The sequence below is a fragment of the Microbacterium sp. 4-7 genome (assembly GCF_014332665.1).
Taxonomy (GTDB): Bacteria; Actinomycetota; Actinomycetes; order Actinomycetales; family Microbacteriaceae; genus Microbacterium.
Genome location: NZ_MCRH01000004.1, coordinates 280,209 through 392,293, shown reverse-complemented (window position 1 = coordinate 392,293; position 112,085 = coordinate 280,209). Strand labels below are relative to the sequence as shown.

The window sequence follows — 112,085 nt, the reverse complement described above, 5'->3', positions numbered from 1 at the left end:
GCACGGTGGATGCCGCCAGCGGTGACCCCGTTCTGCGGGATCCGGACACGATGGACACGTTCGTCGACAGCTCGTGGTACTTCCTGCGATTCCTGTCGCCGAACAGCGACACGGTCGCGTTCGACCCGGCTCAGGCCGCCCGCTGGTCGCCGGTCGACTCTTACATCGGCGGCGTCGAGCACGCCATCCTGCACCTGCTGTACGCGCGATTCATCACCAAGGTGCTGTTCGACATGGGGCTGATCGACTTCACCGAGCCCTTCTCGAACCTCATCAACCAGGGCATGGTCCTGCTCGACGGCGCCAAGATGTCGAAGAGCAAGGGCAACCTGGTGCTCTTCGAAGAGGAGCTCGACGCCTACGGCGCCGATGCGCTGCGCGTGGGTCTCGCGTTCGCCGGACCGGTCGAAGACGACAAGGACTGGGCCGACGTCTCGACGACCGGTGCGCAGAAGTTCCTGGCCCGCGCGTTGCGCATCGCCCACGAGGTGTCCTCTCCTGTCGACGTCGTGTTCGCGGGCGGAGATGCGGCGCTGCGTCGAGCCACGCACAAGCTGCTGGCAGATGCTCCTGGGCTCGTCGAGCAGACGAAGTTCAACGTCCTGGTCGCGCGTCTGATGGAGCTGGTCAACGTCACCCGCAAGACGATCGACGGTGCCGCAGGCGCCGCTGATCCGGCGGTGCGTGAGGCGGCCGAGACCGTCGCCGTGATGCTCGATCTGATCGCCCCGCACACCGCAGAGGAGATGTGGGAGATCCTCGGACACGAGCCGTCCGTCGGGCTCGTCACCTGGCGCTCCGCCGACCCGGCGCTGCTCGTCGAGGACACAGTGACCGCCGTCGTGCAGGTGGGCGGCAAGGTCCGTGCTCAGCTCGAGGTGCCCGCGCGCATCGGCGAGGCCGAGCTCGAATCGCTCGCCCGTGCCGACGAGCGGGTCATTCGCTCGATCGGCGACCGCGAGATCGTCAAGGTCGTCGTGCGCGCCCCGAAGATCGTCAGCATCGTCGTGAAGGGCTGACCGACCGCGTAGCCAGCCGCTCTGCACATCCGGCCGCCCACGGGGGTTCTCCCCGACGGGCGGCCGGATGCATGAGAGGCGTCCGTTCGCTGGCATAGCGTTGCGGAATGCCCGAATCCGCCGCTTCCTCACCGGCGCCGCGCCGGTTGCGGCTGGGGGTCGGCGCCGCCGTCGTGCTGGCGCTCGTCGTGCTGTCCGCGGCCGTCGGACTCGGAGTGATGCGGGGGCAGGCCGTGCCGACCGAATCGGTGCCGTTGGCCACCGAGGCCGCCGAGAGCGGCGGATCGACGGGAGAGCTCTACGTGCACGTGCTGGGCGCGGTCGAGCATCCGGGACTCTATGTCCTCGATCTCGACTCCCGGCTGGTCGATGCGGTGGCGGCGGCCGGCGGGACCACCGACGATGCCGACCTGACCGCGGTCAATCTCGCCCGCGTGCTCTCGGACGGCGAACAGATCAGCGTGCCGGTCGTGGATGCCGCAGCCGCGGAGGGGTCGCCGGGAGCAGGCGCGCCCGCGGACGATCTGGTGGATCTCAACACCGCAGATCAGGCGGCGCTCGAGACTCTGCCGCGCATCGGCCCCGCCCTGGCCGAGCGGATCATCGCCTGGCGTGACGAGAACGGTCGGTTCACATCGGTCGATGACCTGCTGTCGGTCCCCGGCATCGGAGAGAAGCTGCTCGCCGGCATCCGCGACGGTGTGCGGGTGTGATGCGCGGTCTGCGGGTGCTGTCTCTCTCTCGCCTGAGTCCGAGCGTCGTCAGCTGTGCAGCGACGTGCCGCTTCTCGAAGCCCCCGAGTCGGTCAGGACGGCACGTGCGGCACGCTCGCCGGAAGCGAGGGCGCCTTGGATCGACGCGGTGTCTCTGTGATCCCCGGCTGCATACAGCCGCTCGGCGTAGCGCGGCGATCGCGGTGGGCCGAGCGGTGCCGGTTGGGTAGGCAACGCGTCGAGGATGTCGTCGCGCCGGATCAGCTGCCACGCGCTGATGTCCGTACCCCAGACCTCTTCGAGGTGGCGGCGCACGTCGAACTCGTCGGCGGGTGCGCCGCCACGCGGCAGCAGGCAGGTCGCGGCGATGAGGTGACGTCCGGCCGGCGCATACGAGGGCACGGTGTGCGTCATCACGACGGTGTTCACGACGGGGCCTCCACCTCGGCCGTCGACGGTGAGCAGTGCGGATCCGCTGGGAGGTTCAGTGGCGGCGAACCACCACGTCTGCAGACCTCTCGTGACCGGACGGGCGAGACCGGTGAGGTCGCTGACGGCATCGGCGCCGACTGCGACCACCGCCCGAGCCGCTCGCACGGAGTCGCCGTCGCTCAGCCCCACCGTGATCTCCTCTCCTCCTGCTGAGATGCCTCCCGCGCGCGCGCCGAGACGGATGTCAGTACCCGCCGCGCGCGCGTGCGCGGCGAGATGCTCGGGGACAGCGGCGATCCCCTGTGCGGGAAGCCCGGGTCGGCCGAGCGCGAAGTAGCGTACGAGCAGTCGCGCGAAGGCGTTTGACGTCTCGCCGCCTCTCTCCGCCAGAACCCCGGCGAGAAACGGCTCGAGTACAGCGGTGCGAAGCGGGCCACGAAGCCCCGCGGCATCCCATCCCTCGCGCATGGTGGCATCGTTCCGAGCCAGATGCGAGAGCGGACTCACCAGTGCCGGCGCGGCCCAGCGTGCCAGCGCGACGGCATCCCGACCGCTCACCAGGCCGCTGCGCAGAGACGTGACGATCGACAGCGGATGCCGAAGCGGATGCCGCAGCTCAGCCACCCCGTCCGTCGTGCGCACCCGCACGCCCACAGGAAAGCTCCCGAGCGCGAGTGCGTCGAGATCGACGCTGCGCCGAAGTGCCGGGTAGGCCGGGTTGAGGACCTGGAACCCGCGGTCCAGCCGGAAGCCGTCGATGATGTCGGTGCGCTGGCGTCCGCCGACCGCATCCGCGGCCTCGAGGACGACGACGTCGAGTCCGTGAGCGGAGAGCAGTCCCGCGCAGCGGAGCCCTGCGAGGCCGGCGCCGATCACGATCACGTCATGCATTCGCGATGACCTCTCCTCGGCGCGTCAGAAAGTCTCGCACCAGAGTCAGGTGAATGGGCTGGTGCTTTGCGATGTCGCGTACGTCGACCATTCCCCGAGTATGCCTGAGTCGCTCGGTGTGGTGGACGGTATCGGCTGTCGGAACGACTCGCGGTCGGTGAATCGAAGTGCCCGCGGTCCTCACTCAGAGATCATCGCTCCGCATTCGGCGCTCCTGCACGCCGCGTCGGCATCGATGTGTTGTCCACCGACCGGGGCGCGGATGCGCTGCGAGGTGGTCGCACGCCCCTACGTTGTCCTGATGCACCGGCTGCCGATGAGATGCGACCCGCGGGTTCGACCGCGCGATGACGCGCGGGTATGAGCCGGGATCTGCGTCTGCTGCCGATCGCGGGCGGAGTGTGGGCGTTCGCCCTGGTCTGCGTGTTCGTGCCTCCAGCTGCGCAGTGGTGCCTTCTCGGTGGCGTGCTGGGGGCGGCGGCGTCGCTGTTGTGGATGCTGCGGCGGTCGTCCGCCGCGGCGTCCATGGCCGGGGTGGTGCTCGTGATGCTCGCCGCGATCGCCGCTGTCTCCGTCACTGCTCTTGCCGCGACACCGGCGCGCGAGGGCGCCGCGTCGTGGGACGGACGTGTGGTCGAGGTGACGGGGGAGGTCAGCACCTCGGCGTCGGTCGGTCGGGATGGGCGCCTGTGGATGGAGGTGCAGCTCACGGGCATCGGGTCGCCGGGGTCGGTGCGGGCGGCGTCGGCTCCGGTGCGGGTCGGCATCGACCCGGCCGACGGGTTCGATCTCGGTGCCACAGTCCGGGTGAAGGGCGAGGCAGCGGCGACGGATCCGGGGGAGAGGGCAGCGCTCGTCGTGTTCGCGAGCGAGGCGTCGGTCGAGGAGCCGGCATCCGGGGTCTTCGCGGTCGCGGCCGGATTGCGCAGCGCTTTCATCGACCGGGCGCAGCGACTTCCCGAGCCCGGAGCGGGCCTGCTTCCCGGACTCGCAGTCGGCGACACCCGCGCGGTGTCGACCGAGCTGAACGATGACATGCGCACCAGCGGTCTCAGCCACCTGACGGCGGTCTCCGGAGCGAACTGCGCCATCGTCGTCGGGGCGGTGTTCTGGTTGGCTGCGCTGTGCGGCGCCGGACGGGGGACTCGAGTCGTCGCGGCCGCTCTCGGTCTCGCGGGCTTCGTCGTCCTCGTGACGCCGGAACCCAGCGTGGTCAGGGCGGCGGTCATGGCGGGTGTCGCGATGCTGTCACTGCTTCTCGGGCGGCCGAGCGCGGGTGCGGGGATGCTGGCGCTCAGCGCGAGCGGCATCCTGATCGCCGACCCGTGGCTGGCCTCGACTGCGGGATTCGCGCTCTCGGTCTCCGCATCGGGTGCACTGATCCTGCTCTCGCCGTCGCTCACCCGCGGACTCGCGCGATTCATGCCGCAACCTCTCGCTCTCGCGATCGCCGTGCCGACGTCCGCACAGCTCGTGTGCGGCCCCGTCATCGCCCTCTTCGCAGAGCAGCAGTCTCTCGTGGGGCTCGTGGCGAACCTGCTGGCTGCGCCCGCGGCGCCGATCGCCACTGTCATCGGCCTCCTCGCGTGCCTCGCCGCTCCGGTGGGCGTTCTCGCCGACCTTCTGGCGGCGTCGGCATGGTTGCCCGCCGCGTGGATCGCGCAAACGGCCAACATCACGGCCAGGCTGCCGTTCGCTCAGATCGCCATGGTGCCCGGCATCGCCAGCGCAGTGCTGGTCAGCGTCGTGAGCGCGGCGATCGGGGTGATTCTCGCCGATGGGTACCGCGCGGTGCCGGTCGTCAGGGGTGTCGCAGCCGCCGTGCTGGCAGTCGCGCTCGCCCTGGGCGGTGCGCATGTGGTGCTCAACGGTGCGCTGGCGAGCGCGACCACTCCCGACGAATGGTCGGTCGCCGCCTGCGATGTGGGCCAGGGAGACGCACTCGTCGTGCGCTCGAAGGGGGCGATCGCCCTGATCGATACCGGGCCGGAACCGGAGCCGCTCGCCTCGTGTCTGCGCGAACTGGGTGTCGAACGCGTGGATCTGCTCGTGCTCACGCACTTCGATCTGGATCACATCGGCGGGGTCGAGGCTGTTCAGGGGAGAGTCGAGGCGGTGCTGCACGGGCCACCGGGGGAGAGCGGTGACGAGCGGATGCTGCAGCACCTCGGCGACGGCGGTGCGACGGTCGGTCAGGCGGCAGCGGGCATGCGGGGTGACCTGGGCGCGGCGTCCTGGCAGGTGCTGTGGCCGCAGCGTGGGTCGGAGGCGTTCCCGCCGGGCAACGACCAGAGCGTGGTTCTGGAGATAGGTGGCGGCGGCGTACCCCGCTCGCTCTTCCTGGGCGACCTGTCGGGGGAGGCGCAGCGGATGCTGGAACGCACCGCGCATCTCCGAGGCGGCTACGCGGTGGTCAAAGTCGCCCATCACGGCAGCGCCGACCAGGACTTCCCGCTCTATCAGGACCTGCACCCGAGTGTCGCGCTGTTCAGCGCAGGCGTTGACAACGACTACGGGCATCCGCGAGCGGAGACTCTGGCATCGCTCGAAGCCGCCGGTGCGCGAGTACTGCGGACCGACCAGCAGGGCCGTCTCCTCGTGGGCCTCGCGGGGGACGAGCTTCAGCTGTGGGCCGAGAAGCAGCCACCCTGACGACGGGGTCGACGTCTGTGGCCCCCGGTAGTCTGGAGACATGGCTGCTTCTCGTACTCCTTCCCGCGGTGGGACCAAGGCAGCCAAGGTCACGCAGGTGTCGTGGCGCGATCCGCGTCCGGCGCCGGTGGTGCTCGTGTTCGGCCCGGAGGAGGTCTGCGCAGAGCGCGCGATCGCCGGAGTCCGCGACTACCTCCGCACCGAAGACCCCGCACTCGAGGTGACCGATGTCCGCGCTGATGACTACGCGCCCGGGACCCTCCTCGCGCTGACCTCGCCGTCGTTGTTCGGGGAACCCCGGCTGGTGCGCGTGTCGGGGGTGGAGAAGTGCTCGGATGCCTTCTTGCAGGAGGCTGTGTCCTACCTCGACCACCCGCAGGAGGGTGCGACAGTGATCCTGCGCCACACCGGGGCCAGCGTCCGCGGCAAGAAGCTGCTCGATGCGGTGCGCGCCGGGACGGGCGACGGCATCGAGATCCCGTGCCCTGCGATCAAGCGCGACGGCGACCGCGTCGACTTCGCTGCCGGCGAGTTCTCTGCGGCGAAGAAGCGGATCGCCCCGCCTGCGTTGCGCGCTCTGGTCTCGGCCTTCGCCGATGATCTCACCGAGCTCGCGGCGGCATGCCAGCAGCTGATCGGCGACGTCGAGGGCGATGTCACCGAAGAAGTCGTCACCAAGTACTACGGCGGGCGGGTCGAAGTCTCTGCCTTCGTCGTCGCTGACACGGCGATCGCCGGACGCTATGGCGAGGCTCTCGTGGCCCTGCGCCATGCCCTCGCCTCCGGCGCCGACCCCGTGCCGATGGTCGCGGCGTTCGCCATGAAGCTGCGCACCATGGCGCGCGTCGCCGGAAACCGCGAGCCGAGCCGTCAGCTCGCGCAGCGACTGGGAATGAAGGACTGGCAGGTCGACCGTGCGCGACGCGACCTCGCCGGATGGAACGAGCGTTCGCTGGGAATGGCCATCCAGGCGACGGCGCGCGCCGATGCCGAAGTCAAGGGTGCCGCCCGCGACCCGATCTTCGCTCTCGAGCGGATGCTCACCGTCATCGCCACCCGCCAGCCGTTCGGCGAGTGAGCGCGGTCTGACGCGCGGCAGCTGCCTCGTCCGTCGAGATCGCTGGCACATACGGTTCCGAGCACGCGAAAGAGCCCGCCCCGCGAACGGGACGGGCTCTTGTCACACCGTCAGGCGTGGAATCGGCTCAGAGAGCGGAGACCTGCTTGGCGATGGAGGACTTGCGGTTCGCAGCCTGGTTCTGGTGGATGACACCCTTGCTGACGGCCTTGTCGAGCTTGCGGGAGGCAGCCTTCAGAGCAGCCTCGGCTGCAGCCTTGTCACCGGAGACGACAGCGGCGCGGGTCGCGCGGATGTGCGTCTTCAGCTCGCTCTTCACGGCCTTGTTGCGCTCGTGAGCCTTGTCGTTGGTCTTGTTGCGCTTGATCTGCGACTTGATGTTTGCCACGTGTGGACGCTTTCTGTACGGAGTTGTTAGGAAATGCCGGCAGAAGAAGAGGGCTTCCACTCGGCGGTCGTGAGGGAAGAACCCACACGCAAGCCAAGAACCAACTCTACCAGCATCCGGGCGGTTCACCCTAAACGAGCGAGGTGTCCTCGTCACTGATGCGGTGTCGGTGCGTGTGGGTGCACAATCATCAGTATCCCGACACTCGCGTCGCGACCCCGACGTCAAGGAGCGACATGAGCCCCGCCCTCCCATCCGGATCGCCGGTGTCCGCTCTGCGGAGAGTCGGACCGCCATGGATGACCGTCTTCACCCTCGCCTGGCTGGCGATCTGGACGGTGCAGCTCACTCCGGTCCAGTTGCTCCTCCCCTTGCAGTTGAACACGTCTGAGAAGGACTGGATACCCGGCGTCATCTCGTCCGGGCTGGTGCTCGGCATCGGCGGTCTCGCAGGGATCGTCGCGGGCCCGCTGGCCGGGGCGCTGTCGGATCGCGCGGCCGTCGGACGCCGGCGTCGGCGACCATGGGCGATCGGTGGCGTGCTCGTCACCGCGCTGTTCCTCGTGGTGACCGGTTTCAGCGAAGGGCCTTGGGCCGTGGGAGGAGCCTGGGTCGGGGTGTCGATCGGCGTCGCGGTGTCGTCGGCCGCCTTCACCGCACTGATCGCGGACCAGCTCCCGGCGACCCAGCGTGGCGCCGCATCCGCCGCCGTGGGCTCCAGTCAGGCGGTGGGCATCGTGCTCGGCGTCGGGCTCGTGGTGCTCCTCGGGCTCGGCATCCGTGAGGGGTACCTGCTGCTCGCCGCGATCATCGCGACGGTGGGAATTGGCGCAGCGCTGCTTCTGCCCGATCCGCCCGCGGCTGTCGACGCGACTCCGGTGACGCGTGATCGTCATCTGCTGGCATCGCTGCGCGATCGGGATTTCGCCTGGATGGTGTCGGGCCGGCTCGTGACCAACATCGGCAACGCGCTCGGCACTGCACTGTTCCTCTTCTTCCTGCTCCATGGTCTGCACCAGGAGACGACGGTGGCGCAGGACAACCTGCTGCTCCTGATCGTGGTCTACACGCTGTTCGTGGTGCTCGCATCGGTGTTCACCGGTGTGCTCTCCGACCGCACGGGCAACCGGCGCTTCCTCACGGTCCTGGCGACCCTGGTGCAGGCGGCCTCCGGCGTCGTGATCGCCGTCGTGCCGACCTTCGAGGCGACGATGGTCGCCGCCGCGCTCATGGGGCTCGGCTACGGCGCGTTCTCGACCGTCGGGCTCGCCTTCGCCGCCGACCTGCTGCCCGGCGAGAGGGACCACGCCCGTGACCTCGGCATCGTCTACGTCACGGCGGCACTCGGCCAGCTGATCGGCCCGGTGCTCGGGGCGGGGCTCGTCGCGCTCGTCGGGGGATTCTGGCTGGTGTTCGCAGCAGCCGCCGTGCTGTCGCTCGTGGGCGGTGCGCTCACGGCTCTGGCGAGGCAGCCGGCGCGGGAGCCGCGGCCTCACCCGTAGCATCGGATTCGATGGTCGCGACGGCCAACCGCAGGACGGCGTTGAAGATCTGCGGACGCATCGCCGTGACGAGGTGCGTGGTGCGCGGCACGACGATGAGCTCTGCGTGAGGCGCGAGCCGTCGGAAGAGGGCCTCGTTGACTCGCAGCTGATCCCACTGTCCGTTCACGAACCACAGCGGCACGCGGATGCGGGCGACCGCTGTCGCGAGATCGAGCGTGGCGAGATTTCGCAGTGCCGTGTCCTGGGTGTCCAGCGCATAGCCGCCGGCGGCGAAATCGGAGCGCGTCTCTTCGGGGATCGTCGCTTCGAGGATGCGTTTCGTGATCCACATCCCGCGATCGGGCAGCCGATCGACGGCGCGCGCGATCGCGCGATACGCCGCGAGACCGGCGCCTCGGGGGAGCGACGTGCACGACGCGGCGACGAGCCCCGCGACCCTCGGTGCCTCCGCTCCGCCGACGTAGGCGAGTGTCAGCAGGCCGCCCATCGAGTGCCCGACGAGCAGCACGGGACCTCGCGTCGCTGCGTCGCGCACCGCGACGTCGATGGTGTGGAGCGCCTCGTGCAGGGTGAAGTCCTCCTCCATCCGGGTGCCATGCCCGGGAAGGTCGACAGCGAGGGCCCCGATGCCCTGCTCCTCGAGGAAGGCGAGTTGCGACCGCCACATCGTCGCGGACGTACGGATGCCGTGCACGAAGACGATCTGGACGCTCACGCGTTCAGCATAGAGAAAAGCGGGGCCGGTGGATGGACCACCGACCCCGCTGCGAAGCTCTGACGAGTCAGGCTCCGAATGGATTACTTCTCGTATCCCACGTTCTCCACCGGCGTGATGCCGAAGAGGTCGAGACCCACGTAGGGCTCGGGCGTGAGGTTGGCGAGGCCTTCCTTGACGGTCCAGATCTCCGGGCCGTTGAGGACCGGGATGATGCCCCAGGTCTTCGCGAAGATCTCGGACTCCATCTCCATGGCCTTCTTGGTCTGCTCGACCGGGTCGGAGATCGTCTCGAGCTCCTCGTGGATCATCGTGTCGATCTCCTCGGTGCCGGTGCCCGACAGGTTCAGGCCGCTGTCCGAGCAGTACAGCTGGCAGAACCAGGCGGCACCGAACGGGTCGGACGACGTGAAGTTGAGGAAGAAGATGTCACCGTTCTGCGTGGTGTAGTCCTCGGCGAAGTCGGCGGACGGACGGGTGTCGATCGTCACCTCGACGCCGACCTCCTTCAGCTGCGCCTGAACGGCGAGCGAACGCGCGCGCGCGGTCTCGGTGTCGGAGTGCACGGGGAAGACGAGCGACAGTCGCTGGCCGTCCTTCTCGCGGATGCCGTCGGCACCGGCGACCCAGCCGGCCTCATCGAGGAGCTTGTTGGCACCCTCGGTGTCGCCGTCCTTGCGGCCGGCCTCCTCCAGCGCGTTGACATAGTCAGGCTGGAACGAGAAGAGGGTCAGGGACCCTGCGGGCTCCTCGGTGTAGTTCAGACCGTTGAAGACGATGTCCTTGACCTGCTCGATGCTGATCGCCTCGAACACGGCCTTGCGGACCTCGAGGTCGGACAGCACCGGGTTGGTCGAGTTCAGCGTGAAGATCGCGTTCGCGGTCGCCTGACCCTTGTAGGTCTTGACGCCTTCGAGACCCTCGACCTGTGCGAGCAGCTCGGCGCTGCCGGTCTCGGCCATGTCGACCTCGCCGTTGCGCAGTGCGTTGACCGCCGCGGTCGGCTCCATCTGGATGAAGGAGACCTTGTCGAGCAGCGGGGCGTTGCCCCACCACTTCTCATTCGGGACGAGCGTGACGACGCCGCCGGTCTTGTCGAAGTTGTCGACCGTGTAGGGGCCTGCGGCCCATTCCGGGTGCCAGTCGCCGAGGAACGCCGTATTGAACAGCTCAGGCGTGTTGACGGCCGGGTGCAGCAGCTGCGAGTAGACCATCTCGGGCCAGGCGAACTCGCCCTTGAAGGTCACGATGACGTCGCGGTCGTTCTCGCCGGCCTCGACGGACTCGATCTCTTTCCAGCCGTCGGTCGCGTTGGGCTGGTACTCCTCGTTCTCGCCGCTCTGGGCTTCCCAGGTGGCCTTGAACGCGGTGACGTCGATGGGCGTGCCGTCGTTCCAGACAGCCTTCTCGTTGACCTTGAAGTGCAGGACGGTCTTGCCGTCTTCGACACCGAAGGAGTAGTCGTCGAGGTATGCGTCGTTCTTCTTGACGGTGCCGTCAGGATCCATCAGCAGGATCTGGGGGCGGAACCACGTTCCGATCTGGGTGACGCGGGCGTCACCGTCGCTGTGGAAGTAGTTCAGCTGCTCGGCGATGTTCGAGACGGGGATGCGGAGTTCGCCGCCCTCTGCGAGGTTCTCGCGGGGCTGCGGGTTGTAGTCCGCGCCCTCGACCGTCTGAGCTTCGCCTTCACCGCTGTTGCCGCCGCCGTTGCCTGCCGGTGCGCACCCGCTCATGACGAGGGCGAAGGCGGCGCCGAGAGCAGCGATGCCCATCAGCTTCTGATGCCGTTTCATGGTACTCCTTAGTGCCTGTCGGCCTTACTTGGGATAGGGGCAGACTAACCCCGCAACTCTCGGGCGAAACCCCAGTGACACGGAACCGTTATCGGACTGTGCACATCGGTACACAGGTCAGCTGACGGCGATGGCCTCTGCGTCGAAACCCTCGACGGGAAGGATGATCCGCTCGCGCGTGCGCTCGATGTCGGGGTCGGGGATCGGGATCGCCGAGAGCAGCGCCTTCGTGTAGGGGTGCTGCGGATCGTCGAACACCTGATCGACGTCTCCGTGCTCGACGAACGAGCCCTTGTACATCACCGCGACCCGGTCGGCGATGTGGCGTACGACGGCGAGGTCGTGCGCCACGAACAGGTAGGACAGCCCGAGCTTGGCCTTCAGCTCGTCGAGCAGGTTGATCACGCCGGCCTGGATCGAGACGTCGAGAGCCGAGACGGGCTCGTCGAGCACCACGATCTTGGGGTTGGTCGACAGCGCTCGTGCGATGCCGATGCGCTGACGCTGACCGCCCGAGAACGCCTGGGGGAACCGGTCGCTGTGCGCAGGGTCGAGACCCACGAGACCCATGAGCTCCTCGACGCGATCGAACACGTCGTCCTTGCTCATGCCGATCGCGAGCATCGGCTCGGCGATGATGTCCCAGACCGTCATGCGAGGGTCGAGCGCCCCCATCGGGTCCTGGAAGACGATCTGCAGATCACGACGGAGCTTTCGCTCCTCCGCTCGGTTCTTGATGTCAGCGACGCTCGTGCCGCCGATGCGGATGTCGCCGTCCTCCTGGGCGACGAGATCCATGATCTGGAGGAGCGTCGTCGTCTTCCCGCTGCCCGACTCGCCGACGATCGCGAGGGTCTCGCCCTGGCGGATGTCGAAGCTGATCCCCTTGACGGCGTGCACCTCGCCGACCTTGCGCTTGAAGAGCGCACCCTTCATGAGGGGGAAGGTCTTGTTGAGGTTGACCGCCTCGAGGGTGATGGGACGATCCTCGCGGGGCACCTTCGCCAGCCCGCTCTCGGGGATCTCCGGGACGGGGAAGACGGGGAGCCCGCCGATGCGTCCGTCGTCGTCGATGTCGTTCGCGCGGATGCAGGCGACGGAGTGGTCGGAGTGACCCTCGGTGGAGATGGGGAGCAGATCGGGCTCGCGCTGCAGGCACGCGTCGATCGCGATGGGGCATCGCGCCGCGAACGGGCACGCATCCGGCAGATTGATCAGGAGCGGGGGGTTGCCCTTGATCGGGATCAGCGGCACCTTCTCGGTCTTGTCCACCCGCGGGATGGCACCCAGAAGGCCGATCGAGTACGGCATCCGGGTGCGGTAGAACAGCTCGCGCACCGGGGCCTGCTCGACGGGCTTGCCGGCGTACATCACCAGCACGTCGTCGGCGGTCTTGGCGACCACCCCCATGTCGTGCGTGATGATGATCATCGCGGCGCCGGTCTCCTGCTGCGCCTTCTCCATGAGCTCGAGGATCTGCGCCTGGATGGTGACGTCCAGCGCGGTCGTCGGCTCGTCCGCGATGATGAGCTTGGGATTGTTGGCCATCGCGATCGCGATCACGACACGCTGACGCATGCCGCCGGAGAACTCGTGCGGGAAGGCCTTCATGCGGCGCTCCGCCTCGGGGATCCCGACGAGCTTCAGCAGCTCGACGGAGCGATCCCAGGCGTCCTTCTTCGACAGCCGACGATGCACCGTGAGAGCCTCGATCAGCTGGTCGCCGATCGTGAACACGGGCGTGAGCGAGGTCAGCGGGTCCTGGAAGACCATGGCCATCCCGTTGCCGCGGATCACCGAGAGCTGCTTGTCGGACTTGCCGAGCAGTTCCTGGCCGTCATAGATGATCGACCCGGTGACCTTGGCGTTGTCGTCGAGCAGGCCCATGATCGCGAGCGAGGTGACGGACTTGCCCGAACCGGATTCGCCGACGATGCCGAGGGTGCGACCCTCTTCGAGGTCGAACGAGACGCCGCGCACGGCATCGACTCGACCGGCTTCCGACGGGAAGCTGACCTTGAGGTCTCGGACGGAAAGGACAGTACTCATGCGCGACCTCCAGCCGCAGAGGTCGGATCCAGGGCGTCGCGCAGACCGTCGGCGATGAGAGCCATCGAGACGGTGAGCAGGGTGAGCGCCGCTGCAGGGAAGTAGAAGAGCCACGGTGCGCTCACCAGAGTGCTGGAGCCGTAGCCGATCAGGGCGCCGAGCGAGACGTCGGGCAGCTTCACACCGAAGCCGAGGAACGAGAGCGCGGTCTCGGTGAGGACGGCCGACACGACGCCGAGCGTGAAGTTGATCACCAGCAGCGACCCGATGTTCGGGAGCATGTGACGCAGGACGATCCGCATCCCCGAGAGCCCGGCGTAGCGAGCGGCATGCACGTACTCGCGCTCGCGGATCGACAGCGACAGGGTCCAGATGATCCGGGCAGGGAAGAACCAGCCGACGACGAAGATCATGACGAGCGAGATCACCAGCCAGTTCCCGCCGGCGTCGTTCGAGATCATCGCGAGGATCAGGAAGTTCGGGACCACCATCATGAAGTGGATGATCGCGAGCATGATCCGCTCGTACCGGCCGCCGAAGTAGGCGGCGGTGGCACCGATGAGTGCCGAGACGACCGTGGTGCCGATGGCCACGAGGGCAGCGATCATCATGGAGCGCTGAAGTCCTACGGCGACCTGGGCGAAGTTGTCGTTGCCCGAACCGTTCGTCCCGAACCAGTGCTCGGCCGAGGGAGCCTGGCGCAGCGCGAGGAAGTCGAGGTCGGTGTGCGAGTACGGCGCGATGAGCGGTCCCACGATCGCGAACACCACCAGAAGCGCGAGGATGACGACGCCGATCAAGGCACCGCGGTTGCGCAGGAACCGACGCGTGTACAGCGTCAGCATCGAGGTGCGCTTGCGGTTCTTCGGCTTCTCCGGCTCGGCGATCTCGGGGGACACCCCGATGGCTTCCAGGGACATCAGCTCACCCGCACTCTCGGATCGAGGACGACCACGGCGACGTCAGCGAGGATCGCGCCGATCGCCGTCATCAGGGCGCCGAACGCCGCGACTGCGACCACGCCGTGAATGTCGTTGTTGTTCAGGGTCTGGATGAAGTACCGACCCATTCCGTTCCAGTTGAAGATCGTCTCGGTCAGCACCGCTCCGGTGAAGACCGCGGGGATCGTGAACGCGACCTGCGTCGTGACGGGGATCAGCGACGTCCGCAGCGCGTGCTTGCGGATGGCCTGCTGCTTGGTGAGTCCCTTGGCACGGGCGGTGCGAACGTAATCCGCCTTGATGTTGTCGAGCAGCAGCGAGCGCTGCAGGAAGTGGATGGACGCGTAGCCCGTGAGCACCAGGCCGAGTGTGGGGAGCGTCAGGTGTTGGAGGACGTCTATGAGGACGGGGAAGAATCCCTCGACCCCCTGACTGGAGGATCCGACGACGTAGAAGACGGTCGTGCCGACCGCGTTGTTGAAGTTGATCGCGAGCAGAACCAGAGCGAATCCCGCAACGACCGTGGGGATGTTCATCGTGATGATGCTCGTGCCCTGACCGATGCGGTCGGCCAGTTTGTACTGACGGGATGCCGTGTAGACACCGAGGGCGATGCCCAGGATGGTCGTGATGATCGTCGCCCCGAGCACGAGCTCGGCGCTGATCCAGACCCGGTATGCGACCTGCTCGTTGACGGACTCGCCTGTGGGGCCGACTCCCCAGTCCCAGCGGAAGAGGATGCTGGAGAACCAGGTCCACCATCGTTCGATCAGGGGGACCGATTCGCTGAGGTTGCGAGGCTTCAGCAGCGCATCGATCTGATCGGGCGAAAGCGGAGGTCGACGTCCGACGTAGTTGTTCTCGGGATCGAGATACAGCCACGCGAGGAAGTAGGTGATGTTCGTCGCGATGACGATCATCAGCACCCATCCCAGCAGGCGGCGCAACAGATACTTGATCAAGGTGATGATTCTTTCTCTTTTACAGACGCGCGCGGGATCCGCCGACGCAACGCTGAGCCGGGAAGACAGTCAATCACCATCAGCCGATCTGCGCGACACGACGCCTGCACTTGGTCTGTGACGGAGTCTTATCGCTCACGGGATCCGGTGTCACGGATGGCTCCCGGGCAACCTCGGCAGAATATCACCGGATCGCACGAAGCGGGCATAAGCCTCACCTCACCGTAGAATCGTCAGGACATGTCACCACGCGCTCTCACTCCGCTTCAGCCTGCCGCGACGCCTTCGGCGCAGATCCGCAACTTCTGCATCATCGCGCACATCGACCACGGCAAGTCGACCCTCGCCGACCGCATGCTCCAGATCACCGGCGTGGTCTCGGATCGCGACATGCGCGCGCAGTACCTCGACCGCATGGACATCGAGCGTGAGCGCGGCATCACCATCAAGAGCCAGGCCGTGCGGATGCCGTGGGAGATCGACGGCGAGACATTCGCGCTCAACATGATCGACACCCCGGGGCACGTCGACTTCACCTACGAGGTGTCCCGGTCTCTCGCCGCCTGCGAGGGCGCGATCCTGCTCGTCGACGCCGCCCAGGGCATCGAGGCCCAGACTCTGGCGAACCTCTACCTCGCGCTAGAGAACGACCTGCACATCATCCCGGTGCTGAACAAGATCGACCTGCCGGCGGCCGACCCCGACAAGTACGCCAAGGAGCTGGCATCGCTCATCGGCGGCAAGCCCGAGGACGTGCTCCGTGTCTCGGGCAAGACCGGTGTCGGCGTCGAGGAGCTGCTCGACCGCCTGGTCAAGGAGATCCCCGCACCCGTCGGAGACGCCGATGCTCCGGCCCGCGCCATGATCTTCGACTCCGTCTACGACGCCTACCGCGGGGTCGTCACCTACGTCCGCATGGTGGACGGTAGCCTGTCGCCCCGCGAGCGCATTCAGATGATGTCGACGGGTGCCAACCACGAGGCGCTCGAGGTCGGCGTGTCGAGCCCCGAACCGGTGCCGTCCAAGGGGCTCGGCGTCGGCGAGGTCGGCTACCTCATCACCGGAGTGAAAGACGTCCGTCTGTCGAAGGTCGGCGACACGATCACGACGGCACGCAGGCCCTCGACCCAGGCTCTGCCGGGCTACACCGACCCGAAGCCGATGGTCTTCTCGGGGATCTACCCGATCGACGGCAGCGACTACGCGGAGCTCCGGGAGGCGCTCGACAAGCTCAAGCTCTCCGACGCCTCGCTGCAGTACGAGCCTGAGACCTCCGTCGCCCTCGGTTTCGGCTTCCGCTGCGGGTTCCTGGGACTCCTGCATCTCGAGATCATCACCGAGCGTCTCGAGCGAGAATTCGGCCTCGACCTCATCACCACCGCACCCAGCGTGATCTACGAGGTGCTCACGAGCGACACGGGCGAGACCGTGACGGTGACGAACCCGAGCGAGTACCCCGACGGTCGCATCGGCTCGGTGTCGGAGCCGATGGTGAAGACCGCGATCCTGCTGCCCAAGGACTACGTGGGCACGGTCATGGAGCTCTGCCAGTCGCGTCGCGGAGCACTGCTGGGCATGGAGTACTTCTCCGAGGAGCGCGTCGAGCTCCGCTACATGATGCCGCTCGGTGAGATCGTCTTCGACTTCTTCGACCAGCTCAAGTCCAAGACCCAGGGCTATGCCTCGCTCGACTACGAACCCGCCGGACAGCAGGAGGCGGACCTTGTCAAGGTCGACATCCTGCTGCAGGGTGACAAGGTCGACGCGTTCAGCTCGATCGTGCACCGTGACAAGGCCTACGCCTACGGCACGCTGATGACGGAGCGACTGCGCAAGCTGATCCCTCGCCAGAACTTCGAGGTGCCGATCCAGGCCGCCATCGGCGCCAGGATCATCGCCCGCGAGACGATCAGGGCGCTGCGCAAGGACGTGCTCGCCAAATGCTACGGCGGTGACATCAGCCGCAAGCGCAAGCTCCTCGAGAAGCAGAAAGAGGGCAAGAAGCGCATGAAGATGGTCGGTCGTGTCGAGGTGCCGCAGGAGGCGTTCATCGCAGCACTCTCCGGTGACGTCGAGGGCAAGGACAAGAAGTAGGACCTTCGGGCCGGGCTGTTCCCGGCGTGGAGGGTGATCGTCCAGGGAACGGGAAGTAGGCTGGAACGCATGCGGCGCGGGACTTTCCGAGACGACACGGTTGACTATGCGGCCGTGGGTGCGACCCACGCGCCCGATCTGATGCAGTACCCGCCGGAGCGCAGCATCCCGGCGGAGAACTCCTGGCGGATCGGCAGCGGTCATGACCGCTTCCAGTCCGCGGGCGAAGCTCTGCTGACCTGGACCGCGCAGCGCGCGGCGGGCCTCAGCATCGAGGATGTGCGTCCCGCGCCCGGTCCCGCCTACGCCGGTGTCAGCTTCGACGCCGAGGGCACGCCGATCGCACCGAGCAAGAACGACGTCGAACAGCGCTTCGACGCGGAAGGCACCCCGTTCGCCGGCCCGGGCATGACGCTGCGCCTGCATGGGCGGGTTGCCGGCATGCGGGCGGATGCCGAGCTGCGCGTGATCTCCGTGACCGAGGAGAAGCGCCGGATCGGATTCGTGCTGGGCACGGTCGGAGGCTCGGTGGTGCGCGGTGAGGAGTCCTTCGACATCGACTGGCGCGAGGACAACGACGAGGTGTGGTTCTCCGTCCGTGCCTTCGACGCGCCGAACTCCCTTCTCTACCGCGTCGTCCCGCCGCTGGTGAAGCGCCGTCGCCGGGAACTGTTCGCACGCTATCTGCGGGCGATCTCGCCGCTGTACGCGACTCCGGTCTGATGGTCGCACCTCTCTGATGGCCGGTCCGCTTCCACTCGGCGATCCGGCACCGGCAGACGGACATCTGCCCTCCGATCTGCCGATCGATTCTTCCGTGCCCTTCTCCGCATACCTGCACGTCCCCTTCTGCCGGGTGCGGTGCGGCTACTGCGACTTCAACACCTACACCTCGGGAGAGCTCCGCGGCGCGAAGCAGGAGGACTACGCCTCGACGCTCATCACCGAGATCGCCCTGGCGAGGCGCGTTCTCGCGGATGCGGGCGCGCTGCGCCCGATGGACACCGTGTTCTTCGGCGGCGGCACGCCGACTCTCCTGCCCGCGGGGGATCTCGCCCAGATGCTCGGTGCGGCGACCGACGCGTTCGGCCTCGTCGACGGCGCCGAGATCACGGTCGAGGCGAACCCCGACACGGTGACGCCCGAGGTCGCGCGGACCCTCGCGGATGCCGGCGTCACGCGGCTGTCGATCGGCATGCAGTCGGCAGTGCCGCATGTGCTCGCCGCTCTCGACCGCACTCATCGCCCCGAGAACGTGAGGACAGCGGTCGCCGCGGCGAAGGACGCTGGCCTCGCCGTGAGCGTGGACCTCATCTACGGCGCCCCCGGTGAGTCGATCGGTGATTGGGAGGCGTCGCTCGACGCGGCGCTCGCACTCGAGTCGGACCACATCTCGGCGTACGCGCTGATCATCGAGGACGGCACGAAGCTCGCGCGACAGATCCGCCGAGGCGAGGTGCCGGCGCCGGACGACGACCTGCAGGCCGACATGTACGAGCTCGCCGATGCGCGTCTCGCAGCGGCGGGCTTCGACTGGTACGAGATCAGCAACTGGTCTCGCTCGCCCGAGCAGCGTTCGCGGCACAATCTCGCCTACTGGCAGGGGCGCGACTGGTGGGGATTCGGTCCCGGCGCGCACAGTCACGTCGCCGGCCTGCGGTGGTGGAACGTCAAGCATCCGGCCGCGTATGCACAGCGGCTCGCCGCAGCGGAGTCTCCCGCCGCCGGCACGGAGCGGCCGGACGAGCAGTCGACGACGCTCGAGCGCATCCTGCTGCTGAGTCGCATCCGCGAGGGCATCGCCGTCAGCGACCTCGCCGCGGACAAGAGGACACGCGTCGCGGGTCTGATCGCGGATGGGCTCGTCGACCCGGCCGCTGCCGTTCGCGGACGCGTGCAGCTCACACTGCGGGGGCGCCTGCTCGCCGATGCCGTCGTGCGTGAGCTCACCGACTGATCGGCGACCGCTGAGTCCGGACATCGTGCCGGATCAGCACGTGGTCGGCGTCGGCGGGTAGAATTGGCACTCGTAGCCAGTGAGTGCCAAGAGGGAGGGAGTTGCGATGGTCAGCGAAAGAGGCCTCCAGGTTCTCCGCGCGATCGTGCAGGACTACGTCGAGACCCATGAACCCGTCGGCAGCCGATCGATCGTCGACCGCTACTCCTTCGGCGTGTCCGCGGCGACGATCCGCAACGACATGGCACTGCTCGAAGACGAAGAGCTGATCGCCGCCCCGCACACCTCCTCCGGTCGCGTTCCCACCGACAAGGGCTACCGCGTGTTCGTGGATCATCTCGCCCAGCTGCGGCCGCTGTCGGTCGCGCAGCGCACGGCCATCGAGTCCTTCCTCACCGCTCCCTCCGACCTCGACGACCTGATGGTGCGCACGGTCCGAGTGCTCACGCAGCTCACGGGGCAGGTCGCGCTGGCGCAGTACCCGTCATTCGCGCGCGCGCATCTGACGCATCTCGAACTCGTGGCGCTGGCGCCGAATCGTCTGCTCATCGTGCTCGTCACCGACGCGGGCGGCGTCTCGCAGCGCATCGCCCCGCTGCCCGTCGATGTCGACGACGCCGACATGGCGCTGCTGCGTGCTCGCCTCTCCGCCCTGATCACGGGCCGGGCGGTGAGCGACGCCGCTGAGCGGCTGCAAGCGCTTCTCGCGGACGACGCACACAGTCATGACGTCGTACTGCGCGCTCTCGCGACGATCGTCATCGACGAGCTCGGCGCCTTCCGTCAGGAGCGCCTGGTGATGGCCGGAGCAGCGACTCTGGCTCGACGCGAGCAGGACTTCCGCGGCAGCATCCACCCTCTGCTCGAGGCGATCGAGGAGCAGGTGACGCTGCTGCGGCTGATGAGCGAGATGGAGGCGGACTCCCACGGTCTCGCCGCCAGCATCGGCACCGAGAACGCGTCCTTCGGCCTCGGCGAGGCATCGATCGTGGCCAGCAACTACGCCGCCCCCAGCGGCACGGCGCGAGTCGGCGTGATGGGGCCGACGCGCATGGACTATCCGAGCAATCTCGCGGCGGCGCGGGCCGTGGCCCGCTATCTGTCTCGGATGCTCGACGAAGACGAGGCGGCCCGCTGACGCGGCCGCCCAGAGAACAGCACACGCAGAAGGGCCATTGTGGCAGACCACTACGAGGTACTCGGCGTCTCTCGTGACGCCTCCACCGACGAGATCAAGAAGGCGTACCGACGCCTCGCTCGTCAGCTCCACCCCGATGTGAATCCGGGTGAAGACGCGGCCGAGCAGTTCAAGCTCGTCACGCATGCATACGACGTCCTGAGCGACGACGATTCCCGTCGCCGCTACGACATGGGCGGCGGAGACGGCGCCGCTGGCAACTTCCAGGGCTTCGGCGGCTTCGGGGACATCTTCGAGACCTTCTTCGGCGCGGGCCAAGGCGGTGGCAGGGGCGCGCGTCCGCGGTCACGCCGCGAACGGGGACAGGACGCCCTCGTCCGGGTGACCCTCGATCTCGGCGACGTCGTCTTCGGTGCGCACCGCGACATCGAGGTCGACACGGCCGTGCTGTGCGAGACGTGCAACGGCTCGTGCTGCCAGGAGGGCACGTCGCCCGTCACCTGTGACATCTGCGGCGGCTCCGGACACGTTCAGCGTCAGGTGCGGAGCCTGCTCGGCAACGTCGTGACCTCTCAGCCCTGCGGCACCTGCGAGGGCTACGGCACGACGATCCCGTATCCGTGCGGCACCTGCGGCGGCCAGGGGCGGGTGCGCTCGCGTCGCACCGTCTCGCTCGACATCCCCGCCGGCGTCGAGACCGGGCTGCGCCTGCAGCTGCCGGGCTCTGGCGAGGTCGGCAAGGCGGGTGGCCCGAACGGCGACCTGTACGTCGAGGTCACCGTGAACCCGCACCCGTCTTTCAGCCGCGACGGCGACGACCTGCTGGCGACGCTGGAGGTGTCGATGCCGGATGCGATCCTCGGCACCGAGACCACGATCCAGGGTCTCGACGGCGAGGTCGATCTCGAGATCCGCTCGGGCGTCCAGTCCGGCGACGTGTTGACGATCAAGGGCCGCGGCATCACGCCGCTGCGGGGCAACCAGCGCGGCGACCTCCGCGTCGGCGTGCAGGTGGTCACTCCGACCCGGCTCGACTCCGCGCAGCGCGCGCTCATCGAGGACTTCGCGAAGAAGACCAAGGCACCGGGCCCGCAGCTGGCGCAGTTCCAGCAGGGGCTGTTCTCGAAGCTCCGCGACCGCTTCCGTTCGCACTGATCCGGACGGCGCTCATGGCACTCCACTTCCTCGTCGAGAACTCCTCGGATGCCGCGGTCGGCGACCTCGTGTCGCTCACCGGCGCCGAGGCGAAGCACGCCGCCGTCGTCCGACGGCTCCGCGTCGGCGAGGCGGTGACGGTCGGCGACGGCTCGGGGGTGTGGCTGACCGGCGTCGCCGAAGAGGTGTCTCCGTCCCGCGTCGACGTGCGCGTGGCCGAGCGATCGGTCGACCCCGCGCCCAGCCCTCGCATCGTGCTCGTGCAGGCTCTCGCGAAGGGTGATCGCGACGAGCTCGCCGTGCAGGCGGCATGCGAGCTCGGCGTCGATGAGATCGTGCCGTGGCAGGCGAGCCGAAGCGTGTCCCGATGGGATGGTCCCAAGGCCGTCAAAGGGCGCGAGCGGTGGGCGACGATCGTCCGCGAGGCGGCGAAGCAGGCTCACCGGGCGTGGGTCCCGGAGGTGGCGCCTCCGGCGTCGACCGCCGACCTCGCGAGACGCGCCGCATCTCAGCGGGTGCTGCTTCTCGACCCGACCGCCCCCGTGCGGTTGTCCGAGCTCGAGCCAGACGGCAGGGACATCGTCCTCGTCGTCGGGCCCGAGGGCGGTATCTCCGACGACGAGCTCTCGAAGCTGTCGGATGCCGGCGCCGAGCGTGTGCTGCTCGGAGACACCGTGCTGCGCACGTCCACGGCGGGCCCGGCTGCGATCGCCGTGCTGTCGGTCGCACTCAGCCGCTGGTGATCAGGCTACGGACCCGGCAGTGCTGCGGTCAGTAGACTGGGAGCATGTCCGAGCCCTCGATCTTCACGCGCATCCTCAACGGCGACATCCCGGGTGAGATCCTGCTCGACACCGGCCGCGTGTTCGCGATCCGGGACATCAACCCGCAGGCACCGCTGCACGCGCTCGTGATCCCCAAGACCGAGGACTACCGCGACGTCACGGAGCTCGCCGAGGGCGACCCCGGTCTGCTCGCGGAGATCGTCGCGGCTGCGAAGCAGCTCGCCTCCGAGCATGCGAACGGCGAATACCGCCTCATCTTCAACAACGGCGCCAGCGCCGCCCAGTCCGTCTTCCACGTGCACGCCCATGTGCTCGGCAACATCGAGGAGAGCAAGCTCGTTGGCTTCTGACGAAAACGACCTGACCGCATCCGACACCGCCGTCGAGAAGATCTACGCCGACGGCGTCGCCATGGTGCAGCTCCTCGGTCCGCAGGATCGACTGCTCCGGATGCTCGAGAAGGAGCACCGCGACGTCCAGGTGCTCGTGCGCGGCAACGAGATCACGCTCACCGGCGCGCCGGAGGCAGTCGCGAAGGCGAAGACCCTGGTCGACGAGCTGATGACCATGACCAAGGCAGGCCACGACCTCGCCCCGAGCGACGTGACGAGCTCGGCCCGCCTGCTGCGCAACGACGGCGGCCCTCGCCCGAGCGAGGTGCTCGGAGAGGCGATCCTGTCGACCAGGGGCAAGGTCATCCGTCCCAAGACGCTGGGGCAGAAGGAGTACGTCGACGCGATCGAGGAGAACACGATCGTCTTCGGCATCGGCCCGGCCGGTACCGGAAAGACCTACCTCGCGATGGCCAAGGCCGTCCAGGCCCTGCAGCGCAAAGAGGTCACCCGCATCATCCTCACCCGCCCCGCGGTCGAGGCCGGAGAGCGGCTCGGATTCCTGCCCGGCACGCTCACCGACAAGATCGACCCGTACCTCCGCCCGCTCTATGACGCGCTGAACGAGATGATGGACCCCGAGATCGTCCCTCGTCTGATGGCGACGGGCACGATCGAGGTCGCCCCTCTCGCCTACATGCGCGGCCGCACGCTCAACGACTCGTTCGTGGTGCTCGACGAAGCGCAGAACACGACTCCCGAGCAGATGAAGATGTTCCTCACGCGTCTCGGCTTCGGGTCGAAGATGGTCGTCACCGGTGACATCACCCAGGTCGATCTCCCGCAGGGATCCTCGGGACTCCGGCTCGTCACCCGCGTGCTCGACGGCATCGACGACATCCATTTCGCGCGGCTCACGAGCGACGACGTGGTGCGTCACTCGCTGGTCGGACGGATCGTCGACGCCTACAGCGAGTATGACGAGCGGCGCACCGCCCAGCGCTACGAGCGCGAGCAGGCGGCGGAGTTCGCCAACCGTGCCGACCGGCGGGGCGCACAGCGACCAGGACCCCGAGACCGGATGCCGAAACGCGGCCTCTCCTGATGAAACGAGCACAGCCATGATCGAGATCAACAACGAGTCGGCCATCGACGTCGACGAGACCGTGCTGCAGCGCCTGACCGACTTCAACCTCGCGCAGATGCATGTCAGCCCGGACGCCGAGGTCGCGATCGTGCTCGTCGACGAGGCTGCCATGGAGGCCCTCCACGTGCAGTGGATGGATGAGCCCGGTCCGACCGACGTGCTCAGCTTCCCGATGGACGAGCTGCGCCCGGGCACCGAGGATCGCCCCACGGCCCCGGGGCTGCTGGGAGACATCGTGCTGTGTCCTCAGGTCGCCGAGGCGCAGGCCCAGGCCGCCGGCCACACCCTGATGGACGAGCTGATCCTGCTCACCACCCACGGTCTGCTGCACCTCCTCGGCTTCGATCACGCCGAGCCCGACGAGGAGCGCGAGATGTTCGGACTGCAGAAGGAGCTCATCCAGGGCTTCGCCGCGGCTGAACGTCGACGATGACCGCGGCCCTCCTGCTCGCAGGCGCTGTCCTGCTCGTCGCCTTCGGCGGCCTGATGGCGGCGATCGACGCCGCCTTCGGCGTCACGTCCCGGTCGGACATCGAGGAGATGGGCGCGGAGGGGCGCAACGGCCCCCAGCTGGTGCGCATCGCCGCCGACCCTGACGCACACGTCAACGCCGTCGCATTCATCCGCGTGCTCGCCGAGACGGCGGCCGCGGTGCTCGTCACGGTGGCGTTCAGCATCCTGTTCGACAACATCTGGTGGGCGATGCTGGCCGCAGCGCTGCTCATGACGGGTATCAGCTTCGTGCTGGTGGGGGCGAGCCCTCGATCCTTCGGGCGGCACCACGCCGAGGGCATGCTCCGGGCCAACGCACGCATCGTCCGCGGGCTGCGCATCATCCTCGGGCCACTCGCTCACGGACTCGTGGTGCTCGGCAACCGGGTGACCCCCGGGCGGGGACGCAGCTCGTTCACGTCCGAGGAGCAGCTGCTGAGCATGGTCGACGAGGCCGCCTCGAACGATCTGATCGAGGCTGACGACCGCGACCTCATCCACTCCGTATTCGACTTCACCGACCAGTTCGTGCGTGCGGTGATGGTGCCGCGCACCGAGATGGTGACGGTCGATGCGACGGCGACCACGAGCGAGGCGATGACGCTGTTCCTGCAGCGGGGCGTCTCCCGAATGCCTGTGGTCGACGACGACGCCGATGACGTGGTCGGAGTGCTCTATCTGAAGGACCTGGTGCTGTTCGCCTTCCGCGACGAGAACGCCTGGCGAACCGCATCCATCCGTCCGATCTCGCGACCCGCGACCTTCGTGCCGGAGTCCATGCGCGCCGAGACCCTCCTGCAGCAGATGAAGCGGGACGCCGTGCACGTGTGCCTCGTGATCGACGAGCACGGCGGCATCTCGGGGCTCGTGACCCTGGAGGACCTCATCGAGGAACTCGTGGGCGAGATCTCCGACGAGTACGATCAGGTATCGGCAGAGGTCGTCGAACTCGGCGACGGACGCTATCGCGTGAGCTCCCGACTCTCGCTGGAGGACGTCGGCGATCTGTTCGGCCTCGAGCTCGAGGACGAGGACGTAGATTCCATCGGCGGTCTGCTGGGCAAGGCACTCGGACAGGTCCCGCAACCGGGATCCACAGCGACGGTCGAGGGATTGACCCTCACCGGCGGCGCGTCTCGAGGACGAGGGCGCGGGATCGCGACCGTCTTCGTGGAACGAGCGGCAGACGACGCGGATCATGCCGCAGATGAGAGAGACGGAAACGATGACTGAGCAGACGCGGAGCGGGTTCGTGACCTTCGTGGGACGACCGAACGTCGGGAAGTCCACTCTCACGAATGCGCTGGTGGGCGAGAAGATCGCGATCACCAGTGAGAAGCCGCAGACGACGCGGCGGGCGATCCGCGGGATCGTGAACCGTCCGCAGGGGCAGCTCGTCATCGTCGACACCCCCGGCATCCACAAGCCCCGTACGCTCCTCGGCGAGCGCCTGAACGACCTCGTCGAACAGGTGCTCGGCGACGTCGACGTGATCGGCTTCTGCGTGCCGGCGACCGAGAAGGTCGGGCCCGGCGACCGCCGCATCGCGACGTCCCTCGACGGATACCGTCGTGCCAAGAAGATCGCCATCGTCACGAAGACGGACGCGGCCAGTCGCGACCAGATCACCGAGCGACTGATGGAGGTCGACGCGCTGCGCGAGGACTGGGACGCGGTGATCCCGATCTCCGCGCTCACGAACGACCAGCTGGAGGTGCTCGCCGACGAGGTGCTCGCACTGATGCCCGAGGGGCCGGCTCTGTACGGCGAGGGTGTCACGACCGACGAGTCGGAGGAGGACCGGATCGCCGAGATGATCCGCGAGGCCGCGCTCGACGGGGTCCGCGACGAGCTTCCCCACTCGATCGCGGTCGTGATCGACGACATCGCCCCGCGTGAGGGAACCGACCTGACCGATGTGCATGCATCCATCGTGGTGGAGCGTGACAGCCAGAAGGCGATCATCATCGGCCACAAGGGCAAGCGTCTGGCCGATGTCGGACGTCGGGCACGTGTCGGGATCGAAGAGCTTCTCGGCACGAGGGTGTTCCTGGGCCTCCATGTGAAGGTCGCGAAGGAATGGCAGCGCGACCCGAAGCAGCTCGGCCGCCTCGGCTTCTGACCCTCGACACGAGAGACGGCGAGGATCCGGTGCTCCAGCGGCACGGCCGCAGGACTCTCCCGCAGGGGTAGGGTCGCGATATGACACTCGCACAGCACTGGATCGCATCGTCGTGGGGCGCGCCTGAGACATGGGAGTTCGTCGACTACGAGGTGCCGTCTCCCGGCCGCGGTGAGGTGACGATCCGCGTGGAGGCCGCCGGGGTGAATCCCGCGGACGCCAAGCACGTCGCGTCTGCTCACCAGGGCGTGCAGCTGCCTGTGCCGATCGGCTACGAGGTCTCGGGCACGATCAGCGCGATCGGACCCGACACGCGGATCGGCTCGGGGGAGGCGAAAGAAGGGGACGAGGTCGTCGCCTTCCGCGTGCGCGGGGGATACGCGACCGAGCTGACCGTGCCTGCCGAGAAGGCCTTCGCGAAGCCGACCACACTCACGCACGCGGAAGCCGCGAATTTGCTGCTCGCCGGCACCACGGCCGCTGAGATGCTCTGGGTGACCGGCGCGGCACCGGGGGAGACGATCCTCCTGCACGGCGCGTCGGGAGCGGTGGGAGTGAGCGTGCTGCAGCAGGCCGCGCTGCGGGGGATCCGAGTGATCGGCACCGCGAGCGCCGAGCGGTTCGACGTCGTCCGTCGTCTCGGGGGAGTCCCCGTGCGATACGGGGCCGGCCTGGCGGAGCGGGTCCGGGAGGCCGCGGGCGAGGCGGGCGTCTCGGCAGCCCTCGACGCGGTGGGCACGGACGAGGCCGTGGACGTGTCCCTCGAGCTGGTCGCAGACCGCCAGCGCATCGTCACGATCGCAGCGATGGGCAGGGCCGCCTCCGACGGCATCCGGGTGATCGCCGGTTCGATGCCCGTCAGCGCCCGATTCCGGGACGAGGTGCGCGGGGAACTGATCGCTCTCGCTCAGAACGGAGATCTGATCGTTCCCGTGGCGCGGACGTTCGCCCTGGAGGACGCTCCGGCGGCACTCGCTCTGCTCGCCGAAGGGCACCCCGGCGGAAAGCTCGCTCTGATCCCGTCGTCCTAATCGATCTCGCGCAGCGCCGAGGTCACGACCACGACCCCATCTCCGTACGCCGCATCCATCGCGTTCTGCACCGAACCGTCGTCCCACACGACCTGCATCCAGACATAGCCGCGTTCGGTCCACAGGGTGAGCGCATCGCGTCCCACGGTATTCGACAGCTCGTCGGACACCTGCGCCAGCTCAGCCTCGGAGCTCGCGCCTGGGACACCGCCCGTGGGATCCTCCGGTCGGACAGGGTCGTACAGGGCGAGCATGATCGGAGGATCGGTGACCGCGTATCGCTCGCCGTCGAAGGTTCCGTACACCGCGTAGGTTCCCCACGTGGTGCCGCCGCTGGATTCGCTCCCGTCTACCCCGTCCCAGGTCCAGCCGTCGAGGGGAGGGCCCGAGCACTGCGGTGGATACGACTCGGCGACGATTCCGAGGCAGAGCCGAGGCTCACCGTCCACATCGAGCACCGTGCCGGTGCCGATCACCCGTCCTTCCGGCGGTGGGACGCTCGCGGCATCCCAGGTCGGTGAGGCCGAACTCGTCGGCGCGGATGCAGCTCCGGAACCGGACGAGCAGGCGGCGAGGCCGCACATCCCGATGACGGCGATGGCGGCGAGAAGCATGCGGCTGTGCGATGTGCTCATGCCTGACAGTGTCTCGTGACGGGTGATCGTCTCACGGCGGCTCGGAGCGGATCGGCATCCCTGCTACCATGGCCGCATGCCTTTCGGCGGTCTGCTTCTTCTTAGCTGCCGCGACGAGTCCTAAAGCTAGGGCCTTCCTCGTCGCGGCGCTTGTGTTGGCCCGTTCACAATTCTGACGAAGAGAAGAAGCCCCATCATGCAGAACACTCAGCGCCCGTCTGCGATGCCGATCCACAAGTATCGGCCGTACCACGAGCAGATCACGGTCAACCTGCCCGACCGCACCTGGCCGGACGCCCGCATCACCGAGGCGCCCCGTTGGTGCGCAGTCGACCTCCGCGACGGCAATCAGGCGCTCATCGACCCGATGTCGCCCGAGCGCAAGCGCGTCATGTTCGAACTCCTCGTCAGCATGGGGTACAAGGAGATCGAGGTCGGATTCCCCTCGGCGAGCCAGACCGATTTCGACTTCGTCCGCCAGCTCATCGAAGAGAACCTGATCCCGGATGACGTCACCATCCAGGTGCTGACCCAGGCGCGCGAGCATCTGATCGCCCGCACGTACGAGTCGATCTCCGGGGCCAAGCAGGCGATCGTGCACCTCTACAACTCGACCAGCGTGCTGCAGCGCGAGGTCGTCTTCCGCACTGACAAGCAGGGCATCATCGACATCGCGCTCGAGGGTGCTCGGCTCTGCCGTCAGTACGAGAAGACCATCCCCGACACGAAGGTCTACTACGAGTACTCGCCCGAGAGCTACACGGGAACCGAGCTCGAGTTCGCCGTCGACGTCTGCAACCAGGTGATCGAGGTCTTCGAGCCCACCCCCGACCGCAAGGTCATCGTCAACCTGCCGGCGACCGTCGAGATGGCCTCGCCGAACGTCTACGCCGACTCGATCGAGTGGATGAGCCGCAACCTGGCGCACCGCGAGAACGTGATCCTGTCGCTGCACCCGCACAACGACCGTGGCACGGCGATCGCGGCGGCCGAGCTCGGCTACATGGCCGGGGCCGACCGCATCGAGGGCTGCCTGTTCGGCAACGGCGAGCGCACCGGAAACGTCGACATCGTGGCGCTGGGCATCAACCTCTTCACGCAGGGCATCGATCCGCAGATCGACTTCAGCGACATCGACCAGGTCAAGCGCACCGTCGAGTACTGCAACCAGCTGCCGGTGCCCGAGCGGTCGCCGTGGGCGGGCGACCTGGTCTTCACCGCGTTCAGCGGGTCGCACCAGGATGCGATCAAGAAGGGCTTCGAGGCGATGGCTGCCCGTGCCGAGGCTGAAGGCGTCACGGTCGACGACATCGAATGGGCCGTCCCCTACCTGCCGGTCGACCCGAAGGATCTCGGACGCTCCTATGAGGCCGTGATCCGTGTGAACTCGCAGTCCGGCAAGGGCGGCGTCGCCTATCTGCTCAAGGCGGACCACGCGATCGACCTGCCGCGCAAGCTGCAGATCGAGTTCTCGGGCGTCGTCCAGAACAAGACCGACGCCGAGGGCGGCGAGGTCACGAGCGAGCAGATCTGGTCGATCTTCAACGACGAGTACCTGCCCGCCACTGACACCGAGGCCAAGTGGGGGCGGTTCGAGCTGCTCTCGACGCAGACCCGCAGCGACATGTCGGGTGACGTGGTGCTCGACGTGACACTGCGCGACGACGATCAGCAGGTGTCCGTCGCCGGTAACGGCAACGGACCGATCGCCGCGTTCATCGAGGTGCTGCGCGGTCAGGGCTTCGACATCACTCTCTACGACTACGTCGAGCACGCACTCAGTGCAGGTGGCGACGCGCAGGCTGCGGCGTACGTCGAGCTGCAGGTCGGCGATCAGCGCCTGTGGGGCGTCGGCATCGACGGAGACATCTCGACGGCATCCCTCAAGGCGATCGTCTCGGGCGTCAACCGCTCGATCCGCACGCGCCAGCTGGAGCTGGCAGCGGTCTGACGGTCGACGAGAACGCCCCCGCGGTCATCGACCGCGGGGGCGTCACGTCTGCCCTGTGCCGAGGATCGGTCACTCAGGGCTCGGCTTGACGACCTGGATCACTCCGGTCTCTGCGGCGACCTTGCGGCGATACAGGCGACGTTGCTCCGGAAGCGAGACGTCGAAGCTCACGGCGAGCACTCGGATCACCGCGGTGACGACGATGCCGAGCACGGCGGCGAGCGTGATCGACATCCCGAGTCCGTTCGCGGTGGCGATGAAGACGCAGCCGGCACCGGCGGCGACGGCGTAGAGCGAGCCGACATGCATGATCGAGGTCGGCAGGCCCATCAGCATGTCTCGCAGCACGCCGCCGCCGACCGCTGCGCAGACGCCGATGAACACCGCGGGAACGGGAGGGATGCCGAAGGCGATCGCCTTGCTCGTGCCGAACGCGCCGAACATGCCGATGACCACGGCGTCGAGCACCACGATGACGGTGTTGAGACGGTTGAAGAGTCCGGCGAGCAGCATCCCGAGCAGCGAGGCGCCGGTGGCCGTGAGCAGGTACCAGTTGCTCTGCAGCGTGGCCGGAGTCTGACCGAGCAGGATGTCGCGGATGAGACCGCCGCCCATGCCGATCATGATGCCGATGATCGCGACGCCGAGCCAGTCGAGTCGTCGCTGCCCCTGGAACCCCGACGCGAACATCGCGCCCTGAACGCCGCCGAGGCCGACGCCGAGGAGGTCCGCCCAGAGCGGAATGGTGAAGAGCGGTTCGGTCACGCCTCTATTCTCCCGCACGGAGGATAATCGAACGGTGCCCACCTACCGAGACGAAGCGGTGATCCTGCGCACCCACAAGCTGGGTGAGGCGGATCGCATCGTCACCATGCTGTCGCGTCAGCACGGCAAGATCCGTGCGGTGGCCAAGGGCGTCCGGCGCACGTCGTCGAAGTTCGGGTCGCGCCTCGAGCCGTTCATGGTGGCCGACGTGCAGCTGTACCAGGGACGTTCGCTCGACATCGTGCAGCAGGCGGAGTCGCTCGGCTCCTACGGTTCCGACATCGCGGCCCACTACGACCGGTTCACATCGGCGAACGCGATGGTCGAGACCGCCGATCGGCTGAGCGACTCCGAGGCGACGCCCGAGCAGTACCTGCTGCTGGTGGGCGGGCTGCGTGCGCTCTCGCGGGGCGAGCATTCCCCCAGGAGCATCCTCGACTCCTACCTTCTGCGCGTGATGGCGCTGTCGGGATGGGCGCCGTCTCTCGGCGACTGCGCACGATGCGCCGCCCCCGGCCCGCACGCGCACTTCGTCGGTCAGCTCGGAGGCGCCGTATGCGTGAACTGCGCGCCGGCCGGAAGTCCGAAGGTGGCAGAGAAGACCCTGTCGCTGCTGCGATCCCTCATGACCGGAGAGTGGGAGGCGATCGATGCCGCGCCTCACGCGGACAACGCCGCGGCATCAGGCCTCGTCGCTGCCTATGCGCAGTGGCACCTGGAGCGCGGCATCCGCTCGCTGGCCCACCTCGTGGCCGACATCCCTCGAGAAGGAGCACGGTGAGCCCCAAGCCCTACACCCACAAGGATGCCGTCGCCTATCGTCCGCTCGACTGGACGGGCGTCCACCCGCCGGCGTTCCGAGCGGTGCCCGAGCACGTCGCCATCGTCATGGACGGCAACGGCCGCTGGGCGAACCGCCGCGGACTGAACCGCGTCGAGGGGCACAAGGCGGGGGAGGAGGTGCTCCTCGACGTCGTCGCCGGTGCGATCCAGGCAGGGGTCAAGCATCTCTCCGTCTATGCGTTCTCGACTGAGAACTGGGCCCGGTCTCCCGAGGAGGTGCGCTTTCTCATGGGGTACAACCGCGACGTGCTGCACCGTCGACGTGATCAGCTCAACGAGTGGGGCGTGCGCGTGCGATGGGCTGGACGCAAGCCCCGGCTGTGGGGCAGCGTGATCAAAGAGCTGCAGTACGCGGAGCAGCTCACGAAGAACAATGACGTGCTCACCCTCACCATGTGCGTGAACTACGGCGGGCGTATCGAGTTGGTCGACGCGATGCGCGCGATCGCCGCCGATGTCGCGGCGGGACGGGTGAAACCGAACGCGATCACCGAGAAGATGATCCGTCGCAACCTCTACGTGCCGGACATGCCCGACGTCGACCTGTTCCTGCGCAGCTCCGGCGAGCAGCGCACCTCGAACTTCCTGCTCTGGCAGGCGGCTTATGCCGAGATGGTGTTCCTCGACACGCTCTGGCCCGATTTCTCTCGCGAGGAGCTCTGGCGCGCGATCGGGGTCTACCTGTCCCGCGATCGTCGTTTCGGCGGGGCGATCGACGCCCCTGACGCTTCCGCCTGAGCCCGCAGCCATCGTTCCGTCTCTCGCGGGTGGCGCAGCCGGACGATGAGAAGATGGGGCTGCTCGCTCACGACGCCGGGCATCCGCTCGGTCCACTTGTGCAGCGTTAGCGTCTGCCAGACGATGATGTTCTCCTCGGGATCTCCCGAGAACATCCGCCAGATCGGCTTCTCGACGTTGCCGTTCCACATGCGGGTGCGCAGGATGCTGCGCCCGAGCGTGCGCCGCAGCAGACGTGCCCGGACCACGCGATACGGGTAGTCCAGCCAGATCACGACCTTCGCACGAGGAGCGAGGATCTCATCGGTTCCCTTGCTCGTGTACTGCCACTCGGTGACCCAGCGGTCCTCCGCAGCGAAGGCGCGGACGTCGTCGAGGAAGGACGGCCGTGGAGTCCAGTTCTCACCGTGGAAGAGTCCGTCGATCTCGACGTGACGCAGATCCCAGAGGTCGGCGATGCGTCGTGCGAGCGTCGTCTTGCCCGATCCTGTGACACCGGCGATCAGCACTCTCTCCGGCCGAAGCGGCAGCGGATCGTCGGCGGAGAGCATCTGAGAATCCTAACGACGGAATAGCCCATAGGTGCATACGGTTGGATGTCAATGTGAGTGAAGCCATCTCGATCGACATCTGGTCCGACATCGCCTGCCCGTGGTGCTACATCGGCAAGCGCAACCTCGAGAAGGGTCTCGAAGCCGTCTCCGGCGACGACGACGCGCCGCAGGTGAACATCACCTTCCATTCGTTCGAGCTCTCGCCCGACACCCCGGTCGACTTCGACGGGGATGAGATCGACTTCCTCGCCGGTCACAAGGGGATGCCGCGCGACCAGGTCGAGCAGATGCTGTCGCACGTCACCGGAGTCGCCGAGAACGCCGGGCTCGCGTACCGCTTCGACCTCCTCCAGCACACCAACACCGTGAAGGCGCACGAGCTCCTTCACTTCGCGAAGGCACAGGGTGTGCAGCACGCGATGGAGGAGCGGCTGATGTCCGCGTACTTCACCGAGGGCAAGCACGTCGGCCGTATCGACGACCTGGTCGAACTCGCGGTCGAGGTCGGACTCAACCCGGATGACACGAGAGAAGCACTGGTGTCCGCTCGTCACCTCGCCGACGTCCGCCAGGACCAGGCGCAGGCCCAGGCCTATGGGATCCAGGGCGTGCCGTTCTTCGTGATCGACGGTCAGTACGGCATCAGCGGAGCGCAGCCGCCCGCAGCGTTCGAGAACGTCCTGCGTGACCTCTGGGCCAAGCGCGGTGAGACCGAGCCGGAAGCCGAAGCCGAGACGGCCGCGGTCTAGCGGGTCAGCGCGGCTTCGATCGCGCCGACGATCTCGGGGTCGTTCGGCTTCTGCTTCGGGCGGAAGCGGACGACCTCTCCGTCGGGAAGCACCAGGAACTTCTCGAAGTTCCACTCGACGCGACCCGCCTTGCCGCCGGCATCCGGGGTCTCCTTGAGCGTCTTGTAGAGATCGGTGGCGTTCTTGCCGTTGACCTTCACCTTGTCGTTGATCGGGAAGGTCACACCGTACGTGGTCGAGCAGAACTCGAGGATCTGATCGACCGATCCCGGCTCCTGCCCGAAGAACTGGTTGCAGGGGAACCCGACGACACTGAACCCGCGGTCGCCGTACAGGCGCTGCAGCTCCTCGAGCTGCTCGTACTGCGGAGTGAGGCCGCACTTCGAGGCGACGTTCACCACGAGGACGACATCGGCACCCAGATCATCGAGTGTCTTCTCGTTGCCGTCGGCGTCTGTGAAGGGGATGGAACGGACTGCGGGATCGGTCATATTCACAGCTTAGGTCGATGCGCCGAGACCGGCTCCGTGTCTGGGAGAATGGAGGGGACATGACTCTCGCCACCGCCTCAGCTCGCACCCTCAACATCGGTCCGATCGCCCTCGACGTGCCGGTCGTCCTCGCACCCATGGCGGGTATCACGAACACCGCGTTCCGCAGGCTGTGCCGCGAATACGGTGCGGGGCTCTACGTGAGCGAGATGATCACCTCGCGCGCGCTGGTCGAGCGCAACGAGACCACGATGCGACTCATCCGCCACCACGAGTCCGAGACTCCGCGGTCGATCCAGCTCTACGGCGTCGACCCGCACACGATCTCCGAGGCCGTCCGCATCATCGTCGCCGAAGACCACGCCGACCACATCGACCTGAACTTCGGATGCCCGGTCCCCAAGGTCACGCGCAAGGGCGGGGGAGCGGCGCTGCCGTGGAAGAGCTCTCTCTTCTCGCAGATCGTCACCCAGGCGGTCAAGGCGGCGGGCGACGTGCCCCTGACCATCAAGATGCGCAAGGGCATCGATCCCGACCACCTCACGTTCCTCGACGCCGGGCGCGCTGCCGAAGACGCCGGTGTCTCGGCCATCGCGCTGCATGCGCGGACGGCGAGCGAGTTCTACTCCGGCTTCGCGGACTGGAACGCGATCGGCGAGCTCAAGCAGGCTGTCACCAGCGTCCCCGTGCTCGGCAACGGCGACATCTGGTCGGCCGACGACGCCGTGCGCATGATGCAGCAGACCGACTGCGACGGAGTCGTCGTCGGACGTGGATGCCTCGGTCGTCCCTGGCTCTTCGGCGAGCTCGCGGCGGCCTTCGGCGCGGAATCGCATCCGGTCGACGCGACCCTCGGGTTCGTGGCCGATGCCTTCCGTCGCCACGCCGAGCTGCTGGTCGAGTTCTTCGAGGATGAGGACCGCGGATGCCGCGATGTCCGCAAGCATGTCGCGTGGTACTTCAAGGGCTATCCGGTCGGCGGCGACATCCGGACGGGGCTCGCGACAGCATCCAGCCTCGCCGAGATCGACGAGCTGCTCGGCCAGCTCGATCATTCGGCGCCGTACCCCGGCGCCGATGCCGAAGGACAGCGCGGTCGGTCCGGTCGCCCGAAACGCCCGGCGCTGCCGGACAAGTGGCTGGAGTCGCGGGAACTCGCGGCATCGGCCTCAGAGATGATGCGAGGGGCGGAGATCGAGAACAGTGGCGGCTGATCCTCAGGCATACCCGGCTCGCGGACGCTCGGACGGATACGACCCGCGCGATGCCGAGCGATTCTTCGCCGAGACCCATCGATCCGAACGAGACGACTTCGCCCGCGACCGTGCGCGCGTGCTGCACTCGGCGGCTCTGCGTCGCCTGGCCGCGAAGACCCAGGTGCTCAGCCCGGCCAGCACAGCCGATTTCGCCCGCAATCGTCTGACCCACTCGCTCGAGGTCGCCCAGGTCGGCCGCGAACTCGCCACCGCACTCGGAGTCTCGGCCGATGTGGTCGACACCGCGTGCCTCAGTCACGATCTCGGACACCCTCCCTTCGGGCACAACGGCGAGCGTGCGCTCAACGAGTGGGCCGAGCCGATCGGCGGGTTCGAAGGCAATGCGCAGTCGCTGCGCATCCTGAGCCGTCTCGAGGCCAAGGCGATCGACGACGACGGCCGCTCTGTCGGACTCAACCTGACGCGAGCCAGCCTCGACGCGACCTGCAAGTACCCGTGGACCGCCGACAGCCCCGTGCCCGACCCGGGAGGTCGACTCAAGTTCGGCGTGTATCCCGAGGACGAGGCGGTCTTCCGGTGGCTGCGCGAGGGAGTCCCCGGACGCCGACGCTGCATCGAGGCGGAGATCATGGATCTGTCCGATGACATCGCCTATTCGGTGCACGACTTCGAGGATGCGATCGTCAACGGCTACGTCGATGTCGCGCAGCTGTCCGATCCGCGTCAGCATGAGGCGCTCATCGACCGCATCCAGCAGTGGGTCGGGTACGACTTCACCCGCGACGACCTCGCCGATGCCCTGTATCGACTCGCCTCCCAGCCGATGTGGCTGCAGTCCTTCGACCGATCACGGCATGACCTTGCCCGGCTCAAGAACCTGACGAGCGACTTCATCGGCCGCTTCGCGAGAGCAGCCGTCTCGGCGACGCGTGAGGCATACTCCGGCCCCGCTCTCGTGCGCTACAACGCTCACGTCGTGGTGCCGCGGGTGATCGAGGCTGAGATCGCCGTGCTCAAGGGCATCATGGGGCAGGCGATCGTCACGATCGATGCCCGCAAGGGCGTGTACAAAGAGCAGCGGCGGGTGCTGAAGCGTCTGGCCGATGCGCTCTGGTCGACCGACGCGCTGTGGTCTGCCGGCGCGGACGTGCTCGAGCCCGCCTTCTCGGCGGACTTCCTCGCGGCGACGAGCGACGCCGAGCGCGCCCGCGTGATCGTCGATCAGATCGCGAGCCTCACCGATCAGAGCGCGATCGACTGGCACAACAGGCTCGTCGGCGAGATCGACCCTGCGGAGGTCGGGATCTGGACTCCGAGACATGCGCGACCGGGTGCTCGTCAGCACACGCCGCGTCAGGCGGTCATCGAAGGGGTCGGCTGATGCCCCGCATCCGCCAGGCCGACGTCGACGAGGTCAAGGCCCGCACGAACATCGCCGACATCGTCGGGGAGCGCGTCGCACTCAAGTCCGCCGGAGTGGGTTCGCTGAAGGGCTTGTGCCCGTTCCATGACGAGAAGAGCCCCAGCTTCCACGTGCGGCCCCAGGTCGGCTACTACCACTGCTTCGGATGCGGTGAATCGGGTGACGTCTACTCGTTCCTGCGCGAGATGGACCGCGTCAGCTTCACCGAGGCCGTAGAGCGACTGGCCGGCCGCCTCGGCTACGCGCTGCACTATGAAGACGGCGGGTCGGCACCGGAGACGAGCGGACGCAGTCGTCTCTATGCGGCCAACACCGCCGCCGCCGAGTACTTCCGCGGCCAGTTGCTCACCGCCGATGCGGAGGCGGGACGCCGGTTCCTCGGGGAGCGCGGCTTCGACGCCGGTGCTGCCGCGCACTTCGGCGTGGGCTTCGCGCCGCGCGGGTGGGACAAGATGTTGAAAGCGCTCACGGCTCAGGGGTTCACGCGCGAGGAACTGAGTGCTGCCGGTCTGGTGTCGACAGGTCAGCGCGGCGTCTACGACCGCTTCCGAGGCCGCCTCGTCTGGCCGATCCGCGACGTCTCCGGTCAGACGATCGGGTTCGGTGCGCGCAAGCTCTTCGACGACGACCAGGGGCCGAAGTACCTGAACACGCCTGAGACGCCGATCTACAAGAAGGCCCAGGTCCTGTACGGCCTCGATCTCGCCAAGCGCGACATCTCGCGGGGCGATCCTCGCAGGGTCGTGGTGGTCGAGGGGTACACCGATGTCATGGCGTGTCACCTCGCCGGCCTCACGACCGCGATCGCGACGTGCGGCACGGCGTTCGGAACCGATCACATCAAGGTGCTCCGCCGGGTGATGGGCGACGACAACGCCTCCGGAGAGGTGGTCTTCACCTTCGACGGCGACGAGGCAGGTCAGAAGGCCGCGCTTCGCGCCTTCACCGAGGACGATCGCTTCAACGCGCAGACGTTCGTGGCTGTGGCGCCCGACGGCCTCGACCCGTGCGACCTCAGGCTGCAGCGCGGTGATGCCGCCGTGCGCTCCCTCATGGAGACCAAGCAGCCGATGTTCGAGTTCGCGATCGACAGGAAGCTCAGCGGCTTCGACCTCTCGACGGTCGAGGGCCGGGTGGGCGCGCTGCGCGCGGCAGCGCCGATCGTGGCGGAGATTCGCGATCGTCTGCTGCGACCCGGATACGAGCGGGTGCTCGCGCGAAGGCTGGGCATGGACCCGACCGAGGTGCGCAACGAGGTCGAACGTGCCGCACGTGGGGGAGCGCAGTCCGCGCGGCACGAGGCGGCCAGGCACGAGACCACGATCGACCCCGCCACAGTGTCGCCGGGCATGGCTCCGGTCACTCTTGCGAGCCTGCCGCGAACCGCGGATGTCGCGGTCGAACGCGACGCGCTGATGGGCGCCCTGCAGTACGGTCACCAGATCGATCAGGCGCTGCTCACCCGCGCCCTCAGCGCTCCGTTCCGCACCCCGGGGCTCGACGCCGTGCGCGAGGCCGTCGCGGCCGCGGCTGACCGCACCCGCGCCGGTTGGGTGACGGATGCCGTGAACTCGGTGCGCGAACCCTACCGATCGCTCGCGGGCGAGCTGCTGATGACGCCGTTCCCGGCTCGCAACGAAGACGGCGCCGTCGCCTCGACGACCGATCTCGCCAAGCGGCTCATCATGCGCATCCTCGAGCACGAGAAGCAGGAGCTCCTCGGTGCCGTGCAGCGGGTTCCCGCGGACTCGGACGGCGGGCGCGCCCTGCGGATGCGTCTTCGCGACATCGACGTCGAGCGTCAGCGGTTCGCCGAGTCGTAACGCCGGCTGTCAGGCGCGGCAAGGCAGGATGGAGGAATGTCCTCCCGGCCCGAATCGACCAACGCGATCGACAGCTCTGATCTGGTCATCGATCGAATCGGGCACAGCGGCCCCACCCGCGCGATCGACGGGGTGAGCTTCGCTCTCGCACCGGGCGAGCTCATCTGCGTCGCCGGCCCGACCGGCTCGGGCAAGTCGACGCTCGTCGCGGCGCTGGCAGGATCCACGGATCCGTCGGTCCGGGTCGTCGGAGGCAGCGCTCAGGTGTGCGGAGTCGACATCCGCCGGCCGGGACGCAAGCATCGCCTGCTGACCTACCGCACGGGATTCGTTCCGCAGGGCGCCGGTGCCGACCTCCCTCCCCAGCTCACGGTGAGTGAGATCATCTCAGAGCCGATCCTGATCCGCGAGAAGCGGGTCAATACCCAGGCGCTCTCCATCCGCGTCGCTACGCTGCTCGACGAGTTGCACCTGCCTCTCGGAACAGCCGCGAGGTTCCCGTACGAGTTGAGCGCAGGCATGCGTCAGCGCGTGGCGATCGCGCGATCGTTCGTGCTCGAGCCCTGGGTGCTCATCGCCGACGAGATCCTCGCCAACCTCGATCTCGAGGTGCGGCCCGTGGTGTTCGACGCGATCACCCGTCGGCGCAAGGAGCAGGGGATGGGCGCGCTGCTGGTGACGAACGACGCCGACTTCATCCGTGAGCTGAATGCGGAGACGCTGATGCTGCGCGGGGGTCACGTGGTCGCCCGCGGTGTCGGCAAGGACCTGCTGTGGGCGCCCAACGCCGAGGCGGATTCGGGCCACTGACAGGGGTGCCGACGACACGCCCGACCTGCGGCCCGTGTCACGAGCACGCTCCGGAGTTTGCTAGGATTGACGAGTTGCCCGCACAGCGGAGCACATTCCTCGGTAGCTCAATTGGCAGAGCAGCCGGCTGTTAACCGGCAGGTTCTTGGTTCGAGTCCAAGCCGGGGAGCCAATGAAAAGCCCCTCTTCGGAGGGGCTTTTCCCTTTCTGCGGTGCGAGTCCCCGCTACTGTCTCTTCGAGGTCATTCGATGGTGACCTCCGGATACGCGAACGAGGCCCCGTCGGATGACGGAGCCTCGTTCGGTGATCAGAGCGAGATCAGCGCGCTGCGCCCTTGAGTGACCCGGTGGTCTGGCCGGCGGGGTCGGAGATCACGCACTGCACGACGCGGTCGTTCAGCTCGTCCCAGGTCTGCTGGGTCGGCGTGATCGGGTAGACCTCGAGCACCGAGGCCTCGAAGGCGACACCGACGAAGCTCGTGTAGGCGTCGCCGATGCACTCCTGCGACGCGGCGTCGATGTTCTCCTCGGAGAACTCGCCGTCGTCCATCGTGATCTCGTAGTAGACCTCTTCATCGTGCGGCTGGTCGCACGGGACGACGTCGGCGTCCTCGATGAGACCGCTTGCACTCGCCATCTTGCAGTCGCCGAGCTTCAGCGAGAAGATGTCGATGTTCGAGCTCTCGGTCACCTGTCCGGTGTCCTCGTCGCGGTCGGCATCGCCCGAACCGCCCCCCAGGATGCCGTTCAGCGCGCTGCAGCCGGTCAGTGCGACCGACAGCGCCACAGCAGAACCTGCCAGCGCCAGTGCGCGTCGCGTGCGCATCTTCATCATTTCGTCCCCTCCAGAGCCTCTTGGTGAGTGGCATATTGAAATACCACCTCAAGCACGGTATCCGGGCCGGAGTCTGTGATGCAACTCCGAGAAGACTGTGAGCAGGCTGGGAGGGGAGGTCAGGCTTCCAGATCGTCGATGCCGGGGACCCAGCTCGCGCCGGGCTTGCCCCACCCGCGCTTCTTCGCGATCTTCTGGACGGTCTTCCAGTCGCCGTCCGAGAGGCGGTCGATGTAGAGGATGCCGTCGAGGTGGTCGAACTCATGCTGCATGATGCGGGCGCGCCAGCCGTCGACCACGATCTCCACAGGCGCCCCGTCGAGATCGACGCCTGAGACCCGCACCCGCTCCGAGCGCCGCAGCGGGAATCGCTCACCCGGGAACGAGAGGCAGCCTTCGGACTCCAGCTCGTCGTCCGGCTCGCCGGGCTCCAGCGGCACCATCCAGAGCTCCGGGTTGATGATCACGCCACGCCACGGCTGCTCGTCATCGTCGACGTACGCGTACGTGTAGATGCGCAGCGGCATACCGACCTGGGGTGCGGCGAGACCGACGCCCGGGGCCCTGTCCATCGTCTCGAACATGTCGGCGACGAGCGTGCGGATGTCGTCGGAGATCTCCTCGACGACGGAAGCGGGGGAGTGCAGGACGGGGTCGCCCATGATGCGAATAGGAAGAACAGCCACGCCATAACCCTACTCGGCGCACATCGCCGGGTAGGGTCGAAGGGTGAGCATCTCCGTATGGATGACTGGGGCGGAAGACGTCACCGAGCAGCTGGTCGGTGTCTTCCAGAACCCGAAACTGCTCCTCGGCATCCCCCTCGCGCTTGCGGGTGCCGTCTTCATGTCTCTCGGCGCGCAGTATCAGCATCGTGGCGTCGAGAAGGTGGAGCGGCTCAGCGGATCCGACGGAGCCAGCGGTCTGAGCATGAGCCAGATGAAGGGCCTGCTCACCCGGCCCTCCTGGATAGCCGGAACGCTGATGCTCGGCCTGGCGATCGTGTGTCAGCTCGCGGCGCTCTCTCAAGCGCCGCTGATGGTCGTGCAGCCGCTCGGCGCCATCGCGCTTGTCATCACCACGCTGCTCAACGCACGGATCTCGGGTCATTCGCCGACCAGGAAGTCGATCATCGCGATCGTCTGCTGTGTGGGCGGCATCTTCCTGTTCGTCTTCTTCGCAGCGATCTACGCCACGGAGAAGGAGATCACCGACACCGAGCTCTTCACGATCCTGGCGATCCTGCTGGTCGTCATCATCGTGCTCGGCGCCTGCTGGCTGGTGCTCCGCCACCGCATGCGCGCTCTGTTCTACGTCATCGGCGCCGGCATCCTCTACGGTTTCGTCGCCACTCTCGCCAAAGCCGTCATCAGCCGGATCAGCGCCGGCAACTTCGAGTGGATCACCCTCGTGTGCGTCATCGCGCTGATCGCGGCCGGCGCCGTCGGAGCGTACTTCGTCCAGTCCGCCTACAGCTCGGGGCCGCCGGATCTCGTCATCGCCGGACTGACGGTCGTCGACCCCATGGTCGCCGTGCTCATCGGCATGGTCGTGCTCGGAGAGGCCGCGGCGTCACCGCCGTGGGTCCTCGTGATCTTCGCCGTGGCCGGTGCCATCGCGATCTGGGGCGTCGTCAACCTCGCGCGGTATCACCCGCAGGTGCTGAGCGACAGCCAGGACCTCGGGATCACGCGCGGCAGTGACGACGCGACAAAAGACCCCGAGGCCTGAGTTCTCTCGACTTCAGTACGCCGGGTCGATGAGGTCGGGAGAGACCTCCGACGCAGCGGCCTCGTCGACGAAGAAGACGGTGCGCTTGCGGCCCTTGGCTCCCGCGGCCGGAACGTTGGTGTAGCTCGCGCCCGCGAGGGCGAGTCCGAGCGCCGACGCCTTGTCCGCGCCGGTGAGGACCAGCCAGACACGCTTCGACGCGTTGAGCACCGGGCGCGTCAGCGTGACACGCTCCGGCGGAGGCTTGGGAGAGTCGCGAACCGGCAGCGCGGCGGCGTCCGTCACGGTGACCTCGGGGCGATCGGGGAAGAGTGAGGCGATGTGGCCGTCGGGCCCCACACCGAGGAAGCAGACCGCGAACGACGGCCACGGGTGCTCGTCGGTCCCGTAGCGCGCGAGATCCGCCGCGTACGCCGAAGCCGCCTCGTCGAGGGTCAGCCCCTCGTCCGCAGCAGCGACCTCGTGGATGTTCTCGGCGGGGACGGGAATGTGGTCGAGCAGGGCCTCACGCGACTGCACCGCATTGCGATCGGCGTCGTCGCGAGCGACGAACCGCTCATCGCCCCACCAGAAGTGAACCAGCGACCAGTCGATCTGACCCGACCTGGGGTCGTCGCGCGTCGCACGCAGAACCGCACCGCCCATCGAACCGCCGGTGAGGGCGATGTGGGCGATGCGGCCGTTGCGCGTGCGCGCACGAAGGCGCGTCAGGAATCTGTCGGCCACGCTCGCGGCAAGTGCTGCGGGCGTGGCTTCGACCACGACCCGCTTGTCTGCGGGCGCTGTCTTCGTCGACATCATTCTCCTGTCTGGGGCGGACCCAGTTTCTCCCAGCCCTCGGTGATCACTCGACCGTACAGGACGTCGGGGTCGAGGCGACGCAGCTCCTCGGCGAGGCACTCCCGCAGCGTGCGGCGCGGCAGGTGCAGGTCGTGGTCGGGCTGGTCGGGCTGCGTGAGCACGGCCACGCCGGGCGTGGGGCGCTCGAGCAGGATGTCGCCCGACGAGCGGCGCAGACGCACCGACTTGATGCCCTCCTGCCAGTGCTCGGGGTCTTCGTACGACCAGGTCACCGGGACGTCGAGGGCCATCTGCAGCCATGCGGCGAGAAGCGCGGTCGACGGCGAGGCCGATCCACCGCGCACCTCGACCGCGGTGACCTCTTCGAACGGCGGCTGATCGAGCACGGCGGCGAGCTGCTCGCGCCAGTGCGTGAGACGGGTCCACGCGAGGTCGGTGTCGCCGGGCGCGTGGGTCTCGCCGAGCAGTCCCAGGCGGTCGCGAACATCGGGTGCGGTCGCGGCATCCGTGATGCGGCGCTGCGCGATCTTGCCGAGGGGAGACGAGGCCGGCGATGTCGGCGCCTCTTCGGGCCACCAGGCGACGACGGGGGCGTCGGGCAGGAGCAGACCTGTGACCAGGCTCTCCTCGTTGCTGGCGGCGTCCCCGTAGGCCCGGAGGACGACGACCTCGGAGGCGCCGGCGTCACCGCCGACGCGGATCTGAGCGTCGAGACGCGACTCGCCCTCACCCGTGGTGAGAACGATGACACGCATGGGGTGCTCGCGGGACGCGTCGTTTGCCGCGTCGATCGCTGCCTCCGCGACGCCGTTGCGTGCAGAGATGATCAGCGTGAGCACACGGCCGAGTGCGACAGCGCCGCCCTCTTCGCGCACCTTGACGAGCTGCTTGGCGACCTGGCTGACGGTCGTGTCGGGAAGGTCGATGATCATGGGCGTCTCCACACTCGTCCATCACGGGCAAGGAGGTCGTCGGCGGATGCCGGACCCCACGAACCGGGTGCGTACTGGTCGACCGGGCCGCCCTCGGCTGCCCAGTACTTCTCCACGGGGTCGAGGATCTTCCAGGAGAGCTCGACCTCCTCATGGCGCGGGAACAGCGGCGGGTCGCCCAGGAGCACGTCGAGGATCAGACGTTCGTACGCCTCAGGGCTCGCCTCGGTGAACGCGTGGCCGTAACCGAAGTCCATGGTGACATCGCGCACGTTGGTGCCGTTTCCGGGCACCTTCGATCCGAAGCGGATCGTGACGCCCTCATCGGGCTGGACGCGGATGACGAGCGCGTTCTGGCCGAGCTCTGCCGTGTTCGAGCGGCCGAAGAGGTGCTCCGGTGCCTTCTTGAACACGACGGCGACCTCGGTCACACGACGCCCCAGACGCTTCCCGGTGCGAAGGTAGAACGGTACGCCGGACCAGCGCCGGGTGTCGATCTCCAGCTTGATCGCGGCATAGGTCTCGGTCGCGGACTCGGGGTTCATCCCGTCCTCGTCGAGGAATCCGGTCACCTGCTCGCCACCCTGCCAGCCGCCCGCGTACTGCCCGCGGGCGGTCGCGAGCGAGAGATCCTCCGGCACGTGGACCGCAGCGAGAACCTTCTCCTTCTCGGCACGCAGGTGCTCGGCGGACAGGCTGATCGGCTCTTCCATGGCGGTGAGCGCGAGCAGCTGCAGCAGGTGGTTCTGGATGACATCGCGCGCCGCACCGACGCCGTCGTAGTAGCCCGCACGGCCACCGACGCCGATGTCCTCGGCCATCGTGATCTGCACGTGGTCGACGTAGTTGCGGTTCCAGATCGGTTCGTACAGCTCGTTCGCGAAGCGCAGGGCCAGGATGTTCTGGACCGTCTCCTTGCCGAGGTAGTGGTCGATGCGGAAGATCGAGTCGGCGGAGAACGCCACCTCGAGGGCGGCATTGAGTTCGCGCGCCGACTCGAGGTCGTGGCCGAACGGCTTCTCGATCACGACGCGTCGCCAGCGCTCATCGTCGTCGTCATTCGCTCCGACGAGGCCGGAGTCCTTGAGCTGCTTCGCGACGAGGGGGAAATCCTTCGGCGGGATCGACAGGTAGAACGCGTGGTTGCCCATCGTGCCGCGTTCGACGTCGAGCTGATCGACCGTGTCGCGCAGCTTGCGGAAGGACTCGGGGTTGTCGAACTCGCCCGAGACGAAGCGGATGCCCTGCAGCAGCTGCGCCCACGTCTCTTCGCGGAAGGGCGTGCGTGCATGCTGCTTCACGGCGTCGTACACGACCTGGGCGAAGTCCTGGTCCTCCCAGTCTCGACGGGCGAAGCCCACGAGGGCGAATCCGGGAGGCAGGAGTCCGCGGTTGGCGAGATCGTAGACGGCGGGCATGAGCTTCTTGCGTGACAGATCTCCGGTCACACCGAAGATCACGAGGGCGCTGGGCCCGGCGATCCGGTTGAGGCGGCGATCATCGGGGTCACGCAGCGGGTTGTGCCCGCGCGAGATGGGAACAGACATCGGTGGGGGATTCTCCTGGCTGTTACTTCTGTGCGGCTTCGAAGAGGGTGAGGACGTCGGCCGACGAATCGGTGATCGTCAGGGAGACGACCGGACGGCCGTGCTCGGCGAGGACACCGGCATCGCCGGCGGCCTGTGCCTCGATGAGCTGTCCGAACGTGAACGGGCGCTCGGGGATCTCGAGGTCGACATCCGTGCGCTCAAGGATCTGCAGGAACACGCCCTGCGCCGGCCCGCCCTTGTGATACTGGCCGGTGGAGTGCAGGAATCGGGGTCCCCATCCGAACGTCGTCGGCCGACCGGAGTCGGCGGCGACGAGCTCGCGGAGACCCTGCAGCTGCGGGACGTCGAGCCTGTTGACGTATGCCTGGATCGACACGTAGCCGTCTTCCGGCAGTGCAGCCCACAGCGCGTCGAGCACGCCCTCGACGGTTCCTGACGCCGCGAGAGCGGGGTCGGAGACGCGGACCTCGACGCCGTTCTCGACGAACGCCGGTGCCGTCGGAGCGGGACGTGCATCCAGCAGTCCACGGGCGGCGACCTTCGCCGACTCGACGTCGGGCTGGTCGAACGGGTTGATGCCGAGCAGATACCCGGCGATGGCGGTCGCGTACTCCCAGACGATGAGCTGCGCACCCAGCGAACCGCTGACGAGGATCTCGCCCTCGTGACGTTCGCGCAGGTGGAACTCGTTCGCGTCGTCGACGAGCCGCACGAGCTGGAGATCGGCGGGTCGGGAGTCGAGCTCCGGCGACACGGGCAGCAGGACGACGGGAAGGATGCCGGTGCCGTCCTTGCCGGTGGACTCCGCGATGAGCTGCTCGATCCAGTCGGGGAGCCCGTTGATGTGCGTGCCGTCGGTGATGAGACCGAGCTTGTCGCGTCGCGGCGTGGTGGCGGAGATCGCCGCGGCCAGCCGGAGTGCCGGGTTGTCGGCCGAGTCGATGGCGACCTCGAGGAGCGAGGCCTCGGCCTCGTCGAGGAGCTCGGCGATGTCAGCGCCCGCGAGCCCCGACGGTACGAGGCCGAAGGCGGTGAGGGCCGAGTACCGTCCGCCGACGTGCGGGTCGGCGTTGAACACGCGGTAGCCGGCTTCACGGGCGGAGACGTCGAGCGGCGAGCCCGGGTCGGTCACGACGATGATGCGCTCGAGCGGGTCGATGCCCACGTCGCGGAACGCGGCGTCGAAAGTGCGACGCTGCGAGTCGGTCTCGACGGTCGAGCCTGACTTCGAGGAGACGACCAGCACGGTGTTCTCCAGGCCCTCGTCGAGCGCGGCGAGCACCTGGCTCGGCGCGGTCGAGTCGAGAATCGTCAGCGGGACACCGGCGGTCTGGGCGATCACCTCGGGGGCGAGCGATGACCCGCCCATGCCGGCGAGCACCACCCGATTCACACCCTTCGCGTGCAGATCGGCGCGGAGGGCGACGATCTCGGCGACGAGGGGGCGCGAGACGGATACCGCCTCGACCCAGCCCAGGCGGATCGACGCCTCGGACTCGGCCGCGGGACCCCACAGGGCTGCGTCACCGCCGGTCACCCGCGAGGCGACCAGATCGTGGACGAGAGCGGGAACCGTCTCGTCGATCGCGACCCGAGCCGCGCCCGAGGCGTGGATCGCAAACGTCATCGCTGCGCCTCGAGGCCCTCAGCCACCTGCGTCAGCAGATCGTGCCAGGAGTCGATGAACTTGGCGACGCCCTCGTCCTCGAGCACCTGGGTGACGTCGGTGAAGTCGATGCCGAGGTCGGCGAGACCGGCGAACACGGCGCGAGCCTCGTCGTAGCCGCCCGTGATCGTGTCACCGGTGACGACGCCGTGGTCGAAGGTGGCCTCGAGCGTCTTCTCCGGCATCGTGTTGACGACGTCCTTCGCCACGAGCTCGGTGACGTAGAGCGTGTCGGGCAGGGCCGGGTCCTTGACGCCGGTCGACGCCCACAGCGGACGCTGCGGGTTGGCGCCCAGCTTGATCAGGTCCTGCGCACGCTTCTCGGCGAACTTCTGCTCGTAGAGCTCGTAGGCGAGACGCGCGTTCGCGAGGCCTGCCTTGCTCTTGAGCGCCTCGGCCTCGTCGGTGCCGATCGCCGAGAGGCGCTTGTCGGTCTCCGTGTCGACGCGCGACACGAAGAACGAGGCCACGGAGTGGATGCTCGACAGATCGAAGTCGGCGCTGTGCGCGCGCTCGAGACCGGTGAGGTAGGCGTCGATGACCTCGGCGTAGCGCTCGAGGCTGAAGATCAGGGTGACGTTGACGCTGATGCCCGATGCGATCGCCTCGGTGATGGCAGGCAGGCCCGCCTTCGTCGCGGGGATCTTAACGAGCAGGTTCGGACGGTCGACCTTTGCCCACAGCTGCTTGGCCTGTGCGACGGTGCCCTCGGTGTCATGCGCGAGGTCGGGGGAGACCTCGATGGAGACGCGGCCGTCGACGTGGCCCGACTTCTCCCACACGGGGCGGAAGACGTCGAGAGCGGCGGCGACGTCCTGCGTGGTCGCGGCGAACACGGCCTCTTCCGCCGTGGCGCCCGACGCTGCGAGCTCGGTGACCTGAGCGTCGTACGAGGTGTTGTTCTTGTCGGTGATCGCGTTCGCGAAGATCGTCGGGTTGGTGGTCACGCCGACCACGTTGCGCGACTCGATCAGCTCGGCGAGGTTGCCGGACGAGATGCGGGTGCGGGACAGGTCGTCGAGCCAGATGCTGACACCGGCTGCTGCGAGGTCTGAGGTGGGGGTGCTCATGCGTTCTCCTTGATGGTCTCGCGTGCGGCCGCGATGACGGCCTCGGTGGTGATGCCGAACTTCTGGAACAGGGTCTTGTAGTCGGCGGAGGCGCCGAAGTGGTCGATGCCGACCGAACGGCCGCGGTCGCCCACGATGCCGCGCCAGCTGAGGACGGAGCCGGCCTCGACCGAGACGCGGGCGGTGACGGCCTTCGGCAGGACCGACTCGCGGTACGCCTCGTCCTGCTCGTCGAACCACTCGAGCGAGGGAGCCGACACGACGCGGACGTTGACGCCCTCTTCGGCCAGGGCCGCCCGGGCGTCGACCGCCAGCTGGACCTCGGACCCGGTCGCGATGATGATCACGTCGGGGGTGCCGTTCGGCGCCTCGGCGAGCACATATGCACCCTTCGAGACACCGTCTGTCGAGGCGAAGAGGTCGCCGTCGGCTGCACCCTGGCCGCGCTCGAACACCGGGATGTTCTGACGGGTCAGCGCGATGCCGGTGGGGCCCTCGTGGCGTCGGAGGATCTCGAGCCAGGCGGCCGAGGTCTCGTTGGCGTCAGCCGGACGCACCAGGGTGAAGTTCGGGATGGCGCGGAGCGTCGCGATCTGCTCGACGGGCTGGTGCGTCGGGCCGTCTTCTCCGAGGGCGACGGAGTCGTGAGTCCAGACGAAGATGCTGGGGACGTTCATCAGCGCGGCCAGACGCACCGGCGGGCGCATGTAGTCGCTGAAGATGAGGAAGGTGCCGCCGAAGGCGCGCGTCGGGCCGTGCAGCACGATGCCGTTGACGATGGCGCCCATGGCGTGCTCGCGGATGCCGAAGTGCAGCACGCGGCCGTAGGGGTCGCCCGACCACTCGTGGGTCGACCACTCGGCGGGGATGAAGGACTTCGAGTCCTTGATCGTGGTGAGGTTCGACTCGGCGAGGTCGGCCGATCCGCCCCAGAGCTCGGGGAGCTCGGCGGCGAGGGCGTTGATGACCTGACCGGAGGCCGCACGCGTAGAGACGTCCTTGCCGCCTTCGAAGACGGGGAGCGCCGAGGTGATGTCGGCTGGCAGCTGCTTCGCCTCGAGGCGGTCGAGCAGCGCCTTGCGCTCAGGGTTGGCCGCGGCCCACGCGTCGAACGACTTCTGCCACTCGGCGCGGGTCTCCGCGGCGCGATCCGCGAGTGCGCGGGTGTGGGCGATGACGTCGTCGGCGATGGCGAAGTGCTCTTCGGGGTCGAAGCCCAGGACCTTCTTCGTTGCGGCGAGCTCGTCGCCACCGAGCGCGGAGCCGTGGATCTTGCCGGAGTTCTGCTTGCCGGGCGAGGGCCAGCCGATGATCGTCTTCAGGATGATGAGCGACGGCTTCGAGGTCTCGCCCTTCGCGGCCTCGATCGCCGCGTTGAGCTCGGCGACATCCTCGACGTACTCGCCGGTCTTCTTCCAGTCGACGACCTGGACCTGCCAGCCGTAGGCCTCGTAGCGCTTGGCGACGTCTTCGGTGAAGGCGACGTTCGTGTCGTCCTCGATCGAGATCTGGTTGGAGTCGTAGATCGCGATGAGGTTGCCGAGCTCCTGGTGGCCCGCGAGCGAGGAGGCCTCGCTGGTGACGCCTTCCTGGAGGTCGCCGTCACCGGCGATCACGTAGACGAAGTGATCGAACGGGCTGGTGCCCGCCTCTGCCTCGGGGTCGAATAGGCCGCGCTCGTAGCGGGCGGCGTAGGCGAAGCCGACGGCGGAAGCGAGTCCCTGTCCCAGCGGGCCGGTGGTGATCTCGACGCCCTTGGTGTGACCGTATTCGGGGTGGCCCGGGGTGAGGGAACCCCACGTGCGCAGTGCCTTGAGGTCGTCGAGCTCGAGGCCGAAGCCGCCGAGGTAGAGCTGCACGTACTGGGTGAGAGAGGAGTGTCCGACCGAGAGGATGAAACGGTCACGACCCAGCCAGTCGGTGTCGGTCGGGTCGTGACGAAGCACCCGCTGATAGAGGAGATACGCGGCCGGAGCCAGGCTCATCGCGGTGCCGGGGTGGCCGTTGCCGACCTTCTCCACGGCATCCGCAGCCAGAAGACGCGCGGTGTCCACCGCGCGTCGGTCGATCTCATCCCACTGCAATTCCGACACTGTGAAGCCCTTCTGCAACTGTTCGAGAGCGCCGGATTGCACGATCGCAGTCCGCAACGATACGGAGGGGTTTGTGATGTGCGCCGGACGCGCGAGTCATTTCAGCATAGCGCCGAGGTTCGACTCGTTACCCCCCTTTACAACGCTCCGCCCGTCCAGTAATTCCATGCCTTCGTCGAGGCTTCCGATGAGCGGTGGAACTGCGGATCAGGAGTCCTGGAACGCGATCCCGTCGCGTCCCGGGAGCCCGGATGCGAGGGTCGGTGGAGCGCTGATCATCGGGGCGGGCGAGCCCTGCGCCCGGCGTGCCCTAGACTGGGAAACGCTGTCGTGACGCGTGTGGAGGAGGCGATCGAGATCTCGACGATGTCTGATCAGACCGTTGTGAAGAAGTCCATCGGTCGCACCGTGAAGGCGTACGTCGCCCTCACCAAGCCGCGCGTCCTCGAACTGCTGCTGGTGTCGACCGTCCCGGTGATGTTCCTCGCTCAGGGCGGTCTCCCCGACATGTGGCTGGTGCTGGCCACCGTGATCGGCGGCTCGCTGAGCGCCGGCTCGGCCGCGGCGTTCAACATGTACCTCGACCGCGACATCGATGCCCACATGCATCGCACGGAGAACCGTCCGCTGGTGACCGGCGAGATCAGCCCGCGAGGCGCGCTGATCTTCTCCTGGACGCTCGCCGTCGTCTCGACCGTATGGCTGTGGTTCACCACGAACTGGCTGGCGGCCACGCTGTCGGCATCCGCCATCTTCTTCTACGTCGTCATCTACACGATGATCCTCAAGCGACGCACCGAGCAGAACATCATCTGGGGCGGCATCGCCGGGTGCTTCCCGGTGCTCATCGGCTGGGCTGCCGTCACCGGCTCGCTCGACTGGCCCGCGTTCATCCTGTTCGCGCTCATCTTCCTCTGGACGCCGCCGCATTACTGGCCGCTGTCGATGAAGTACAAGGACGACTACGACGACGTCGACGTGCCCATGCTCGGTGTCACCCGCAACGCCTCACAGGTCGGCCTCCAGGTCATCCTCTATGCCTGGGCGACCGTCGCCTGCTCGCTGCTGCTGATCCCGATCGCGAACATGGGCCTCGTCTACGGCGTCTCCGCCGCGGTGTTCGGCGGCTGGTTCATCTATGAGTCGCACCGCCTGTACAACCAGGCGGTGCGAGGCAACGAGGCGCGGCCGATGCGAGTCTTCCACGCCTCGATCACTTATCTGACGCTGATCTTCGTGGCCGTCGCGGTCGACCCGCTGCTGCCGTTCTGATCCTGCTCGGCGCCGCCGACCAGCTCGTCGTCCGCCGCTGTCGCGGGGATCTCGGAGTCGATGGTGTCGACCTCGTCGGCCTCAGCTGATTCGTTCGTCCCATCGATCGGCCCGACGACTGCGGGCGCAGGAGAAGGCAGGAGCGCCTGCACCGCACTCAGACCGACGGCGATCAGCACGCCGATGACGCCGGCGCCCAGAAGCGCGGCTCCGACGACGACGAGCGACTGCCCCACGTAGACCTCGATGCCGGTCGCCGTGCCGTCGAGCAGAGTGCTCGTCATGGTGCCGACCTGGCCGGCGATCAGCCACCCGCCCACTCCCGCTGAAGCGAGCGAGAGCACGAGGAGGAGCCAGAAGCCGATGCTGCGTGTCAATGACTTGTTCATGTCCGCAACGGTGCACGACGAACTGATGAGCCGCTGATGCCCGGGCTATGCATCCCCTGTGCGCAGCCGGGGTCAGGCCTCCGCAGCGGCCGGCTTCTTCAGGTTCAGCACCACCACGGTGTACGCAGCCGCCGACAGCGAGGCGAGCACCATGTGGATGCCCACGAGCACCGGCGGGAGGCCTTCGCGCGCCTGCCACACGCCCACGCCGACCTGCACCAGGATCGCCAGCACGAGCACGAGCAGCCATCTGCGCGGTCGTAGGTGCAGGACCCACGCGGCGATCGTCAAGGTGACGACGAGCGCGGCGAGGATGTATCCCGGCCAGGAGTGCACGTGGGCGAGCACCGTGGCGTCGAATCCCTGGCGCTCGACGGCCGCGTCGCCGGAGTGCGGCCCGGAACCGGTGGTCAGCACGCCGAACAGGATCGTCACGGCGAGGGCGAGACCGGTGATGTGGCTCAGTGCCGCGAACCAGGTCGGCACCGCGCGCTCACGCGGTCCGGGCGCGGCGTAGAGCCTGACCAGGAAGGCCGCGGTCACGCACACAAGGAGGAGGGACGACACGTAGTGGAATCCGACGATGAAGGGGTTCAGTCCCGTGAGCACCGTGATGCCGCCCACAAGAGCCTGCGCGACGACGCCGATCAGCACGACCCAGGCGAGGATGACGAGATCCCGCCTTTCGGTCGTCAACCTGACCGATCTGACCGTGGCGGCGATGACCGTCACGAGCAGAGCCGCCATCGCGAAGGGCGTGGCGGGGAGGTCGACGAGCGTGAAGACGAAGAACACGACCCCGGCCGCCAGGATTCCGGCGGCGGCGAAGCGGAGGGCCGAGAACACCGTGGCCTTCCCCCCGGTGCGCGCCAGCACGAGCAGCAGGACGGCGAGGGCGATGACGCCGACCACACCCGTCATGACGCGGTTGCCGAACTCGATGATGCCGTGGATTCCCTGATCGGCATAGATCGGGACGAGCGACTCCGGCGTGCAGAGCGGCCACTCGGAGCATCCGAGGCCTGATCCGGTCAGCCGCACGGCGCCGCCGGTGCCGATGATGATGGTCTGCGCGAGGAATGAGAGCCAGGCGAAGACGCGAAGCGCTCGTCCCCAGAGGATCGCATGCGTCGACGCTGCCGCGTTCGTGGGGGAGGAGATCGTCGTCTCGGGCATAAGTCTCTCCGAACCGCGCCGGACACGGCGAGCGGCCCTGTCTTCAGGCGGAACCTGTAGAATCGGATTGTTGTGATGAGCGCTGACCGCGCTGAAGCATCGCTAACAGTTTAGGCGCGATGGATGCGCCGGTGATGAGGGCCCACCAACGGCACCCGCTCCCGCAGACTCGACGGGGATCAGGTGTGTCGGGGCGGATGACACCGTTTGGGACCTGTGAGGAGAGTGTGTGATGTCGGATGTGCTGATCGACCGCCCGGAGCTTGACGGCCTGGGGGTGTACGAATTCGGGTGGCATGACGAAGATGCCGCCGGAGCCATCGCCAAGCGCGGTATCTCCAAAGAGGTGGTCCGCGGGATCTCGGCGCTCAAGCACGAGCCCGAATGGATGCTGAAGACCCGACTCAAGGGCTATCAGCTCTTCGGTCGCAAGCCGATGCCGACCTGGGGTGCAGACCTCAGCGAGATCGACTTCGACAACATCAAGTACTTCGTGCGCTCGACCGAGAAGCAGGCCCAGTCCTGGGAGGATCTCCCGGCTGAGATCCGCGAGACGTACGAGCGCCTCGGCATCCCCGAGGCCGAGCGTCAGCGCCTCGTCGCCGGCGTCGCAGCGCAGTACGAGTCCGAGGTCGTCTACCACCAGATCCGCGAGGATCTGGAGGAACAGGGCGTCATCTTCATGGACACCGACACCGCGCTCCGCGAGCACCCCGAGTTCTTCGAGGAGTACTTCGGCACCGTGATCCCGGCCGGCGACAACAAGTTCGCCGCGCTCAACACAGCCGTGTGGTCGGGAGGTTCGTTCGTCTACGTCCCCAAGGGCGTGCACGTCGAGATCCCGCTGCAGGCGTACTTCCGCATCAACACCGAGAACATGGGCCAGTTCGAGCGGACCCTGATCATCGCCGACGAGGACAGCTACGTCCACTACATCGAGGGCTGCACCGCTCCGATCTACAAGTCGGACTCGCTGCACTCGGCCGTCGTCGAGATCATCGTGAAGAAGAACGCCCGCGTTCGGTACACGACGATCCAGAACTGGTCGAACAACGTCTACAACCTCGTCACCAAGCGAGCCGTCGCCCATGAGGGCGCGACGATGGAGTGGGTCGACGGCAACATCGGCTCCAAGGTGACGATGAAGTACCCGTCGATCTACCTGATGGGCGAGCACGCCAAGGGCGAGACCCTCTCGGTCGCCTTCGCGGGTCCCGGCCAGCACCAGGATGCCGGCGCGAAGATGATCCACATGGCTCCGTACACGCAGTCGTCGATCGTCTCCAAGTCGATCGCCCGTGGCGGCGGACGTGCGGGATACCGCGGCGAGGTGAGGGTGGACGCGAACGCGCACCACTCCGCGAACACCGTGCGCTGCGACGCGCTGCTGGTGGACACGAAATCGCGCTCCGACACGTACCCGGCCATCGACATCCGGGTCGACGACGTGCAGCTGGGCCACGAGGCCACCGTCTCGAAGGTCAGCGAGGAGCAGCTCTTCTACCTGCAGTCCCGCGGCATGCCCGAGGACGAGGCGATGGCGATGATCGTGCGCGGCTTCATCGAGCCGATCGCGCGCGAACTGCCCATGGAGTACGCGATGGAATTGAACAAGCTCATCGAAATGGGCATGGAAGGATCGGTCGGCTAAATGGCGGCCTCGACGACAGCGCCCAGCGAGGCGCAGCACACGAACGCGCACATCGACCCCGCAGCTCAGGTCTCGGATGCCGGATTCGTCCCGGTGCAGACCCGCTCGGAGCGTCCGCACTCCTTCGAACCCGCCGACTTCGGTTCGCCGACCGGCCGCGAGGTCAACTGGAAGCACACTCCGGTGGCCAAGCTCTCCGCCCTCTTCGAGGTGGCAGGTCCGACCGAGGGCGTGCGCTACTCGTTCGGTGACGGCGAGAAGTACGTGGCGGCACCGCTCGCCGCGGGTGATGCCCCGCGCGGGGAGGTCTTCCTGGCCGAGGACATCACGGCGGCCGTCGCCTGGCAGGGCTCGTCCGAGGCGCTGCACATCCGCATCCCGCGCGAAGAAGAGGTCGCTGAGCCGATCCTCGTCTCGATCGAGGGCCTCGGCGCCGAACTGCGCGCCGATGCCCACATCGTGATCGAGGCCCTCGAGCACAGCTCGGCCACCGTCGTGCTCCAGCACACCGGAGCCGCGCAGTACTCGCAGAACGTCGAGATCATCGTCCGCGATGGCGCGAAGCTCACTGTCATCAGCCTGCAGCAGTGGCAGGACGAGGCCGTGCACACCTCTGCGCATCAGGCCAGGGTCGATGCGGATGCCACGCTCAAGCACTTCGTGATCAGCTTCGGCGGCGGAGTCGTGCGCGTGAACCCGAGCGTCGAGCTCGCCGGCGGCGGATCCGAGGGGTACCTCTACGGACTGTCCTACGCCGATGCCGGGCAGCACCTCGAGAGCCAGGTCTACCTGCACCACAAGGGCCCGCACACCAAGGGCGACGTGCTCTACAAGGGTGCGCTCCAGGGGCAGGGAGCGCACAGCGTCTGGATCGGCGACGTGCTCATCGGCGCCGACGCGACGGGCACCGACTCCTACGAGGCGAACCGCAACCTGGTGCTCACCGAGGGTGCACGCGCCGACTCGATCCCGAACCTCGAGATCGAGACCGGGGACATCCTCGGCGCCGGCCACGCCAGCGCCACGGGGCGCTTCGATGACGAGCAGCTGTTCTACCTGCAGGCCCGCGGCATCAGCGAAGAGGAAGCGCGCCGACTCGTCGTGCTCGGATTCCTCACCGACATCGTTCAGCGCCTGGGAATCCCGGCACTGGAGACCGAGCTGCTCGACGCGATCGAGACGGAGCTCGCCGAGGTGAACGCATGAGCGCCGAGCGCGTGTGCGGCGTCGCGGAACTCGAGCAGGACATGCCGATCCGCGTCGAGCCGAACGGCATCCCGATCACCGTGATCAAGGACTCCGAAGGCGTGATCCACGCCATCGGGGACACCTGCACGCATGGCGACATCTCTCTCGCCGAAGGGTTCGTCGAAGGTGACACGGTGGAGTGCTGGGCCCACGGCTCCGCGTTCTCGCTGCTCACCGGCAAGCCCCAGAACCTCCCTGCTTATGAGCCCGTTCCGGTCTACGTCGTCGAGATCGACGGCGACGACGTGCTCATCGACCCGACTGTGACGAAGGAAGTCTGAATGTCTGTTCTCGAAATCCGCGACCTGCACGTGACGGTCGAGACCGAGGCGGGTACCACCCCGATCCTCAACGGAATCACCCTCACCATGAACACCGGTGAGACGCACGCGATCATGGGCCCCAACGGCTCGGGCAAGTCGACGCTCGCCTACACGATCGCCGGCCACCCGAAGTACACCGTGACCTCCGGCTCGATCACGTTCGACGGCCAGGATGTGCTCGCGATGAGCGTCGACGAGCGCGCGCGCGCCGGCCTGTTCCTCGCGATGCAGTACCCGGTCGAGATCCCCGGCGTGACGGTGACGAACTTCCTCCGCACCGCCAAGACGGCACTCGACGGCGAAGCTCCGGCGATCCGCGGCTGGACCAAGGACGTCAAGGCGGCCATGGCGAACCTCCGCATGGACCCGAAGTTCGCTCAGCGCAACGTCAACGAAGGCTTCTCCGGTGGCGAGAAGAAGCGTCACGAGATCCTGCAGCTCGAGGTCCTCAAGCCGCAGTTCGCGATTCTCGACGAGACCGACTCGGGCCTCGACGTCGACGCGCTGAAGATCGTCTCGGAAGGCGTCAATCGCGCCAAGGAGTCGACCGGACTCGGCGTGCTGCTGATCACGCACTACACCCGTATCCTCCGCTACATCCGTCCGGACTTCGTGCATGTGGTCGTCGCGGGCAAGATCGTCGAAGAGGGCGGCCCCGAGCTCGCAGACCGGCTCGAGGAAGAGGGATACGACCGTTTCCTCGACCCCGCAGCCCCCATCGAGGCGTAGGCTGATTCGCATGACAGCCACCCTCACGGACGCGAAGTACGACGAGGTCACCGAGGCGCTCAAAGACGTCATGGACCCGGAACTCGGGATCAACGTCGTCGACCTCGGCCTCATCTACGACCTCGCCTGGGATGACGAGAACGATGCTCTCGTCATCCACATGACGCTGACCAGCGCCGGCTGCCCCCTGACGGACGTGCTCGAGGACCAGACCGCGCAGGCTCTGGACAACGTCGTCGACCGCTTCCGCATCAACTGGGTGTGGATGCCGCCGTGGGGTCCGGAGAAGATCACAGACGACGGGCGCGACATGATGCGCGCCCTCGGCTTCGCGATCTGAGAATGCTCGAAGTCACGGCTCTGCCTCTGGCGGAGCTCAGACGACGTAGCAGCGAGAAGTGGCGGGAGTATCCCGCCGACGTGCTTCCGCTCTTCGTCGCGGAGACCGATTTCCCGCTCGCACCGGAGGTCTCGAACGCGTTGCGTCGCGCCGTCGAGCTCGGAGACACGGGGTACATCGCCTCGCGGACACCATTGCCCGACACCTACGCGGCGTTCGCACGCCGTCGCTTCGGCTGGGAGGCGGATCCGACGCGGATGCGCACCACGGCCGATGTGAGCATGGGCATCGTCGAGATTCTCCGCCGCGTGACGCAGCCGGGAGAGCGCGTGGTCGTCACCCCTCCCGTGTACCCGCCGTTCTTCGACCTGGTGTCCGAGGCCGGCGCCGAGGTGGAACGGGTGCCTCTCATCGACACGGGGATGGGGTGGGAACTCGATCTCGACGGCGTCCGTGCAGCGTTCGAGGACGGCGCGACCGCGATCCTGCTCTGCAATCCGCACAACCCGACGGGCACCGTCCACAGTCGCGACGCGCTCGCGGCGCTGGCCGAGATCGCCGACGAGTTCGGCGCGGCGGTGGTCTCCGACGAGATCCACGCGCCGCTCGCCCAGCCGGGAACCGGCTTCACGCCGTTCCTCGACACGGGCGAGGCCGCCGAGCGCGTGGGGTATGCGGTCGTCAGCGCGAGCAAGGCCTTCAATCTGGCCGGCCTCAAGTGCGCCCTCATGGTGACCGCTTCCGATTCGACGAGCGCGGTCGTGCGCGGGTTGCCGATCGAGGTCGAGTGGCGCACCGGTCAGTTCGGTCTGCTCGCGGCTGTCGCCGCCTTCTCGGAGGAGAGCGATGAGTGGCTGGACGGGCTGCTCGCGACACTCGACGCGAACCGCGTACTCCTCGAGGACCTGCTCGCATCGAAGCTCCCCGGTGCCCGCTACCGGATGCCCGATGCCGGCTACCTCGCCTGGATCGATCTCTCGGCTCTCGGATGGGGCGACAACCCCGCGCGTCGGATCCTCAAGGAGGCGAAGGTGGCCCTGCACTTCGGCCCCGCCTTCGGCGAGCAGGGCAGGGGATTCGTGCGGTTGAACTTCGGGACGAGTCCGGAGATCATCACCGAGGCCATCGAGCGCATCGCGACGCTCGTGGATCGATGACGGTCGATCGCGCGACATCGTCGATCTGGGACCGAGAACGCCTCTGGGTCACCGCCGGCGCGGTCGCGCTGATCTTCCTGGCGGCGATCGAGGCTCTGGCGGTGACGACCGTCATGCCGATCGTCAGCGAGGCGCTCGACGGCCAGGCGCTGTATGCGGTGGCCTTCGCGGGGACACTGGCGACGAGCGTGATCGGGATGGTCGCAGCGGGTGCCTGGTCGGACGCTCGCGGGCCCCGGGGTGCGCTGTACGCCGCCGTGTCGCTGTTCATCGCCGGCCTTCTGCTGTCGGGGTTCGCGGTGACGATGGATCAGTTCCTCATCGGCCGCCTGGTGCAGGGGCTCGGTGCGGGCGGACAGACGGTGGCCCTGTACGTCGTGGTGGCCCGCCTGTATCCGCCCCACCTGCACGGAAGGGTCTTCGCGGCGTTCGCCGCGGCCTGGGTGGTGCCGTCGATGATCGGCCCGTTCCTCGCGGGTGCCGTCGCCGAGTACCTCGACTGGCGGTGGGCATTCCTCGGGGTGGCCGTGCTGACGACGGCCGCCTTTCTCATGATCGCGATCCGGTTGCGCGGCGTCGACCTCGGGCATGGCGAACCACAGGACCGTCGAGCTCTCGTGACTCGTCTGATGCTCGCCGTCGTCGTCGCGGTGTTCGCCGTGCTGATCGGCTTCACGGCCGAGATGACCGCGCAGATCGGATGGTCGGTCGCACTGGGCTCGGTGGCCGTCATCGCCGTGGCCGTGCTGCCGCTGCTCCCTCGACGCACTCTGCGCGCCGGCCGGGGCCTGCCGAGCGTCGTGCTCATGCGGGGCGTCGTCGCCGGCGCGTTCTTCGCCGCGGAAGCGTACATCCCGTACCTGCTCATGGAGAGGTTCGGGTTCACGGCGACGTGGGCGGGCATCGCCTTGATGTTCGCCGCGTTCGCCTGGGCCGGTGCGTCCGCGCTGCAGGGGAGGTTCGGTGAACGTCTCGGCAACACGAGGATCACCGTCATCAGCCTCTCGCTACTGGTCTGTGCTCTGGTGTTCGTGCTCCTCGCAGCGCTCTGGGGGTTCTCGCCGCTCGTCGTGGTGGTGGGATGGGCCTTCGCCGGCGGCGGCATGGGTCTGCTCTATCCCCGCCTCACCGTGCTCACGCTCGCGTACTCGGATGCCGGCAACCAGGGCTTCAACTCGTCAGCTCTGTCGATCTCGGACTCCACGGGCGCCGCGGTCGTCATCGCTCTCGCGGGTCTCGCCGTCGCCAGCCTCGGCGGTGGTGCGAGCGCCTTCGGCGTCGTCTTCGCGTTCTGTCTCGGTCTGGTGCTCCTGGCGTTCGTGCCAGGACTCAGGCTGGGGCACGCCGCGGAGCTGACGGATGCGGAGTCGCGCGAGCGGTGAGGCCGGCGCCGGACGACTCTCCGGCGAGCGCGGCCACGCCGAGGTCGAAGACGCGGTCGAGTCCCGCTGTGACGTCGATCGTGTGGTCGTCGAGCGCTGCTCCGTGGCTGTCGGCGTGCATCCGCTGCTGAACGAGAGTCGCATGGCCGAGCACGAAGTGCAGGAGTGCGGCTGCTCGCTCCGGTGCGTCCGACAGGCCGTGGCGCGTCAGCGCGGCTTCCAGTGCGGTGTGCGCATACGACGAGCCGAGACGCAGGGCATACGTGCTGAGCACGAGCTCGGCCCCGTCGCGATAGGTGAAGAGCGCGTCGCGGATGCTGCGGGCGGTGGTCAACACGTCCGCATCGTCGCGCGGGATGCCCGCGGTGATGCGATCGGCCAACTCCGCCAGCAGCTCCTGCTTGCTCGAGAAGTGCCAATAGAGAGCACTCGGCTGCACATCGAGCCTGCCGGCGATCCGCCGCATCGAGAGGTCGGCGAGGCCGACCTCGTCGAGGAGCGCGAGTGCAGCGCGCGCGACGCCGTCGCGGTCGTGACGGGTCGAGTTGTGCTCCGGGGCCATCCCGTCAGTATAGTGAACACCGTTCAAGTGAACGGTGTTCAGGAAGGTGATGGATGATGGCTCGGCACACAGACGACCTCGGTCGCGAACTCGCGAGGGTGGCGATCTTCGCCGCGCTCATCATCGTCCTCGGAATGGTGACGATCCCGATCCCCGGCGGGGTGCCCATCACCGCGCAGACCCTGGGGGTGATGCTTGCCGGCGCTGTACTCGGCCCGCGGTCGGCCCCGCTCTCGGTGCTCCTCGTGTTGGTGCTGGCAGCGGTCGGGCTCCCCGTCCTCGCCGGTGGCCGTGGCGGTCTCGGCGTCTTCGTCGGTCCGACAGCCGGCTACCTGCTCGGGTGGCTCCTGGGCGTCATCGTCATCGGACTGATCGTGCGCAGCGGTCGGCCCAGCTGGTGGCGGATCGCCCTCGGGGTCGTCGTCGGCGGCATCGTGGTCGTGTACGTCTGCGGGGTGCCCGTCACCGCGCTCGTACTCGGGCTCGACCTGGGACCCACCGCACTGGCGAGTCTCGTCTTCCTCCCCGGCGATCTGCTCAAGGCGGCAGCGGCCACAGCGCTGGTTCTCGCGCTACGGCGCGCGTACCCTCGAGCTTTCGGCACGAGTGCCCCATCCGTTCCGGCATCCGTCCGTGCGGTCTGAGACCTCGACCGGATCGATCTCGGTCGACGATGTCACCGTGGAGCGGGAGGGGCAGCCGATCCTGCGCGATGTGAGCATCGAGCTCACGACGGCGAGGATCGCGGTCATCGGCGCGAACGGTTCAGGAAAGTCCACTTTCGCGCGTCTGCTGAACGGCCTCGTGCTCCCGGATGCAGGGCGCGTGACGGTCCACGGTCTCGATTCTCGTAGGGATGTGAAGGCTCTGCGGCGGCGGGTGGGTTTCGTCTTCACCGATCCGCAGGCGCAGATCCTCATGCCTACGCCTGCCGAGGACCTCGCGCTGTCGCTTCGCGGATCCTCTCGTGCGGACGTCGACAGACGCGTGGCCGCGGCACTCGCCGAGCACGGCTTGACCGATCGGGCGGACGTGCCGGCGTCGGAGCTGTCCGGCGGTCAGAAGCAGATGCTGGCTCTCGCGTCTGTCCTGATCACCGAACCGCAGCTGATCGTCGCCGACGAGCCGACGACCCTGCTGGACCTGCGCAACTCCCGACGGATCTCGGATCTGCTGCTGGACCTTCCCGCGCAGGTCGTCATCGTCACCCACGACCTCGAGCTCGCAGCGAGGTGCGACCACGCGGTCCTCTTCGAGGCGGGCTCGATCATCGCGTCGGGCGCCCCGCCGGACGTGGTCGCCGAGTATCGCGAGCTGGCCGCGTGATCCAGTCCTATCGGCCGGGGGCGAGTATCGTCCACCGGATGCCGGCGGGCCCCAAGCTCGCCGTCTTCGCCGTGCTCGCGCTCGTCTCGTCCGGCTATCCGCACGATCGATGGAGCGTCACAGCCGCGCTTCTCGTCGTCTGCCTGCTCTATCTCGCCGCCGGCCTTCCGGTGACGACCCTGCTCGTCGAGGCGTGGCGGCTGCGGTGGCTCGTCCTGGTTCTCGGGGTCGCCCTGTGGATCTTCGCCACACCGCTCACGGCATGGGTCAGCACGGCCAGGGTGGCATCACTGCTGCTGCTGGCGTCGCTTCTCACGATCACCACCCGGATGGGCGATCTGCTCGCGGTGCTGCATCGGATGCTGAGACCGCTGCGCCGACTGGGCATCGATGCGGATGCCGTCGCGATGACGATCTCACTGACCCTCACGATGATTCCGGTGGTCGCAGGCTTCGCCCATGCGGTCACCGAGGCCCACCTCGCACGCGGCATCCGTCGCGGCGTGCGAGGCGCGGTGCCGCTCATGGTCAGGACACTACGCCACGCGGACGACGTCGGCGACGCTCTCGCCGCTCGCGGTCTCGTGTGATCGGCGGGCGATGCGCAGGGACAGCAGCATCCCGCCGGCGGCGACCGAGGCAGTGAGCACGGTCGTCCCCGCGACGAGGAGCAGGACGACGGAGGCGATGCCCAGGACGGCGGCGATCACGACCCGGTGCGTCCTGTCAGCGGATCGCGGCGACGGCTGCGTCTCGATGCGGGTGAGGGAGGTCGCGATCGCCGCTGTCAGAGTCAGGGCGACGGCGAGCCAGATCGGACGCGACACCCACCAGGAGACGGAACTCGGATCCGGCAGCGCGATTCCGCTGACGAGTGAGGCGACGGCCGAGATCCCCGCCATGGCGAGCAGTACCGGCATGTGCCACAGGTAGATCGTCATGGTGCGGCGATTGACGAAGGCGCCGAACGCGGCGGGGACCGGCCGGTGGCTGAGCTCGTCGATGCGATCGCGCAGAAGCGAGACGGCGCTCAGGTGCACGACGCCGACGAGCAGCAGCGCGGCGGTCGGGGGATTGATGTTCGCGATGAGGTCGGGGGAGTAGATCCCGGTCGCGAACGCTGCGATGAGGGCGGTCAGAGCCGCTGCTCCCACCAGGGCCCGCGTCGCTCGAGGCAGCCGGTCGATCGTGCCGTCGGCGAGGAAGAACCCGATCTGCTGGAGTGCGAGCCACACGAAGGCGAGATTCAGGAACCCCAGTCCCTCGACCCCGGTGCTCGCCCGGGCCACATCGACGCAGACCGATGCCCACACGAGGGCTGCGACGGTGACCAGGGGCCTGCGTGCGTGGGCTCTCGAGAGTGCCGGGAGGAGCGCCTGACAGCCCAGGAAGACTCCGAGGAACCACAGCGGCTGGCTGTAGCGGAAGCCGGCGGTGGCGATGATGTCGGCGGGAACCCCTGCGACGCGGAGAGCCGCGAGCGCGACGCCGACGACGGCGATGGCGAACAGTGCGGGCCGGAGCAGGCGATGCACGCGGGCTGCGATGAAGTCGGATGCGGAGCCGCCGCGCGCCTGCGACCGCCGGAAGGCGATGTGACCGGCGAAGCCTCCGATGATGAAGAACAGCGGCATGACCTGGAGGACCCAGCTCACGGGGATGATCCACGAGGTGCCCTCGCTCGCGTTCGCGAAGACCGGGCTGCCGTCGGCGACCGTGACGCCCACCATGATGGCGTGAAGCAGCACGACTCCTGCGACGCAGATCGCTCGCAGCAGGTCGATCGCGGCATCACGACCGGCCGGCAGCGGGGGTCGGGGAGCGATGCGGGGCGGCGCTTCGACGATGGCCATGGAGTCCTCCTCGGATGGGTGTCCGAGGAGCGTATGGACGCGGTGCCGGTCGGGGGATCACCCTCCGGGCTGGTTCGCACCCCTACTGCGGTGTGACCCGGAGCAGCGGCTCAGGAGGGCTCGACGAGACCCGTGTCGTAGGCGAGGATCACGGCGTGCACGCGGTCGCGGAGTCGGAGCTTGGCGAGCACCTTGCCGACATGCGTCTTCACGGTCTGCTCGGCGATGAAGAGGTCGGACGCGATCTCGCTGTTCGACCGTCCGCGACCGATGAGCACCAGCACCTCCCGCTCCCGATCGGTCAGGTCCGCGAGCGAGGTCGCCGCCTTCGCGGTGCGGGGCCGACGTCCGGCGAACTGCTCGATCATGCGCCGCGTCACACTGGGGGCGAGCAGGGCATCGCCGCCGGCGACGACGCGCACGGCGTGCACGAGCTCCTCGGGAAGAGCGTCCTTCAACAGGAATCCGCTCGCGCCGGCCTCGAGCGCGTCGTAGACGTAGTCGTCGATGTCGAAGGTCGTGAGCATGAGGATCCTCGGCACATGAGCCGCAGGGTAGGCGGGTCCGAGGATGCGCCGAGTGGCCTCGATGCCGTCGACCTGCGGCATCCGCACGTCCATCAGGATGACGTCCGGATCGAGGCGGGCAGCGAGGGTGATGGCTTCGGCTCCGTCGGCCGCCTGGCCCGCGACACGGATTCCCTCGTGCGCATCGAGCAGAGCGGCGAATCCGGCGCGCACCATCGCCTGGTCGTCGGCGATGAGGACGCTGATCGTCACGGGTTCTCCTGGGTGATCGGAGCGGTGGTCTCGCTCGATGGACGCTCGTGCAGCGGGAGGGAGGCGATGACCTCCCACCCGCCCTCGGTGGTGGGGCCGGCGGTGAAGGACCCGCCGAGCAGTTCGACGCGCTCACGCATGCCGCGAAGTCCATAGCCTCCGCTGGGGTGAGCCGGTGGGGTGGTGGCGCGGCCGTTGCGGACGCGGATGCCGATGGCGTGGAGATCCGCCTGCAGGCGCACCGTGACGGCGGCGCCGGACGCGTGCCGTACCGCGTTGCTGAGCGCCTCCTGCGCGATGCGGAAGGCGGCGATCTGCACGGCCTGCGGGGCGTCGGTGAACGCGCCCGTCATCTCGAGCCCCACCGTCACGCCGGCGCGCCGGATCGTGTCGACGAGGGCCGGGATGTCGTCGATGCTCTGCTGCGGCGCCAGCTCGGCCGCCTGATCCTCGGTGCGCAGCACGCCCAGCATCCGCCGCATCTCGGTGAGCGATCCCCGCGCTGTGGCCGCGATGCTCTCGAACTCCGACGTCGCCGCGTCGCCGATCTCGGGCAGTCGGTATCGAGCAGTGGACGCCTGCACCTGGATGACCGACATGCTGTGGGCGATGACGTCGTGCAGTTCGCGAGCGATACGGGTGCGCTCCTCGACGAGCGCGCGGCGGGACTCTTCGAGGGCTGAATGCTCCCGTTCCTTCGTGAGCTCGGCAGATACCCTCACGCGTCCTGCCACCAGTATGGCGACCAGGAACACGGCTGCGGCCACAGACGTGGTCACGATGAGATCTGCCGTGGCGCTGCCTGCCGTCGCCGGAGTGGCGACGATCTCGGGGCGCAGCAGCGGGGCCGTGAGGGAGAGCAGCGCGCCGACGCCGAGCGGGACGACGCCCAGGCGCGCGCCATGGACGAAGGTCACGACGCCCACGAAGAGGACGAAGGTGACGAGCGCGGGCACCGACCACGGCCACGGCGCCTCGGTCGCCTGATCGGGCACGACCAGCAGCGGGAGCGCGAACGCCGCAGAGCAGAACATCGCGATCGCCCACCGCGGATACCGCAGGGAGAGCAGCGGTGCCGAGCAGAGTGCGGCGCCGAGGATGAACGTCAGCGGCAACGCGGTGCCGTACAGCACGGTCTGCAGCGACACGAGCACCGCGAAGAGCGCGAGGCTCGCCACGGCGAGCGCGGCGAGCGCGGCCGTTCGACGGCTGATGCGGGGAGTCCGCGGTGTGTGGGGTGTGCGGGGCAGGCGACGTGCCATGAGTGTCATCCTGCCAGTTGCGGGACGGGGGCGCGTCGACGCCGGGCAGCGGTGACGCGGTCGATGACCAGTCCGATGATGAGAGCGACCCCGATGCCGATCCCGGCGCTGGCGAGGGGCTGATCTTCGATCCACGATCCGGCGAGCAGCCCGATCGCCAGGCTCAGCGCGCTCCAGCTGAGACCGGCCACGACGCTCAGGGGAAGGAAACGCCTCCAGGGGAATCGCAGCGCGCCCGCCGACATGTTCACAGCGACACGGCCGACAGGGATGTATCGAGCGCCGAGGATCAGAGCCGCACTGCGCTGGTCGAGGGCGCGTTCCGCGTGGGCGAAGGCCGAGGCGATCCGCGGTCGACGCATCCACGCCCAGCGGGTCGTGCCGAGTCGACGACCGAGCACGAATGCGATGTTGTCGCCGATGGTCGCGCCGAGGGCGGCGACGAGCCCGAGCGGGATCAGCGCCCATGGCTCTCCTGAGGATGCCAGCACGGCGGCTGCCGCCACGAGCACGGTCTCACTCGGAACAGGCGGGAAGAAGCCGTCGATGATCGTCACCGCGAGCAGCACGGCATACAGCCAGGGGGAGGCGACGGTCTGCAGGATGAGCTCGTTGATGACGTCCACCTCAGCAGGCTAGAAAGCGGAGGGCACGCAGGGCATCACCCTGAGGTATCGATCGCATCCACCCGCAGAGGTAGATCTGTGCACAGGCCGACGACTGCACCACGATCCGTACGTCGACTGAACACCCAGCCGAGCGATCTATACTGGGAGTTTGGCCCCTCGGCCTGAACCCCCTTGAAAGAACGGACATCCCGCCTGTGCTTGCCGTGCACGAACTCGAGATCCGCGTGGGCGCACGCCTCCTGATGGAGAACGTGTCGTTCCGTGTGAGCGACGGAGACAAGATCGGTCTCGTCGGCCGCAACGGTGCAGGCAAGACCACGCTCACCAAGGTGCTCGCCGGCGACGTCCTTCCCTCTGGGGGCACGGTGACGCGCTCCGGAGAGCTCGGCTACCTGCCCCAGGATCCCCGTTCGGGCAACCCGGAGGATCTGGCGCGCACGAGGATCCTCGATGCCCGCGGACTCGGACAGCTGAATCTCGGCATGACCGAGGCCTCGCTGGCCATGGGCTCGGAAGACCCCGCCGTGGCCGAGAAGGCGATGAAGCGCTATGCGCGCCTCACCGAGCAGTTCGAGGCACAGGGCGGATACGCCGCAGAAGCCGAGGCGGCATCCATCGCCAACAACCTCTCGCTGCCCGACCGCATCCTCGATCAGCCGCTCTCGACGCTCTCGGGCGGACAGCGTCGTCGCATCGAGCTCGCGCGCATCCTGTTCTCGGATGCGGAGACGATGATCCTCGACGAGCCGACCAACCACCTCGACGCCGACAGCGTCGTGTGGCTGCGCGAGTTCCTCAAGAACTACAAGGGCGGGCTGATCGTGATCAGCCACGACGTCGAGCTCGTCGGCGAGACCGTCAACCGCGTCTTCTACCTCGACGCGAACCGCCAGATCATCGACACCTACAACATGAACTGGAAGAACTACCTGCGCCAGCGGGTGGCCGACGAGGAGCGACGCAAGAAGGAGCGAGCCAACGCCGAGAAGAAGGCCACCACGCTGCAGCAGCAGGCGGCCCGCTTCGGTGCGAAGGCGTCGAAGGCCGCTGCCGCTCACCAGATGATCGCGCGTGCCGAGAAGCTCCTCGCGGGTCTCGACGAGGTCCGCCAGGAAGACCGGGTGGCGAAGCTCCGCTTCCCCAAGCCCGCCGCCTGCGGCAAGACCCCGATGATGGCGACGGGGCTGTCGAAGTCGTACGGATCGCTCGAGATCTTCACGGATGTCGACCTCGCGATCGACCGCGGATCGAAGGTCGTCGTGCTCGGCCTCAACGGTGCGGGCAAGACCACGCTGCTGAGGATGCTCGCCGGAGTCGACGAGCCGGACACGGGTCAGCTCGAGCCGGGCCACGGACTCAAGGTCGGTTACTACGCGCAGGAGCACGAGAACCTCGACGTGAACCGCTCGGTGCTCGAGAACATGGTCTCGGCCGCTCCGCACATCACCGAGATGGAAGCGCGCAAGGTGCTCGGATCCTTCCTCTTCACCGGCGACGATGTGCTCAAGCCCGCCGGGGTTCTCTCGGGCGGCGAGAAGACGCGTCTCTCGCTGGCGACCCTCGTGGTCTCCTCGGCCAACCTGCTGCTGCTCGATGAGCCCACCAACAACCTCGATCCCGCGTCTCGCGAGGAGATCCTCGGCGCTCTCGCGCACTACGAGGGTGCAGTGGTCCTCGTCTCGCACGACCCCGGTGCGGTGCAGTCGCTCAACCCGGAGCGCGTGCTGATCCTTCCCGACGGTGTCGAGGACCTCTGGAGCCAGGAGTACCAGGACCTCATCGAGCTCGCCTAACGCGTCCGGGGTGGGCCACGTCCGACGGGAGTGGCATAGTCGACAGGGTGACCCATGACGACTCCGACCTCGCCCTCGATCCGCTCAACGACTGGCTCAGAGGACGCCACGCTCTCACCGGCGTCGCTCCGGACTGGGACATCCGCGACCTGCCGGATGACCCGGCGGTCCTGTTCGCCGAGTGGTTGCGCGCCGCCGCCGCAGCCGGGGTGGCGGAACCGCACACGGTGACGCTGGCGACGGTCGACGCCGACGGGATCCCCGATGCGCGCACGCTCATCCTGAAGAGGATCGACGAACGAGGGTGGGCCTTCGCGAGCACGCGGTCGTCCCGTAAGGGGGCGCAGCTCGGCGCAGTGCCGGCAGCGGCCCTGAACTTCTGGTGGCAGCCGCAGGTCCGTGCAGTCCGCGTGCGCGGCCGCGTGGAGGAGGCGACGCCCGAGGAGAGCGCCGCCGACCTCGCTGCTCGCTCGGCGGCCGCACAGGCCGGCATCGCCGACGGGGACTGGGTGCTCTGGCGCATCGTCCCGAGCCGCATCGAGTTCTGGCAGGGGGAGACCGATCGGAACCACACCCGTCTCGTGTACGAGGCATCCGCGGACGGCTGGAGCCGGGCGCTCTCCGGTCGCGCCGCTGACCGCATCGAGGAGGAGGCTCGCGCATGAGCGACTTCCAGGTCATCGAGATCGGTGCGCTGGACGAGTGGCGTGAGCACCACGGCGGCTTCGATGCCGCGCGCTCCCGCGACGGTCGCCGCGTCGTCGACCACGAGCTGACGATGCAGTTCATCGGACTCACCGCGAACGCGCTCGCTCCGGGTGAGGAGGCGGGGTACTGGCACGTTCATTCACGCATCGAGGAGCTCTACGTCTTCCTCGAGGGGCGCGGGCAGATGGGTCTCGACGACGAGATCGTCGAGGTCGGCCCCGGCACCGTGATCCGAGTCGGTCAGGGGGTCGCCCGCACCTGGCGGTCTCACCCTGGCAGTGCGGGGGAGCTCCGCTGGCTGTGCATCCGGGCCGGAGGCCAGGAGCTGCCGCCTCTTCCCGATGACAGTACGCGCCTGCCCGACCGGCCGCTGCCCTGGACCGACTGAACGATGAGCGAGGTTCTCCCGCCTCCGCCGTCAGAGGCCCCGAGCTTCGCCGACGACTTCTCGACGGGGCTCGACGACGAGAAATGGGTCGCCCACTACCTCCCGCATTGGACGGTTCCCGAGAGGTCGGCGGCGCGATATGAGATCGTCGACTCGGTGCTGCGCCTGCGTATCGACAGCGATCAGCTCGATTGGCGGAAGGAGGATGCCCCGCTCCGTGTGTCGAATGTGCAGACCGCGGTGTTCTCCGGATCCGTCGGGTCGGCGCGCGGCACGCACCGACATCGTTCGGACGGTCTGGAGGTACGAACGGAGACGCCTCTGCACTTGCTGTTCGCTCCCGCCCGCGGACGCATCGATGTGACCGTCGCCGCGAGCACCGACGAAGGATGCATGCTCGCCGCCTGGCTCGTCGGGATCGAACACCTCTCGGAGAGGGATGGCGGCGAGATCTGCATCTTCGAGATCGACGCGGATGCGGTCTCGAATACGACTCGAGCGCGGACCGGCATCAAGGCGCACGGTGATCCGCGTCTGCAGACCGACATGGCCGACGTGGTGCTCCCCTTCGACGCGAGCGAGCAGCACACCTGGACAGTCGTCTGGGGTGACGGCGAGACGGTGATCGGGTGTGAGGGGAGGGTGCTGCGGCGGATCCCGCAGTCGCCCGACTATCCGCTGATGCTCCTGATCGATCTCTTCGAGATCGGGACGCCCTCGGGCAGCTACCCCAAGTCCGCCCTCGTCGTGGACGTGCGGGCCTGGGGCTGACGCGTCTCAGCGAGCATCGAGGAGCTCGTCTTCGACGTCGGCATCGCTGTCACGGCGCCGGGACTTTTTGACGGGTGCCGGCATCCCCTCCACCTCTTCGCGGTGCTTCACGATCTCGGTGCGGATGATGTAGCCGATGAACACGAAGCCCATCAGCGCGAACAGGATCCACTGGATCGCATACGACAGATGCGGGCCGGGGTCGTCGGTGGGGGAGTCGAAGCGGCCCAGGGTGCCTTCGCCCGCCGGTTCCTCGCTCACGATCTGCCCGTATGCGCTCGTGATCACGTCTCCGTCGACCAGCTCGGCGATCGAGGGGAGGTTGATCGTCGGCACCTGGCCCTCGGGAGCGCCGCGTCCCGAGGCCGGCAGCTGCTCCCCGGGACGCAGACGCACGATGACCTCGACCTCTCCGCTCGGAGGCGCAGGAACGGCATCCGGGGAATCACCGTCGCCGGGCGGCACCCATCCGCGGTCGACGATGAACACACGTCCGTCGACATCGCGGAACGGCACCAGAACCTCGAACGCACTCGTGCCGCCGTGGGGCCGATTGCGCACGAGGAGCTGGTCATCGGCGATGTACTCGCCGTTCAGGACGACAGGATGCCAGACGTCGCCGGGCTCGAGGGCTCCGTCGGCGCCGATGAGGTCGGACAGCGGGACGGGATCCGCGTCATAGTTCTTCTCGACGAGAGCGATCTGCTCGGATCTCGTCTCGTTGCGCTCGAACTGCCAATTCGACAGGAAGGCGCACCCGACCGCGAAGCCGATCGCGATCAGCACGTACACGGTCCATCGACCCATCCGGGCACTCACGAGGGCACACCATCTCTCACTGTCACGGGGAAGTCTCTGGCAGCCAGGTAGTCGTGGAGGAACGAGACATGCTCGTCGCACGCGAGCCAGATCTTCTCACGGTCGGCGGCATGGATACGCGGATTGCGCCACACCACCTGCGTGGTCGCCGCGCTCCGGCATCCGGCACGCGAGCACTCCAGTCCACTCACTCGCGATCCTGGCGGCTTTCGTGGATGGTGATGACGTGAGGCGGCGGATCCTGTTCGGCCGGCAGCGTCGGGGCCGGGGCAGGTGCCTCCAGCTGCTGCACGGGAGATTCCGCCGTCGTCTCGGTGCTGTCGCTTCCTGCGTTCGCGAACACCACCGCGATGTAGGGAAGGAGCGCGGCCGCGAGCGCGAAGACCCATGTGTACCAGCCGTAGGGCTGCACGAACATCATGAGCGCGAAGCAGACGATGCGGATCGTCATCGTGAGCGCGTATCGGCGCACGCGGTGGTCCGCCTCGTCTTTCGGCGACTGCGGAAGCGAGGTGACAGCAGGGACCAGTGGCTTGCTCTTCACGATGAGTCCAGCCTACGCCGGTGCGGGCACCACGGCGCGCCCGTCTGCCGCTCAGGTCGAGAAGAGGAAGGGCAGGGTGAAGGCGCCGAAGAACAGGAACCCGATGACCGTCATGACGATGCCGATGACGAGCACCGCGACCATGATGTACCCCATGATGAGGCCGGCGAAGGCCATGCCGCGTCCGCCGATCGAGGGGTTCGCCTTCGTCTGTCGGAGCGCCATGTGGCCGGTGATCACGGCGACGATCGAGGCGAGCAGAGGCACCACAGCCCAGAAGAGCAGGACTCCGGCGATTCCGCAGATCAGCGACGTGACCGCGAGTCCGCTCGCCGGGCGAGGTGCGGGATAGTTCGGTGCTGCGTAGTTCGGTGCCGCGTAGTTCGGGTATCCGGTGGCGGGTTGGCCGGGATCGGACGTCGGGTAGGGCGACGCTGCAGGCGCTGAGCCGTAGGGGTGCATCGATCCGCCGCCGTGGACAGGTTGGCTCGGCGCGAAGGAAGGCGCGGCGCCCGGGTACGCCTGGGTGGGCGACGCCGGAGGGGCAGTCGGGTACGACGGCGGCTGCGCCGCCGGAGAAGCTGCCTGGTAAGGCTGTGCGGGTGGTGCCGACGCTGCGGGCGGCGGGGGAGTCGGCTGCGGTCCGCCCGAAGGGGTGGGGATGCTGTTGTCGCTCACGGTGGCGCCTTTCGTCGGGTTCAGCGTTCCAGTCGCGGCGTCCGTCTGTCAAACGTCGCCGGTCGGACGGCGGCATCCTCGGTAGGATCGAGGACGACCAGGCCCCGACCCGAGCGGCCAGATCAGGAGTGGAAATGAGTTCTCGCGTCGTCCTCGTCACCGGCGGCAACCGCGGCATCGGCCGCGCCATCGCAGAGCGGTTCGTCCGTGACGGATACCGCGTCGCAGTGACGGCGCGGAGCGGGGAAGGCCCCGACGGCACGTTGACGGTCCGCGCGGACGTCACGGACGCCGCGGCTCTCGACGCGGCATTCACCGAGGTCGAGCAGCAGCTCGGGCCGGTGGAGATCGTGGTCGCCAACGCGGGGATCACCAAGGACACTCTCCTCCTTCGCATGAGCGAGGACGATTTCGACAGCGTCGTCGCCACCAACCTCGGCGGAACGTTCCGTGTCGTCAAGCGCGCGTCCAAGGGCATGCTGCGGGCTCGTTTCGGACGCGTCATCCTCATCTCGAGCGTCGTGGGCCTGTACGGCTCGGCGGGGCAGGTGAACTACTCCGCATCGAAGAGCGCACTGGTGGGCTTCGCGCGATCGCTGACCCGCGAACTCGGCGGACGCGGCATCACCGCGAACGTCGTCGCGCCGGGCTTCATCGAGACCGACATGACCGCAGAGCTGCCCGAGGAGACTCAGAAGCAGTACAAGGCGAACATTCCCGCCGGACGCTTCGCCACTCCTGACGAGGTCGCGGGTGTGGTCACCTGGCTCGCGGGCGACGACGCCGGCTACATCTCGGGCGCGGTCATCCCCGTCGACGGCGGCCTCGGGATGGGGCACTGAGCCGAGGCCGACGCCCTGTCGTCACCGACGGGAGACCGCCGCGTCGATGAGCTCGGCCAAGCGGCCCGGAACCGAGAACTGCGGCCAGTGTCCTGAGCCGATGCGGATGACCTCGGCGTCGCCGATCGCTCGGAATTCGTCCGCGTACGGGCCCCACTGCTCGAGCTCCGACTCGAGAGTCTCCTGATCCATCGCGCCCATCAGCAGTGTCACGGGGACCCCGTGGCGCTGCTCCGAGCGCAGCTCGATCGGATCGGTGGGCACCCGCGCGGGAACGCTCCGAGCCAGCGGAGCGGTGCGGGCGCGGGTCGAGTCGTCGAGGTCGTCGACGTCTTCGGCGGGGAAGTAGTCCCACCCCGGGAAGGGGACGACGCCGTCGACGACCTCGAATTCGCTGATGCCGAATCCGGAGGGCGGCGGCACCGTGTCGACGAAGACGACACGCGAGACGAGGTCGGGCCGTGCGTCGGCGACGCCCCAGGCGACGTTGCCGCCGCCGCTGTGACCGACGACGGCGACGGGTGCCCCGATGTCGTCGACCGCGGCCACGGCGGCATCGACCCACTCGGCGATTCCGATGTCGGAGGAAGCGGCGGCGGGGAGACCGACGCCGGGCATCGTCAGGGGATGCACCGAGTGCCCCGCGCGTTCGAGGTCGGCGGTCACCTCGCTCCAACTGGACGCGTCGAGCCAGAGACCGGGGATGAGGATGATGTCCATGCCCCGACGCTAGACGGGGCCTCGGACATCCGCTAGGGCAGCAGCGCGATGACCTCGGAGAGGTCCTGCGGACCGATCACGAGGCTCGCCGCCGCGCGTACGGCAGGCTTCGCATTGAACGCCAGTCCGAGACCGGCGACGGCCATCATCTGCAGGTCGTTGGCTCCGTCTCCGATCGCGATGGTGGCGTGACGGGGGACCCCGAGCTCGTCGGCCCAGTGCTGCAGTGAGGCGGCTTTCACGGCGGCATCCACGATCTCGCCATCGACGCGGCCGGCCAGGGCGCCGTCCACGATCTCGAGGCGGTTGGCGCGCCACCGGTCGACGCCGAGCCCGGGGGCGACGTCGTCGAGGATCTCGTGGAACCCTCCGGACACGACTCCCACGACACCGCCGCGCTCATGGACGGCCGCAGTGAGCTCGCGCACCCCAGGGGTCGGCTCTATGCGCGCCAGCACGCGCGCGAACCCCGACACCGGTACGCCTTCGAGCGCAGCGACGCGGGAGCGCAGGCTGGTGGCGAAGTCGATCTCGCCGCGCATCGCGGCTTCGGTGGCCGCCTGCACCTCGGGGCCCCGCCCGACCTCATCGGCGATCAGTTCGATCACCTCGTTGCGGATGAGGGTGGAATCGGCATCGAGGACGACGAGGAAACGCGCGGCAGTCACGCCTTCGAGCCTATCGACAGCAGAACGGCCCGCTGTGCAGCCGCGTATCGCGGCGACACCGTCACCTCTCGATGAACAGGCCCTTGCCCACCACGGTGATGCCGGACTCGGTCACGGTGAATCCGCGAGCCAGATCTCGCTCGCGGTCGACGCCGACGGTCGCACCGTCCGCGAGGACCACGTTCTTGTCGAGGATGGCTCGATGGACTCTGGATCCCGCTCCCACCCGCACCCCGTCGAAGACGACGGAGTCGGTGATGGTGGATCCTCCTCCGGCGAGTGTCCACGGACCCACGACGCTGCGCTCCAGATGAGTGCCCGAGAGCACGGATCCGAGCGACACGATCGAGTCGATCGCATTGCCGATGCGCCCGACGGAGTCGCGCACGAACTTCGCGGGCGGCGAGTTCACGGCCTGCGAGTGGATCGGCCACTCCATGTTGTAGAGGTTGAAGATCGGAAGCGTGGAGATCAGGTCCATGTGCGCGTCGAAGAAGGAGTCGATCGTACCCACGTCGCGCCAGTACGAGCGGTCGCGCGGCGATGAGCCGGGGACGTCGTTCCGCTTCATGTCGTAGTAGCCGGCCTCGCCTCGATCGACGAAATACGGCACGATGTCGCCGCCCATGTCATGCCCGGAGGTCGGCGATTCGCCGTCTGCCTCGACCGCGGCGATCAGCGCATCCGCGTCGAAGATGTAGTTGCCCATCGAAGCGAGCACTTCGTGGGGCGAGTCCTCGAGGCCGGCGATGTCGGTCGGCTTCTCGAGGAACTGCTTGATGCGGCCGGACTCGGTGTCGGCGTCGATAACGCCGAACTGGGACGCCATGGCGAGCGGTTGGCGGATGCCCGCGACGGTGGCCTTCGCGCCGGACTCGATGTGGGCGTCGAGCATCTGTCGGAAGTCCATGCGGTAGACGTGGTCGGCGCCGATCACGACGACGATGTCGGGCTTCTCGTCGTTGATGAGGTTCAGGCTCTGCAGGATCGCATCGGCCGAGCCCGAGAACCAGCGCTTTCCGAGACGCTGCTGCGCGGGGACCGAGGTCACGTACGAGTCGAGGAGAGCTGACATGCGCCACGTCTGCGAGATGTGGCGATCGAGGCTGTGCGACTTGTACTGCGTGAGTACGACGATCTGGCGCAGACCCGAGTTGATGAGGTTCGAGATCGCGAAATCGATCAATCGGTACTGTCCGCCGAAAGGCACTGCAGGTTTGGCCCGATCGGCCGTGAGGGGCATGAGACGCTTTCCCTCGCCGCCGGCGAGGATGATGCCGAAGATCTTCTTTGGTGCGGACATGCACCAACCATAGATGCGATTCGGCTCGGCTAACTAGCATCTGGACAACTGAGTCACTACCGTCTAGACATGCGCGTCGAGATGATCACGAAGGAATACCCGCCGGAGATCTACGGAGGTGCCGGTGTGCACGTCGCCGAGCTCGTCACGGCCCTGCGGCAGAATATCGATGTACAGGTCAGAGCCTTCGGAGCTCCTCGTGACGAGGCGGGAACTTTCGCCTACCGGACACCTTCAGGACTGGCCTCCGCGAACCCCGCGCTGCAGACCCTCGGGACGGACCTCGAGATCGTCGCGGCGATCTCGGACGCCGATCTCGTGCACAGTCACACCTGGTACGCGAACTTCGCCGGGCACCTCGCCTCTCAGCTTCACGGCATCCCGCACGTCCTCACCGCGCACAGCCTGGAACCGCTGCGCCCGTGGAAGGCCGAGCAGCTGGGCGGGGGATACGCGGTGTCGAGCGGAATCGAGAAGCTCGCGTACGAGAACGCGGCGGCGGTGATCGCGGTCAGCGCCGGCATGCGCGAGGACATCCTGCGGAGCTACCCGTCGGTCGACCCGACCCGGGTGCGCGTGATCCACAACGGCATCGACGTGGATCGCTGGCGGCCGGTGCAGAACCCGGCGTTCCTCGAGTCGGTCGGTATGGATCCGACCAGGCCGTCCGTCGTGTTCGTCGGCCGGATCACCCGGCAGAAGGGCCTGCCGTACCTCCTTCAGGCCGCTCGTCTGCTGCCCCCGGAGGTGCAGCTCATCCTCTGCGCCGGCGCGCCGGACACCCCCGAGATCATGGCGGAGGTGCAGGAGGGCGTGCGGCTTCTCCAGCAGACCCGCGAGGGCGTCGTCTGGATCGATCGGATGCTGCCGCGCGACGAGCTGTCGGCCATCCTCACCGCGGCGACGACATTCGTGTGCCCGTCCGTCTACGAGCCGCTGGGAATCGTGAACCTCGAGGCCATGGCCTGCGGCGCTGCCGTCGTCGGCACGGCGACCGGCGGCATCCCCGAAGTCGTCGACGACGGGGTCACCGGCCGCCTGGTGCCGATCGAGCAGCTCCAGGACGGCACGGGGACGCCGGTCGATCCGGAGCGCTACGTCGCCGACCTCGCTGACGTGCTCACCGAGGTGACGTCCGATCCCGAGCGAGCCCGTGCCTACGGCGCAGCCGGCCGGGAGCGGGCTCGCGACGAGTTCAGCTGGGGCGCGATCGCCGACACCACGCGCGCGCTGTACGCGGAGCTGACCGCCTGAGCCGATAGGCTGGAGGCATGTCGAGCGCTCTGGAATTCACCGACGTCGTCGTGCGCCGCGAGGGGCGCAACATCATCGATCACGTGACCTGGCAGGTCGACGGTGATCAGCGGTGGGTGATCCTCGGACCCAACGGCGCAGGCAAGACGACGCTGCTCCAGCTGGCTGACACGCTGATGCACCCGACGTCCGGAACCGTCACGGTGCTGGGAGAGACCCTCGGACGCACGGATGTGTTCGAGCTGCGCCCGCGCATCGGCTTCGCGTCCTCCGCGATGGCGAAGCGCGTGCCGCGCGAAGAGACGGTTCTGAACACGGTGCTCACAGCGGCATACTCGGTGCTCGGGCGATGGAACGAGAGCTATGAGGACATCGACGAGCGTCGTGCGCTGCGCGTCCTCGGCGATTGGCGACTCGACCACCTCGCCGACCGGACCTTCGGAACGCTGAGCGACGGCGAGCAGAAGCGCGTGCAGATCGCCCGCGCCGTGATGACCGACCCCGAGCTGCTGCTGCTCGACGAGCCGACCGCGTCTCTCGACCTCGGCTCTCGCGAGGAGCTCCTTGCACTCCTGAGCGGCTATGCGTCGTCGCCGACGACGCCGGCGATGCTGATGGTCACGCACCACGTCGAGGAGATCCCGGTCGGATTCACTCATGTGCTGCTGATGCGCGAGGGGCGCATCGTCGCCGCCGGGCCCGTCGCCGAGACTCTGACGGCCGAGGCTCTGACCGAGACGTTCGGCATGCCGATCGTCCTCAGCAGCGAAGAGGGTCGATATGCGGCCCGCGCGGCATCCTGATGCGCATCTGATAGAATCGATCCTTGGTGCTCTCTGCACCGCAGACTTCCCTCGTCCCTGGCACAATCCAGGGCAGCAACTAAGGAATCCCATGAAGACTGACATTCACCCCGTGTACAAGGCTGTCGTGTTCCGCGACCTCGGCTCGGGCGAGACGTTCCTCACCCGTTCGACTGTCTCGAGCGACAAGACCATCGAGCTCGACGGTGTCGAGTACCCGGTGATCGACGTCGAGATCTCCTCGGCATCGCACCCGTTCTACACGGGCAAGCAGCGCATCATGGACTCGGCCGGTCGCGTCGAGAAGTTCAACCAGCGCTTCAAGGGCTTCGGCGGATCGTCCAAGTAACGACCCCCGCGATCGAAGGCCCCGTGTTCCTCGGAACACGGGGCCTTCGTCGTCTGCAGTGGGTTCGTCTTCTGCGGTCGGAGAGCGCGCGAGTCGTCACACGTCGATGACGATGCGCTCTCCGTCGATGCGGCCCAGCGGGTCGCCAGGGGCCGGTGCGGGGGCGGTGCGCTGAGTCTGACGGTCTCGCTCGGCACCGGCTTCGTGCGCCGACGGCATCCACACCGCGTCGAACGATCCGCCCAGGCCGCCGCCCGCGCTCTCGTACTTCTTCTCGAGCGGAGTACGGGCGTAGACCGCCACGATCACCACCACGACCGCCGTCGCGGCCACGAGGAGGATCGCGATCGTCAGCAGGGTCCCGAGAATGTCGGCCATGACTCCAGGCTAGGCGGGACGGCTCCGATCGGCATCCGTCTGCAGGAGGATCCTCAGCGGATGCGTCGGCCCTGGGCGAGATCGATGAGATGCGTCAGTACGGGACCCGACCGCAGGCCGTTGTGCTCGTGTTCGCTCGTCACCCAGAGCTTCACGCCCGGCAGCAGGCGCGCGGTCTCGAGGGAGTACTCCAGCGGCACGTAGACGTCGTTCACGTACACGGCGGCCGCGCCCGTCGCACCCGAGGTGGCGATGGCGACCTCGTCGTAGATGCGCGGCCACTCGAACTCGGCGAGCGCGAGCGTCACATCGCGCCACGGCCGGAAGGCCGGCACGGTCTCGGTCCAATCGCGGCGGATGTGCTCTCCGGTGAACAGCGTGACGTCGTCCCGGAAGTCCTGGGGCTCCGTGCGCTCGGCGGACCAGCGGGTCGCGTGTCCGCTGGCGTAGCTCGACTCGTGGAAGACGAAGTAGAGCGGGTTGCGCCCGCTGTAGGGCAGCGCGTGCATGAGTTCGTGGCGGAACGCGTTCGATGCGGCATCTCGCTCCAGAAGCGACCACAGGGTCTGCCAGCCCTCGTTGGTGCCGAGCGCCGAACCCACAGAGCGCAGTCGAGACGGCGAGACCACCTCGCCGTCGGGGAGCATGATGTCGCCGGCCGCTGCCCGGTCGACCAGACCCCGCATGACGTCGCGATGCTGCGGGAATCGCCGGTAGTACTGCTCGGAGGCCGCGCGCATCTTGTCATAGCAGAGCGCGTACACCTCGTCAGGATGACGATCGACGGTGCTCAGGCCGCCCGTGATGAAGACGTCCGCCAGCGAGTCCGCATCGGTGGACAGATAGGCCAAGGTCGTGAACCCGCCGAACGACTGGCCGAGCACGCTCCACGTCTCAGCGCTGAGGTGCTCGCGCATCGCCTCGCAGTCCCGGACGATCGAGTCCGCGCGGAGATGGGTCAGGTACTCGGCCACTGCCTCGGAGCCTCGTGCGAGGTCGCCGTCGCCCACGGGCGTGGACAGGCCGGTGCCGCGCTGGTCGAGCATCACGACGCGGTAGTGCGCGAGGGCCTCGTCGAGCCAGGCGGGGGAGGATGAGGCGTGGAAGGGTCGCGGCGCTTCGTGACCGGGGCCGCCCTGCAGGTAGACGAGGAAGGGGAGTCGCTCGCCTCCCTCGCGGGTGACGACGCGGGCGAAGATGTCGATCGTGCGGGTGTCTGCGGCGTCGCCCCAGACGAGCGGCACGGTCAGCGTGTGCTCCTCGATCGTGAGGTCGAAGAGGCGGTGGATGGTGGTGGTCATGTCACATCACATTCCCGATGTAGGAGTACTTGACGAAGACCTCCGAGGCGATGTCGGCCTCGTGGAGCACGCCCTGCACTGCGTTCATCATGTAGTTCGAATCCCACCCCATGTAGAGGTGGTGCGTCTCGTCCAGCTGGTCCCACTGACCCTTCCAGGCCATGGTGTCGTAGATCGGACCGCCGTGAGCGGCGCAGTACGACACGGCGGCCGCGCGGGTGTCGGTCCAGGCGCGGCGGAAGACGCGGTTGAAGAGGTGCTTGACGTCGAAGACCTCCCAGCGCTCTCCGCGGTATTCGACGTACTCGAACTCGCGTTCCCACCCGGCGGGCCACCCACGGCGGCGGACGGCATCGAGGATGGGAGCGAGGCCGTCGTCATCGATCTCCGGCAGTGCGGGGCGGGCCCAGATCCGCAGCAGGTCGGCGGTCAGGCGGATCGTGCGCTGCGAGATGGCCGCGGTGCCCCAGGTGTCGGTGGCCGCGAGCGCCTTCGTCTCGGCGATCGTGCTGCGGGCGTACGCGGAGTCGCGCTTGACGGAATAGGACTCTCCGAAGACCCGCTCCGAAAGACGCTGCTCGAGAAGCGTGAGGTTGCCGAGCGTGGGTGCGAGAGCACGATGCGCGTTGCGTTCGTCGTCCGAGTACTCGATCCACTGGCGCACGCCGTCGCCGGACCAGCTGTCGCTGGGCACCGTGGGCACGATGTGCTCGACATCGAAGTCGATCGGGTCGTCGACCCCCTCGATGCGGCCCAGCACGTATGCCGGGTGCGCGAGCTCGCTGTACTTCACCACCGCACTCACCCGTTCGTCAGACGGGGTGATGCGGGCGAAGGCGCGAGCCAGGGCGTCGCGCCCATGCGCACGTGCGCGGCAGAGACGGGCGACCAGGCGCTCGTTCGGAAGATTGACGAGCGTCCGCCGCAGGTACATCGCCTGGATCCACTCGAGAGTCTCGACGAGCTCATCCCGCTCGATCAGACCTCGGGCGTGCTCGCTGTAGACGCTGAGGACGAGAGGATAGGACGCCCGGCCGAAGGTGTTGACGTAGCGCAATTGCCGGGCGATCTCCGGGTCCTGCTCGCGCGAAGGATCGAGCAGGATGCCGTAGATCTCGGCGTAGTGGCGCCAGACCTCGGCATCCGCCTGCAGATGGTCCAGGTCGACGCGAGGGAACGACTGCCGGAACGCGCTGTAGACGCCGTGCTCGCCGTTGGCGGCGACCTCCCGTCCCGTCGTCATCACCAGATAGTGCCGCCAGAAGGCTCCGATCGCCTCTCCGGTGTGCCGTTCGATCGGAAGCCAGAACCGCTCCTCGACCTCGAGCTGCTCCGTGTGGGTCAGGCCCATGAGCATGTAGTTGTGGATGAGCTCGTGGTCGCGCAGCGGCTCGCCCGTCGAGTTCAGGCTCGCGAAGATCTGCTGGGCGTTCGCGTCGGCACCGAGCGTGATCGACACGTGCTCGAGCTTCTGCAGGCCCGCCCAGATGAGCGGGGCTTCATCGGCGTGCACCTGGCTGCGGAAGAACGCGTAGTTGTCATCGAACCGCGACTCGCGGTCGGCGTGGCCGTCGCGTTCGAGCACCACGGATTCGTAGAGCTCGGCCCACGCGTCGTGCGGGCGCAGCTTCGTGCGGGTGGGGTCGTCGGGGCGCACGAGCACGCGGTCGAGATCGGCGGCGAGCCGGGGGTCGGAGTCCTGGACCGCATGCCGAAGGGCCGCGACCAGCAGCATCAGCGTGGTGATGCGCTGCTGCCCGTCGATCAGGACGAGGTCGGTGTCGGCATCGCTGTCGTCGGCCGCCGACAGGATCGATCCGATGAAGTGGCGGTGGGATGAGTCCTCGCGGGCGACCGCACGGACGTCCGAGAGAAGCTGCTCGCACCCGCCGATGTCCCACCGGTACTGGCGCTGGTACACCGGCACGACGATGGTCGTGGAGTCCTCTGCGAGCCACTCGATCGTGTTGACAGCTGTCGCCTCGACGTTGGTCGCAGTGCTCATGCTGGTGTCTCGTCCTCCCGTAACGCCCGGCGCCGAGGAGTCGCCAGGCGCCCGATTCAGTCTATTCGCTTATTCACGGCGGCCCTCGGCGGCGCTCCAGAGGTGCCCTGTTAGGCTTGCCTTATCAGGGCCTGTTAAAACGTGCTGGCCCCCGATGAAGGGACATGACCTAGATCATGGGATACATCAAATCGAAGGCGCTCGAAGACAAGGGCTTCGTCGTGCTCGACAGCTACGACCAGGAGCTCGACCCCAAGGAGTGGCTCGACATCGAGTACAACGACTGGAAGTCGTCGGGCGACACCCGCTTCGCGCCGCTCGCCAGCGCCAAGGGCGAGATCGAGTGCAACGGCTTCTGGAACCACAAGCCGCCGCGTACCGACAAGGACGGCGTCTGGATCGACTCGCAGACGGCGAAGGCTCCGAACCTCACTCGTCGCGCACAGGAGCCCGGCGCCAACGTCGGTCGCTGCCGCGTCATCGAGCTGCAGCCGACCCCGTACGGCGAGTGCCTGTACAACCTCCACCAGGACGACAACAACCGCCTGAACCCCGACGGCACCGGATGGGTCGTACGCGGATTCTTCAACCTCAGCGACGATAAGGACAGCTTCTTCGTCCTGCGCGAGAACCGCACGGACCCGAGCATCGAGTACCGCATCGCCCTGCCCGCCGGTGCACAGCTCATCGTCGACACGCAGCGTCTGTGGCACGCCGCGACGCACGTGGGCACCGAGCCCCGCTACTGCCTCATCACGTCGTGGACGTCCGGCCCTGAGCTCGACGCCTACATCGAGAAGTACCACGGCACCCAGGACGTGCCGAACGTCGAGGTCCCGCAGGAGGTCCTCGAGGCCGGCTACGCCGAGCAGGCTCGCCGTGACGCCGCCCGTGCCGCGTACTACGCCGCCAAGGGGCAGCAGGTCAAGCAGGCCATGAGCGAGGCCTGAGCCTCATCCGAATCAGGACCGGCGACGGTCCGAAGGCCCCGGTCCTCGTGACCGGGGCCTTCTTCGTGGAATCACATGCTTGTGATTTCGCCTGGTCTGGGCGAGAATAGCCCCATAACCGCATATTCACGCCAGTTCTCGGTGTTTCAGGTCGTTGGGGAAGACGCACCTGATGAAACGGAGAGATCATGGCGACGGCTTACGCACGCGGAGTGGTGTTCATCCACTCTGCACCTCGCGCGCTCTGCCCGCACCTGGAATGGGCGGTAGGACGCGCCATCGGTCGTGCGGTGAACTTCGACTGGAGCGACCAGCCCGTGCTCGACGGCGCACGCCGTGCCGAGTTCTACTGGGATGGTCCGGTCGGCACGGGCGCTGCTCTCGCGACCGCGATCCGCGGCTGGGAGCATCTCCGCTTCGAGGTGACCGAGGATCCGACTCCTCGCAGTGACGGCGGGCGCTGGCTGCACACTCCCGACCTCGGGATCCACTACGCCCAGACGGATGCGGCCGGCAACATCGTCATCGGCGAGGACCGCATCCGCTACGCGATGGAGATCGCGGCCGGGAGCGCGACCGAGCTGCAGCGTGAACTCGACATCGCACTCGGCTCGGCCTGGGACGAGGAGCTGGAGCCGTTCCGCCACGCGAGCGATGACGCGCGTGTCGTGTGGCTGCACAAGGTCGGCTAGGCAGCCGCCCACAGACCTGGAAGGGGAAGGCGCGAGTATCGGATGCCGGTGAGCGATCCCGGACGCTGAGAAGGCGAATTCCCTTTCCATACATGACGAGGACCCCGCCCCTGGACAACAGGGACGGGGTCCTCGTCCGTCAGATGACGGCTGACCGGGCCATGTCGGTGCGGGCGGTGGTTCCGCCGGACATCACGTCGTCCCACGCGAGCCGCAGGCGCTGCATCGCCTCGGCGGTGCGCTCCGGGGGCAGCGTGATCGGGATCCGCAGGCGCCGCTCGAGCACGCCACCCGTGGAGAAGCGAGGTCCGGGCGGGAGGATCAGCCCGTGATCGCGTGCGGCCAGCGACAACTCCGTCGAGACGGGAGCGCCGAGATCGAGCCAGGCGGACAGCCCGCCGTTCGTCTGAGGCATCGAGAGGCTCTCGATCGATTCGAGTCCCGCCGCCACGGCATCCCGACCCGCGTGCAGGCGTGACGCGACGTGCGCGGTGAGAGCGGGCATCTCGCGCAGCAGCTCGACGGCGATGCACTGCTCGAGCAGCGCCGTGCCGAGCTCGAACGAGGGGCGGACGGCGAGCAGGCGGGTGATCATCGCGCGGTCGGCACGGATCCAGCCGATGCGCATGCCGCCCCAGGCGATCTTCGACATCGAGCCGACGGTGATGACGCGCGGGCCGAACGCCGCGAGAGGACGTGGAGTCCAGCCTCGATCGATGTCGAGCTCCGCGGTCGTCTCGTCGACGACGAGATGGGTCCCGACGCTCTGCGCCGTCGCCGCTATGCGGGACCGGGCCGCGTCGGGCAGCGTCGCGCCGGTGGGATTGTGGAAGTCGGGGATCAGATACGCCAGGTGGGGGCGACTGCGAAGAAGCGTGTCGGCGATGTGGCGCTCATCCCACCCGGTGACATCCACCGGAGTCGGCACCAGTCGGTAGCCATGGCGGTGGAGCGCCTCGAGAGCGTGCGGGAAGGTCGGCTGCTCGACGAGTGCACGCTCCCCGCGTCGGCCGATCGTCGCGAGCACCAGGTTGAACGCGTGGAGAGCGCCGGACGTGATCATGATCTCGTCGGCATCCGTCGGGAGCCCCCGCTGCGTGAAGCGCTCGGCGACTGCGTCACGCAGCTCGGGGAGGCCCTGCAGCGAGTATCCGCTCGTGCCGCGCAGCGCCGCCAGACGGGGGAGCGATCGTACCGTCGCGTCGTACAGCCCGGGCGTCGAATCCATCGAGGCGATCGACAGATCGATAGCCGAGGCGTCAGCCACAGGACCGACACGTGCTGCGGTGTGCGGAAGTGTGACACGGGTGCTGCCTCCGTGCCGACGCGAGACGTAGCCGTCGACCTCGAGGAGCCCGTACACGCGGGTCGTGGTGGAGCGGGACCGTCGCAGCTCGAGGGCGAGCGCTCGCTCGGACGGCAGACGCTCGCCCACCGTCAGTCGACCGTCGAGGATCAGCGCACGGATCTGTTCGGCCAGGGCCTTGGCTGTACCGCCGGCGACGTTCTGTGCGCCGAGCTGCTGGACGAGTCGTGAGGTCATCTGTCCAGCATGCCGCAAAGTGGCCTGAGGAAAGCAGGCCACTTCTCGTCGAGTGGACGTCTGGCGCGCATCCCCGGCGGGTGCACGATGGAGGGATGCAGCTCCGTTCCGTCTTCCTCCCCATCGCAGCCACCAGTCGTCGTGACGTCGTCGAGCGCATCGTCCAGTTGCTCGTCGGGCTGTTCCTCTACGGTGTGGCACTCGGTCTGATGGTGCGCGGAGGCATCGGTGTCGCGCCCTGGGATGTCCTCGCTCTCGGCATCGCCGGAAACGCAGGCATCGGCTACGGGGTGGTGACGGTGCTCGTCTCCGTGCTGGTGCTGCTCCTGTGGATCCCCCTGCGGCAGCGCGTCGGTCTCGGCACGCTGCTCAATGCACTGCTCGTCGGACCGAGTGCAGATCTCGCACTCTTCCTCCTCCCCGTGCCCCCGTCGGTGTGGGTGGGTGCTCCAATGTTCGTGGCGGGGCTGCTGCTCCTCGCGTTCGCCACCGGGCTCTACATCGCCGCGGACTTCGGTCCCGGCCCGCGCGACGGCCTCATGACGGGTCTCGTCGGGCGAACGGGCTGGCCGGTCTGGCTCGTCCGCACTCTGATCGAGGGCAGCGTGCTGCTGATCGGGTTCCTGCTCGGCGGGCCTGTGGGCGTGGGAACCGTGCTCTTCGCGTTCGGAGTGGGGCCGCTGATCGGGTGGTTCCTGCCCTGGACGACGCGGGTGCGGGCGGCTCGCTCACGACAGCTCGCCCGCGCGTAGTCTTACCGCTGTCGACGAGAACGGCCCCCGGGATCACCCGGGGGCCGTTCTCTCTTCCACCTCAGTCAGTCGGCGCTTGCGAACACAGCGACGGCGTTGTGCCCGCCGAAGCCGAACGAGTTGCTGATCGCGTAGAGCTGACCGTCGCCGAGGGGCTGCGGTTCACCTGAGAGCTTGAACGGCACAGCCGGGTCGGGCTCGGTCATGTTGATGGTCGGCGGAGCGACGCGGTCCCGCAGGGCGAGCAGCGAGAAGATCGCCTCGAGGGCTCCGGTGCCGCCGAGCAGGTGCCCCGTCGACGCCTTCGTGGCCGACACGGGGATCTCATCGATCCGGTCGCCGAAGACCTTCTTGAGTGCGACGTACTCGTTGGGGTCGCCGACCGGGGTCGACGTCGCGTGGGCGTTGATGTGGGCCACCTGGTCGGCGCTGATGCCGGCCTCGTCGAGAGCCTGGGTGACGGCGCGGGCCGCACCGGTGCCCTCGGGGTCATTGCCCGTGATGTGGTAGGCGTCGGCCGTGACGCCACCGCCGAGCACGTAGCCGTAGATCTTGGCGCCGCGCGCCCGGGCGTGCTCCTCGGTCTCGAGGATCAGCGCCGCAGCGCCCTCTCCCATCACGAAGCCGTCACGGTCGATCGCGCCGGGGCGCGAGGCGGTCGCCGGGTCGTCATTGCGCCGCGACAGGGCCTGAGCCGAGGCGAAGGACGCCATCGTGATCGGGTGGATGGCGGATTCGGTGCCACCCGCGATCACGACGTCGGCGAGACCGTCCTGCAGGTGGTGGAAGGCGTGGATGATCGACTCGGTGCTCGATGCGCAGGCACTCACGACGGTCTGCGCGTAGGCGCGAGCCTGGAACTGCAGCGACAGGTTGCCGGCAGCGGCGTTCGGCATCAGCATCGGAACGGTCAGGGGCATCACCCGGCGCGGTCCCTTCTCGCGCAGGGTGTCCCACGCGTCGAGGAGGGTCCAGAGGCCGCCGATGCCGGTGGCGAAGTCGACACCGAGGCGCTCGGGTGCGACCTCGGGCGAGCCGGCATCCGCCCAGGCCTCGCGCGCCGCGATGAGCGCGAACTGCGACGACGGGTCGAGACGCTTCGCCTCGTGGCGGGGAAGGACCTCTTCGGGGCGGACGATCGCCTCAGCGGCGAAGGTCACGGGGAGTTCGTACTGCTGCACCCAGTCGTGCTCGAGAGTGCGGGTGCCGGACTGGCCTGCGAGCAGGTTCGTCCAGTTCTCGGGAGCTGTCCCGCCGATGGCGGACGTGGCGCCGATGCCGGTGACGACGATGCGCTTGGTCATGTGTGGTTCCTTGTCAGGCGGGTCGAGCAGAGGGCGGGCAAGGCGGAGGATGCCACGCCCCGCAGATGCGGGGGTGGCATCCTGCGTGGATTACTCCTGGCCTGCGACGATGAAGTTGACGGCGTCGCCGACGGTCTTGAGGTTCTTGACCTCGTCGTCGGGGATGGTGACGCCGAACTTCTCCTCGGCGTTGACGACGATCGTCATCATCGAGATCGAGTCGATGTCGAGGTCGTCGGTGAACGACTTCTCGAGGGCGACCTCGGAGGCGTTGATGCCGGTCTCGTCGGTGATCAGCTCTGCGAGGCCAGCGAGGACCTCATCGTTGGTGAAAGCCATGTGGTCTTCCTCTTTCTTACGGGTTGTATTCGGAACCGTGGAACAGTCTAGGGAAAGTCGGCACGTTGTCAGGGAAGGACGACGACCTGAGCGGCGAACACGAGACCCGCGCCGAAGCCGATCTGCAGTGCGAGGCCGCCCGAGAGCTCGGGATGCTCGGCCATCAGACGGTGACTCGCGAGCGGGATGGAGGCCGCCGACGTGTTGCCGGTGGTCTCGATGTCGCGGGCGATCACGGTGCTCTCCGGAAGCTTGAGCTGCTTCGCGAACTCGTCGATGATGCGCATGTTCGCCTGGTGCGGGATGAACGCGGCGATGTCCGTCGGCTCGACGCCGGCCCGGTCGAGCGCCTCGCGCGCGACCTTCGCCATCTCCCAGACCGCCCAGCGGAAAACCGTCTGGCCCTCCTGACGAAGGGTGGGCCACGGCACCTCGCCGTCGCGGAACTCGGTGAGCGTCGCATTCATGCCGACAGCGTCGGCCTTCGACCCGTCCGATCCCCACACTGCGGGCGCGATGCCCGGCGTGTCGCTCGGGCCGATGAGCGCGGCTCCGGCACCGTCGCCCAGCAGGAACGAGATGCTGCGGTCGGTCGGATCGACGACGTCGGACAGCTTCTCGGTTCCGATCACGAGGGCGTAGCGGGCGGCGCCGGACCTGATCAGCGCATCCGCCTGGGTGATCGCATAGGCATAGCCGGCACAGGCGGCGTTCACGTCGTAGGCCGCGGCGGGGTTCGCACCGACGCGGTCGGCGACGATCGCGGACACCGACGGCGACTGCTTGGGGTTGCTGATGGTGGCGACGATCACGAGGTCGACCTGGTCAGCGGGGATGCCCGACTTCTCGATGGCCTCAGCGCCGGCGATCGCGGCGAGATCGATCGCGTCCGTGTCCTTGTCCGCGCGAACACGTGTGACGATGCCGGTGCGCTGGCGGATCCACTCGTCGCTCGAGTCGATCGGTCCGATGAGGTCCTCGTTCGGCACGGCGTTCTCGCCCCGGGCAGCACCGAAGGAGTAGATGCGGGTGTAGGCGGGACCGGTGATCTGGTTCAGGGTGGGGCTCATGCGGCTTCTCCGTTCAGCAGCGCGACGGCCGCATCGAGATCATCGGGGGTCTTCACGGCGACGGTCGGCACGCCGCGCAGGCCGCGCTTGGCGAGACCGGTCAGTGCGCCCGCCGGGGCGAGCTCGATCAGCCCGGTGATGCCCTGGTCGGCGAACGAGGCCATGCACAGGTCCCAGCGCACCGGCGAGGAGACCTGGTCGACGAGATAGGTCAACGCCTGCGAACCGTCACGGACGACCGAGCCGTCGCGGTTGGTCCACAGTGTGATGTCGGGATCTGCGGGAGTCACGGTCGACACGGCGTCACGCAGCGCGGCGACGGCCGACCCCATGAACGAGGTGTGGAACGCGCCCGCCACCTGCAGAGGGATGACGCGGGTGCCCTTGACGGGCTCGGTGGCGAGAGCATCGAGCCCGGCGAGCTCACCGGCCACGACGAGCTGGCCGCCGCCGTTGTAGTTGGCGGGGGAGAGACCGAGCTCGCTCAGACGGGTGAGGATGGCCTCCTCGTCTCCGCCGAGCACGGCGCTCATGCCGGTCGGAGTCTGGGCGGCGGCATCGGCCATCGCGCGGCCGCGGATGCCGACGAGGCGCATGCCGGTCTCGGCATCGATCACTCCGCTGCCGACGAGTGCGGCGATCTCGCCGACGGAGTGTCCGGCGACGCCGTCTGCTCGGCGTCCCGCGCGAGCGGTGAGTGCGGCGGCGGCGATGAGCGACGCGGCGACGATCAGAGGCTGGGCGATGCGCGTGTCGCGGATCGTGTCAGCCTCCGACACCGTTCCGTGCTGCCGGAGGTCGACCTCGGAGGCCTCGGAGTACGAGGCGAGAGTCTCCGTCACGCCGTCCAGCTCGAGCCAGGGGGAGAGGAAACCGGGGGTCTGCGAGCCCTGTCCAGGGCATACGACGACAATCACCACCCCAGTCTGCCAACGATCTGACAGAAGTGGTGGATGATCCATCACAAGATTCCGAAGAACCCTTGTGTGTGGCGTACAGCTGAAGGGCGTCTCGTGCGGCGATCAGCGTGAGGGACGCCGCAGCGGAGGGCGACGTCGCACCTGCTCGGCGGCGCCGATCGAACCGAGGATGAGCGCCGTCTGCAGGATCAGAGCCTCGCGTGGGCCCGTGGCGTCCCAACCGATGACCTCGCTGACGCGCTTCAGGCGATAGCGCACGGTGTTCGGGTGCACGAACAGCTCGCGGGCGGTCGCCTCGAGGGAGCGACCGTTGTCGAGGTAGCTCCACAGCGTCGTCACGAGGTCGGTCGAATGGGCCTGCAGCGGTCGGTAGATGCGTTCGATCAGCGTCTGCTTGGCGAGCGGATCACCGGCGAGGGCGCGCTCGGGAAGCAGGTCGTCGGCGTCGACGGGCCGCGGAGCGCTCCGCCACGCCCGCGCCACGGCGAACCCGGCGAGGGCGGCTCGGGCGCTCTGGCTCGCGTCGACGAGCGCGGCGACCGCGGGGCCGAGCACGACGTAACCCGGACCGAAGGAGGGCTCGAGGCGCGTCGCGATCTCTTCGAAGCCGAGTTCCTCCTCTTCGCCCTCCGCGAGCTCCTGGCCGGCGACGCGTGCCCGCCCGATGACGAGAACGAGGCGCGAGCCCTGCACGCCGATCAGCACATCGACCGCGAGCTTGCGTGCCGTGCGACGCACCAGATCGACATCGAACTGCGGGGGAGTCGTGCCCACCAGCACCGCGACCTCGCCGTGTCCGTGCCAGCCCAGCGCGGCGATGCGACTCGGCAGCTCTTCGTCGGCTTCGCCGGTCAGGATCGAGTCGACGACGAGCGCCTCGAGCCTGGCATCCCAGAGGCCGCGGGCCTCAGCAGCGCGGGCGTAGACGTCGGCCGCGGCGAAGGCCACGTCGCGAGAGTAGAGGAGGATCGCCTCGCGGAGATCTGCACCCCGACCCGCGACCCTCTCTTCCGTCACCTCGACGGTGACGCGGATCAACTGGAGGGTCTGCTGCAGGCTGACGCTGCGGAGCAACTCGCGCGGTGCCGCCGCGAAGATGTCGGCGGCGATCCACGGCGTCGACGTCGGGTCCTCGTACCACTGGATGAACGAGGTGATGCCCGCCTGGGCCACCAGCCCGACCGCAGAGCGGCGGGCTGGTGGCATGTCGGCGTACCACGGGAGGGTGTCCTCGAGGCGCTTGATCGTCACCGAGGCGATGTCACCGGAGATCCGGCGCAGCCAGGTGAGCGTGGCGGACTTGTCCATGCCGCGCGAAGAGGAACCCGTCACCGATGACTCAGCTTTCGCCGCCCGCGTTGCCGCTGGTGCCGGCGTTCACGTCGAGCAGGCTGTACTTCTGGATGGCCTGCGCGGCGAGAGAGCGGTCGACGACCCCGTCTTCGGCGAGCGACTGCAGCGTGCGGACGACGATCGACGGACCGTCGATCTTGAAGAAGCGACGAGCGGCCGCACGCGTGTCGGAGAAGCCGAATCCATCGGCACCGAGCGTCGCGAAACGCTGCGGGACCCAGGGACGGATCTGGTCCTGCACGGCGTGCATGTAGTCGCTCACGGCGACGACGGGACCCTCGGCACCCTGCAGCTTCTGCGTGAGGTACGCGGTGCGGGGCTCTTCTTCGGGGTGCAGGAAGTTGTGCTCGTCGGCGGCGAGGCCGTCGCGGCGCAGCTCGGTCCACGAGGTGACCGACCAGACATCGGCGATCACGCCCCAGTCGTTCTTCAGCAGCTCCTGTGCTTCGAGAGCCCAGGGGAGTCCGACGCCCGAGGCGAAGAGCTGGGCACGCGGGCCCTCGCCCTCGCCGACGGAGATGCGGTGGATGCCGCGCACGATGCCGTCGACGTCCACGTTCTCCGGCTCGGCCGGCATCACCATCGGCTCGTTGTAGAGCGTGATGTAGTACATGACGTTCGGGTCTTCGTGGTTGCCGCCGTACATGCGCTCGAGACCGGAGCGCATGATGTGCGCGATCTCATAGCCGTAGGCCGGGTCGTACGACACCGTCGCCGGGTTGGTGGCGGCGAGCAGGTGCGAGTGGCCGTCGGCGTGCTGCAGGCCTTCACCCGTGAGGGTGGTGCGGCCGGCCGTCGCCCCCATGATGAAGCCGCGCGCCATCTGATCACCGGCGGCCCACTGGGCGTCACCGGTGCGCTGGAAGCCGAACATCGAGTAGAAGAGGTAGATCGGGATCAGCGGCTCGCCGTGCGTGGCGTACGACGTGCCGGCCGCGGTGAACGCCGCGAGGGCGCCCGCCTCGTTGATGCCGACGTGCACGATCTGTCCCTGAGGGCTCTCCTTGTAGGCGAGGAGGAGCTCGCGGTCGACCGAGGTGTAGTGCTGGCCGTTCGGGTTGTAGATCTTCGCCGAGGGGAAGTACGCGTCCATGCCGAACGTACGGGCCTCGTCCGGGATGATCGGGACGATGCGGTGCCCGAAGTCCTTCGAGCGCAGCAGGTCCTTCAGCAGACGGACGAACGCCATGGTCGTGGCGATCTCCTGCGTGCCGGAGCCCTTCTTCGGAAGCGCATAGGCCGTGTCGTCGGGAAGCGAGAGTCCCACGTGAGTGGAACGGCGCTCGGGCAGGTAGCCGCCGAGAGCCTGGCGACGCTCGAGCATGTACTGGATCGTCTCGTCCTGCGGGCCCGGGTTGTAGTACGGGGGCAGGTAGGGGTTCTCCTCGAGCAGCGCATCCGTGATCGGGATGTGCATCGCGTCGCGGAACGTCTTCAGGTTGTCCAGCGTCATCTTCTTCATCTGGTGGGTCGCGTTGCGGCCCTCGAAGTGCGGACCGAGGCCGTAGCCCTTGACGGTCTTCGCGAGGATGACGGTGGGCTTGCCCTTGTGCTCGGTCGCAGCCTTGAACGCGGCGTAGACCTTGCGGTAGTCGTGGCCACCGCGCTTCAGGTTCCAGATGTCGTCGTCGGAGTAGTCCTTGACGAGGGCCGCGGCACGCTCGTCGCGGCCGAAGAAGTGCTCGCGGACGTACGCGCCGGACTCGGCCTTGTAGGTCTGGTAGTCGCCGTCGGGGGTGACGTTCATCAGGTTGAGCAGCGCACCCTCGGTGTCGCGGGCGAGCAGGTCGTCCCATTCGCGACCCCAGACGACCTTGATGACGTTCCAGCCCGCGCCGCGGAAGAACGACTCGAGCTCCTGGACGATCTTCCCGTTGCCGCGCACCGGACCGTCGAGACGCTGGAGGTTGCAGTTGACGATGAACGTCAGGTTGTCGAGCCCCTCGTTGGCTGCGACCTGCAGCTGTCCGCGGCTCTCGACCTCGTCCATCTCACCGTCGCCGAGGAAGGCCCAGACGTGGGACTGCGACGTGTCCTTGATGCCGCGGTTCTCGAGGTACTTGTTCGACATCGCCTGGTAGATGGCGTTGATCGGACCGAGTCCCATGGAGACGGTGGGGAACTGCCAGTACTCCGGCATCAGACGCGGGTGCGGGTACGACGGGATGCCGTGCGGTGCGTGCGACTTCTCCTGGCGGAAGCCGTCGAGCTGGTCTTCGCTCAGGCGGCCCTCGAGGTACGAGCGCGCGTAGGTGCCGGGGGAGGCGTGGCCCTGGATGAAGATCTGGTCGGCGCCACCGGGGTGGTCTGCGCCCTTGAAGAAGTGGTTGAAGCCGACCTCGTACAGAGCGGCCGACGATGCGTACGTCGAGATGTGGCCGCCGACGCCGATGCCGGGGCGCTGCGCGCGGTGCACGGTGATCGCGGCGTTCCAGCGGATCCACGCACGGTAGCGGCGCTCGATCTCCTCGTCACCCGGGAACTCGGGCTCGTTCTCCGGCGCGATCGTGTTGATGTAGTCGGTGGTCGGGACCATCGGCACGCCCAGGTGCAGCTCCTTCGAGCGCTTGAGCAGGCTGAGCATGATCTCGCGGCCACGACCGTGGCCCTTCGCGTCGACGAGCTCGTCGAGAGACTGCTGCCACTCGCCCGTCTCTTCCGGATCGCTGTCGAGGGGGCCCTGGGAATACGGATCCTGGTCGTGCACAGTCACGGGGAGCCTTTCGTCAAGCTGGCAGGTCATGCCAATGAAACGGGAAGCGACGCGGGCAGCCTTGTCGGCTGTGCACAACGCGTGCCGCCCTCAGCCTATCCCTCTTCCACGACATCAGCGCGCATCGGGTCATCTGTAGACTGGGACGCACCAGGGCCTTTAGCTCAGCTGGTAGAGCGCCACGTTTACACCGTGGATGTCGTCGGTTCGATCCCGGCAGGGCCCACCGCATCGATCATCTGCTGAAGGCGGACGCTCCTCCACCCCGTGTCTCCGACGGGGCGCAGAACTCTACTCCGCAGGGTCGAGAATGGCCAGGGTCGGCTGATTTCTTCCTGCGGCGTCGCGCCGCTCGTAGAGTTCTCCGTGGACTCTGAGCGGCTTGCGGACGTCGAGGCGATGCCGGGAAGGAGGCCACGTGGACATCTGTCGAGAGTGTCGGTTCGTCGTGGTCAATCCGGTGGGCCGACTCACCGTCTCGCGTGTGGGACTGCTCTCCGACGCCCGGTTCCCCGGCCGGAGCATCCTGAGCCTCCGCGATCACTACGACGACATCGCCGACGCGCCGGCGGAGATCGCCGAGCTCTTCCTGGTCGACATCCAGTTCGCCTCTCGCATCATCCGCCGAGCGACCGGAGCCGATCGGGTCGATGTCGTGCTCTCCGGAGCTGCAGGGCCGCATGTGCATGCGCACCTGGTCCCGCGCCGCCGAGACCGCGACCCTCGTCCTGACCACGGCCCCGACGAGGACCCGAGGGCGTGCCGGCCGCTCGAGCCGCTTCCTGAAGCGATGGCCGTCGGACTGCTCGCCGCGGCCTTCGACGTGGCCGGGGCCGGTCTCGCCGGGACATAGCGATGGCGCACCCGGACTCTCGGTCCGGATGCGCCATCGTGTGCCGCGTGGGCGGCTACTGCTGGATGAAGGCGAGGATGTCGGGGTTGATCACATCGGCGTGCGTCGTCAGCATGCCGTGGGGGAACCCGGGGTAGATCTTCAGGGTCGAGTCGCTCAGGAGCTCCGCCTGCTTCAGAGCGGCATCCTTGTACGGCACGACCTGGTCGTCGTCGCCCTGGATCACGAGGACCGGAACGGTGATCGCCGTGAGGTCTTCGGTCTGGTCCGTCTCGGAGAAGGCCTTGATCCCCTCGTAGTGAGCGAGGGCGCTGCCCGTCATGCCCTGTCGCCACCAGTTGTCGACCACGGGCTGCGACAGCGTGACACCATCACGGTTGAAGCCGTAGAAGGGCCCGGAGGCGACAGCCTGGAAGAACTCGGCGCGATTCGCGGCGAGTGCCTCGCGGAAGCCGTCGAAGACCGAGATCGGGGTGCCCTCGGGGTTGCTGTCGGTCTGCACCATCAGCGGCGGCACCGACGAGACGAGCACCGCCTTGGCGACGCGGCCCTGCGGCTGTCCGTACTGCGCGACGTAGCGCGCGACCTGGCCGCCGCCCGTCGAGTGCCCGATGTGGATGGCGTTGCGGAGGTCGAGGTGCTCGACGACGGCCGAGGCATCGCTGGCGTAGTGGTCCATGTCATGGCCGGTGCCGATCTGCGACGACCTTCCGTGGCCCCGGCGGTCGCTCGCGATGACGCGGTAGCCCTTGTCGAGGAAGAACAGCATCTGCGCATCCCAGTCGTCGGACGAGAGCGGCCAGCCGTGGTGGAACATGATGGGCTGCGCGTCGGGGCTGCCCCAGTCCTTGTAGTAGATCTCTGCGCCATCATCCGTGGTCACGAACGCCATGATCAGCCTCCAGGTTTCCGCCGTCCCGAGAGAGATCAGGACGACTGTCGAACGCCCCACGTCAGCTTCGTGGGAGCGCGACCACGCTAACCCGTCCGTCCTCACGGCGCGCTCGACATCTGTCCAGAATCCGTCCCCGCCGTTTTCGACATCTGTCCGGTGCGGCGTCGAGGCCGCATCGATAGCGTCTCGACCATGTCGAACTTCCGGATCTCGCACGGGGCGGGATTCTGGGTGGTCGCCTCCGCCTTCCTGCTCGTGATGGCGTACGCGACCGTGCCGACCCCTCTGTACCCGCTGTACCAGGAGGTCGACGGGTTCCCGGTCTCGGTGATCACCTCGCATGGCACGAGGTGCCGGGACTGCTCGCCGCGAGGCTGGTGAACGGCGCGAGCGTCGGCATCCTCACCGCCACCGCCACCGCGCATCTGGGTGAGCTGCGGGCCCGGGCGCGCCCCAGTGAGAACGCGATCATGGCCGCATCCGTGGCGGGTGCCGCCAATCTCGGCGGACTGGCGCTCGGACCGCTGATCGGCGGTCTGTTCGCCGAGTTCCTGCCCGCGCCGCTGGTGCTGCCGCACGCGGTCTTCCTCGTCGTGCTCATCGCGGCCGCGATCGCGGTGTCCGGTGTCCCGGAGACGGTGACGCCACCCGGCGAGCCGAGACGGTACAGGCCCCAACGCATAGCCGCACCGCCGCGATCGAGGGCGGCATTCATCGCCGCGGGCTTCGGAGCATTCGCCGGATTCGCCCTGTTCGGCCTGTTCACCTCTCTCGCGCCCACCATCCTCATCAGCACGTTCGGCGAGCATGACCACCTTCTCGCCGGGATCACCGCGTGCTCGGTGTTCGCTGCCGCGGCAACCGGCCAGGTGGCTCTCGCTCGGGTGCCGCTGCGCATCCAGCTGACGGTCGCGGCCGTCTGCTGCGCATGCGGGCTCGTCGCCGTCGCCGCAGGAACGCTGGTGCCGTCGCTCGCGGTGTTCCTCATCGGAGGCGTCGTCGCAGGCGTCGGCGTCGGGCTGCTGTTCAAGTCGTCGGTCGCGACGGCCGCGGGCCTCGCCGAGCCGGGACGACGGGGGAGACGCTCGCGCTGGTCTTCCTCATCGCCTACTGCGGCCTCGCGCTTCCGGTGCTCGCGATCGGAGTGATCCTCACGTTCGCATCGCAGACCACGGTGCTCCTCGTCTTCATCTCGATCGTGTCGGTCGCGACCGTCTCGGCGGCGGTCGTCATGCGTCGCGCGCTCGTCGGTCAGGAGCCCGGCGCGAGGGCCGGACGTGCAGTGTCCGGTCGCGACGAAACCGCCCCGTAACCGGCGCGCCATCATCCCGCCGACGAGACCTGCCAAGCTGAGATCAGCGAAAGGCGGACGTCGTGACACACCCCTCACCCTTCGGGCTGATGCTGCGCTCGTTGCGCGTGGGCCAGAACCTGACTCTCGAAGCGCTCGCGTCTCGATCCGGGGTGAGCGTGCGCACGATCGGCGACCTCGAACGCGGAGCGAGCGCCTCGCCGCAACGGCGCACCGTCGATGCGCTCGCCGACGGACTCGGACTCGATGTGGCCGATCAGCATGCGTTCCTCCGCGCTGCGCGTGCCCGGCCCCGTGCCGCCGTCGCGACAGAGCCCGCGGGGGCCATCGCCCCGCACCGGGTGTTCGACTTCTCGGGCCGGCAGGCCGAGATCGATGAAGCACTTCGCATCCTGCACGGCCCTCCGCCCGCAGATCGGCAGCGACCGGCGCTGGTCATCAGCGGCGCGCCGGGAATCGGCAAGACGACCGGCGCCGTCGAGATCCTTTCGCGTGGAGGAGAGGCCGACCGCCGTCCGCTGGTCTTCGTGGGGCTGGATGGCTTCAGCTCGTCTCCGCTGACACCGCTCCAGGTGGTCACCGCCATGCTGCGGCAGCTCCCCGGAGCGGAGCAGAAGCCGCCTGCTGATCTGGCGACGGCGCGGACCCAATGGCAGGCAGCGGTCGCGGAGGCTCCCGTCCAGGTGCTGCTCGACAACGTCGCGAACGAGGCGCAGATCCGTCCGATCCTGTCGATCTGCGCGGGAGATGTCGTGGTCGTGACGTCGCGCCGCAGTCTCGCAGGCCTCGAAGGGGTGCGGCGCCTGCGGCTCGGGCCCCTGCAGCGGGACGAGAGCATCGCGTTCCTCGGTCGTCTCATCCCGCATGACGATGCCTCCGACCTGGATGCGCTGAGTGAGATCGCGGCCCTGTGCGATGACGTGCCCCTCGCGCTTCGAGTGGTCGGCAACCGCATCGCCAGTCGCCCCTCATGGACGGCCGCCGATCTCCTGAGCCGCCTGCGCACGTCGGAGGACAGGCTGCGCATGCTCGTCGCCGGTGACCTGGCCGTGGAAGCGGCCATCTCTCTCTCCTACGAGGAGCTCGACCCGCGCACTGCCGCGCTGTTCCGGTGGATCTCGCTCATCGACGGTCGCACCTTCGGGGCCCATCTCGCCGCGGCTGCCGTGCGATCGTCAGATGTGGCCGAGGTGGAGCGACGGCTGGACGACCTCACGGACCTGGGAATGCTCGAGGCGCGTGGTGGCGACCGCTACCGTCTGCACGACCTGATGCGTCTCTTCGGGCTGGGCAAGCTGCGCGATGCTGTCGGATCCGACGAGATCGCGCGGCGGCACGCCCATATCCGCGCGTGGCTGCTGGGGAGTCTGGAGCGCGCCGGCGCCTGGTACGAACCGGGAAGGGATGCGAGCGCAGTCTCACGCAACGGCCGCAGCTTCATCGATGCCGAGGCCGCCGCGGTGTGGATCCGCGAGGAGGTCGAGCACTGGTGGCCGGCGTATGCGGAGGCAGCGGAGCTCGGCGAGGACGCGATGGTCTGCGACGTCGCGGATGCGCTGCACTGGTACTCCGACATCTGGATCACGTGGGGACACTGGCATCGATTCTTCTCTCTCGCGGCTGCGGCGGCGAAGAGGCTGGGCGACCCGAGAGCAGAAGCCGCGCAGCTGGGGTACGTCGCGTGGGCGGAGATCGTCGAGGTCGGTGACCGGGCGCACGCGGTGCTCACCGGGCATGCCGCGCTGGAGGCGGCCACCCGCGCGGGTGATGCCGCGCAGCAGGGCTGGGCGCACTACTACATCGGGTGGGCGAGCTGGACGCTGGATCGTCTCGTCGAGGCCGACGAGGCGGCCGCGGCCGCCATGGTCGCCTTTCGCGCGGCTCAGGAGACGACAGGGGCGGAGAACGCGCAGGTGCTCTCGTCGATGGTCAAGGCCCGACGCGGCAAGTACCTCGAGTCGATCCCCGAGACGGAGGCGACGCTCGCGCGCGTCCGATCCGCCGAGACCACGGACAGTCTGACCAGCATCGTCACGCAGTTCGCGGCGTGCCTCGACCTCGTCGACGCCTACGTCGCCGTCGGACGACACGAGGACGCGGTCCGAGTCGGCGCGCTGGGCATCGAGATCGCACGATCGCTCAAGGACGACACCCGTGTGCTGCTGATGATGCGCCGGCACATCCGTGCGCTGATCCACGCGGGCGACGGCGACGCTGCGATCGCCGAGGCGGATGAGGCTCTGGCCATGCTGGGGCCGGGGAGCAGCGAGGCGTTCATCTTCGACAGAGTGCGCCGGGAGGTGTCGCTCATCGGCACGTCTCGCGCACCCGGTTCAGAGGGCGATGCAGCGTGATCGTCCGGCGGGGTCCCGCGGTCACAGGCGGCCGGTCGACTCCCAGAGCCTGATGAGCTTCAACGCAAGATGGAGAGTGCTGCGCGCGACGCCGTCGTCGAGCGCCTCTCTGACCACCTCGGACAGACGCTCGAGCCGGTAGTAGAGCGTAGTCCGATGGACGAACAGGATGCGGCATGCCGCGACGACGTTCGCACCCACGTCGAGATACGTCTCGACGGTCAACCGCTGGCTATCGTCTCGTTGGGAGTAGAGCGCATGCGCGGCGGGCGAGATGATCCGGAGTGCTGCCGGATCGGCTGACGCCGAGGCGAGCAGCCGCCATCCGCCGAGAGCGCTCGAGTCGACCGAGGGGTGGAACTGCGGGAGGGCGGCCGCGAGAGAGGCGGCGATGACGGCCTCATCGGCGGCGCTGCGCAGGTCCGACGCGCCCTGCGCAGGGGACGCGGTGCCGATTCCGAGAATGCGGATGCCGCGTCTCGCCGCCTCGTCGAGGAGGAGGTCGGTGAGGCCGTTGTCGGACGGCTGTCCCACGAGCAGGACGACACCGCGCTCCAGCCCGATGAAATGAGCCGGCACGGGCCGGAGGTGCGTCAGGTGGCGTCCGAAGGCGATGCGGTCGACATCGCTCACCGTCGCATCGATGAGGACGGCTCGAGCGACCGTGCCGGGGCCCGGCCGGAGCCACCGCTGCTGGACGGCGTGCGCGAAGGCGCCGCGACGCACGGACTCGTCGGCGTGCAGCAGATCGACCAGGATCGACTCTCGATCGACACGCGACGAGCCAGGGGCCCTGCGCAGGGCGATACGGGTGAGGGCGACGGCCGCATCGATCGCCTCGAACTCGCTCGCCGTGAGCTGCGGGCCATCTCCGAGGTCGATCTCGATGACGGCGACCGGGACACCGTCGTCATGCACCGGAACGGAGAGGAGCGAGGCGGATGCCTGAGGTGATGCGGACAGCCCGCCGTCGGACGCCGCCGGACCGAACTCGTGCACGACCACTCGGCGGTGCAGGGATGCTGCGAGTTGGAGGGCGATCTCCGACAGCGCCGTCGAGGCTGCGGGGGTCGTCGTATCGCTGATCGTCATGGGTCGCTCCTGTGCGGGGGATGGGCTCACCGTGTCGCTCTGCGTCGATGGATGCGGACGTCACATCCACCGAACTCGAGTACGCCCCATAGAAGCGTCTTCCGAGCAGCCGCACCAGGCGGAAAGCAGGCAGAAGTGAGGAACGACCGTCTTCGACTCCTGTCGCATGGTCGTGAGTCTGACGGTTCATAGATTCGTATTCAGTGGACGAAGGGACACGAGGTGACGCGATGATGAGCAGCAGCACGGTCGTCCTCGTGCACGGAGCCTTCCTCGACGCATCCGGTTGGTGGCCGGTCGTGCTCCGCCTGCTAGACGGCGGACACCGGGTGCTCGCTCCTCCGGTGACCGGCCGCAGCTTCCGCGGCGACTGCGACTACATCCGCACGATCGTCGAGCACGTCGACGGAGAGGTGCTGCTCGTCGGACACGGGTATGGCGCGGCCGTCATCACGGTCGTCGGCGAGGCGGCGAACGTCTCAGGGCTGCTCTTCATCGCGGGCTATGCGCTGGAACGGGGCGAGAGCATCGCCGAGATGCGAGACCTCTTCGCGCCGGCAGAGGCATCCGCGCATCTCGTGGCCACCGTGTTCCCGGGTGAAGACGGCGCACGGCGAACGGAGCTGACCGTCGCACCCGACCAGTTCGCGCGCCTTCTCGCGCAGGGCCTTCCCGCCGACGAATCGGGAGTCCTCGCGGTCTCACAGCGCCCGATCTCCGACTCCGTGTTCGCCGAGCGGGCGTCCGGCGCGGGCTGGAGCGTGACGCCGAGCTGGGGCGTCGTGGCGACTCACGACCGTCTCATCAGCCCGCACCTCCAGCGCTTCGGATATCGGCGAGCGGGATGTCGAGCGGTGAGGGAGCTGGACGCACCGCACCTGGTCACGCAGACGCACGCCGCGGAGATCGTGCGGTTCATCGACAGCATCCTCGACGAGATCGAGACCCGTGGCTGAGCAGCAGGGGAGTGCTGTCGACCCCCGCCCCGGTTGGACGGCGGGGTTCGCGCCGCTCGCCGTCCCGATCTTCCGCCTGGTGTGGCTGGCATCGATCGTCAGCAACATCGGCAGCTGGATGCAGACCGTCGGCGCTCAATGGCTCCTGGTGCAGGACGACAGCTCGCCGCTGCTCGTCGCGCTCGTGCAGACGGCATCGGCAGCGCCCGTGCTCCTGTTCGCGATCCCGGCCGGCGTCATCGGCGAGTTCCTCAACCGTCGGCGCGTCCTTCTCTGGTCGCAGACGGTCCAACTCGCCGTCGTGCTGGGTCTCACGTATCTGACCGCGGTCGGCCAGACGACCACGACCATCCTGCTGGCGTCGACGTTCGTGCTGGGGACGGTCTCGGCCATCCAGCTGCCGGCATTCCAGGCACTCGTGCCGGACATCGTGCCACCGAAGCTCCTGATCGATGCGGCGAGCCTCTCCTCGATCGGCGTGAACATCGCCCGCGCGGTGGGACCGGCGATCGCCGGCCTCGTGGTCGCCCAGTTCGGCGTCGCCGCGGTCTTCCTGCTCAATGCGCTCTCCTTCCTGGTGTTCCTGGGCGTGCTGCTCTTCTGGAAGACCTACAGTCCGCCGGTGGCTCGGCCCGAGCCCTTCGTCGATGCGACGCGGGCCGGCATCCGCTACATCCGCCACTCGCGGATCGTCCGCCGCATCCTGCTGCGGCTCGCCGTCTTCCTGATACCGGCGAACGCGCTCTGGGCGCTGCTGCCGACCATCGCCAAGAACTCGCTCGGGTTCTCTGCGAGTGGCTACGGCCTTCTGCTGGCAGCGCTGGGAGCAGGATCGATCGTCGGTGCGTTCGTGCTTCCGTGGGCGCGGCGCGTCGCAGCGGTCAACGGTGTGGTGCTGACCTCGTCCGTGGTCTTCGGGGCGGGACTCGTGGTCCTCGTGACCTCGCCGACCCTGTGGATCACCTTTCCGGCGCTCGTGGCGACCGGTCTCGCCTGGATCGGGGTGATCGCGACCATCAACGGCACGGTGCAGGCGTTCCTGCCCGTCTGGGTGCGTACGCGCGGCCTGTCGTTCTACCAGCTCGTCCTCTTCGGCTGCACGGCCGCCGGGTCTGCGGGCGCGGGCGTGCTCGCGTCCGTGTGGGATCCCGGGCTCGTGGTCATCGGGGCCGGGATCCTCTGCGGCCTGGGCGGACTCTCCCTGCTCGTGTGGCCCATGCCGGCGACGAGCGGCATCGGCCGCGGCATCGTGGAGGTGCCGGGGGTCGAGGACCGGCCCCGCCCGGACGGTGCTGACGACGCGCCCGTTCTGGTGGTCATCCGGTATCGCATTCCGGTCGAGCGGAGACAGGAGTTCCTCGACACGATGACCGGCGTGCAGCAGACCCGTCTGCGGACGGGGGCGCGGGGGTGGCAGGTGTACGTCGACGCCGACGACCCGGGGTCGGTCATCGAGGCGTACTCCGTCGGCTCGTGGCGCGAGCACGTGAGTCAACACGAAGGTCGCACCACCGACTTCGACGCCCAGCAGATCGCCCGTGCGCGCGCGATGAGCACCCAGGAGCTCGAGGTGACGCACCTGCTCGCCATCCCCCTGCCTCACCACCGCGGCGTCGAGAAGCGCCGCACCCGCGACAAGAGACGGAGCATCCCGCATGGAACGTGACGACAACCCCACCACTCACCCCGAGATCCCGTCGCTGGGCGACCCCGATCTGCCGCAGGAGGGGGAGGTGAACATCGCCGACCGCCCGCAGAGCAACACGATGACCGGTCCGCAGAACGAGGTCATCGAGTCGCAGTTCCCGAACCAGATGCACGCGCCGGCGACGGACATCAGCACGCAGCCGTTCTTCTGGTCCTCGTTCAACATCTCACCCCGCCGGGTGCAGCGCGGCGGGTGGGGGGCGCGGGAGCTCACGAAGCAGGACTTCCACATCTCCGACGAGATCGCCGGGGTCAACATGTACCTCGAGCCGGGCGGCATCCGCGAACTGCACTGGCACCAGACCGCCGAATGGGCGGTCATGACCCGCGGCAAGGCGCGCGTGACGACTCTCAGCAGATCGGGTCTGCCCGCGGTGGAGGATGTCGAAGAGGGCGACCTGTGGTTCTTCCCGGCGGGCACCCCGCACTCCCTGCAGGGTCACGGGCCGGACGGGGCGGAGTTCGTGCTGGCGTTCGATGACGGCGACCAGTCCGAGTCGAACACACTGCTGCTGACCGACTGGTTCGCACACACCCCGCCCGAGGTCCTCGCGAAGAACTTCGGCGTCGCGCAGTCGGTCTTCTCCGACATCCCGCTGCACAACCTCTGGATCTTCCCCGGCGAAGAGCCACCCGCGCTCGACATCGACCAGGCCGCCGCGGGCGTGGAATGGGGCATGGAACCGGTCATCTTCCGGCTATCGCGCTCGAAGCCGCTGTATGAGAACTCCGGTGGATCCATCCAGATCGCCGACTCGACGAACTACGCCTACTCGAGCACGGTCGCTGCAGCGCTCGTGACGGTCGAGCCGGGATCCATGCGGGAGCTGCACTGGCACCCGAACGCCGACGAATGGCAGTACTACCTGCGCGGCTCCGCCCGCATGACCGTCTTCAACACCGGCCCCCATGCGAACACGACCGACTTCCGCGCCGGTGACGTGGGCGTGGTCAGGAAGAATCTCGGCCATTACATCGAGAACACCGGCGACGACGTGCTGCAGTTCCTCGAGGTGTTCCGCACCGACAAGTACGAGGAGATCTCGCTCGCGAACTGGCTCTCCCACGTGCCCCCGCAGCTCGTCTCCGCCCATCTGAACATCGACCCCGCGGTGCTGGCGACGTTCCCCCGCGGAGCACAGGGCATCACACCACTGCGCTGATCAGCGCCCTCCGAGCGCGATCAGCGTTGAGCGCCTTCGGCGAGGTATCGGTGGATGAGGGTGACGGCCATCGCGCCCTCGCCGACGGCGGATGCGACGCGCTTGACGGAGTTCGCACGGACGTCGCCGGCCGCGAAGATCCCGGGCACGGATGTCTCGAGGTAGTAGGGCGAGCGATCCAGCGGCCACTTCTGCAGGTCGTCGGAGGAGAGGTCCACGCCGGTGAGCAGGAACCCGCGACTGTCGAGCTGCACATCCGTCGTCGCCGCCCACTCGGTGTTGGGAGCCCCGCCGATGCAGACGAACAGGTGGGTCGCGGGCACGCGTGTGGTCCTGCCCGCCTGGTCGAGGGTGATCTCCCGCAGATGCTCGTCTCCGTCGACCGCGACGACGCGGGTGTGGACGAGGATGGTGACGTTGCTCTGCGCGGCGAGCCGGTCGAGCAGATAGGCCGACATGGTCGACGAGAGCGAGGGGCCGCGGACGACGACAGTGACGTGCGCCGCGTGGGCCGCGAGGTTCATGGCCGCCTGTCCTGCGGAGTTGGCGCCGCCGACGACGTACACGTGCTGACCGATGCAGGCGGAGGCTTCGCTGGTGCCCGCGCCGTAGTAGATGCCGGCACCGCGGAAGCCCTGCTCGCCGTCGAGGCCGAGTCTGCGCCACTGCACGCCGGTGGCGCAGAGCGCCGCGCGTGCATGGATCTCCGATCCGTCGGCGAGCCGAGCCCGCACGTCGTGGTCCCTGAACGTGCGGGCGATGCCGTACCTCATGACGATGAGTTCGGCGCCGAAGGAGAGCGCCTGCCGGCGGGCGCGCTCGGCGAGCTCCGCCCCGGCGATCCCCCCGGGGAAACCGAGGTAGTTCTCGATGAGGCTGCTGAAACCGGCCTGCCCGCCGACGGCGTCGCGCTCTACGACGGCGACGCTGAGACCCTCGGATGCCGCGTAGACGGCGGCCGAGAGTCCGGCGGGTCCTGCTCCGTAGATGATGAGGTCGTACGTCGACTGCGCCGGAGGCTTCACCCAGCCGAGAGCCGCAGCGACCTGCTCGGGATTCGGGTCCTCCAACACGGCGCCTTCGGGAAGGACGACCAGCGGTAGTCGCCTGCCGGTCAGGTCGATTCCTGCCGCCGCGGCGGCACCTCGGGGAACCATGATCGGCAGGAACGGAACCTCGCTGCGGGTCAGATAGTCGCGCAACGCGAAAGCCTGCGGCCCGTCGGCGTCGGCGATGAGACGCAGGGGCGACCGCTGGTCGGGTGCCTCGGTCACGCGTCGCCTGCGAGCTGCTCCTGCCAGTCCGCAGGCACGCGCTCAGCCGGGCCGGGGGTGGTCTGCGACCGCGGATGGCTGTGCGGGGGAGCGAGGACGGGACCGTCGAAGGCTGTCTCGGTGCCGAAGTCCCAGAACCAGTCCTCACCGGGCTCGAAGCTCTGGATCACTCGATGGCCGCTCGTGTGCGCGTGCTTCGTCGCATGCTTGTGCAAGGAGTCGTCGCAGCATCCGATGTGCCCGCAGTAGGCGCACCGGCGCAGATGCAGCCACCACGAGCCGATCGCCTCGCAGTCCAGACACCCTGGGCCGGAGGGGGGAACGTCCGCCCGGATGAAGTCGCTGACGTCGCTCATGGGTGCATCTCCTGTCGTCGGTATGCCGTCGGGGTCATGATGTCGGGATTCCGTGTCGTACTCAAGGGTGCCCGCGGGAGTCCTCATGTTCCTTCGACACCCGTCGAAGCCGTGCTCGTCGACATCCTCTAGGTTCGGGGAGGTGAGCACCTCTTCCTCCCGCCGGGTCCCGATCGAATCGCAGAAGGTCGATGCGCCGCTGACGTCCAGCGCGACGTTCCTCGTGCTGCAGATCGCTGACGGAGCGGATGCCGCGTCGACCGCGCGCGACGCGATCGCCGGTATCGATGACCTCGTGAAGAACGTCGGATTCCGTGATCTCGACGCGATGCTGTCGTGCACGGTCGGCATCGGAGCCGCGGCGTGGCCGCGCCTCACCGCGCGCCGGGTTCCGGCGGAGCTGCACCCCTTCGCACCGGTCGTCGGCCCGGTGCACACCGCGCCGGGCACGCCCGGGGATCTCCTCTTCCATATCCGTGCGAACCGCCAGGATCTCGTGTTCGAGTTCGAGCGCCAGTTGCTCGACGTGCTGGGCGACGCCGTGACCGTGGTCGACGAGACCTCGGGATTCCGGTATTTCGACGTGCGCGACCTGCTCGGCTTCGTCGACGGGACCGCGAACCCGGTGGGGAACGCCGTCGCCGAGTCGACGCTGGTGGGCGCAGAGGACGGTGATCACGTCGGGGGCAGCTACGTCGTCGTCCAGCGATATCTGCACGACCTCGGTCAGTGGCAGGCGCTGACGACCGAGCAGCAGGAGGCCGTGATCGGCCGCAAGAAGGCCGACAATGTCGAGCTCGACGATGCGGCCGTCGGGCAGAAGTCCCACAAGACCCTCGCCACGATCGTGGTCGACGGTGTCGAGCACGACATCCTTCGTGACAACATGCCTTTCGGCAGCCCGGGCTCGTCGTCCTTCGGCACCTACTTCATCGGATACTCGCGCTACCTGTGGGTCATCGAGAAGATGCTCGAGAACATGTTCATCGGTGACCCGCCCGGCGCCTACGACCGACTCCTTGACTTCTCCCGCGCCACGACCGGCAGCACCTTCTTCGCGCCGTCCGCGGACTTCCTCAGCGGGCTCGCCGACGAGCCGATGCCCGTGCAGCGCATCTGACGGCAGACGAGCGGACAAGAGTCACCTCCCCTCCCGCGCCGCACGCGCGTAGCGTTGATATATGGGAAGACTCTTCTACGGAGCCGCTCAGCCGCCGATCCTCATCGAGGACCGAGCGTTGGCTCACCTCAAGATCGTCGTCACGACGAAGCTGCGCCGCAACGAGAGCTTCACCCTGTCGTGGATCCACAAGGACGGCGAGGTCCCCGGTCGATCGACCATCTGGCTGCATCCATCGATCCCGCTGCGCTTCGTGTTCGACGAGACGGAGGCGCCGACGCTGAACCGTCGGTGGATCGAGGAGCTCTCTCAGACACTCAGCAGCACGGGCGGCGTCTGCCTGACTGCGGAGATCATTGATGCCACCGAAGGCGGCGAATCGGAACGCGCAGGCAGAGGGCGGTGACCGACTCGCTCACAGGGTGAGGCGGCGGTCGACGATCTGCTGCGCGACATCGTGCAGTCGCCCACCGACAGAGCGCGCGTGTCGTCGAAGGATGGTGAAGGCATCGTCGATGGAGACGCTGCGCTGAAACGACAGCGCGCCCTTCGCCTGCTCGATCACGATCCTGCTGTCGAGCGCGTGCTGAAGCTGCGCGGTGCGGTCGGCGTGCGCGCGGAGCGTGCGATGCTGCACCAGACCGATCGTGGCGAACTCGCCGAGTGCCTGAGCGACGGCCGCATCCTGGTCGGTGAGCACGCCGACCCTGTCGAAGAAGAGGTTCAGCGCACCGAGATGCTGATCGCGAAGCGAGAGCGGCACCGCGTAGCCGGCGCGAAGGCCGCGTCGCACCGCGAGAGGAGCGAACTCGGGCCAGCGATCGGCGCTCGCCCGCAGATCGGGTGTCTCCACCACGCGCCCGGACCGGAAGCTGTCGAGGCAGGGGCCCTGCTCGATGCCGAGCTCTGCCTCCTCCACATCGCTCGCGCGCTCACTCGTCGAGCCCAGCACGTGGAGTTGTCCTCCGGCATCGGCCAGGACGATGCCGGCGTCGACCGCAGGGGTGAAGTGCGTCGCGGCCTCGACGAGAAGGTCCACGGTGTCGATGACGTCATAGTCCGGATCCAGAGCGTCAGCCAGGCGGCGGAAGACAGCGGTCAGGTCGTTCGGCGAGTGCGGGTCGCGGATCACATCGAACGGCATTCGGATGCGATCCTCAACTCACGCCCACGGCATGGCCCTGCTCTGCGCCCACGTTCTCGGGTTCGTGAACCAGATACAGTCCGGACGGCGCATTCGCGGTGAACGCGAGCGCGTCGATCCAGTGCCGATTGAGCTCGGGGACTTTGCCGCCGGTGTACTTGAAGACGAGGTTGCAGCCGGGGTGCATCCAGACCGAACTCCGACCTCCGCCGATGCTGGCGTCCTCCCTCCAGGTGAAGAGGAACGGCTCGCCGCGGCGCAGCTTCGTCGTCATCACGATCTGCAGATGATGGAGCGCGCGGTCGTCGATCTCCACCTTCTGATTTCCCTCGTACACGAACTTGCCCATGATGGGACGTCCCTTCGTAGATCTCCTTCTGTGCCCAGACCTACAGGGGTGGGGTGCCCCCCGCAAGGCCCTTGCAGACCGATCGAGAGTGTTCCTGCGCCGTTCGCAGGCGTCTCGGTCGGACGCCTTTTACGCCCGGAACCTCGATTTCGGCAAGGGTGCTGGAACGGCTTTCTCACCCCATTAGACCAGTGCTCACCAATCCAGCGGATCGGTCGACGAAGTCGTCCGATCCGAGACGACCCCGCACGAAGGAGCACTGATGTCGGACACTTATGGCACGACGAGCCTGAGCGGCTCGGACGCGCATCACGAGCAGGATTCAGGGAAGGCGGAGGCTGCCAAGAACGAGGCGGCCGGTCTTGCCGACACGGCCGGCACTCAGGCGAAGGACCTGATGGGCACCGCCAAGGAAGAGGCGGCGAGCGTCGTCGGCGAGGCCAAGACGCAGGCGAAGGACCTGTACGCGCAGACCACCCGTGAGCTGAAGGAGCAGGCGCACACGCAGCAGCAGCGCCTCGCCGGTGGGCTTCGGTCGGTCAGCGACGAACTCGGTTCGATGGCTGCGAACTCGGAGGGCAGCGGTGTCGCGAGCGATCTGGTGCAGCAGGTCGCCGGGCGACTGTCGGGCGCGGCGAGCTGGCTCGGGGACCGGGATCCGGCCTCCGTGCTCACGGAGGTGAAGCGGTATGCGAGACGCAAGCCCGGAACCTTCATCCTCGGGGCGGCGATCGTCGGCGTCGCTGTCGGCAGGCTCACCCGAGCGCTGGCATCGAACTCGAGCGAGGTCGCCAACTGCAGGCGGGCATCGCCGCAGAGCGGGAGATCCGCCTTCCTCCGAGGGACACACGCAAGAGCGACAAGGCCGCAGAGAAGGAGCGGCAGGACATCGACGAGGCCCGCCGCATCCGCGAGCATGCCGATGCAGAATCGGGGCACCGCGAATCCGACGGGTCCGACCGTCGATGACCGATCAGCGTGCGGTCGGCGGAAGCTTGTCCACGCCGTGCCGGTTCGGCTTGTCGGGCTCCGCGGCGGTATCGGGAGACACGTGTGCGGGTCCGGTCGGCCCCGCTTCGGACGTCGGATAGTGCGGCTCGTCGATCTCGACGGCCTTGTCTCGCTCGTCGAGAGGAGGCAGATGGTCGAGCGGTTGCTTGATGTCGTCTGGGTGGCTCATGCCTACAGGCTCCGCCACCGGTGACGTGGGCGACCAGGGGCTTGTCATCGAAAGGATGATGTGGTGGGCGACTGCTCTCCGGTGAGGCGTAGGGTCGATTCCATGCACGCCCGGCCACTTCTCGTCTATGACGGCGATTGCGCGTTCTGCACCACGTGGGTGCAACGACTCGAACGCTGGCTCGGCAGGTTTCCCGAGGCTCAGCCGTGGCAATGGCTCGACCTCGATGAAATCGGACTGAGTTCCGCGGATGTCACCCGCTACGCGTGGCTGCTGGTCGGCGCGCGTCGGATGCGCGGACATGCTGCCTTCGCAGGATTGCTCCGCATGCAGCGATCCCGGCTGCTGCGCTTCGCCGGCGTGCTCCTCGTCACGCCCCCGTTCTCCTGGGTCGCTGCGCTGGGCTATTCGCTGATCGCGCGCTTCCGACACCGTCTTCCCGGCGGCACGGCCGCCTGTGCGCTTCCGCGGGCCTGAGACAGCACCCGACGATCCTCCGGTTGTCAACGCCCCTTCACCCGGGCGGGCGCTCACCTAGCATCGCCGGATGGGACGCCTCAGGTATGACAGCACACTCGACCCGATCGTCATCGACGATGTGACGCTCGCGCACATGAAGATCGTCGTCGGCACGAAGCTCAGGCGGCAGGAGAGCTTCATGATGTCCTGGATCCCGGGAGACGATTCCCGCGACGGCCGACTGACCGCATGGATTCATCCGAGCATTCCGCTCGTCCTGGCGTTCGACAGCGTCGAGCCGATTCACGTGGATCCCGAGCGCGTGTCACGGATGATGAACAGCCTCAACGCTCACGGAGAACTGCTGATCGAGGATATGTAGGCCGCTCACACCACTTACATCGGGATCCCGTCGGCTGTCAAGAGAGGCGAAGTTCGGGCCGCGCGGTCCGAAGAATGAACCGCATGAACCCATCGCCCCATGCGCTTGCCGCCCACCCCTCCTCCGACATGAGACTCGCACGGACCCTCCGGAGCATCGACTACCCCGCGACCAAGGATGATCTGCTGAGGATCGCCGTCGTCGATCATCTCGAGGTCGCGACCATCGACGCTATCCACGAGCTGCCCGCCCGCGACTATCACGGAGTCGCCGAGGTGCTGAAGACGCTCGATGGCGCCTGACTGACCCGCGGGCACCGCGCAGGGTGAGGGCGAACTTGTCAATACCCTGCGATAGCGCCCGCTGTCTTCCTAACCTGGCACCATGTCCGACCTCACCGGCGCGCCACTGACGCTCACGTGGCCGCACGAATCCGATACATCGTCGCCGTCGCGACTCACCATGCACGCGCCGCAGGGAGGTGCATGATGGGCAGATTCATCTATGAGGGCTCGATCAGGATCGAGATCGAGGATCGCGCGCTCAGTCACCTGCAGCTCGTTATCACCGCGAAGCTCCGACGAGCCGAGCCCTTCAACTTCAGCTGGCGCGAGGATCAGAGCATCGGGGGAGGCCGCACCACCGTCTGGCTGCACCCGGGGAGTGCGCTGGTCTATCGGTTCCTCGGCAGCAGGCAGCCATCGATCAACCGGCGGTGGGTCGATGCGCTCGCATTCACCGCGAATGCCCCGACCGGGCTGTACCTGGTCGCAGAGCCGGATGAGCTGTCATCGGGGGAGAAGCTCGGAGTGCCCGCCGACCTGTAGCCGCCAGCTGCCGCGATCCTCGGTGTGAAAACGGGGCGTGCTTACGGGCATCGCCGCATCCTTGCGACGATCCGAGAGCGGCGAGATCGGCACGAGAATCGCCACGTCTCGTCACGCTGACTCCGGTAACCTCATGCGCATGGCCACCGCAACGACGCAGACCCCGAAACGCGAGGCCTTCGGCTCGCGCAACGTCTTCATCCTCTCTGCGATCGGCTCTGCCGTCGGGCTGGGGAACATCTGGAGATTCCCCTACGTGGCGTACGAAGGCGGAGGCGGGGCGTTCCTCATCCCGTATCTGTGTGCGCTTCTCACTGCCGGAATCCCGCTCCTTTTCTTCGACTACGCGATCGGCCACCGGTTCCGCGGCTCCGCGCCGTTGGCCTTCCGACGGATGCACCGCAGGGCCGAGCCGCTCGGCTGGTGGCAGGTGCTCATCTGCGTGGTGATCGCGGTCTACTACGCGGTGATCATCGCGTGGGCTGCGATGTACACCTGGTTCTCGGCGCAGCTGACCTGGGGGCCGGGCAACGAGAACGACTTCTTCTTCATCGACTTCCTCCGCTCGGCCGATGTCGCCGAGGTGGGCATCTCGACGGACTTCGTGCCGCAGGTCGGCCTCCCGCTCGTGGCGGTCTGGCTGATCGTCATCGTCATCATGGCGCTGGGTGTGAAGCGCGGGATCGGCCGGGCGAACATGATCCTGATGCCTCTGCTCACGGTGATGTTCGCGATCCTCGTGGTGCAGTCGCTGTTCCTGCCGGGCGCCATGGACGGGCTGAACGCCTTCTTCACCCCCAACTGGGAAGCGCTCGGCGACCCGGCCGTCTGGGCATCGGCCTACGGCCACATCTTCTTCTCGCTGTCGGTGGCCTTCGGCATCATGGTGACCTACTCGTCGTACCTGAAGCGCAAGACCGACCTCACCGGTTCCGGTCTGGTCGTGGCGTTCGCGAACTCCGGCTTCGAGATCCTCGCGGGAATCGGCGTGTTCGCGGCCCTCGGCTTCATGGCGCAAGCACAGGGGACCGAGGTGGCCGGTGTCGCGTCGTCGGGAATCGGCCTGGCCTTCATCGCCTTCCCCACGATCGTCTCTCAGGCGGCAGGCGGCTCGATCATCGGCGTCCTCTTCTTCGGAGCGCTGGTCTTCGCGGGGGTGACCTCGCTCATCTCGATCCTCGAGGTGATCGTCGCGGCGCTGCAGGACAAGCTGGGCTGGGCGCGCATCCGCACGACGCTCACGGTGTCCATCCCGCTCGCGATCGTCTCGTTGGCACTGTTCTCGACGACCACCGCGCTGTCCGTGCTCGATACCGCTGACGCCTTCGTCAATGCCTTCGGCATCATGGCCGTCGCACTGGTCGCGGTGATCGTGGTCGCATGGCTGCTGCACAAGCTGCCGGCACTCGTCGACCACCTCGATCGTCGGTCGAGCTTCCGGGTCGGGCGAGTGTGGATGCTGCTCGTCGGCGCGCTCGCGCCCCTCGTGCTCGGGTACCTGCTCGTCACCGAGCTGATATCGAAGATCTCCGAGCCGTACGGCGGCTATCCGG

113 protein-coding genes and 2 tRNA genes (2 of these 115 cut by a window edge) are annotated in these 112,085 nt (G+C 67.8%); 66 read left to right on the top strand and 49 right to left on the bottom strand.

The window, feature by feature from the left end:
• On the top strand, positions 1-1,019 hold the 3' end of the coding sequence (gene leuS, locus BEP68_RS09030; RefSeq protein WP_053099152.1) for a leucine--tRNA ligase. It extends 1,558 nt beyond the left edge of the window; 1,019 of the gene's 2,577 nt are visible here — the last part of the coding sequence; its start codon lies off the left edge, out of view; it ends in the stop codon at positions 1,017-1,019.
• 107 nt (positions 1,020-1,126) lie between these two features.
• A complete protein-coding gene (locus BEP68_RS09025) occupies positions 1,127-1,732 on the top strand; it encodes a helix-hairpin-helix domain-containing protein (RefSeq protein WP_187249771.1) in 606 nt (201 codons plus the stop codon).
• Between the two features lie 48 nt (positions 1,733-1,780).
• Here BEP68_RS09025 and BEP68_RS09020 read toward each other — a convergent pair whose 3' ends face one another.
• The gene (locus tag BEP68_RS09020; RefSeq protein WP_187249770.1) at positions 1,781-3,055 is read right to left on the bottom strand and encodes an FAD-dependent oxidoreductase; all 1,275 of its coding nucleotides are present in this window, start codon (positions 3,053-3,055) and stop codon (positions 1,781-1,783) included.
• A 360-nt stretch (positions 3,056-3,415) separates the two neighbouring features.
• On the opposite strand from BEP68_RS09020, the gene BEP68_RS09015 reads away from it, so the two are divergent.
• Positions 3,416-5,707, top strand: a complete 2,292-nt coding sequence (locus BEP68_RS09015) for a ComEC/Rec2 family competence protein (protein WP_187249769.1) — start codon at positions 3,416-3,418, stop codon at positions 5,705-5,707.
• A 40-nt stretch (positions 5,708-5,747) separates the two neighbouring features.
• Complete coding sequence (holA, locus tag BEP68_RS09010; RefSeq protein WP_187249768.1) at positions 5,748-6,785, top strand: DNA polymerase III subunit delta; 1,038 nt, start codon at positions 5,748-5,750, stop codon at positions 6,783-6,785.
• Positions 6,786-6,912: 127 nt separating this feature from the next.
• Here the strand turns inward: holA and rpsT are convergent, their stop codons facing one another.
• Positions 6,913-7,173, bottom strand: a complete 261-nt coding sequence (rpsT, locus tag BEP68_RS09005; RefSeq protein ID WP_053096545.1) for a 30S ribosomal protein S20 — start codon at positions 7,171-7,173, stop codon at positions 6,913-6,915.
• A 236-nt stretch (positions 7,174-7,409) separates the two neighbouring features.
• On the opposite strand from rpsT, the gene BEP68_RS09000 reads away from it, so the two are divergent.
• On the top strand, positions 7,410-8,675 hold the full coding sequence (locus BEP68_RS09000; RefSeq protein WP_187249767.1) for an MFS transporter: 1,266 nt from the start codon (positions 7,410-7,412) through the stop codon (positions 8,673-8,675).
• On the opposite strand, the gene BEP68_RS08995 is transcribed toward BEP68_RS09000, so the two are convergent.
• The 5 genes from BEP68_RS08995 to BEP68_RS08975 form a co-directional block, all read right to left on the bottom strand.
• On the bottom strand, positions 8,626-9,393 hold the full coding sequence (locus tag BEP68_RS08995) for an alpha/beta fold hydrolase (RefSeq protein WP_187249766.1): 768 nt from the start codon (positions 9,391-9,393) through the stop codon (positions 8,626-8,628). The genes BEP68_RS09000 and BEP68_RS08995 overlap by 50 nt on opposite strands.
• 83 nt (positions 9,394-9,476) lie before the next feature.
• Positions 9,477-11,189, bottom strand: coding sequence for an ABC transporter family substrate-binding protein (locus BEP68_RS08990; protein WP_053096539.1), 1,713 nt, complete (start codon positions 11,187-11,189; stop codon positions 9,477-9,479).
• A gap of 117 nt (positions 11,190-11,306) precedes the next feature.
• The gene (locus BEP68_RS08985) at positions 11,307-13,238 is read right to left on the bottom strand and encodes an ABC transporter ATP-binding protein (RefSeq protein WP_187249765.1); all 1,932 of its coding nucleotides are present in this window, start codon (positions 13,236-13,238) and stop codon (positions 11,307-11,309) included.
• On the bottom strand, positions 13,235-14,158 hold the full coding sequence (locus BEP68_RS08980) for an ABC transporter permease (RefSeq protein ID WP_053096534.1): 924 nt from the start codon (positions 14,156-14,158) through the stop codon (positions 13,235-13,237). The genes BEP68_RS08985 and BEP68_RS08980 overlap by 4 nt, the downstream gene beginning before the upstream one ends.
• The gene (locus BEP68_RS08975; RefSeq protein ID WP_053096532.1) at positions 14,158-15,141 is read right to left on the bottom strand and encodes an ABC transporter permease; all 984 of its coding nucleotides are present in this window, start codon (positions 15,139-15,141) and stop codon (positions 14,158-14,160) included. The genes BEP68_RS08980 and BEP68_RS08975 overlap by 1 nt, the downstream gene beginning before the upstream one ends.
• Before the next feature lie 240 nt (positions 15,142-15,381).
• Between BEP68_RS08975 and lepA the strand changes: the two genes are divergently transcribed.
• From lepA to BEP68_RS08915, 12 genes are all read left to right on the top strand, one after another.
• Positions 15,382-17,235, top strand: coding sequence for a translation elongation factor 4 (gene lepA / locus BEP68_RS08970; RefSeq protein WP_053096530.1), 1,854 nt, complete (start codon positions 15,382-15,384; stop codon positions 17,233-17,235).
• A 69-nt stretch (positions 17,236-17,304) separates the two neighbouring features.
• Positions 17,305-17,958 (top strand): DUF1990 family protein, encoded by a 654-nt coding sequence (locus BEP68_RS08965; protein WP_053096528.1) that lies wholly within the window; start codon positions 17,305-17,307, stop codon positions 17,956-17,958.
• A gap of 16 nt (positions 17,959-17,974) precedes the next feature.
• Positions 17,975-19,192 (top strand): radical SAM family heme chaperone HemW, encoded by a 1,218-nt coding sequence (gene hemW, locus BEP68_RS08960; RefSeq protein ID WP_187249764.1) that lies wholly within the window; start codon positions 17,975-17,977, stop codon positions 19,190-19,192.
• Positions 19,193-19,298: 106 nt separating this feature from the next.
• On the top strand, positions 19,299-20,330 hold the full coding sequence (gene hrcA / locus BEP68_RS08955) for a heat-inducible transcriptional repressor HrcA (RefSeq protein ID WP_053096524.1): 1,032 nt from the start codon (positions 19,299-19,301) through the stop codon (positions 20,328-20,330).
• 39 nt (positions 20,331-20,369) lie between these two features.
• Complete coding sequence (dnaJ, locus tag BEP68_RS08950; RefSeq protein WP_053096522.1) at positions 20,370-21,485, top strand: molecular chaperone DnaJ; 1,116 nt, start codon at positions 20,370-20,372, stop codon at positions 21,483-21,485.
• A 14-nt stretch (positions 21,486-21,499) separates the two neighbouring features.
• Positions 21,500-22,228, top strand: a complete 729-nt coding sequence (locus BEP68_RS08945; RefSeq protein ID WP_053096520.1) for a 16S rRNA (uracil(1498)-N(3))-methyltransferase — start codon at positions 21,500-21,502, stop codon at positions 22,226-22,228.
• Positions 22,229-22,272: 44 nt separating this feature from the next.
• A complete protein-coding gene (locus BEP68_RS08940; RefSeq protein WP_053096519.1) occupies positions 22,273-22,620 on the top strand; it encodes an HIT domain-containing protein in 348 nt (115 codons plus the stop codon).
• Between the two features lie 61 nt (positions 22,621-22,681).
• Positions 22,682-23,707, top strand: a complete 1,026-nt coding sequence (locus BEP68_RS08935) for a PhoH family protein (RefSeq protein ID WP_230100781.1) — start codon at positions 22,682-22,684, stop codon at positions 23,705-23,707.
• A 16-nt stretch (positions 23,708-23,723) separates the two neighbouring features.
• Positions 23,724-24,182 (top strand): rRNA maturation RNase YbeY, encoded by a 459-nt coding sequence (gene ybeY / locus BEP68_RS08930; RefSeq protein ID WP_053096515.1) that lies wholly within the window; start codon positions 23,724-23,726, stop codon positions 24,180-24,182.
• The gene (locus BEP68_RS08925) at positions 24,179-25,474 is read left to right on the top strand and encodes a hemolysin family protein (RefSeq protein WP_187249763.1); all 1,296 of its coding nucleotides are present in this window, start codon (positions 24,179-24,181) and stop codon (positions 25,472-25,474) included. The genes ybeY and BEP68_RS08925 overlap by 4 nt, the downstream gene beginning before the upstream one ends.
• Positions 25,467-26,363, top strand: a complete 897-nt coding sequence (gene era / locus BEP68_RS08920; protein ID WP_053096511.1) for a GTPase Era — start codon at positions 25,467-25,469, stop codon at positions 26,361-26,363. Before BEP68_RS08925 ends, era begins: the two co-directional genes overlap by 8 nt.
• 80 nt (positions 26,364-26,443) lie before the next feature.
• A complete protein-coding gene (locus tag BEP68_RS08915) occupies positions 26,444-27,394 on the top strand; it encodes a zinc-binding alcohol dehydrogenase family protein (protein WP_187249762.1) in 951 nt (316 codons plus the stop codon).
• Here BEP68_RS08915 and BEP68_RS08910 read toward each other — a convergent pair.
• A complete protein-coding gene (locus BEP68_RS08910) occupies positions 27,391-28,029 on the bottom strand; it encodes a hypothetical protein (RefSeq protein WP_222839257.1) in 639 nt (212 codons plus the stop codon). The two genes, BEP68_RS08915 and BEP68_RS08910, sit on opposite strands and share 4 nt — an antisense overlap.
• A gap of 196 nt (positions 28,030-28,225) precedes the next feature.
• Here BEP68_RS08910 and leuA point away from each other — a divergent pair, with 196 nt between their 5' ends.
• Positions 28,226-29,980 carry a 2-isopropylmalate synthase gene (leuA, locus tag BEP68_RS08905; RefSeq protein WP_053096506.1) on the top strand — a complete coding sequence of 585 codons (1,755 nt, stop codon included), beginning with the start codon at positions 28,226-28,228 and terminating at the stop codon, positions 29,978-29,980.
• A 69-nt stretch (positions 29,981-30,049) separates the two neighbouring features.
• Here the strand turns inward: leuA and BEP68_RS08900 are convergent, their stop codons facing one another.
• On the bottom strand, positions 30,050-30,745 hold the full coding sequence (locus BEP68_RS08900) for a trimeric intracellular cation channel family protein (RefSeq protein WP_053096504.1): 696 nt from the start codon (positions 30,743-30,745) through the stop codon (positions 30,050-30,052).
• 34 nt (positions 30,746-30,779) lie between these two features.
• On the opposite strand from BEP68_RS08900, the gene recO reads away from it, so the two are divergent.
• The gene (gene recO, locus BEP68_RS08895; protein ID WP_053096502.1) at positions 30,780-31,526 is read left to right on the top strand and encodes a DNA repair protein RecO; all 747 of its coding nucleotides are present in this window, start codon (positions 30,780-30,782) and stop codon (positions 31,524-31,526) included.
• Positions 31,523-32,326, top strand: coding sequence for an isoprenyl transferase (locus tag BEP68_RS08890; RefSeq protein WP_187249761.1), 804 nt, complete (start codon positions 31,523-31,525; stop codon positions 32,324-32,326). The genes recO and BEP68_RS08890 overlap by 4 nt, the downstream gene beginning before the upstream one ends.
• Here the strand turns inward: BEP68_RS08890 and BEP68_RS08885 are convergent.
• Positions 32,266-32,877 (bottom strand): AAA family ATPase, encoded by a 612-nt coding sequence (locus BEP68_RS08885; protein ID WP_187249760.1) that lies wholly within the window; start codon positions 32,875-32,877, stop codon positions 32,266-32,268. The genes BEP68_RS08890 and BEP68_RS08885 overlap by 61 nt on opposite strands.
• Positions 32,878-32,930: 53 nt before the next feature.
• Here BEP68_RS08885 and BEP68_RS08880 point away from each other — a divergent pair, with 53 nt between their 5' ends.
• Positions 32,931-33,629: a DsbA family protein gene (locus tag BEP68_RS08880; protein ID WP_056278893.1), complete on the top strand. Its 699-nt coding sequence runs from the start codon at positions 32,931-32,933 to the stop codon at positions 33,627-33,629.
• Here BEP68_RS08880 and BEP68_RS08875 read toward each other — a convergent pair.
• On the bottom strand, positions 33,626-34,120 hold the full coding sequence (locus BEP68_RS08875) for a glutathione peroxidase (protein WP_053096494.1): 495 nt from the start codon (positions 34,118-34,120) through the stop codon (positions 33,626-33,628). The two genes, BEP68_RS08880 and BEP68_RS08875, sit on opposite strands and share 4 nt — an antisense overlap.
• Before the next feature lie 59 nt (positions 34,121-34,179).
• Here BEP68_RS08875 and dusB point away from each other — a divergent pair, with 59 nt between their 5' ends.
• From dusB to BEP68_RS08850, 5 genes are all read left to right on the top strand, one after another.
• Positions 34,180-35,334, top strand: a complete 1,155-nt coding sequence (gene dusB / locus BEP68_RS08870) for a tRNA dihydrouridine synthase DusB (protein WP_053096491.1) — start codon at positions 34,180-34,182, stop codon at positions 35,332-35,334.
• Complete coding sequence (locus BEP68_RS08865; RefSeq protein ID WP_187249759.1) at positions 35,324-36,718, top strand: deoxyguanosinetriphosphate triphosphohydrolase; 1,395 nt, start codon at positions 35,324-35,326, stop codon at positions 36,716-36,718. The genes dusB and BEP68_RS08865 overlap by 11 nt, the downstream gene beginning before the upstream one ends.
• Positions 36,718-38,583: a DNA primase gene (gene dnaG / locus BEP68_RS08860; protein WP_187249758.1), complete on the top strand. Its 1,866-nt coding sequence runs from the start codon at positions 36,718-36,720 to the stop codon at positions 38,581-38,583. The genes BEP68_RS08865 and dnaG overlap by 1 nt, the downstream gene beginning before the upstream one ends.
• 36 nt (positions 38,584-38,619) lie before the next feature.
• The gene (locus BEP68_RS08855) at positions 38,620-39,393 is read left to right on the top strand and encodes an ATP-binding cassette domain-containing protein (RefSeq protein WP_187249757.1); all 774 of its coding nucleotides are present in this window, start codon (positions 38,620-38,622) and stop codon (positions 39,391-39,393) included.
• 96 nt (positions 39,394-39,489) lie between these two features.
• Positions 39,490-39,565, top strand: a tRNA-Asn gene (locus BEP68_RS08850).
• A gap of 147 nt (positions 39,566-39,712) precedes the next feature.
• Here BEP68_RS08850 and BEP68_RS08845 read toward each other — a convergent pair.
• Positions 39,713-40,219 (bottom strand): septum formation family protein, encoded by a 507-nt coding sequence (locus BEP68_RS08845; RefSeq protein WP_261987781.1) that lies wholly within the window; start codon positions 40,217-40,219, stop codon positions 39,713-39,715.
• Positions 40,220-40,347: 128 nt separating this feature from the next.
• On the bottom strand, positions 40,348-40,914 hold the full coding sequence (gene def / locus BEP68_RS08840; RefSeq protein ID WP_187249756.1) for a peptide deformylase: 567 nt from the start codon (positions 40,912-40,914) through the stop codon (positions 40,348-40,350).
• 61 nt (positions 40,915-40,975) lie between these two features.
• On the opposite strand from def, the gene BEP68_RS08835 reads away from it, so the two are divergent.
• Complete coding sequence (locus BEP68_RS08835) at positions 40,976-41,959, top strand: DMT family transporter (protein ID WP_053096472.1); 984 nt, start codon at positions 40,976-40,978, stop codon at positions 41,957-41,959.
• 12 nt (positions 41,960-41,971) lie between these two features.
• On the opposite strand, the gene pgl is transcribed toward BEP68_RS08835, so the two are convergent.
• Genes pgl through tkt form a run of 6 tightly spaced genes read right to left on the bottom strand, consistent with a single transcriptional unit; the run spans position 41,972 to position 50,071 of the window.
• Positions 41,972-42,757, bottom strand: a complete 786-nt coding sequence (gene pgl / locus BEP68_RS08830) for a 6-phosphogluconolactonase (RefSeq protein WP_187249755.1) — start codon at positions 42,755-42,757, stop codon at positions 41,972-41,974.
• Positions 42,757-43,692, bottom strand: coding sequence for a glucose-6-phosphate dehydrogenase assembly protein OpcA (locus BEP68_RS08825; protein ID WP_187249754.1), 936 nt, complete (start codon positions 43,690-43,692; stop codon positions 42,757-42,759). The genes pgl and BEP68_RS08825 overlap by 1 nt, the downstream gene beginning before the upstream one ends.
• Positions 43,689-45,239 (bottom strand): glucose-6-phosphate dehydrogenase, encoded by a 1,551-nt coding sequence (zwf, locus tag BEP68_RS08820; protein WP_053096466.1) that lies wholly within the window; start codon positions 45,237-45,239, stop codon positions 43,689-43,691. Before zwf ends, BEP68_RS08825 begins: the two co-directional genes overlap by 4 nt.
• Before the next feature lie 22 nt (positions 45,240-45,261).
• Positions 45,262-46,869, bottom strand: coding sequence for a glucose-6-phosphate isomerase (locus tag BEP68_RS08815; RefSeq protein ID WP_187249753.1), 1,608 nt, complete (start codon positions 46,867-46,869; stop codon positions 45,262-45,264).
• A complete protein-coding gene (gene tal, locus BEP68_RS08810) occupies positions 46,866-47,978 on the bottom strand; it encodes a transaldolase (protein WP_187249752.1) in 1,113 nt (370 codons plus the stop codon). The genes BEP68_RS08815 and tal overlap by 4 nt, the downstream gene beginning before the upstream one ends.
• Positions 47,975-50,071, bottom strand: coding sequence for a transketolase (gene tkt, locus BEP68_RS08805; RefSeq protein ID WP_187249751.1), 2,097 nt, complete (start codon positions 50,069-50,071; stop codon positions 47,975-47,977). Before tkt ends, tal begins: the two co-directional genes overlap by 4 nt.
• 366 nt (positions 50,072-50,437) lie before the next feature.
• Here tkt and BEP68_RS08800 point away from each other — a divergent pair, with 366 nt between their 5' ends.
• On the top strand, positions 50,438-51,343 hold the full coding sequence (locus BEP68_RS08800) for a heme o synthase (RefSeq protein WP_053099149.1): 906 nt from the start codon (positions 50,438-50,440) through the stop codon (positions 51,341-51,343).
• Here BEP68_RS08800 and BEP68_RS08795 read toward each other — a convergent pair.
• Both BEP68_RS08795 and BEP68_RS08790 read right to left on the bottom strand, forming a co-directional pair.
• The gene (locus BEP68_RS08795; protein WP_187249750.1) at positions 51,289-51,732 is read right to left on the bottom strand and encodes a hypothetical protein; all 444 of its coding nucleotides are present in this window, start codon (positions 51,730-51,732) and stop codon (positions 51,289-51,291) included. The two genes, BEP68_RS08800 and BEP68_RS08795, sit on opposite strands and share 55 nt — an antisense overlap.
• 72 nt (positions 51,733-51,804) lie before the next feature.
• Positions 51,805-52,908, bottom strand: a complete 1,104-nt coding sequence (locus BEP68_RS08790; RefSeq protein WP_187249749.1) for a COX15/CtaA family protein — start codon at positions 52,906-52,908, stop codon at positions 51,805-51,807.
• Between the two features lie 232 nt (positions 52,909-53,140).
• Between BEP68_RS08790 and sufB the strand changes: the two genes are divergently transcribed.
• Genes sufB through BEP68_RS08755 form a run of 7 tightly spaced genes read left to right on the top strand, consistent with a single transcriptional unit; the run spans position 53,141 to position 59,738 of the window.
• Positions 53,141-54,559 (top strand): Fe-S cluster assembly protein SufB, encoded by a 1,419-nt coding sequence (gene sufB / locus BEP68_RS08785; protein ID WP_187249748.1) that lies wholly within the window; start codon positions 53,141-53,143, stop codon positions 54,557-54,559.
• Positions 54,560-55,765 (top strand): Fe-S cluster assembly protein SufD, encoded by a 1,206-nt coding sequence (gene sufD, locus BEP68_RS08780; RefSeq protein ID WP_187249747.1) that lies wholly within the window; start codon positions 54,560-54,562, stop codon positions 55,763-55,765.
• Positions 55,762-56,088 (top strand): non-heme iron oxygenase ferredoxin subunit, encoded by a 327-nt coding sequence (locus BEP68_RS08775; RefSeq protein WP_056278884.1) that lies wholly within the window; start codon positions 55,762-55,764, stop codon positions 56,086-56,088. The genes sufD and BEP68_RS08775 overlap by 4 nt, the downstream gene beginning before the upstream one ends.
• Complete coding sequence (gene sufC, locus BEP68_RS08770) at positions 56,089-56,859, top strand: Fe-S cluster assembly ATPase SufC (RefSeq protein ID WP_053096451.1); 771 nt, start codon at positions 56,089-56,091, stop codon at positions 56,857-56,859.
• Positions 56,860-56,869: 10 nt separating this feature from the next.
• On the top strand, positions 56,870-57,199 hold the full coding sequence (locus BEP68_RS08765) for a metal-sulfur cluster assembly factor (RefSeq protein WP_053096448.1): 330 nt from the start codon (positions 56,870-56,872) through the stop codon (positions 57,197-57,199).
• Between the two features lie 2 nt (positions 57,200-57,201).
• Positions 57,202-58,356, top strand: coding sequence for a MalY/PatB family protein (locus BEP68_RS08760; RefSeq protein ID WP_072591383.1), 1,155 nt, complete (start codon positions 57,202-57,204; stop codon positions 58,354-58,356).
• The gene (locus tag BEP68_RS08755) at positions 58,353-59,738 is read left to right on the top strand and encodes an MFS transporter (protein ID WP_187249746.1); all 1,386 of its coding nucleotides are present in this window, start codon (positions 58,353-58,355) and stop codon (positions 59,736-59,738) included. Before BEP68_RS08760 ends, BEP68_RS08755 begins: the two co-directional genes overlap by 4 nt.
• Here the strand turns inward: BEP68_RS08755 and BEP68_RS08750 are convergent.
• Positions 59,686-60,300: a TetR family transcriptional regulator gene (locus tag BEP68_RS08750; protein ID WP_187249745.1), complete on the bottom strand. Its 615-nt coding sequence runs from the start codon at positions 60,298-60,300 to the stop codon at positions 59,686-59,688. The two genes, BEP68_RS08755 and BEP68_RS08750, sit on opposite strands and share 53 nt — an antisense overlap.
• 53 nt (positions 60,301-60,353) lie before the next feature.
• Between BEP68_RS08750 and BEP68_RS08745 the strand changes: the two genes are divergently transcribed.
• Genes BEP68_RS08745 through BEP68_RS08735 form a run of 3 tightly spaced genes read left to right on the top strand, consistent with a single transcriptional unit; the run spans position 60,354 to position 62,216 of the window.
• The gene (locus tag BEP68_RS08745) at positions 60,354-60,944 is read left to right on the top strand and encodes a biotin transporter BioY (RefSeq protein WP_187249744.1); all 591 of its coding nucleotides are present in this window, start codon (positions 60,354-60,356) and stop codon (positions 60,942-60,944) included.
• Positions 60,934-61,626 (top strand): energy-coupling factor ABC transporter ATP-binding protein, encoded by a 693-nt coding sequence (locus BEP68_RS08740; protein ID WP_187249743.1) that lies wholly within the window; start codon positions 60,934-60,936, stop codon positions 61,624-61,626. The genes BEP68_RS08745 and BEP68_RS08740 overlap by 11 nt, the downstream gene beginning before the upstream one ends.
• A gap of 38 nt (positions 61,627-61,664) precedes the next feature.
• Positions 61,665-62,216 (top strand): energy-coupling factor transporter transmembrane component T, encoded by a 552-nt coding sequence (locus tag BEP68_RS08735; RefSeq protein WP_222839254.1) that lies wholly within the window; start codon positions 61,665-61,667, stop codon positions 62,214-62,216.
• Here BEP68_RS08735 and BEP68_RS08730 read toward each other — a convergent pair.
• The 4 genes from BEP68_RS08730 to BEP68_RS08715 form a co-directional block, all read right to left on the bottom strand.
• The gene (locus tag BEP68_RS08730; RefSeq protein ID WP_187249741.1) at positions 62,163-63,479 is read right to left on the bottom strand and encodes an acyltransferase family protein; all 1,317 of its coding nucleotides are present in this window, start codon (positions 63,477-63,479) and stop codon (positions 62,163-62,165) included. The two genes, BEP68_RS08735 and BEP68_RS08730, sit on opposite strands and share 54 nt — an antisense overlap.
• A gap of 110 nt (positions 63,480-63,589) precedes the next feature.
• Positions 63,590-64,258, bottom strand: a complete 669-nt coding sequence (locus tag BEP68_RS08725; RefSeq protein ID WP_053096436.1) for a response regulator — start codon at positions 64,256-64,258, stop codon at positions 63,590-63,592.
• Entirely contained in the window at positions 64,255-65,520 is a 1,266-nt protein-coding gene (locus BEP68_RS08720; RefSeq protein WP_187249740.1) for a sensor histidine kinase, read from the bottom strand. Before BEP68_RS08720 ends, BEP68_RS08725 begins: the two co-directional genes overlap by 4 nt.
• A gap of 5 nt (positions 65,521-65,525) precedes the next feature.
• Positions 65,526-66,146 carry a DedA family protein gene (locus tag BEP68_RS08715; protein WP_187249739.1) on the bottom strand — a complete coding sequence of 207 codons (621 nt, stop codon included), beginning with the start codon at positions 66,144-66,146 and terminating at the stop codon, positions 65,526-65,528.
• 197 nt (positions 66,147-66,343) lie between these two features.
• Between BEP68_RS08715 and BEP68_RS08710 the strand changes: the two genes are divergently transcribed.
• Genes BEP68_RS08710 through BEP68_RS08695 form a run of 4 tightly spaced genes read left to right on the top strand, consistent with a single transcriptional unit; the run spans position 66,344 to position 69,809 of the window.
• Positions 66,344-67,942 (top strand): ABC-F family ATP-binding cassette domain-containing protein, encoded by a 1,599-nt coding sequence (locus BEP68_RS08710; protein WP_053096429.1) that lies wholly within the window; start codon positions 66,344-66,346, stop codon positions 67,940-67,942.
• Positions 67,943-67,989: 47 nt separating this feature from the next.
• On the top strand, positions 67,990-68,607 hold the full coding sequence (locus BEP68_RS08705; protein ID WP_053096428.1) for a pyridoxamine 5'-phosphate oxidase family protein: 618 nt from the start codon (positions 67,990-67,992) through the stop codon (positions 68,605-68,607).
• Complete coding sequence (locus BEP68_RS08700) at positions 68,604-69,038, top strand: cupin domain-containing protein (RefSeq protein ID WP_187249738.1); 435 nt, start codon at positions 68,604-68,606, stop codon at positions 69,036-69,038. Before BEP68_RS08705 ends, BEP68_RS08700 begins: the two co-directional genes overlap by 4 nt.
• Before the next feature lie 3 nt (positions 69,039-69,041).
• On the top strand, positions 69,042-69,809 hold the full coding sequence (locus tag BEP68_RS08695) for a hypothetical protein (RefSeq protein ID WP_187249737.1): 768 nt from the start codon (positions 69,042-69,044) through the stop codon (positions 69,807-69,809).
• 6 nt (positions 69,810-69,815) lie between these two features.
• On the opposite strand, the gene BEP68_RS08690 is transcribed toward BEP68_RS08695, so the two are convergent.
• The 4 genes from BEP68_RS08690 to BEP68_RS18180 are packed head-to-tail and all read right to left on the bottom strand — an operon-like array spanning position 69,816 to position 71,850.
• A complete protein-coding gene (locus BEP68_RS08690) occupies positions 69,816-70,616 on the bottom strand; it encodes an SURF1 family protein (protein ID WP_053096422.1) in 801 nt (266 codons plus the stop codon).
• Between the two features lie 8 nt (positions 70,617-70,624).
• Positions 70,625-70,819 carry a hypothetical protein gene (locus BEP68_RS08685; RefSeq protein WP_187249736.1) on the bottom strand — a complete coding sequence of 65 codons (195 nt, stop codon included), beginning with the start codon at positions 70,817-70,819 and terminating at the stop codon, positions 70,625-70,627.
• The gene (locus BEP68_RS08680; protein WP_187249735.1) at positions 70,816-71,172 is read right to left on the bottom strand and encodes a DUF3099 domain-containing protein; all 357 of its coding nucleotides are present in this window, start codon (positions 71,170-71,172) and stop codon (positions 70,816-70,818) included. The genes BEP68_RS08685 and BEP68_RS08680 overlap by 4 nt, the downstream gene beginning before the upstream one ends.
• 51 nt (positions 71,173-71,223) lie before the next feature.
• On the bottom strand, positions 71,224-71,850 hold the full coding sequence (locus tag BEP68_RS18180; RefSeq protein WP_187249734.1) for a DUF4190 domain-containing protein: 627 nt from the start codon (positions 71,848-71,850) through the stop codon (positions 71,224-71,226).
• A gap of 134 nt (positions 71,851-71,984) precedes the next feature.
• Between BEP68_RS18180 and BEP68_RS08670 the strand changes: the two genes are divergently transcribed.
• Positions 71,985-72,692 (top strand): beta-ketoacyl-ACP reductase, encoded by a 708-nt coding sequence (locus BEP68_RS08670; protein ID WP_053096412.1) that lies wholly within the window; start codon positions 71,985-71,987, stop codon positions 72,690-72,692.
• A gap of 21 nt (positions 72,693-72,713) precedes the next feature.
• Here BEP68_RS08670 and BEP68_RS08665 read toward each other — a convergent pair whose 3' ends face one another.
• The 3 genes from BEP68_RS08665 to glgC form a co-directional block, all read right to left on the bottom strand.
• Positions 72,714-73,412, bottom strand: coding sequence for an alpha/beta fold hydrolase (locus BEP68_RS08665; protein ID WP_056278873.1), 699 nt, complete (start codon positions 73,410-73,412; stop codon positions 72,714-72,716).
• A gap of 32 nt (positions 73,413-73,444) precedes the next feature.
• Entirely contained in the window at positions 73,445-74,080 is a 636-nt protein-coding gene (serB, locus tag BEP68_RS08660; protein WP_053096408.1) for a phosphoserine phosphatase SerB, read from the bottom strand.
• A 61-nt stretch (positions 74,081-74,141) separates the two neighbouring features.
• Positions 74,142-75,383, bottom strand: coding sequence for a glucose-1-phosphate adenylyltransferase (gene glgC, locus BEP68_RS08655; RefSeq protein ID WP_053096406.1), 1,242 nt, complete (start codon positions 75,381-75,383; stop codon positions 74,142-74,144).
• 69 nt (positions 75,384-75,452) lie between these two features.
• Here glgC and glgA point away from each other — a divergent pair, with 69 nt between their 5' ends.
• From glgA to BEP68_RS08640, 3 genes are all read left to right on the top strand, one after another.
• Positions 75,453-76,637 carry a glycogen synthase gene (gene glgA, locus BEP68_RS08650; protein WP_187249733.1) on the top strand — a complete coding sequence of 395 codons (1,185 nt, stop codon included), beginning with the start codon at positions 75,453-75,455 and terminating at the stop codon, positions 76,635-76,637.
• Between the two features lie 17 nt (positions 76,638-76,654).
• The gene (locus BEP68_RS08645) at positions 76,655-77,440 is read left to right on the top strand and encodes an ABC transporter ATP-binding protein (RefSeq protein ID WP_187249732.1); all 786 of its coding nucleotides are present in this window, start codon (positions 76,655-76,657) and stop codon (positions 77,438-77,440) included.
• A gap of 91 nt (positions 77,441-77,531) precedes the next feature.
• Positions 77,532-77,789, top strand: a complete 258-nt coding sequence (locus BEP68_RS08640; protein ID WP_042537536.1) for a type B 50S ribosomal protein L31 — start codon at positions 77,532-77,534, stop codon at positions 77,787-77,789.
• A 96-nt stretch (positions 77,790-77,885) separates the two neighbouring features.
• On the opposite strand, the gene BEP68_RS08635 is transcribed toward BEP68_RS08640, so the two are convergent.
• The 3 genes from BEP68_RS08635 to BEP68_RS08625 are packed head-to-tail and all read right to left on the bottom strand — an operon-like array spanning position 77,886 to position 81,473.
• Positions 77,886-78,167 (bottom strand): hypothetical protein, encoded by a 282-nt coding sequence (locus BEP68_RS08635; RefSeq protein ID WP_187249731.1) that lies wholly within the window; start codon positions 78,165-78,167, stop codon positions 77,886-77,888.
• Between the two features lie 53 nt (positions 78,168-78,220).
• Entirely contained in the window at positions 78,221-79,468 is a 1,248-nt protein-coding gene (locus BEP68_RS08630) for an alpha/beta fold hydrolase (protein ID WP_187249730.1), read from the bottom strand.
• A 1-nt stretch (position 79,469) separates the two neighbouring features.
• On the bottom strand, positions 79,470-81,473 hold the full coding sequence (locus BEP68_RS08625) for a DUF262 domain-containing protein (RefSeq protein ID WP_187249729.1): 2,004 nt from the start codon (positions 81,471-81,473) through the stop codon (positions 79,470-79,472).
• A gap of 176 nt (positions 81,474-81,649) precedes the next feature.
• On the opposite strand from BEP68_RS08625, the gene BEP68_RS08620 reads away from it, so the two are divergent.
• Positions 81,650-82,423, top strand: a complete 774-nt coding sequence (locus BEP68_RS08620; RefSeq protein WP_053096395.1) for a hypothetical protein — start codon at positions 81,650-81,652, stop codon at positions 82,421-82,423.
• Between the two features lie 188 nt (positions 82,424-82,611).
• Entirely contained in the window at positions 82,612-83,115 is a 504-nt protein-coding gene (locus BEP68_RS08615) for a DUF3145 domain-containing protein (protein WP_053096393.1), read from the top strand.
• A gap of 139 nt (positions 83,116-83,254) precedes the next feature.
• Here the strand turns inward: BEP68_RS08615 and BEP68_RS08610 are convergent, their stop codons facing one another.
• Entirely contained in the window at positions 83,255-84,658 is a 1,404-nt protein-coding gene (locus tag BEP68_RS08610) for a PLP-dependent aminotransferase family protein (RefSeq protein ID WP_187249728.1), read from the bottom strand.
• 95 nt (positions 84,659-84,753) lie between these two features.
• On the opposite strand from BEP68_RS08610, the gene BEP68_RS08605 reads away from it, so the two are divergent.
• Positions 84,754-85,410 carry a YczE/YyaS/YitT family protein gene (locus tag BEP68_RS08605; RefSeq protein ID WP_072591365.1) on the top strand — a complete coding sequence of 219 codons (657 nt, stop codon included), beginning with the start codon at positions 84,754-84,756 and terminating at the stop codon, positions 85,408-85,410.
• A gap of 65 nt (positions 85,411-85,475) precedes the next feature.
• Here BEP68_RS08605 and BEP68_RS08600 read toward each other — a convergent pair whose 3' ends face one another.
• The 6 genes from BEP68_RS08600 to aceE form a co-directional block, all read right to left on the bottom strand.
• On the bottom strand, positions 85,476-86,714 hold the full coding sequence (locus tag BEP68_RS08600; RefSeq protein WP_056278865.1) for a beta-ketoacyl-[acyl-carrier-protein] synthase family protein: 1,239 nt from the start codon (positions 86,712-86,714) through the stop codon (positions 85,476-85,478).
• Between the two features lie 90 nt (positions 86,715-86,804).
• Positions 86,805-87,053, bottom strand: a complete 249-nt coding sequence (locus tag BEP68_RS08595; RefSeq protein ID WP_017202249.1) for an acyl carrier protein — start codon at positions 87,051-87,053, stop codon at positions 86,805-86,807.
• 68 nt (positions 87,054-87,121) lie between these two features.
• The gene (locus BEP68_RS08590) at positions 87,122-88,123 is read right to left on the bottom strand and encodes a beta-ketoacyl-ACP synthase III (RefSeq protein WP_053096388.1); all 1,002 of its coding nucleotides are present in this window, start codon (positions 88,121-88,123) and stop codon (positions 87,122-87,124) included.
• Positions 88,120-89,040: an ACP S-malonyltransferase gene (locus BEP68_RS08585; protein WP_187249727.1), complete on the bottom strand. Its 921-nt coding sequence runs from the start codon at positions 89,038-89,040 to the stop codon at positions 88,120-88,122. Before BEP68_RS08585 ends, BEP68_RS08590 begins: the two co-directional genes overlap by 4 nt.
• A 105-nt stretch (positions 89,041-89,145) precedes the next feature.
• On the bottom strand, positions 89,146-90,351 hold the full coding sequence (locus BEP68_RS08580) for a PucR family transcriptional regulator (protein ID WP_056278864.1): 1,206 nt from the start codon (positions 90,349-90,351) through the stop codon (positions 89,146-89,148).
• Positions 90,352-90,382: 31 nt separating this feature from the next.
• Complete coding sequence (gene aceE, locus BEP68_RS08575; protein ID WP_187249726.1) at positions 90,383-93,109, bottom strand: pyruvate dehydrogenase (acetyl-transferring), homodimeric type; 2,727 nt, start codon at positions 93,107-93,109, stop codon at positions 90,383-90,385.
• A 153-nt stretch (positions 93,110-93,262) separates the two neighbouring features.
• On the opposite strand from aceE, the gene BEP68_RS08570 reads away from it, so the two are divergent.
• Together BEP68_RS08570 and BEP68_RS08565 are read left to right on the top strand one after the other, a co-directional pair.
• A tRNA-Val gene (locus BEP68_RS08570) sits at positions 93,263-93,335 on the top strand.
• Between the two features lie 192 nt (positions 93,336-93,527).
• Complete coding sequence (locus BEP68_RS08565) at positions 93,528-93,962, top strand: hypothetical protein (protein WP_187249725.1); 435 nt, start codon at positions 93,528-93,530, stop codon at positions 93,960-93,962.
• A 55-nt stretch (positions 93,963-94,017) separates the two neighbouring features.
• Here BEP68_RS08565 and BEP68_RS08560 read toward each other — a convergent pair whose 3' ends face one another.
• On the bottom strand, positions 94,018-94,854 hold the full coding sequence (locus tag BEP68_RS08560; RefSeq protein ID WP_072591362.1) for an alpha/beta fold hydrolase: 837 nt from the start codon (positions 94,852-94,854) through the stop codon (positions 94,018-94,020).
• 195 nt (positions 94,855-95,049) lie between these two features.
• Between BEP68_RS08560 and BEP68_RS08555 the strand changes: the two genes are divergently transcribed.
• From BEP68_RS08555 to BEP68_RS08540, 4 genes are all read left to right on the top strand, one after another.
• Complete coding sequence (locus BEP68_RS08555; RefSeq protein ID WP_187249724.1) at positions 95,050-95,238, top strand: hypothetical protein; 189 nt, start codon at positions 95,050-95,052, stop codon at positions 95,236-95,238.
• Positions 95,208-96,005, top strand: a complete 798-nt coding sequence (locus BEP68_RS08550; protein ID WP_187249723.1) for an MFS transporter — start codon at positions 95,208-95,210, stop codon at positions 96,003-96,005. Before BEP68_RS08555 ends, BEP68_RS08550 begins: the two co-directional genes overlap by 31 nt.
• The gene (locus tag BEP68_RS08545; protein ID WP_187249722.1) at positions 96,002-96,169 is read left to right on the top strand and encodes a hypothetical protein; all 168 of its coding nucleotides are present in this window, start codon (positions 96,002-96,004) and stop codon (positions 96,167-96,169) included. The genes BEP68_RS08550 and BEP68_RS08545 overlap by 4 nt, the downstream gene beginning before the upstream one ends.
• 62 nt (positions 96,170-96,231) lie before the next feature.
• Positions 96,232-98,523 carry a helix-turn-helix domain-containing protein gene (locus BEP68_RS08540; RefSeq protein WP_187249721.1) on the top strand — a complete coding sequence of 764 codons (2,292 nt, stop codon included), beginning with the start codon at positions 96,232-96,234 and terminating at the stop codon, positions 98,521-98,523.
• A gap of 21 nt (positions 98,524-98,544) precedes the next feature.
• On the opposite strand, the gene BEP68_RS08535 is transcribed toward BEP68_RS08540, so the two are convergent.
• Positions 98,545-99,615, bottom strand: a complete 1,071-nt coding sequence (locus BEP68_RS08535) for a PucR family transcriptional regulator (RefSeq protein ID WP_187249720.1) — start codon at positions 99,613-99,615, stop codon at positions 98,545-98,547.
• Positions 99,616-99,848: 233 nt separating this feature from the next.
• Between BEP68_RS08535 and BEP68_RS08530 the strand changes: the two genes are divergently transcribed.
• From BEP68_RS08530 to BEP68_RS08520, 3 genes are read left to right on the top strand one after another with little or no spacing between them, the layout of a single operon-like run.
• Positions 99,849-100,571 carry an alpha/beta hydrolase gene (locus BEP68_RS08530; protein ID WP_187249719.1) on the top strand — a complete coding sequence of 241 codons (723 nt, stop codon included), beginning with the start codon at positions 99,849-99,851 and terminating at the stop codon, positions 100,569-100,571.
• Positions 100,564-102,237, top strand: a complete 1,674-nt coding sequence (locus tag BEP68_RS08525; RefSeq protein WP_187249718.1) for an MFS transporter — start codon at positions 100,564-100,566, stop codon at positions 102,235-102,237. Before BEP68_RS08530 ends, BEP68_RS08525 begins: the two co-directional genes overlap by 8 nt.
• Positions 102,227-103,441, top strand: coding sequence for a cupin domain-containing protein (locus BEP68_RS08520; protein ID WP_187249717.1), 1,215 nt, complete (start codon positions 102,227-102,229; stop codon positions 103,439-103,441). Before BEP68_RS08525 ends, BEP68_RS08520 begins: the two co-directional genes overlap by 11 nt.
• A gap of 20 nt (positions 103,442-103,461) precedes the next feature.
• Here BEP68_RS08520 and BEP68_RS08515 read toward each other — a convergent pair whose 3' ends face one another.
• Positions 103,462-104,715: an NAD(P)/FAD-dependent oxidoreductase gene (locus BEP68_RS08515; protein WP_222839251.1), complete on the bottom strand. Its 1,254-nt coding sequence runs from the start codon at positions 104,713-104,715 to the stop codon at positions 103,462-103,464.
• Positions 104,712-105,071 (bottom strand): UBP-type zinc finger domain-containing protein, encoded by a 360-nt coding sequence (locus BEP68_RS08510; RefSeq protein WP_053096379.1) that lies wholly within the window; start codon positions 105,069-105,071, stop codon positions 104,712-104,714. Before BEP68_RS08510 ends, BEP68_RS08515 begins: the two co-directional genes overlap by 4 nt.
• Before the next feature lie 142 nt (positions 105,072-105,213).
• Between BEP68_RS08510 and BEP68_RS08505 the strand changes: the two genes are divergently transcribed.
• Together BEP68_RS08505 and BEP68_RS08500 are read left to right on the top strand one after the other, a co-directional pair.
• Entirely contained in the window at positions 105,214-106,191 is a 978-nt protein-coding gene (locus BEP68_RS08505; RefSeq protein WP_053096378.1) for a Dyp-type peroxidase, read from the top strand.
• 61 nt (positions 106,192-106,252) lie between these two features.
• Entirely contained in the window at positions 106,253-106,597 is a 345-nt protein-coding gene (locus BEP68_RS08500) for a hypothetical protein (protein WP_187249716.1), read from the top strand.
• 9 nt (positions 106,598-106,606) lie between these two features.
• On the opposite strand, the gene BEP68_RS08495 is transcribed toward BEP68_RS08500, so the two are convergent.
• Positions 106,607-107,335: a GAF and ANTAR domain-containing protein gene (locus BEP68_RS08495; RefSeq protein WP_187249715.1), complete on the bottom strand. Its 729-nt coding sequence runs from the start codon at positions 107,333-107,335 to the stop codon at positions 106,607-106,609.
• Between the two features lie 13 nt (positions 107,336-107,348).
• Complete coding sequence (locus BEP68_RS08490; protein ID WP_187249714.1) at positions 107,349-107,684, bottom strand: ATP-dependent DNA ligase; 336 nt, start codon at positions 107,682-107,684, stop codon at positions 107,349-107,351.
• A 262-nt stretch (positions 107,685-107,946) separates the two neighbouring features.
• On the opposite strand from BEP68_RS08490, the gene BEP68_RS08485 reads away from it, so the two are divergent.
• From BEP68_RS08485 to BEP68_RS08460, 6 genes are all read left to right on the top strand, one after another.
• Positions 107,947-108,888 (top strand): hypothetical protein, encoded by a 942-nt coding sequence (locus tag BEP68_RS08485; protein ID WP_187249713.1) that lies wholly within the window; start codon positions 107,947-107,949, stop codon positions 108,886-108,888.
• Positions 108,889-108,966: 78 nt separating this feature from the next.
• Positions 108,967-109,341, top strand: a complete 375-nt coding sequence (locus BEP68_RS08480; RefSeq protein WP_056278854.1) for a thiol-disulfide oxidoreductase DCC family protein — start codon at positions 108,967-108,969, stop codon at positions 109,339-109,341.
• Between the two features lie 136 nt (positions 109,342-109,477).
• Positions 109,478-109,705, top strand: a complete 228-nt coding sequence (locus BEP68_RS08475; protein WP_261987779.1) for a hypothetical protein — start codon at positions 109,478-109,480, stop codon at positions 109,703-109,705.
• 83 nt (positions 109,706-109,788) lie between these two features.
• On the top strand, positions 109,789-110,007 hold the full coding sequence (locus BEP68_RS08470) for a DUF2795 domain-containing protein (protein ID WP_187249711.1): 219 nt from the start codon (positions 109,789-109,791) through the stop codon (positions 110,005-110,007).
• Between the two features lie 186 nt (positions 110,008-110,193).
• Entirely contained in the window at positions 110,194-110,532 is a 339-nt protein-coding gene (locus BEP68_RS08465) for an ATP-dependent DNA ligase (RefSeq protein WP_072591349.1), read from the top strand.
• Positions 110,533-110,671: 139 nt separating this feature from the next.
• Positions 110,672-112,085: the 5' portion of a sodium-dependent transporter gene (locus BEP68_RS08460; RefSeq protein WP_053099140.1), read on the top strand. Its footprint extends 224 nt past the window's final position; the window shows 1,414 of its 1,638 coding nt (coding positions 1-1,414); it begins with the start codon at positions 110,672-110,674; its stop codon lies off the right edge, out of view.

Excerpts from the sequence above, each read along its gene's own strand:
- BEP68_RS08625 (WP_187249729.1), bottom strand. The coding sequence starts at position 81,473 with ATGAGCACTGCGACCAACGTCGAGGCGACAGCTGTCAACACGATCGAG.
- leuA (WP_053096506.1), top strand. The coding sequence starts at position 28,226 with ATGCAGAACACTCAGCGCCCGTCTGCGATGCCGATCCACAAGTATCGG.
- sufC (WP_053096451.1), top strand. The coding sequence starts at position 56,089 with ATGTCTGTTCTCGAAATCCGCGACCTGCACGTGACGGTCGAGACCGAG.
- BEP68_RS08755 (WP_187249746.1), top strand. The coding sequence starts at position 58,353 with ATGACGGTCGATCGCGCGACATCGTCGATCTGGGACCGAGAACGCCTC.
- BEP68_RS08750 (WP_187249745.1), bottom strand. The coding sequence starts at position 60,300 with ATGGCCCCGGAGCACAACTCGACCCGTCACGACCGCGACGGCGTCGCG.
- BEP68_RS08475 (WP_261987779.1), top strand. The coding sequence starts at position 109,478 with ATGAAGATCGTCGTCGGCACGAAGCTCAGGCGGCAGGAGAGCTTCATG.
- BEP68_RS08835 (WP_053096472.1), top strand. The coding sequence starts at position 40,976 with ATGACTGGGGCGGAAGACGTCACCGAGCAGCTGGTCGGTGTCTTCCAG.
- BEP68_RS08925 (WP_187249763.1), top strand. The coding sequence starts at position 24,179 with ATGACCGCGGCCCTCCTGCTCGCAGGCGCTGTCCTGCTCGTCGCCTTC.
- BEP68_RS08620 (WP_053096395.1), top strand. The coding sequence starts at position 81,650 with ATGGGATACATCAAATCGAAGGCGCTCGAAGACAAGGGCTTCGTCGTG.
- BEP68_RS08915 (WP_187249762.1), top strand. The coding sequence starts at position 26,444 with ATGACACTCGCACAGCACTGGATCGCATCGTCGTGGGGCGCGCCTGAG.
- BEP68_RS08745 (WP_187249744.1), top strand. The coding sequence starts at position 60,354 with ATGATGGCTCGGCACACAGACGACCTCGGTCGCGAACTCGCGAGGGTG.
- sufD (WP_187249747.1), top strand. The coding sequence starts at position 54,560 with ATGGCGGCCTCGACGACAGCGCCCAGCGAGGCGCAGCACACGAACGCG.
- BEP68_RS08845 (WP_261987781.1), bottom strand. The coding sequence starts at position 40,219 with ATGCGCACGCGACGCGCACTGGCGCTGGCAGGTTCTGCTGTGGCGCTG.
- glgC (WP_053096406.1), bottom strand. The coding sequence starts at position 75,383 with ATGTCCGCACCAAAGAAGATCTTCGGCATCATCCTCGCCGGCGGCGAG.
- glgA (WP_187249733.1), top strand. The coding sequence starts at position 75,453 with ATGCGCGTCGAGATGATCACGAAGGAATACCCGCCGGAGATCTACGGA.
- BEP68_RS08645 (WP_187249732.1), top strand. The coding sequence starts at position 76,655 with ATGTCGAGCGCTCTGGAATTCACCGACGTCGTCGTGCGCCGCGAGGGG.
- BEP68_RS08735 (WP_222839254.1), top strand. The coding sequence starts at position 61,665 with ATGCCGGCGGGCCCCAAGCTCGCCGTCTTCGCCGTGCTCGCGCTCGTC.
- BEP68_RS08700 (WP_187249738.1), top strand. The coding sequence starts at position 68,604 with ATGAGCGACTTCCAGGTCATCGAGATCGGTGCGCTGGACGAGTGGCGT.
- BEP68_RS08885 (WP_187249760.1), bottom strand. The coding sequence starts at position 32,877 with ATGCTCTCCGCCGACGATCCGCTGCCGCTTCGGCCGGAGAGAGTGCTG.
- dusB (WP_053096491.1), top strand. The coding sequence starts at position 34,180 with ATGACTCTCGCCACCGCCTCAGCTCGCACCCTCAACATCGGTCCGATC.
- BEP68_RS08875 (WP_053096494.1), bottom strand. The coding sequence starts at position 34,120 with ATGACCGATCCCGCAGTCCGTTCCATCCCCTTCACAGACGCCGACGGC.
- BEP68_RS08530 (WP_187249719.1), top strand. The coding sequence starts at position 99,849 with ATGAGCAGCAGCACGGTCGTCCTCGTGCACGGAGCCTTCCTCGACGCA.
- BEP68_RS08490 (WP_187249714.1), bottom strand. The coding sequence starts at position 107,684 with ATGGGCAAGTTCGTGTACGAGGGAAATCAGAAGGTGGAGATCGACGAC.
- BEP68_RS08665 (WP_056278873.1), bottom strand. The coding sequence starts at position 73,412 with ATGGACATCATCCTCATCCCCGGTCTCTGGCTCGACGCGTCCAGTTGG.
- BEP68_RS08720 (WP_187249740.1), bottom strand. The coding sequence starts at position 65,520 with ATGGCACGTCGCCTGCCCCGCACACCCCACACACCGCGGACTCCCCGC.
- dnaG (WP_187249758.1), top strand. The coding sequence starts at position 36,718 with ATGCCCCGCATCCGCCAGGCCGACGTCGACGAGGTCAAGGCCCGCACG.
- BEP68_RS08695 (WP_187249737.1), top strand. The coding sequence starts at position 69,042 with ATGAGCGAGGTTCTCCCGCCTCCGCCGTCAGAGGCCCCGAGCTTCGCC.
- BEP68_RS08610 (WP_187249728.1), bottom strand. The coding sequence starts at position 84,658 with ATGACCTCACGACTCGTCCAGCAGCTCGGCGCACAGAACGTCGCCGGC.
- pgl (WP_187249755.1), bottom strand. The coding sequence starts at position 42,757 with ATGTCGACGAAGACAGCGCCCGCAGACAAGCGGGTCGTGGTCGAAGCC.
- BEP68_RS08485 (WP_187249713.1), top strand. The coding sequence starts at position 107,947 with ATGTCGGACACTTATGGCACGACGAGCCTGAGCGGCTCGGACGCGCAT.
- BEP68_RS08590 (WP_053096388.1), bottom strand. The coding sequence starts at position 88,123 with ATGAGCCCCACCCTGAACCAGATCACCGGTCCCGCCTACACCCGCATC.
- BEP68_RS08990 (WP_053096539.1), bottom strand. The coding sequence starts at position 11,189 with ATGAAACGGCATCAGAAGCTGATGGGCATCGCTGCTCTCGGCGCCGCC.
- BEP68_RS08615 (WP_053096393.1), top strand. The coding sequence starts at position 82,612 with ATGGCGACGGCTTACGCACGCGGAGTGGTGTTCATCCACTCTGCACCT.
- BEP68_RS08945 (WP_053096520.1), top strand. The coding sequence starts at position 21,500 with ATGGCACTCCACTTCCTCGTCGAGAACTCCTCGGATGCCGCGGTCGGC.
- BEP68_RS08910 (WP_222839257.1), bottom strand. The coding sequence starts at position 28,029 with ATGAGCACATCGCACAGCCGCATGCTTCTCGCCGCCATCGCCGTCATC.
- zwf (WP_053096466.1), bottom strand. The coding sequence starts at position 45,239 with ATGTCTGTTCCCATCTCGCGCGGGCACAACCCGCTGCGTGACCCCGAT.
- BEP68_RS08605 (WP_072591365.1), top strand. The coding sequence starts at position 84,754 with ATGCAGCTCCGTTCCGTCTTCCTCCCCATCGCAGCCACCAGTCGTCGT.
- era (WP_053096511.1), top strand. The coding sequence starts at position 25,467 with ATGACTGAGCAGACGCGGAGCGGGTTCGTGACCTTCGTGGGACGACCG.
- BEP68_RS08555 (WP_187249724.1), top strand. The coding sequence starts at position 95,050 with ATGTCGAACTTCCGGATCTCGCACGGGGCGGGATTCTGGGTGGTCGCC.
- BEP68_RS08775 (WP_056278884.1), top strand. The coding sequence starts at position 55,762 with ATGAGCGCCGAGCGCGTGTGCGGCGTCGCGGAACTCGAGCAGGACATG.
- BEP68_RS08640 (WP_042537536.1), top strand. The coding sequence starts at position 77,532 with ATGAAGACTGACATTCACCCCGTGTACAAGGCTGTCGTGTTCCGCGAC.
- BEP68_RS08520 (WP_187249717.1), top strand. The coding sequence starts at position 102,227 with ATGGAACGTGACGACAACCCCACCACTCACCCCGAGATCCCGTCGCTG.
- BEP68_RS09000 (WP_187249767.1), top strand. The coding sequence starts at position 7,410 with ATGAGCCCCGCCCTCCCATCCGGATCGCCGGTGTCCGCTCTGCGGAGA.
- sufB (WP_187249748.1), top strand. The coding sequence starts at position 53,141 with ATGTCGGATGTGCTGATCGACCGCCCGGAGCTTGACGGCCTGGGGGTG.
- BEP68_RS08690 (WP_053096422.1), bottom strand. The coding sequence starts at position 70,616 with ATGGGTCGATGGACCGTGTACGTGCTGATCGCGATCGGCTTCGCGGTC.
- hemW (WP_187249764.1), top strand. The coding sequence starts at position 17,975 with ATGGCCGGTCCGCTTCCACTCGGCGATCCGGCACCGGCAGACGGACAT.
- BEP68_RS08730 (WP_187249741.1), bottom strand. The coding sequence starts at position 63,479 with ATGGCCATCGTCGAAGCGCCGCCCCGCATCGCTCCCCGACCCCCGCTG.
- BEP68_RS08635 (WP_187249731.1), bottom strand. The coding sequence starts at position 78,167 with ATGGCCGACATTCTCGGGACCCTGCTGACGATCGCGATCCTCCTCGTG.
- BEP68_RS08510 (WP_053096379.1), bottom strand. The coding sequence starts at position 105,071 with ATGAGCGACGTCAGCGACTTCATCCGGGCGGACGTTCCCCCCTCCGGC.
- BEP68_RS08760 (WP_072591383.1), top strand. The coding sequence starts at position 57,202 with ATGCTCGAAGTCACGGCTCTGCCTCTGGCGGAGCTCAGACGACGTAGC.
- BEP68_RS08815 (WP_187249753.1), bottom strand. The coding sequence starts at position 46,869 with ATGACGTTTGCGATCCACGCCTCGGGCGCGGCTCGGGTCGCGATCGAC.
- BEP68_RS08935 (WP_230100781.1), top strand. The coding sequence starts at position 22,682 with ATGGTGCAGCTCCTCGGTCCGCAGGATCGACTGCTCCGGATGCTCGAG.
- BEP68_RS09020 (WP_187249770.1), bottom strand. The coding sequence starts at position 3,055 with ATGCATGACGTGATCGTGATCGGCGCCGGCCTCGCAGGGCTCCGCTGC.
- BEP68_RS08480 (WP_056278854.1), top strand. The coding sequence starts at position 108,967 with ATGCACGCCCGGCCACTTCTCGTCTATGACGGCGATTGCGCGTTCTGC.
- BEP68_RS08855 (WP_187249757.1), top strand. The coding sequence starts at position 38,620 with ATGTCCTCCCGGCCCGAATCGACCAACGCGATCGACAGCTCTGATCTG.
- BEP68_RS08500 (WP_187249716.1), top strand. The coding sequence starts at position 106,253 with ATGGGAAGACTCTTCTACGGAGCCGCTCAGCCGCCGATCCTCATCGAG.
- lepA (WP_053096530.1), top strand. The coding sequence starts at position 15,382 with ATGTCACCACGCGCTCTCACTCCGCTTCAGCCTGCCGCGACGCCTTCG.
- BEP68_RS08790 (WP_187249749.1), bottom strand. The coding sequence starts at position 52,908 with ATGCCCGAGACGACGATCTCCTCCCCCACGAACGCGGCAGCGTCGACG.
- BEP68_RS08985 (WP_187249765.1), bottom strand. The coding sequence starts at position 13,238 with ATGAGTACTGTCCTTTCCGTCCGAGACCTCAAGGTCAGCTTCCCGTCG.
- BEP68_RS08600 (WP_056278865.1), bottom strand. The coding sequence starts at position 86,714 with ATGACCAAGCGCATCGTCGTCACCGGCATCGGCGCCACGTCCGCCATC.
- holA (WP_187249768.1), top strand. The coding sequence starts at position 5,748 with ATGGCTGCTTCTCGTACTCCTTCCCGCGGTGGGACCAAGGCAGCCAAG.
- BEP68_RS08765 (WP_053096448.1), top strand. The coding sequence starts at position 56,870 with ATGACAGCCACCCTCACGGACGCGAAGTACGACGAGGTCACCGAGGCG.
- BEP68_RS08670 (WP_053096412.1), top strand. The coding sequence starts at position 71,985 with ATGAGTTCTCGCGTCGTCCTCGTCACCGGCGGCAACCGCGGCATCGGC.
- BEP68_RS09015 (WP_187249769.1), top strand. The coding sequence starts at position 3,416 with ATGAGCCGGGATCTGCGTCTGCTGCCGATCGCGGGCGGAGTGTGGGCG.
- BEP68_RS08465 (WP_072591349.1), top strand. The coding sequence starts at position 110,194 with ATGGGCAGATTCATCTATGAGGGCTCGATCAGGATCGAGATCGAGGAT.
- hrcA (WP_053096524.1), top strand. The coding sequence starts at position 19,299 with ATGGTCAGCGAAAGAGGCCTCCAGGTTCTCCGCGCGATCGTGCAGGAC.
- BEP68_RS08825 (WP_187249754.1), bottom strand. The coding sequence starts at position 43,692 with ATGATCATCGACCTTCCCGACACGACCGTCAGCCAGGTCGCCAAGCAG.
- BEP68_RS08795 (WP_187249750.1), bottom strand. The coding sequence starts at position 51,732 with ATGAACAAGTCATTGACACGCAGCATCGGCTTCTGGCTCCTCCTCGTG.
- BEP68_RS08470 (WP_187249711.1), top strand. The coding sequence starts at position 109,789 with ATGAACCCATCGCCCCATGCGCTTGCCGCCCACCCCTCCTCCGACATG.
- BEP68_RS08495 (WP_187249715.1), bottom strand. The coding sequence starts at position 107,335 with ATGCCGTTCGATGTGATCCGCGACCCGCACTCGCCGAACGACCTGACC.
- BEP68_RS08940 (WP_053096519.1), top strand. The coding sequence starts at position 22,273 with ATGTCCGAGCCCTCGATCTTCACGCGCATCCTCAACGGCGACATCCCG.
- BEP68_RS08800 (WP_053099149.1), top strand. The coding sequence starts at position 50,438 with ATGTCTGATCAGACCGTTGTGAAGAAGTCCATCGGTCGCACCGTGAAG.
- BEP68_RS08980 (WP_053096534.1), bottom strand. The coding sequence starts at position 14,158 with ATGTCCCTGGAAGCCATCGGGGTGTCCCCCGAGATCGCCGAGCCGGAG.
- BEP68_RS08595 (WP_017202249.1), bottom strand. The coding sequence starts at position 87,053 with ATGGCTTTCACCAACGATGAGGTCCTCGCTGGCCTCGCAGAGCTGATC.
- tal (WP_187249752.1), bottom strand. The coding sequence starts at position 47,978 with ATGAGCACCCCCACCTCAGACCTCGCAGCAGCCGGTGTCAGCATCTGG.
- BEP68_RS08535 (WP_187249720.1), bottom strand. The coding sequence starts at position 99,615 with ATGACGATCAGCGATACGACGACCCCCGCAGCCTCGACGGCGCTGTCG.
- BEP68_RS08965 (WP_053096528.1), top strand. The coding sequence starts at position 17,305 with ATGCGGCGCGGGACTTTCCGAGACGACACGGTTGACTATGCGGCCGTG.
- BEP68_RS08560 (WP_072591362.1), bottom strand. The coding sequence starts at position 94,854 with ATGGCGTTCGTGACCACGGATGATGGCGCAGAGATCTACTACAAGGAC.
- ybeY (WP_053096515.1), top strand. The coding sequence starts at position 23,724 with ATGATCGAGATCAACAACGAGTCGGCCATCGACGTCGACGAGACCGTG.
- BEP68_RS09025 (WP_187249771.1), top strand. The coding sequence starts at position 1,127 with ATGCCCGAATCCGCCGCTTCCTCACCGGCGCCGCGCCGGTTGCGGCTG.
- BEP68_RS08580 (WP_056278864.1), bottom strand. The coding sequence starts at position 90,351 with ATGGACAAGTCCGCCACGCTCACCTGGCTGCGCCGGATCTCCGGTGAC.
- BEP68_RS08630 (WP_187249730.1), bottom strand. The coding sequence starts at position 79,468 with ATGACCACCACCATCCACCGCCTCTTCGACCTCACGATCGAGGAGCAC.